General features: G+C 44.0%; 95 protein-coding genes, 9 tRNA genes and 1 pseudogene (1 of these 105 only partly in view). 42 read left to right on the top strand and 63 right to left on the bottom strand.

Features of this window, described 5'->3' with window-relative positions; all coding sequences use genetic code 11:
- Positions 1 to 44: 44 nt before the first annotated feature.
- The 3 genes from CW735_RS06490 to gltX all read right to left on the bottom strand — a co-directional run bounded on the left by CW735_RS06490 (position 45) and on the right by gltX (position 1,856).
- Positions 45 to 120: transfer RNA gene (locus CW735_RS06490), tRNA-Glu, on the bottom strand.
- A 165-nt stretch (positions 121 to 285) separates the two neighbouring features.
- Positions 286 to 361 (bottom strand) — tRNA-Ala (locus CW735_RS06485).
- Between the two features lie 85 nt (positions 362 to 446).
- Positions 447 to 1,856: a glutamate--tRNA ligase gene (gene gltX, locus CW735_RS06480; RefSeq protein WP_100971355.1), complete on the bottom strand. Its 1,410-nt coding sequence runs from the start codon at positions 1,854 to 1,856 to the stop codon at positions 447 to 449.
- Positions 1,857 to 2,146: 290 nt separating this feature from the next.
- Between gltX and CW735_RS06475 the strand changes: the two genes are divergently transcribed.
- From CW735_RS06475 to CW735_RS06465, 3 genes are all read left to right on the top strand, one after another.
- A tRNA-Val gene (locus CW735_RS06475) sits at positions 2,147 to 2,222 on the top strand.
- A gap of 33 nt (positions 2,223 to 2,255) precedes the next feature.
- Positions 2,256 to 2,331: transfer RNA gene (locus CW735_RS06470), tRNA-Val, on the top strand.
- 23 nt (positions 2,332 to 2,354) lie between these two features.
- Positions 2,355 to 2,430 (top strand) — tRNA-Val (locus CW735_RS06465).
- An 839-nt stretch (positions 2,431 to 3,269) separates the two neighbouring features.
- Here CW735_RS06465 and CW735_RS06460 read toward each other — a convergent pair.
- Positions 3,270 to 3,746 carry an energy transducer TonB gene (locus CW735_RS06460; protein ID WP_071979422.1) on the bottom strand — a complete coding sequence of 159 codons (477 nt, stop codon included), beginning with the start codon at positions 3,744 to 3,746 and terminating at the stop codon, positions 3,270 to 3,272.
- 406 nt (positions 3,747 to 4,152) lie between these two features.
- Between CW735_RS06460 and CW735_RS06455 the strand changes: the two genes are divergently transcribed.
- Positions 4,153 to 5,775, top strand: coding sequence for a response regulator (locus CW735_RS06455; protein ID WP_100971353.1), 1,623 nt, complete (start codon positions 4,153 to 4,155; stop codon positions 5,773 to 5,775).
- A gap of 56 nt (positions 5,776 to 5,831) precedes the next feature.
- Here CW735_RS06455 and CW735_RS06450 read toward each other — a convergent pair whose 3' ends face one another.
- The gene (locus tag CW735_RS06450) at positions 5,832 to 10,061 is read right to left on the bottom strand and encodes a hybrid sensor histidine kinase/response regulator (RefSeq protein WP_100971351.1); all 4,230 of its coding nucleotides are present in this window, start codon (positions 10,059 to 10,061) and stop codon (positions 5,832 to 5,834) included.
- A 242-nt stretch (positions 10,062 to 10,303) separates the two neighbouring features.
- Here CW735_RS06450 and CW735_RS06440 point away from each other — a divergent pair, with 242 nt between their 5' ends.
- Positions 10,304 to 10,645 carry a carboxymuconolactone decarboxylase family protein gene (locus tag CW735_RS06440; protein ID WP_071979425.1) on the top strand — a complete coding sequence of 114 codons (342 nt, stop codon included), beginning with the start codon at positions 10,304 to 10,306 and terminating at the stop codon, positions 10,643 to 10,645.
- A gap of 174 nt (positions 10,646 to 10,819) precedes the next feature.
- Here CW735_RS06440 and CW735_RS06435 read toward each other — a convergent pair whose 3' ends face one another.
- On the bottom strand, positions 10,820 to 11,347 hold the full coding sequence (locus tag CW735_RS06435; RefSeq protein ID WP_100971349.1) for a GNAT family N-acetyltransferase: 528 nt from the start codon (positions 11,345 to 11,347) through the stop codon (positions 10,820 to 10,822).
- Between the two features lie 85 nt (positions 11,348 to 11,432).
- Positions 11,433 to 12,401, bottom strand: a complete 969-nt coding sequence (gene moaA, locus CW735_RS06430; protein WP_100971347.1) for a GTP 3',8-cyclase MoaA — start codon at positions 12,399 to 12,401, stop codon at positions 11,433 to 11,435.
- 247 nt (positions 12,402 to 12,648) lie between these two features.
- Here moaA and CW735_RS06425 point away from each other — a divergent pair, with 247 nt between their 5' ends.
- The 3 genes from CW735_RS06425 to CW735_RS06415 all read left to right on the top strand — a co-directional run bounded on the left by CW735_RS06425 (position 12,649) and on the right by CW735_RS06415 (position 15,064).
- Positions 12,649 to 14,439 carry an ABCB family ABC transporter ATP-binding protein/permease gene (locus CW735_RS06425; RefSeq protein ID WP_100971345.1) on the top strand — a complete coding sequence of 597 codons (1,791 nt, stop codon included), beginning with the start codon at positions 12,649 to 12,651 and terminating at the stop codon, positions 14,437 to 14,439.
- 12 nt (positions 14,440 to 14,451) lie between these two features.
- Complete coding sequence (locus CW735_RS06420; protein ID WP_071979429.1) at positions 14,452 to 14,667, top strand: DUF3820 family protein; 216 nt, start codon at positions 14,452 to 14,454, stop codon at positions 14,665 to 14,667.
- 136 nt (positions 14,668 to 14,803) lie between these two features.
- Positions 14,804 to 15,064 (top strand): hypothetical protein, encoded by a 261-nt coding sequence (locus CW735_RS06415; protein ID WP_232368380.1) that lies wholly within the window; start codon positions 14,804 to 14,806, stop codon positions 15,062 to 15,064.
- Positions 15,065 to 15,253: 189 nt separating this feature from the next.
- On the opposite strand, the gene CW735_RS06410 is transcribed toward CW735_RS06415, so the two are convergent.
- From CW735_RS06410 to CW735_RS06395, 4 genes are all read right to left on the bottom strand, one after another.
- Complete coding sequence (locus tag CW735_RS06410; protein ID WP_071979431.1) at positions 15,254 to 16,597, bottom strand: class II 3-deoxy-7-phosphoheptulonate synthase; 1,344 nt, start codon at positions 16,595 to 16,597, stop codon at positions 15,254 to 15,256.
- Positions 16,598 to 16,676: 79 nt separating this feature from the next.
- Positions 16,677 to 17,441 (bottom strand): ATP-binding cassette domain-containing protein, encoded by a 765-nt coding sequence (locus CW735_RS06405; protein ID WP_100971343.1) that lies wholly within the window; start codon positions 17,439 to 17,441, stop codon positions 16,677 to 16,679.
- Positions 17,438 to 18,358, bottom strand: coding sequence for a FecCD family ABC transporter permease (locus tag CW735_RS06400; protein WP_100973191.1), 921 nt, complete (start codon positions 18,356 to 18,358; stop codon positions 17,438 to 17,440). The genes CW735_RS06405 and CW735_RS06400 overlap by 4 nt, the downstream gene beginning before the upstream one ends.
- 57 nt (positions 18,359 to 18,415) lie before the next feature.
- The gene (locus tag CW735_RS06395) at positions 18,416 to 18,898 is read right to left on the bottom strand and encodes a low molecular weight protein-tyrosine-phosphatase (protein ID WP_100971341.1); all 483 of its coding nucleotides are present in this window, start codon (positions 18,896 to 18,898) and stop codon (positions 18,416 to 18,418) included.
- Between the two features lie 138 nt (positions 18,899 to 19,036).
- Between CW735_RS06395 and pepE the strand changes: the two genes are divergently transcribed.
- Positions 19,037 to 19,759, top strand: a complete 723-nt coding sequence (gene pepE, locus CW735_RS06390) for a dipeptidase PepE (protein WP_071979434.1) — start codon at positions 19,037 to 19,039, stop codon at positions 19,757 to 19,759.
- Here pepE and bioD read toward each other — a convergent pair.
- From bioD to bioB, 4 genes are read right to left on the bottom strand one after another with little or no spacing between them, the layout of a single operon-like run.
- Entirely contained in the window at positions 19,730 to 20,434 is a 705-nt protein-coding gene (gene bioD / locus CW735_RS06385) for a dethiobiotin synthase (RefSeq protein WP_100971339.1), read from the bottom strand. The two genes, pepE and bioD, sit on opposite strands and share 30 nt — an antisense overlap.
- On the bottom strand, positions 20,434 to 21,351 hold the full coding sequence (locus CW735_RS06380) for a methyltransferase domain-containing protein (protein WP_232368379.1): 918 nt from the start codon (positions 21,349 to 21,351) through the stop codon (positions 20,434 to 20,436). The genes bioD and CW735_RS06380 overlap by 1 nt, the downstream gene beginning before the upstream one ends.
- Positions 21,348 to 22,616, bottom strand: a complete 1,269-nt coding sequence (locus CW735_RS06375) for an aminotransferase class I/II-fold pyridoxal phosphate-dependent enzyme (RefSeq protein WP_100971335.1) — start codon at positions 22,614 to 22,616, stop codon at positions 21,348 to 21,350. Before CW735_RS06375 ends, CW735_RS06380 begins: the two co-directional genes overlap by 4 nt.
- Complete coding sequence (gene bioB / locus CW735_RS06370) at positions 22,616 to 23,734, bottom strand: biotin synthase BioB (protein ID WP_100971333.1); 1,119 nt, start codon at positions 23,732 to 23,734, stop codon at positions 22,616 to 22,618. The genes CW735_RS06375 and bioB overlap by 1 nt, the downstream gene beginning before the upstream one ends.
- 109 nt (positions 23,735 to 23,843) lie before the next feature.
- Here bioB and bioA point away from each other — a divergent pair, with 109 nt between their 5' ends.
- From bioA to CW735_RS06350, 4 genes are all read left to right on the top strand, one after another.
- Positions 23,844 to 25,109, top strand: a complete 1,266-nt coding sequence (bioA, locus tag CW735_RS06365) for an adenosylmethionine--8-amino-7-oxononanoate transaminase (protein WP_100971331.1) — start codon at positions 23,844 to 23,846, stop codon at positions 25,107 to 25,109.
- A 120-nt stretch (positions 25,110 to 25,229) separates the two neighbouring features.
- A complete protein-coding gene (locus CW735_RS06360) occupies positions 25,230 to 25,751 on the top strand; it encodes a DUF2937 family protein (RefSeq protein WP_071979440.1) in 522 nt (173 codons plus the stop codon).
- A 201-nt stretch (positions 25,752 to 25,952) separates the two neighbouring features.
- Entirely contained in the window at positions 25,953 to 26,234 is a 282-nt protein-coding gene (locus CW735_RS06355; protein WP_071979441.1) for a hypothetical protein, read from the top strand.
- Between the two features lie 316 nt (positions 26,235 to 26,550).
- Complete coding sequence (locus CW735_RS06350; RefSeq protein ID WP_071979446.1) at positions 26,551 to 27,519, top strand: calcium/sodium antiporter; 969 nt, start codon at positions 26,551 to 26,553, stop codon at positions 27,517 to 27,519.
- Positions 27,520 to 27,576: 57 nt separating this feature from the next.
- Here the strand turns inward: CW735_RS06350 and CW735_RS06345 are convergent, their stop codons facing one another.
- On the bottom strand, positions 27,577 to 28,011 hold the full coding sequence (locus CW735_RS06345; protein ID WP_232230600.1) for a hypothetical protein: 435 nt from the start codon (positions 28,009 to 28,011) through the stop codon (positions 27,577 to 27,579).
- A 279-nt stretch (positions 28,012 to 28,290) separates the two neighbouring features.
- On the opposite strand from CW735_RS06345, the gene asnS reads away from it, so the two are divergent.
- From asnS to CW735_RS06295, 9 genes are all read left to right on the top strand, one after another.
- On the top strand, positions 28,291 to 29,688 hold the full coding sequence (gene asnS, locus CW735_RS06340; protein ID WP_100971329.1) for an asparagine--tRNA ligase: 1,398 nt from the start codon (positions 28,291 to 28,293) through the stop codon (positions 29,686 to 29,688).
- A 204-nt stretch (positions 29,689 to 29,892) separates the two neighbouring features.
- Positions 29,893 to 31,200: a short-chain fatty acid transporter gene (locus CW735_RS06335; protein ID WP_100973190.1), complete on the top strand. Its 1,308-nt coding sequence runs from the start codon at positions 29,893 to 29,895 to the stop codon at positions 31,198 to 31,200.
- A gap of 526 nt (positions 31,201 to 31,726) precedes the next feature.
- On the top strand, positions 31,727 to 32,869 hold the full coding sequence (locus tag CW735_RS06325) for a paraquat-inducible protein A (RefSeq protein ID WP_100971325.1): 1,143 nt from the start codon (positions 31,727 to 31,729) through the stop codon (positions 32,867 to 32,869).
- Positions 32,866 to 34,521, top strand: a complete 1,656-nt coding sequence (gene pqiB / locus CW735_RS06320) for an intermembrane transport protein PqiB (RefSeq protein WP_071979449.1) — start codon at positions 32,866 to 32,868, stop codon at positions 34,519 to 34,521. The genes CW735_RS06325 and pqiB overlap by 4 nt, the downstream gene beginning before the upstream one ends.
- 181 nt (positions 34,522 to 34,702) lie before the next feature.
- Positions 34,703 to 35,332, top strand: a complete 630-nt coding sequence (locus CW735_RS06315; protein WP_071981221.1) for a PqiC family protein — start codon at positions 34,703 to 34,705, stop codon at positions 35,330 to 35,332.
- 32 nt (positions 35,333 to 35,364) lie between these two features.
- Positions 35,365 to 36,420, top strand: coding sequence for a GGDEF domain-containing protein (locus CW735_RS06310; RefSeq protein ID WP_232368378.1), 1,056 nt, complete (start codon positions 35,365 to 35,367; stop codon positions 36,418 to 36,420).
- Between the two features lie 127 nt (positions 36,421 to 36,547).
- Entirely contained in the window at positions 36,548 to 37,711 is a 1,164-nt protein-coding gene (locus CW735_RS06305; protein ID WP_071979451.1) for an efflux RND transporter periplasmic adaptor subunit, read from the top strand.
- A gap of 13 nt (positions 37,712 to 37,724) precedes the next feature.
- Positions 37,725 to 40,895 (top strand): efflux RND transporter permease subunit, encoded by a 3,171-nt coding sequence (locus CW735_RS06300; protein ID WP_100971323.1) that lies wholly within the window; start codon positions 37,725 to 37,727, stop codon positions 40,893 to 40,895.
- Between the two features lie 19 nt (positions 40,896 to 40,914).
- On the top strand, positions 40,915 to 41,406 hold the full coding sequence (locus CW735_RS06295; protein WP_100971321.1) for a GNAT family N-acetyltransferase: 492 nt from the start codon (positions 40,915 to 40,917) through the stop codon (positions 41,404 to 41,406).
- 85 nt (positions 41,407 to 41,491) lie between these two features.
- On the opposite strand, the gene CW735_RS06290 is transcribed toward CW735_RS06295, so the two are convergent.
- Positions 41,492 to 42,103, bottom strand: a complete 612-nt coding sequence (locus tag CW735_RS06290) for a TetR/AcrR family transcriptional regulator (protein WP_100971319.1) — start codon at positions 42,101 to 42,103, stop codon at positions 41,492 to 41,494.
- A gap of 170 nt (positions 42,104 to 42,273) precedes the next feature.
- On the opposite strand from CW735_RS06290, the gene CW735_RS06285 reads away from it, so the two are divergent.
- Entirely contained in the window at positions 42,274 to 43,347 is a 1,074-nt protein-coding gene (locus tag CW735_RS06285; RefSeq protein ID WP_232368377.1) for an efflux RND transporter periplasmic adaptor subunit, read from the top strand.
- 3 nt (positions 43,348 to 43,350) lie between these two features.
- Positions 43,351 to 46,392 carry an efflux RND transporter permease subunit gene (locus CW735_RS06280; RefSeq protein WP_100971315.1) on the top strand — a complete coding sequence of 1,014 codons (3,042 nt, stop codon included), beginning with the start codon at positions 43,351 to 43,353 and terminating at the stop codon, positions 46,390 to 46,392.
- 70 nt (positions 46,393 to 46,462) lie between these two features.
- Here the strand turns inward: CW735_RS06280 and CW735_RS06275 are convergent, their stop codons facing one another.
- On the bottom strand, positions 46,463 to 46,882 hold the full coding sequence (locus CW735_RS06275) for a CBS domain-containing protein (protein ID WP_100971313.1): 420 nt from the start codon (positions 46,880 to 46,882) through the stop codon (positions 46,463 to 46,465).
- Between the two features lie 298 nt (positions 46,883 to 47,180).
- Here CW735_RS06275 and asd point away from each other — a divergent pair, with 298 nt between their 5' ends.
- From asd to CW735_RS06265, 3 genes are all read left to right on the top strand, one after another.
- Positions 47,181 to 48,329, top strand: a complete 1,149-nt coding sequence (asd, locus tag CW735_RS06270) for an aspartate-semialdehyde dehydrogenase (RefSeq protein ID WP_100971311.1) — start codon at positions 47,181 to 47,183, stop codon at positions 48,327 to 48,329.
- Positions 48,330 to 48,483: 154 nt separating this feature from the next.
- Positions 48,484 to 49,476: a tetratricopeptide repeat protein gene (locus CW735_RS19850; protein WP_232368376.1), complete on the top strand. Its 993-nt coding sequence runs from the start codon at positions 48,484 to 48,486 to the stop codon at positions 49,474 to 49,476.
- A 14-nt stretch (positions 49,477 to 49,490) separates the two neighbouring features.
- Positions 49,491 to 51,089 carry a response regulator gene (locus CW735_RS06265; protein ID WP_232368375.1) on the top strand — a complete coding sequence of 533 codons (1,599 nt, stop codon included), beginning with the start codon at positions 49,491 to 49,493 and terminating at the stop codon, positions 51,087 to 51,089.
- Positions 51,090 to 51,122: 33 nt separating this feature from the next.
- On the opposite strand, the gene CW735_RS06260 is transcribed toward CW735_RS06265, so the two are convergent.
- Complete coding sequence (locus CW735_RS06260) at positions 51,123 to 52,136, bottom strand: 2-dehydropantoate 2-reductase (protein WP_100971309.1); 1,014 nt, start codon at positions 52,134 to 52,136, stop codon at positions 51,123 to 51,125.
- Between the two features lie 338 nt (positions 52,137 to 52,474).
- Here CW735_RS06260 and CW735_RS06255 point away from each other — a divergent pair, with 338 nt between their 5' ends.
- Both CW735_RS06255 and CW735_RS06250 read left to right on the top strand, forming a co-directional pair.
- The gene (locus tag CW735_RS06255) at positions 52,475 to 54,196 is read left to right on the top strand and encodes a protein adenylyltransferase SelO (RefSeq protein ID WP_100973189.1); all 1,722 of its coding nucleotides are present in this window, start codon (positions 52,475 to 52,477) and stop codon (positions 54,194 to 54,196) included.
- A gap of 237 nt (positions 54,197 to 54,433) precedes the next feature.
- The gene (locus tag CW735_RS06250; protein ID WP_232368418.1) at positions 54,434 to 55,375 is read left to right on the top strand and encodes a GGDEF domain-containing protein; all 942 of its coding nucleotides are present in this window, start codon (positions 54,434 to 54,436) and stop codon (positions 55,373 to 55,375) included.
- A gap of 139 nt (positions 55,376 to 55,514) precedes the next feature.
- Here the strand turns inward: CW735_RS06250 and CW735_RS06245 are convergent, their stop codons facing one another.
- Positions 55,515 to 55,895 carry a glutathione S-transferase N-terminal domain-containing protein gene (locus CW735_RS06245; protein WP_071979460.1) on the bottom strand — a complete coding sequence of 127 codons (381 nt, stop codon included), beginning with the start codon at positions 55,893 to 55,895 and terminating at the stop codon, positions 55,515 to 55,517.
- Positions 55,896 to 56,052: 157 nt separating this feature from the next.
- On the opposite strand from CW735_RS06245, the gene CW735_RS06240 reads away from it, so the two are divergent.
- Positions 56,053 to 56,583, top strand: coding sequence for a DUF1499 domain-containing protein (locus CW735_RS06240; RefSeq protein ID WP_100971305.1), 531 nt, complete (start codon positions 56,053 to 56,055; stop codon positions 56,581 to 56,583).
- A 72-nt stretch (positions 56,584 to 56,655) separates the two neighbouring features.
- Here CW735_RS06240 and nei read toward each other — a convergent pair whose 3' ends face one another.
- The 18 genes from nei to aspS form a co-directional block, all read right to left on the bottom strand.
- A complete protein-coding gene (gene nei, locus CW735_RS06235) occupies positions 56,656 to 57,480 on the bottom strand; it encodes an endonuclease VIII (protein ID WP_100971303.1) in 825 nt (274 codons plus the stop codon).
- A gap of 322 nt (positions 57,481 to 57,802) precedes the next feature.
- Positions 57,803 to 57,892 (bottom strand) — tRNA-Ser (locus CW735_RS06230).
- 126 nt (positions 57,893 to 58,018) lie between these two features.
- Complete coding sequence (gene nadA, locus CW735_RS06225; RefSeq protein ID WP_100971301.1) at positions 58,019 to 59,074, bottom strand: quinolinate synthase NadA; 1,056 nt, start codon at positions 59,072 to 59,074, stop codon at positions 58,019 to 58,021.
- A 191-nt stretch (positions 59,075 to 59,265) separates the two neighbouring features.
- Positions 59,266 to 59,341: transfer RNA gene (locus CW735_RS06220), tRNA-Lys, on the bottom strand.
- A 34-nt stretch (positions 59,342 to 59,375) separates the two neighbouring features.
- A tRNA-Lys gene (locus CW735_RS06215) sits at positions 59,376 to 59,451 on the bottom strand.
- Positions 59,452 to 59,473: 22 nt separating this feature from the next.
- Positions 59,474 to 59,549, bottom strand: a tRNA-Lys gene (locus CW735_RS06210).
- A gap of 313 nt (positions 59,550 to 59,862) precedes the next feature.
- Positions 59,863 to 60,642 carry a tol-pal system protein YbgF gene (gene ybgF / locus CW735_RS06205; protein ID WP_100971299.1) on the bottom strand — a complete coding sequence of 260 codons (780 nt, stop codon included), beginning with the start codon at positions 60,640 to 60,642 and terminating at the stop codon, positions 59,863 to 59,865.
- Positions 60,642 to 61,208 carry a peptidoglycan-associated lipoprotein Pal gene (gene pal / locus CW735_RS06200; RefSeq protein ID WP_071979478.1) on the bottom strand — a complete coding sequence of 189 codons (567 nt, stop codon included), beginning with the start codon at positions 61,206 to 61,208 and terminating at the stop codon, positions 60,642 to 60,644. Before pal ends, ybgF begins: the two co-directional genes overlap by 1 nt.
- A gap of 39 nt (positions 61,209 to 61,247) precedes the next feature.
- Positions 61,248 to 62,603 (bottom strand): Tol-Pal system beta propeller repeat protein TolB, encoded by a 1,356-nt coding sequence (gene tolB / locus CW735_RS06195; RefSeq protein WP_100971297.1) that lies wholly within the window; start codon positions 62,601 to 62,603, stop codon positions 61,248 to 61,250.
- Between the two features lie 4 nt (positions 62,604 to 62,607).
- A complete protein-coding gene (gene tolA / locus CW735_RS06190) occupies positions 62,608 to 63,330 on the bottom strand; it encodes a cell envelope integrity protein TolA (RefSeq protein WP_071981226.1) in 723 nt (240 codons plus the stop codon).
- 169 nt (positions 63,331 to 63,499) lie between these two features.
- Positions 63,500 to 63,919 carry a protein TolR gene (gene tolR, locus CW735_RS06185; RefSeq protein ID WP_071979480.1) on the bottom strand — a complete coding sequence of 140 codons (420 nt, stop codon included), beginning with the start codon at positions 63,917 to 63,919 and terminating at the stop codon, positions 63,500 to 63,502.
- A 23-nt stretch (positions 63,920 to 63,942) separates the two neighbouring features.
- Entirely contained in the window at positions 63,943 to 64,626 is a 684-nt protein-coding gene (gene tolQ, locus CW735_RS06180) for a protein TolQ (protein ID WP_071979481.1), read from the bottom strand.
- Positions 64,616 to 65,014 (bottom strand): tol-pal system-associated acyl-CoA thioesterase, encoded by a 399-nt coding sequence (gene ybgC / locus CW735_RS06175; RefSeq protein ID WP_100971295.1) that lies wholly within the window; start codon positions 65,012 to 65,014, stop codon positions 64,616 to 64,618. The genes tolQ and ybgC overlap by 11 nt, the downstream gene beginning before the upstream one ends.
- A 444-nt stretch (positions 65,015 to 65,458) precedes the next feature.
- Positions 65,459 to 66,463: a Holliday junction branch migration DNA helicase RuvB gene (gene ruvB / locus CW735_RS06170; RefSeq protein WP_071979483.1), complete on the bottom strand. Its 1,005-nt coding sequence runs from the start codon at positions 66,461 to 66,463 to the stop codon at positions 65,459 to 65,461.
- A 26-nt stretch (positions 66,464 to 66,489) separates the two neighbouring features.
- On the bottom strand, positions 66,490 to 67,113 hold the full coding sequence (gene ruvA, locus CW735_RS06165; protein WP_071979484.1) for a Holliday junction branch migration protein RuvA: 624 nt from the start codon (positions 67,111 to 67,113) through the stop codon (positions 66,490 to 66,492).
- Between the two features lie 54 nt (positions 67,114 to 67,167).
- Complete coding sequence (gene ruvC, locus CW735_RS06160) at positions 67,168 to 67,686, bottom strand: crossover junction endodeoxyribonuclease RuvC (protein WP_071979485.1); 519 nt, start codon at positions 67,684 to 67,686, stop codon at positions 67,168 to 67,170.
- Positions 67,686 to 68,126, bottom strand: coding sequence for a dihydroneopterin triphosphate diphosphatase (nudB, locus tag CW735_RS06155; protein WP_071979486.1), 441 nt, complete (start codon positions 68,124 to 68,126; stop codon positions 67,686 to 67,688). Before nudB ends, ruvC begins: the two co-directional genes overlap by 1 nt.
- 3 nt (positions 68,127 to 68,129) lie before the next feature.
- Positions 68,130 to 69,890, bottom strand: coding sequence for an aspartate--tRNA ligase (gene aspS / locus CW735_RS06150; RefSeq protein ID WP_100973188.1), 1,761 nt, complete (start codon positions 69,888 to 69,890; stop codon positions 68,130 to 68,132).
- Between the two features lie 187 nt (positions 69,891 to 70,077).
- Between aspS and CW735_RS06145 the strand changes: the two genes are divergently transcribed.
- Positions 70,078 to 70,989 (top strand): DUF72 domain-containing protein, encoded by a 912-nt coding sequence (locus CW735_RS06145; RefSeq protein ID WP_232230609.1) that lies wholly within the window; start codon positions 70,078 to 70,080, stop codon positions 70,987 to 70,989.
- Positions 70,990 to 71,024: 35 nt separating this feature from the next.
- Here the strand turns inward: CW735_RS06145 and CW735_RS06140 are convergent, their stop codons facing one another.
- The 8 genes from CW735_RS06140 to CW735_RS06105 form a co-directional block, all read right to left on the bottom strand.
- Positions 71,025 to 72,365, bottom strand: coding sequence for a sigma 54-interacting transcriptional regulator (locus CW735_RS06140; protein ID WP_071979487.1), 1,341 nt, complete (start codon positions 72,363 to 72,365; stop codon positions 71,025 to 71,027).
- Positions 72,362 to 72,946, bottom strand: coding sequence for a hypothetical protein (locus CW735_RS06135; protein ID WP_071979488.1), 585 nt, complete (start codon positions 72,944 to 72,946; stop codon positions 72,362 to 72,364). Before CW735_RS06135 ends, CW735_RS06140 begins: the two co-directional genes overlap by 4 nt.
- 57 nt (positions 72,947 to 73,003) lie before the next feature.
- Positions 73,004 to 74,410: a sensor histidine kinase gene (locus tag CW735_RS06130; RefSeq protein ID WP_083595374.1), complete on the bottom strand. Its 1,407-nt coding sequence runs from the start codon at positions 74,408 to 74,410 to the stop codon at positions 73,004 to 73,006.
- Positions 74,411 to 74,503: 93 nt separating this feature from the next.
- Entirely contained in the window at positions 74,504 to 74,803 is a 300-nt protein-coding gene (locus CW735_RS06125) for a calcium-binding protein (protein WP_232230610.1), read from the bottom strand.
- A gap of 282 nt (positions 74,804 to 75,085) precedes the next feature.
- Positions 75,086 to 77,164 carry a putative bifunctional diguanylate cyclase/phosphodiesterase gene (locus CW735_RS06120; protein ID WP_232368373.1) on the bottom strand — a complete coding sequence of 693 codons (2,079 nt, stop codon included), beginning with the start codon at positions 77,162 to 77,164 and terminating at the stop codon, positions 75,086 to 75,088.
- 180 nt (positions 77,165 to 77,344) lie between these two features.
- Positions 77,345 to 77,794 (bottom strand): tellurite resistance TerB family protein, encoded by a 450-nt coding sequence (locus tag CW735_RS06115; RefSeq protein WP_071979490.1) that lies wholly within the window; start codon positions 77,792 to 77,794, stop codon positions 77,345 to 77,347.
- Positions 77,795 to 77,890: 96 nt separating this feature from the next.
- Entirely contained in the window at positions 77,891 to 79,612 is a 1,722-nt protein-coding gene (locus CW735_RS06110) for a fused response regulator/phosphatase (protein ID WP_100971291.1), read from the bottom strand.
- A 126-nt stretch (positions 79,613 to 79,738) separates the two neighbouring features.
- A complete protein-coding gene (locus CW735_RS06105; protein WP_071979492.1) occupies positions 79,739 to 80,044 on the bottom strand; it encodes an STAS domain-containing protein in 306 nt (101 codons plus the stop codon).
- A 225-nt stretch (positions 80,045 to 80,269) separates the two neighbouring features.
- Between CW735_RS06105 and yciH the strand changes: the two genes are divergently transcribed.
- The 3 genes from yciH (at position 80,270) to pheA (ending at position 82,990) form a co-directional block, all read left to right on the top strand.
- Complete coding sequence (gene yciH, locus CW735_RS06100) at positions 80,270 to 80,602, top strand: stress response translation initiation inhibitor YciH (protein WP_071979493.1); 333 nt, start codon at positions 80,270 to 80,272, stop codon at positions 80,600 to 80,602.
- A gap of 50 nt (positions 80,603 to 80,652) precedes the next feature.
- Positions 80,653 to 81,453 carry a response regulator gene (locus CW735_RS06095; RefSeq protein ID WP_071979494.1) on the top strand — a complete coding sequence of 267 codons (801 nt, stop codon included), beginning with the start codon at positions 80,653 to 80,655 and terminating at the stop codon, positions 81,451 to 81,453.
- A 355-nt stretch (positions 81,454 to 81,808) separates the two neighbouring features.
- The gene (gene pheA, locus CW735_RS06090; protein WP_071979495.1) at positions 81,809 to 82,990 is read left to right on the top strand and encodes a prephenate dehydratase; all 1,182 of its coding nucleotides are present in this window, start codon (positions 81,809 to 81,811) and stop codon (positions 82,988 to 82,990) included.
- A 132-nt stretch (positions 82,991 to 83,122) separates the two neighbouring features.
- On the opposite strand, the gene tyrA is transcribed toward pheA, so the two are convergent.
- The gene (tyrA, locus tag CW735_RS06085; protein ID WP_071979496.1) at positions 83,123 to 84,268 is read right to left on the bottom strand and encodes a bifunctional chorismate mutase/prephenate dehydrogenase; all 1,146 of its coding nucleotides are present in this window, start codon (positions 84,266 to 84,268) and stop codon (positions 83,123 to 83,125) included.
- 38 nt (positions 84,269 to 84,306) lie between these two features.
- Positions 84,307 to 85,395, bottom strand: coding sequence for a 3-deoxy-7-phosphoheptulonate synthase (locus tag CW735_RS06080; protein WP_100971289.1), 1,089 nt, complete (start codon positions 85,393 to 85,395; stop codon positions 84,307 to 84,309).
- Positions 85,396 to 86,116: 721 nt separating this feature from the next.
- Here CW735_RS06080 and CW735_RS06075 point away from each other — a divergent pair.
- A complete protein-coding gene (locus CW735_RS06075; protein ID WP_071979498.1) occupies positions 86,117 to 86,833 on the top strand; it encodes an enoyl-CoA hydratase/isomerase family protein in 717 nt (238 codons plus the stop codon).
- Positions 86,834 to 86,911: 78 nt separating this feature from the next.
- Here the strand turns inward: CW735_RS06075 and CW735_RS06070 are convergent.
- From CW735_RS06070 to CW735_RS06040, 7 genes and pseudogenes are all read right to left on the bottom strand, one after another.
- Positions 86,912 to 87,450: pseudogene (locus CW735_RS06070) on the bottom strand (trimeric intracellular cation channel family protein); the annotation flags it as partial.
- 147 nt (positions 87,451 to 87,597) lie between these two features.
- Positions 87,598 to 87,957 (bottom strand): 50S ribosomal protein L19, encoded by a 360-nt coding sequence (gene rplS, locus CW735_RS06065; protein ID WP_071981231.1) that lies wholly within the window; start codon positions 87,955 to 87,957, stop codon positions 87,598 to 87,600.
- Between the two features lie 18 nt (positions 87,958 to 87,975).
- Positions 87,976 to 88,692, bottom strand: coding sequence for a tRNA (guanosine(37)-N1)-methyltransferase TrmD (gene trmD, locus CW735_RS06060; protein ID WP_203565646.1), 717 nt, complete (start codon positions 88,690 to 88,692; stop codon positions 87,976 to 87,978).
- Positions 88,693 to 88,737: 45 nt separating this feature from the next.
- The gene (rimM, locus tag CW735_RS06055; protein ID WP_100971287.1) at positions 88,738 to 89,259 is read right to left on the bottom strand and encodes a ribosome maturation factor RimM; all 522 of its coding nucleotides are present in this window, start codon (positions 89,257 to 89,259) and stop codon (positions 88,738 to 88,740) included.
- 23 nt (positions 89,260 to 89,282) lie between these two features.
- Entirely contained in the window at positions 89,283 to 89,534 is a 252-nt protein-coding gene (gene rpsP / locus CW735_RS06050) for a 30S ribosomal protein S16 (protein ID WP_015066663.1), read from the bottom strand.
- A gap of 151 nt (positions 89,535 to 89,685) precedes the next feature.
- Entirely contained in the window at positions 89,686 to 91,014 is a 1,329-nt protein-coding gene (locus CW735_RS06045) for a M20/M25/M40 family metallo-hydrolase (protein ID WP_100971285.1), read from the bottom strand.
- A gap of 20 nt (positions 91,015 to 91,034) precedes the next feature.
- The gene (locus CW735_RS06040) at positions 91,035 to 91,916 is read right to left on the bottom strand and encodes a mechanosensitive ion channel family protein (protein WP_232368372.1); all 882 of its coding nucleotides are present in this window, start codon (positions 91,914 to 91,916) and stop codon (positions 91,035 to 91,037) included.
- Positions 91,917 to 92,320: 404 nt separating this feature from the next.
- Between CW735_RS06040 and CW735_RS06035 the strand changes: the two genes are divergently transcribed.
- The 3 genes from CW735_RS06035 (at position 92,321) to CW735_RS06025 (ending at position 98,359) form a co-directional block, all read left to right on the top strand.
- Positions 92,321 to 94,105, top strand: a complete 1,785-nt coding sequence (locus CW735_RS06035; protein WP_100971283.1) for an ABC transporter transmembrane domain-containing protein — start codon at positions 92,321 to 92,323, stop codon at positions 94,103 to 94,105.
- 86 nt (positions 94,106 to 94,191) lie between these two features.
- The gene (locus CW735_RS06030; RefSeq protein WP_100971281.1) at positions 94,192 to 95,247 is read left to right on the top strand and encodes an efflux RND transporter periplasmic adaptor subunit; all 1,056 of its coding nucleotides are present in this window, start codon (positions 94,192 to 94,194) and stop codon (positions 95,245 to 95,247) included.
- Entirely contained in the window at positions 95,240 to 98,359 is a 3,120-nt protein-coding gene (locus CW735_RS06025; protein ID WP_100971279.1) for an efflux RND transporter permease subunit, read from the top strand. The genes CW735_RS06030 and CW735_RS06025 overlap by 8 nt, the downstream gene beginning before the upstream one ends.
- Positions 98,360 to 98,438: 79 nt before the next feature.
- On the opposite strand, the gene CW735_RS06020 is transcribed toward CW735_RS06025, so the two are convergent.
- The 6 genes from CW735_RS06020 to ffh all read right to left on the bottom strand — a co-directional run bounded on the left by CW735_RS06020 (position 98,439) and on the right by ffh (position 107,511).
- Positions 98,439 to 99,716 (bottom strand): alpha/beta hydrolase, encoded by a 1,278-nt coding sequence (locus CW735_RS06020; protein WP_100973186.1) that lies wholly within the window; start codon positions 99,714 to 99,716, stop codon positions 98,439 to 98,441.
- Between the two features lie 20 nt (positions 99,717 to 99,736).
- The gene (locus CW735_RS06015; RefSeq protein WP_071979505.1) at positions 99,737 to 100,129 is read right to left on the bottom strand and encodes a tellurite resistance TerB family protein; all 393 of its coding nucleotides are present in this window, start codon (positions 100,127 to 100,129) and stop codon (positions 99,737 to 99,739) included.
- A gap of 235 nt (positions 100,130 to 100,364) precedes the next feature.
- Entirely contained in the window at positions 100,365 to 101,582 is a 1,218-nt protein-coding gene (locus tag CW735_RS06010; RefSeq protein WP_100971277.1) for a phosphoenolpyruvate carboxylase, read from the bottom strand.
- Positions 101,579 to 102,214: a condensin complex protein MksE gene (locus CW735_RS06005; protein WP_071979507.1), complete on the bottom strand. Its 636-nt coding sequence runs from the start codon at positions 102,212 to 102,214 to the stop codon at positions 101,579 to 101,581. Before CW735_RS06005 ends, CW735_RS06010 begins: the two co-directional genes overlap by 4 nt.
- Positions 102,211 to 105,909 carry an ATP-binding protein gene (locus CW735_RS06000; protein WP_100971275.1) on the bottom strand — a complete coding sequence of 1,233 codons (3,699 nt, stop codon included), beginning with the start codon at positions 105,907 to 105,909 and terminating at the stop codon, positions 102,211 to 102,213. The genes CW735_RS06005 and CW735_RS06000 overlap by 4 nt, the downstream gene beginning before the upstream one ends.
- A 186-nt stretch (positions 105,910 to 106,095) precedes the next feature.
- Positions 106,096 to 107,511, bottom strand: coding sequence for a signal recognition particle protein (gene ffh / locus CW735_RS05995; protein ID WP_071979509.1), 1,416 nt, complete (start codon positions 107,509 to 107,511; stop codon positions 106,096 to 106,098).
- Between the two features lie 155 nt (positions 107,512 to 107,666).
- Here ffh and CW735_RS05990 point away from each other — a divergent pair, with 155 nt between their 5' ends.
- A complete protein-coding gene (locus CW735_RS05990) occupies positions 107,667 to 108,458 on the top strand; it encodes a cytochrome C assembly family protein (RefSeq protein WP_071979510.1) in 792 nt (263 codons plus the stop codon).
- 143 nt (positions 108,459 to 108,601) lie between these two features.
- Entirely contained in the window at positions 108,602 to 109,894 is a 1,293-nt protein-coding gene (locus CW735_RS05985) for an HlyC/CorC family transporter (RefSeq protein ID WP_071979511.1), read from the top strand.
- 26 nt (positions 109,895 to 109,920) lie between these two features.
- Here the strand turns inward: CW735_RS05985 and CW735_RS05980 are convergent, their stop codons facing one another.
- Positions 109,921 to 110,109, bottom strand: a complete 189-nt coding sequence (locus tag CW735_RS05980) for a hypothetical protein (protein ID WP_071979512.1) — start codon at positions 110,107 to 110,109, stop codon at positions 109,921 to 109,923.
- Positions 110,110 to 110,265: 156 nt separating this feature from the next.
- Positions 110,266 to 110,781 carry a phosphohistidine phosphatase SixA gene (gene sixA, locus CW735_RS05975; RefSeq protein ID WP_232230613.1) on the bottom strand — a complete coding sequence of 172 codons (516 nt, stop codon included), beginning with the start codon at positions 110,779 to 110,781 and terminating at the stop codon, positions 110,266 to 110,268.
- A gap of 164 nt (positions 110,782 to 110,945) precedes the next feature.
- Between sixA and CW735_RS05970 the strand changes: the two genes are divergently transcribed.
- Both CW735_RS05970 and CW735_RS05965 read left to right on the top strand, forming a co-directional pair.
- On the top strand, positions 110,946 to 113,693 hold the full coding sequence (locus tag CW735_RS05970) for an insulinase family protein (RefSeq protein WP_100971273.1): 2,748 nt from the start codon (positions 110,946 to 110,948) through the stop codon (positions 113,691 to 113,693).
- Between the two features lie 208 nt (positions 113,694 to 113,901).
- Positions 113,902 to 115,343: the 5' portion of an EAL domain-containing protein gene (locus tag CW735_RS05965; RefSeq protein ID WP_100971270.1), read on the top strand. 3,112 nt of this gene lie beyond the right edge of the window; 1,442 of the gene's 4,554 nt are visible here — the first part of the coding sequence; its start codon is at positions 113,902 to 113,904; its stop codon lies beyond the right edge, outside the window.

Raw genomic sequence — 115,343 nt, 5'->3', positions numbered from 1 at the left:
CCCAGCCTATTTCACAGTATTGACCGACTGTGACGCGATTAAAATGGCGTCCCCTAGGGGATTCGAACCCCTGTTACCGCCGTGAAAGGGCGGTGTCCTAGGCCTCTAGACGAAGGGGACAATAAATCGTTTCAAACGTAACTGTTTGAATCAAACACACCGTATGTTCACTGAACAAACAACGATGTAATGAAATATTGTCGCAACCGATTACACTCAACCCGAGCTATCAGTTAGCCTATAAAGTTACTTTTTTATCTTGCACACTGAATGTGAAGTGTAACTTGGTGGAGCCAGGCGGGATCGAACCGCCGACCTCCTGCATGCCATGCAGGCGCTCTCCCAGCTGAGCTATGGCCCCGTTGTGTCGTAGTCAATTTAATATGACTGTTCCGTGACAGCGGGGCGCATTCTAGGCATCCCCCCCTGTCATGTCAACGGTTTTTTTATGAATTTTCTCTGTTTGCTATAAAAGTAAGCGCATTGTCGATTCTCTCACCAACTTTGTCTTTTGACAGCAAATGTAGAGTTACATCAAGCGACGGAGAATTGCCACCGCCTGTTGATGCTACACGCAGCGGCATGCCTACTTTCCCCATACCTACTTCTAACTCTTCAGCCGTAGCATTGATAGCAGATTGAATGCTTTGTGGTGTCCATTCTTCAAGCGCTAATAGCTTATCTTTCACTAGCTCTAATGGGCCTCTAGCAACAGGGCGAAGGTGCTTTTTCGCGGCGTTGGCGTCAAATTCATCATAGTCTTGATAAAAGTACGTTGAGATCTCTGCAAGCTCTTTCAGAGTCTTCACGCGGTCGGCTTGAATTGCAATAACCGATTCTAGAGAAGGGCCCGTTGTTCTATCAATATTCAACTGGTCAAAATGCCATTTTGCATGTTCAGCAACGTCACTTGCTGGCATAGACTTAATATAGTGCTGATTCAACCAAATAAGTTTCTCAGTGTTGAATGCAGAAGCAGACTGCCCTATTCCATCTAGACTGAAGTGCTCAATCATTTCATCAAGTGTAAATACTTCTTGATCGCCATGAGACCAGCCTAATCTAACAAGATAGTTCAATACTGCCTGAGGTAAAAAGCCGTCATCGCGATACTGCATTACGCTAACTGCACCGTGACGCTTCGACAATTTCTTACCATCGTCGCCTAGTATCATGGATACATGCGCGTATTCAGGGATAGGGGCACCCAGCGCTTTTAATATATTAATTTGACGAGGTGTGTTGTTGATGTGGTCTTCACCGCGCACAACATGAGTTATATTCATATCCCAGTCGTCAACAACAACGCAAAAGTTATAGGTAGGTGTACCGTCTGTGCGCTGAATAACTAAATCGTCCAGTTCGCTATTGCTTATTTCAATTGTTCCACGAACGTGGTCGTTTATTGTGACCGACCCTTCCAGCGGATTTTTGAACCGAACAACGAATGGCTGCCCTTCTGGGTGATCTGTTCTGTCGCGCCAGGTTCCCGGGTAGCGAGGTTTTTCACCTTTCTCTTTTTGCGCTTCACGGATGGCATCTAACTCTTCTGAGCTCATAAAGCACTTATACGCTTTACCTTCGTCTAATAACTTTTGAATAAGCTCTTTATAACGATCAAAACGTTCAGTTTGATAAACCGGACCTGTATCCCAGTTTAAGCCAAGCCATTGCATACCGTCTAAAATGGCTTGTTTTGCTTCCTCTGTTGAACGCTCTATATCGGTATCTTCTATACGAAGAACAAATTCACCGCCTTTACTTTTTGCATAAAGCCAAGAATACAGCGCAGTGCGTGCGCCACCGACATGAAGATACCCAGTAGGGCTAGGTGCAAATCGTGTTACAACCGACATGGCTACTCTCTATTGTTTAATAAGTTCTAATCTGCGCGCATTCTACCAGTGTACGAGTAAGGACAAAAGTCGCTTGCTCTACTCTGTAAAATTAATTAAAAAGAAACAATTCATTATTTCACTTGCTGTAGTTGATTAATAACGGTGTGTTTTTCATCGATTAATTTAAAATTTCGCCAAAACGTTTAATTTTCGCGCATACAGTAATTTTCTTTAATTTTATTGTTGACACTATCAGAAGCAACTCTATAATACCGCCCCACTTGCCAAGGCAAGTCAACAAACAAGACGGACGCTTAGCTCAGTTGGGAGAGCATCGCCCTTACAAGGCGAGGGTCACTGGTTCAAGCCCAGTAGCGTCCACCAATCTTGCTTGTTACTAGAATTGCGAAATAAAATGGACGCTTAGCTCAGTTGGGAGAGCATCGCCCTTACAAGGCGAGGGTCACTGGTTCAAGCCCAGTAGCGTCCACCACTCTTTTCGAATTCATCTCTATCGGACGCTTAGCTCAGTTGGGAGAGCATCGCCCTTACAAGGCGAGGGTCACTGGTTCAAGCCCAGTAGCGTCCACCACTTTCTCTTTTTATCCTAAAATTTTCATAAGACTCGATGGTTCAACAACTTCATTGCGAGCCACAGCAGCGTCCACCACTCTTTTACAAAATTCATTTCATTTGCCATAAGACTCGATGGTTCAACAACTTCGTTGCGAGCCACAGCAGCGTCCACCACTCTATTTCCTTATTTATTTCAGTTGCCATAAGACTCGACGGTTCAACAACTTCGTTGCGAGCCACAGCAGCGTCCACCATTCTTTTACAAAATTCATTTCATTCGCCACATTAGCTCTTTATGTTATGGAGGATACGCTTTAACGCCGTCGTTTATCGATGATAGAAAGCAATCTTCTTGCAAAATGCAACTTAGCTGAGTTGTCGTAAATAGCGCTTATGCTATATTCAAACAAATTGTAAATTATGTCTTAATATTCGATGATAACCACAACTATAAAACGTAAGCAGGTACGCCAGACTGGTTCCCGCTCAACGAAAGCTGATATTTGCTTTAAAGCAAGAGTATGCTTGTTCGCCGTTGCAGCAGTTTGTTTAGTTAGCGCTTGTTCCAATACCCAACATCAGGCCCGCCTCAACACATTGAGTATGAATTATTGTTCCGATGCAGTGATGGGTAATTGCAGGCTGGTAACACCTAGTATTATTCAGCTTGAAGCACCCAACGATCCTTTCGAGGAACAACTAAAGCCAATACACCAGCGTAGAGATGTTATTGAGCAAGAGTTTGAAGTATTGAGACGACGGTAACCTGAGCCAGGTCTTGCTGTCGTCTAAAATGAGGCAAACTGCTAACCAAGTTGGGCAGTTTAAGCAAACCCCAGAATATCCCTAAAGCGCTCACCTGCGTCTTATTACTGAGCCTGCTGCGACAACCACATCTTCACCAGAACATGAAGTGCGTTTATTCACTTCTTCTACCGTGCAGTTATTACTGCCGTCCTTGAGACAAAACTCAAACCTCGTTCTGCGCGTAACCGGCGAAGTGATTACATCGCCACTTAAGTTACTCCATTTCCACTTAGGAATTACTTTCATCGATTCAATGGCAAAATGACCGGCTGTTGCATCTATAACTTCCATTTCAGTGATCTCCAACGATGGCGTGATAACATACTCTATTGTTGCGCAGCCCATTTCTCCCGTTTTGGCCGCACTGATTGGATACCGCGGTGCAAAACGCCTCACAACACCGTTATTGTCGCGATGGCTTTTGGAAACTTTCTGCTCGAATTTAGTGTTTTCAGGCTGCCGGTATTGGGAGCTTTCACATGCTGACAAGCTAACAATAATTAGTCCCAGTGATAGATAACGCATATTAAGTCCATTTAGCTGCTCAATTAAGTTTCGAAAATGTAAAGTATCATTAGCCGCTTAGAAAAACAATTTCAATTGAAACGAGCGTCTGAGGCTATCTCATCTCTCCTTATAATCTTTATTAGCAATGCAACGAGAAATTGGAACTCTTAAGTTCTCTATCTAGCAAAAACCAAACTCGTCACTTAAATTGTTGCTTCCAACCTTTAAAGTGTTTAATTTTCGAGCATACAGGCCGATAAAGGATTATATTATATTTATCGCGTTTTAGCGCTTCATCAGAATGTAAGTTTTAAAACGTGCATTAGTAAAATTACATAGCTGATTTAGTTGTGTAACCGTGTAAGCTCTTAAAAATAGCTAGGGATTTGAGCATAATGACAGAATTTAGCGACGTGACATTAAAATGAAATACAATCTAGCGAAGGGCACCAAGTTACTTATTGCAGAAGATCAAGTATTAGCTAAGAGTCATTTGCATTATGCTCTCGAGCAACTGGGGTTTAAAAAAATAGACCACGTCGACCGCCCGTCTTCTGCCATTGCTGCGCTTCAGGAATTCGAATACGACGCAATTATCTGTTCTTATAACCTGCGCTCTGAGCAAGGGGGCTACTTTCTTCTTGAACAATTACAATCTGAACACGCGCTGTCGTTAACCAATGCGTTTATCTTTACAAGTGCAGATACTTCAGCAGAGGTTGTGCATGCCATTATAGAACTCCAACCCGATGAATTCATTGCTAAACCTTTTTCTGTAAACGAATTAGAAAGACGTCTTTCTCGGGTTTTGTCTCGGAAAGCTGCGCTGAAAAATGTTTATCAATTTATGGACTCTGGGGAGCATGAAAGAGCGCTTTATGAAATAGAGCAATTTCTTTTACAACCTGAGTATGCGGAACATTTTCCGCTTGCTATGAAAATAAAAGGTGATCTTCTATTTCTTAATCAACGATTTAGTCAAGCTCTGGCTTTCTATGATGGCATTGTAAATGTTCAAGACTTTAGCTGGGCTAAGATAGGTATAGCGAAATGCTTAATAGCGCTGGAAGATTTTGATGATGCAGAACGAGAGGTTTTACAATTAGCTATGCGGCCCGATGCCGAACTTGCTGCCTATGACCTGTTGGCCACATTGAAAATTAAGCATGAAGCCTTTGATGATGCCTTAGAATGCACGCGCTTAGCGTGTCAGATTTCGCCTAGAAAAATATCCCGTCATCGCCAAGCTGTAAACTTAGCGCGTATAACTCACAATTACGAAAGCCAGTTCGCCAGTGCTAAACATGTTGTCAGATATGCGAAAGATTCAATTCATGACGCCCCAGATAATTATCTTAATGCTGCTCGGGCGGGTGTAGACTTTGCCATGACCTCTGACCCTGCTGACGTTAATAAAATTGTCAAACAGGCCACCAGCTACCTTCAACAACTTAAACAAGCCAATCCGAAAACAGAACTGAACGAAGAGCTTAAGGTTATAGACGCGAGAATTCATTATTTGAAAGATGACGTAACCAAAGCTCAATCTCTGTTAGCTGACTTTCATAGCGTCCATGCAAAACAACAATCTACAGAGGCGCTGCTCGATAGAGCAAAAGCCTTACATGAAGTTGGACTGAAAACCGAGTCGTTGAAAATATTCGATGCGCTCGCTAAACAATTGAGAACAGATGAGAACAGTGACGAGTTAATGTGTCGTTATATTAGGCAAGAAAAAGAAGAGAAAACGGCAATTTCATTAAGTCCTAAAGCGCTCAACAATTCTGCGGTAGCCGAATATAAGCGTGGTAATTTAGAGCAATCTTACACTACGTTTTCACAAGCATTCAGAGTGATGCCCAAAAATCCGTCTATTGCGTTAAACTATTTACAGGCCATAGTACGAGCAAGAAAATCTCGTGAAGCGTTACCAGGTGATACTGTTCAAGCAATTAGATCATGCCGAGAAACACTCGAAACAGCGCAGTTATCTGAAGAGCAGCAAAGTCGTTACGACAGTGTGAAAAGCATCCTGACAAACCATTAACATGAATAGTAAAAGGCGTGCATAGCGCGAACAGCATAGCGCGAAATAATATCGACTTAATCTGACACTTCTGTTTGTAGCCATTTTCGTAGCGTAGCAATAACTTTCTCTTGCTCTATGGGCTTGGTAAGAAAGTCATCCATTCCGGCTTTCATGCACATTTCTTTATCGCTTTGCATCGCATTGGCCGTCATGGCTACAATGGGAACTTGATGGTACTGCGCTCCTGCTGTTCCTTTTCTGATTTGCCTCGTCGCTTCAAACCCGTCCATTTCCGGCATCTGACAGTCCATAACAATGAGTGAATATACGCAGTCTTCCCCAGCGGCTTGTAGTAGTTCAATCGCCTCTTTTCCATTGTTTGCAACATCAACGATAAAACCAGCACCTTCGATAATACTTGTGGCGACAATTTGATTTATTGCATTGTCTTCAACTAACAATATGTGGTGTCCCTCAGATACTGCACCTTTCGATACGGCACCTTTCGATAATAAATATGTCGAGCTGTTATTGATCTCTGCAGAGCTGCCTATATATTCGTCTTCCGTATCTGAGGGGCGCTCTTCATCGCTTTGATTATGGTGGTGCTGATGAGAACTTGAGCTTGGTTCGTCCTCAAGCACAAATCTAAGCGCGTTGGTTGACAAAGGCTTAGGAAAGCTGGCATATAAACCAAACTCTTTAGCCTGTTGCGCACTGTCCAAATCTTTTAACAAAGTCATGGTAACAACTCGGGGATTGTTTGGTGTTTTATAGGTTCTTATGGCATGACAAAAAGACGCAGCGGCCATATCTGGCGTGGTTTTATCGAACAAAATGATAGTTATAGGACTCTTGCCAACAATGCTTTCTTCATAAACAGAAAGCGCACTTTTAGCTGTGCTAGCAAGCGATGTTTTAGCTCCCCATAAGTTGAGTTGCTTTTCCAGCGCTCGTTGGCTTGATAAATTTGGGGCAACAATAAGCCAGTGATGATTAACGTTTTCTATGGTTGGCAATACGTCAGTAGCTTCGTTTACTTTTTTCACTTCACAAGTTACTTCAAAACAGCTTCCGCTGCCGATATCACTCGATACCCTCACGTCACCACCTAGAAGTTCACATAACTTTTTAGTGATAGTTAAGCCAAGGCCTGTTCCACCATAGCGACGGGTAGTAGACGCATCTACCTGCGTAAACGATTCAAAAAGATGTTCTAACTTGTGCTTCTCAATACCAATTCCCGTATCTTCCACAACGCATCGCATCAAATAACAATTTGCATCTTTATGAGGTAGAAGTTCTGCAGTAATGCTTATTTCACCCTGCTCTGTGAACTTCACTGCGTTGCTTAACAAGTTATTAAGAATTTGCTTAATACGGTTGGGGGCTGAATTAACTTTTGACGTTTGCACTTTTGAAACATCAACGATAACTTCCAATCCCTTCTCTTGGGCAGTATGTGCAATTGAGTACGCAAGCTCTTCAATTAGCGCTCGCAAATCAAAATCTACTGACTCGATATCAAGCTTGTCGGCCTCTATTTTTGAAAAGTCGAGAATATCGTTAATGAGCACGAGCAACGAATTCGCACTTGAGTTGGCTATGTTGGCTTGATGCGCCTGCTCGGCATTTAAACCACTGTTTTTTAATAGGCTAAGCATACCAACCACGCCATTTAATGGGGTGCGAATTTCATGGCTCATATTGGCAAGAAACTCTGATTTAAGTTTAGTTGCTTCCTCCGCCTTGTTTAAAGCCACTTTTAATTCGCGAGCCTGCTGCTCAAGAGACGCCGTTTTTTCAGAAACTTGTTGCTCTAAAACCTGTACGAAGCGCTTTTGCTTGGTAATCTCTGTTTGATGTAGCCGTGTGCGTAGGTAAATGATCAGCATTACCGTTGCAGTGAGTAAAACACCGTAGAGGGTATACGCCCACCAGGTTTTCCATGGTTTCGACTCTACGTGCACATTAATGGCTAATTGTGCTGAACTCCATTCACCGTTTTGTTTTAATGCTCTCACTAATAACGTATACGTACCGCCATTTAAATTGGTAAATGACACGTTATTGTAGTTTCCAATGTCTATCCATTGCTCATCATAGCCTTCAAGCTTATAAGCAAAGTGCGGCACAGTTGCGGCAGAGAAATCAAGCAGGGCAAATTCAAAAGAAAAGAAATAGTCTTCGTGAGAAAGATAGACATCTTTAACATATGACAGAGGGGTATCGGTACTAGCAGGCTCCCCCATAACGTTAAAGTCAGTTAAAACGATATTCGCATTGAGCTCCTGCTGGTCTGACTCCTCGTAATTAAAGTACTCTATGCCTCGTTGGCTACTAGTAAAAAAAGTACCTTGGGAAGATTTCAACAGGCTACTGGAGTAGTAATTCTGACCCGCGAACTTTGAGCTACTATTGTAATTTAGCGCTTGCTGTTTATATGGGTCGTATAGAAAAATGCCTTTGTTGGTAGTTAGCCATAGCCCCTCGTTTTCGCCGTCTGATACAGCGCGAATAAGCGGTGCAGGCAATCCTTGTTGCTCACTAAATCGTTTGAAACTTTGCGTATCGGGCTGATAAAGGTTGAGTCCTTTTTGGGTGGCAACCCAAATATTACCATTTCTGCTTTGGTATATATCTTCAACGATATTGCCTAACAAGCTATTATTTTTTTCCGTTGAGCTAAACGTGTCGAATCGTTTTTCGTCTTCTCGCCAAACACTCACGCCCTTCCCTGTGCCCACCCACATATTTCCGTCGCGATCTTTAAAAATGGCCAGTATTTCAGGGTGAGGCAATCCGTCCTTCTGAGTTAAGTGCTTAAAGGTATTGCTGTCATTGTTGTAAACGTAAACACCATTTTTATAGGTTCCAATCCACAGGTTGTCGTTGTCATCTAACGCTAACGCCCTGAATTCTCTAAAATGACGATATTCAGCATCGTCTTTCGGATACTCCACTCGGGTTACATCTTTCGTAACTGCGTCAAATTTTACTAAAAAGTCATCCTGTGCAACCCAAAACATATTGTTTTCGATTGGTAGAATAATGGGCCGTTCAATAACCCCATTTTCTGCGTAATCATCAAAAGAACTGAACACCGAGTTCGACACTCGATGCAGGCGCTGCTCATCAGTTTTCCATTTATACACTTCAGCCTTGGCATTAACTATCAGCACATCGCCATTTTCGTCTAGTTCAATTCCATTAGGCGCTACGAGTAACTCGCTATCAATTATCTTAACTTTTCGGCGTGGTGAAAGCTTAAAAATGCCATGTACTTCGCTTGTTATCCACTTTGTATGGGTATGATCTTCAAAGATTATCCTAAGACCATTATCAAATCCAAAGTCTGTTTTTTGCACCTCGTTATCGCTTTGCGAGCGCTTGAATAACCCGTTTGTAGTGACAAACCATACAGTACCTTCGTGATCTTCAATCATCGAATTAACTTGGCCTAATGTTTTGCCATTTTTTGTCAATTGAGGAATGAAGACACCATTTTCAGGTAAAAATAGAAAAGGGCCCTCTTGAGTTGCTACATAAAAACGGCCATCACTAGCCAAAAGCAAGCTACGAACTTCATTTGCGCCTGTAGCAGTTTTATTGGACTTATCGGGAAAGTAATATGTTGCTGTTAGGGTGTCTTTGTTGAGTAAATTTAAGCCATAGCTGGTTGCTACCCATAAGGTCTTTTCGTCGTTGTCGATTATGTCCCAAATACGATTATGAGATAAACCGACTTGGCTATCTTCCCCTCTCTGAACCCGCTGAAATTTCACATTGCCTAAATAACGATTTAACCCTTTGTTGTAGGTGCCCAGCCAAATATCACCGGTTTTATCATGAAACAACGATTGAACCCGATTTGATGAGATTGAGTTAACATTGTCTGGATCATGAAGGAAACGCTGAAATTTCCCGGTAGTAGGGCTGTACTTATTGACACCGCCTCCCCATGTTCCAACCCAAATATTGCCGTTTTTATCCAGCATCAGGTTTCCTGCATCGTTATGGGACAAGCCTTTTACTGCGTCGCTGCTAGCCTCGTATAGCTTTACGTTCTTACCATCGTAACGCATAACACCATTTTCAGCGGTACCAAACCAAATAAACCCCTGCTGATCTTGAATAATGGAATAGATTTCCGAGGAAACGAAGCCGTCGGTGGCAGTAAATTGATCGATAGAATAATCATTAGTAAGCGTGTCTGAAGCAGCTGAATAGCCTTTTGCACTCAACAGAAAAAACAAAAACGATACGTAAAGCACGTGTAGAAAAAAGGAGGGAAAGGTCGTCATTTTAAGCAAACACACGCTCTCTAAATAGTTTTATGTCGGGCCGACCACTGCCTTAAACCATAGTCCATAATGCGTTCTATTTCTATGCTACCAAAGACGCATTCTACAGCGCTTTTCGTATAATTTTTGATACTAATCAAAATAACGTAGGCTGCAGTCGCTATACTCTTAGTATCAACTATCAAAAGTGTTGAGCTGGAACCCTTTTCTACTTGCTCAAGTACAAACATTGGGAGAAAACAATGCCTAAATCGTATAAACAAATTACCGAGGATCTTAACCCTTATTTGGCCGAAGTAAAAAAAGGCATGCCTGAGGTGATGAAAGGGTTCTCTGAAATGGCGAAAGCGGCTACCGCCGATGGTGCTCTGGATAAAAAAACTAAAGAGCTCATTGCACTTTCCATTGGCATCGCCACTCGTTGCGACGGATGTATTGGTTTTCACGCGAAAGCGCTGGTTCATCTGGGGGCAACAAGAAACGAAATTGAAGAAGTTTGTGGTATGGCTATTTATATGGGTGGCGGGCCGTCATTTATGTATGCGGCTGATGCACTTCGCGCTTTTGACGAATTTAGCGACTAAAAAGCGCTAACGCTAATGGGTAACCGTATTTTTAGAAATCAGCACTATATAGATTTATTTTTCGGGTTTTGAGTTTGAGCTAGCAAATGTGAATATAAGGCCCAACCAAAATAGTTCCACTTGGAAGTCAGGCAATGTTAAATCGGCGGGCTTTTGAGTGTTGTACCTATGTATTCAGGTTGTATAAACCACAACTAATTCTTGAAAAACGCTATCTTTGTATTCTAGTTCGTGGCTAAACCGCATACCCAATTTTTTCATAATGTTGATAGACGCTTGGTTTTCAGGGTTTGCAATGGCTGAAAACTTATCCATGCCTATTTCGTAGAGACTCTCTTTGACTGCATTGGCGGCCTCAGTAGCATAGCCCTTTCCCCAGCTACTGCGTTTAAAACGCCAACCCAATTCAATATTATCGCTTTCTGGGCTTTTAGTAAAAAAGCCAAAAGGACGCACCAAAATCCATCCGATGCTCTCTTTGTTATCGAGGGTTTCTACACGCCAAAGGCCCCAACCTAATGCGGGATTGGAGTAAGCTTGGAAGCGGGGAACAAATATATTTTGGATGTCTTCTCTGGAAGATTTTTTGCCGCCGTTGATAAACTTCATGACCATTTCGTCTTGGTCAAGTTCCCAAAGAAAATCAGCATCGGCTTCCGTTACGTAATGGTAGGTAAGACGCTCACTATCCCTGATTTGCATATACTTCCTGTCGATCTTATTATTTTTTTCGAATATATCCTATTTTTATCCAGATCCAAATAATTTTTTAATCGGCTCTGGTCATTTAACCACCTAACATGGCTAAATGTTTGGTCGCTCCCGTTTTGCCCTCGTGTAAATAGTGGGTAGCATCTTTTTGACTTAAGGCGTGCTGTAAAAACTGAATAACCTCTTCTACATTTCCTGTAGACAGCAAGTCTCTCATATCAATACCATTTTCACTGAAAAGACACAGATGCAATTTACCTGGAGCAGAAACACGCAGCCGATTACAGGTTTTACAAAAGTCTTTGCTGTAAGGCATGATTAACCCAATTCTACCGGCATAGTCAGGATGAAAAAACTCTTGTGCAGGCCCAGCATCTTTTCTTCTTAACAGGGGCTGCCATCCCATATTTTCCAGTTGTTTTTTAAGCGGCGACCCACTTTGATGCTGCTTATTGAAAAATTGCGCAAGGTCGCCAGTTTCCATTAGTTCTATAAAACGAAGCGTTACAGGCGTATCTTTCAGCCAGCTTAAAAAACGTTGTAATCGGCTTTGCGAGAAGTCATTAAGTAGAACTGAGTTTACTTTAACCTCTAAATCAGCCTCGATGGCTGCGTCTAACCCTCTTAATACTGAGCGCAATTTATCTTGCCCCGTTATTGCAGCAAATTGCCTGGGATCTAGGCTGTCTATGCTCACATTAACTTGGTCCAGTCCGGCTTCTTTCCACGTTGATGCGAACTTTTCCATACGAGCGCCATGCGTGGTCATTGCAACTCTTTCAATTCCTGGGGTATTGGCAGTAAGCCTAAGAATTTCGATAAAATCTCGTCGTAGAGTGGGTTCGCCACCCGTGAGGCGGACTTTAGAGGTACCCAAGCGAGCAAATGCCTGAAGTAAGGTATCTATTTCTTTTAGCGTCATAAAGTGTTCGCTTGTGGGGCCGTCATAGCCATCAGGCAAGCAATACTGACAGCGGAAGTTACATGCTTCAGTTACCGATAAGCGTAAATAATGAAACTGTCTTCCAAAACTATCTTCTAACAAACTAACTCCTATTGCTATGGCCTTATTTTCAGCGTATTCACAGTGCTATATTTTGTGTACCCTACACAAAGTTCTACTTTAGCATTGTAATGCTTTTCATTAGGTTAAATAAGACCAATATAATCTTTGTATTATTTCATTTCGTATCCTAGATACGTAAAAATGACCAAACCAGCGCGAGCACTCTTGTTTAAGCGTGCTATGCACCTACTTACAAACCTAATTCAGGTAGTTATTGCAGTATAAAATGAGAAGAAATCGCCAACCCATTAACGACGACGAACCAGTAAAATGGCAAGTTTTATCACAACTCATCCCCTATCTTTTTGAATTTAAACAGCGTGTTGCTTTGGCTATTTTGTGCCTGGTAGCCGCTAAGCTCGCCAGTATAGGGCTGCCATACGTTTTGAAATACACAGTGGACAGTCTAAATGGGGATCTCTCAACCCTTGCGGTGGCAGTGCCTATCAGCTTGATAGTTGCCTACGGTGTTCTACGTTTACTAAATGTACTATTGGGAGAAATTCGCGATACCTTATTTGGTCGGGTTACCGAGCGAGCAATGCGCCGTGTCGGCCTTAAGGTTTTCAAGCACCTGCATAATTTGGATCTTGGTTTTCATTTAAATCGCCGAACTGGAGGGCTATCCAGAGACATTGAGCGGGGCACAAACGGCATTAGCTTTTTAATGCGTTTTATGGTGTTCAACATTGTACCTACCTTATTAGAAATAAGCTTGGTGGTTGGTCTTCTGTTATTTCAATTCGGTATTTCTTTTGCGCTAATTATTGTTATTAGCGTCGTTGTTTATGTGGGCTTCTCTATGAAAGCCACAGATTGGCGAACCCAGTTTGTGAAGCAAATGAATGAAGCAGACTCAACAACTAACTCTCGTGCTGTAGATAGTTTACTGAATTTTGAAACAGTTAAGTATTTTAACAATGAACGCTTTGAAGCTAACCGCTACGACGAAGATTTGGCCGCATGGGAAATTGCTAGGCGCAAGAACCGCCTATCACTTTTTACGCTTAACGCGGGTCAAGCCAGTATTATTGCCATCGCCATGACTGCCATGATGGCTAATGCCGCGCTGGGGGTTTTAAATGAAGAGATGACCATTGGTGACTTTGTTCTGATAAACGCGTTTACTATGCAAATATTTATGCCTCTTAATTTCCTTGGGTTTGTTTACAGAGAAATTCGCGGCAGCCTAGCCAATATCGATAAGCTATTTAATCTGCTCGAGCAGGTTCCCGCTATAAAAGACGCTGCTGACGCAAAAACATTGCAAACCTCAAATCCTACTGTGAGCTTTAACGATGTTCACTTTTCTTATGGTGAAAAACGCAAAATTTTAAAAGGCATAAGCTTTAGCGTTCCTGCAGGAAAAAAGGTAGCCGTGGTTGGTCCAAGCGGTGCGGGAAAATCTACCATCATGAAACTGCTTTTTCGGTTTTACGAACCTAATTCAGGTGAAATTTGTATCGACGGGCAGCCCATAAATACACTGACACAAGATAGCCTTCGCTCACATATTGGAATTGTTCCGCAAGACACAGTGCTATTTAACGCGGCGTTACGTGAGAATATTCGCTACGGAAACCCGGATGCCTGTGATGAGGAGATTGAACAAGTCATTAAACTTGCTCACCTTGAAGCATTTATTGAAAAATTACCCGAAGGTTTAAATACCACCGTGGGAGAGCGAGGCCTCAAACTATCTGGTGGCGAAAAGCAGCGAGTGGCTATTGCTCGAGCTCTATTGAAAGGCGCCTCTATTATGATATTTGATGAAGCGACCAGCTCTCTTGATAGCGCATCGGAAAAAGCCATTTTATCTGCGCTTAGAGACGCAGCAAAAGGTCATACAAGTCTTGTTATTGCCCACCGTTTATCTACTATAGTTGATGCCGATGAAATTTTGGTGATTGATGATGGACAAATAGTTGAACGTGGTACCCACGAGACATTACTTGTTAAGCAGGGTGAATACGCCTCACTTTGGCAAAATCAGCAACGCGATAAACTTGAAAACTAGCGAAGAAGTAAAATGGACCCAGCTGATATTAAAGACGCTATCAATCAAACCATGCCTTTTGGAAAGTATGCGGGAAGACGCTTGTTTCACCTTCCAGAGCCGTACTTGGTATGGTTCAACAAGCAGGGATTTCCAGCAGGTAAGTTAGGTGAACAACTTGCGCTAATGTACGAGATAAAGCTCAACGGTCTTGAGTCGGTAGTTGAACCTCTGCTCATTGATGATTGAGCCTTGGCAATTGACCCTTGCACTAACGGCCATTACATATCACCAACCACAAATAAAGCAGATAATGTCAGTAAGACCTCGAAAACAAAAACGAAGCGAAGTAAACGCACGAATCTTGAAAATTCATGAAGCTATCGTGCAAAAAGTCGTAAATCAACCTGAATTGCTAGGTCAGGTGCACCAAACCCTAGAGCAGCGTTATAAAAATAAGCTTATGCGGTACGGCAGCTATATGCTGTGGCAGAGTATTTTGGAGACTTTTGATAACCCAGAGCTGTTCAAATCTTTATTACTTAGCGATGATGAAAGGACGGCAAATCTTAGGCGAGAAACAATTTTTACAGGCGTACTCTCTGAGGATGAGCGTCAGCAAATCTTAAGCGGTTTAAAAGGATAGCAAGGCCTTTTACTTCGAACTTATACGAAGAGCTGAATACTAACAACTAAATGCTAACAACTGCATACTAACAGCGCGACTATCTCAAAATCGCCAATTATGGTTGTTACGTTATCTTTGTAGGAACAAAAAAGCGCTGTCAGATTGCTCTCCAACAGCGCATTTTCAAAATGAGCAGTATTTTTTAACCTAAGCGTTTCGCAAGTGGTCGGCGACTAAAAACGCCATTTCTAACACTTGGTCTGCATTTAATCTTGGATCGCATTGGGTTTTGTACGCCTGCGCCAAATCTTCATCACTAATCTGATAGGCTCCGCCGGTGCATTCAGTCACATGCTGACCCGTCATCTCTAAATGAATACCACCTGCGTGGGTTCCCTCAGATTCATGGGCTTGGAAAAACTGCTTAATTTCTCGCAATATTGCATCGAAATTCCGGGTTTTGTAGCCAGAAGATGCAGAGAAAGTATTGCCATGCATAGGATCCGAGCTCCATACCACGTGACGGCCTTCATCTTTCACTCGCTTCAATAAACGCGGTAGGTTTTCAGCAAGATTATCAGCCCCCATTCGGGTGATAAGCGTTAAACGACCTGGGTCGTTGAGCGGGTTTAATTTGTCAATTAGGCGAATGAGTTCGTCTTCTTCCATGCTCGGCCCCACTTTTACCCCAATAGGGTTGTGGATCCCGCGGAAAAACTCAATATGAGCGTGATCGAGTTGGCGAGTGCGCTCTCCAATCCACACCATGTGGGCAGAACAATCGTAAGGTTTACCCGTTAATGTATCGGTGCGGGTCAGTGCCTGCTCATAGTTTAACAATAGTGCTTCATGAGACGTAAACAACGACGTCTCGTGCAATGTAGAACTTGAGTTCGCATTAATACCAATAACGTCCATAAACTCTAACGAGTCTTGAATTCGTGTAGCCATGTCGGTGTAGCGTTCTTTAAGAGGGCTGTTTTCGACAAAAGCCATATTCCAACGATTGACCTCGTGAAGATCTGCCAAACCACCCTGTGCAAATGCGCGTAATAAGTTAAGAGTAGAAGCGCTGCGGTGATAAGCCTCAAGCAAACGATTTGGATCGGGACGGCGAGCCTCTTCAGTGAACTCAAAATTATTAATGATATCGCCGCGATAGCTTGGTAGTGTCACACCGTTTCGCGTTTCAAAATTTGATGAGCGAGGCTTGGCATACTGGCCAGCCATACGTGCCACCTTTGTTACCGGGCAGCGACCGGCAAACGTCAACACAATGGCCATTTGTAACAGCACTTTAAACGTATCGCGAATTTTAGGTGCGTTAAACTCGTCAAAAGACTCGGCGCAGTCACCGCCTTGCAATAAAAATCCTTTGCCTAAACTCACTTCACCTAGCTGACGACGCAACTCTCTGGCCTCAGCGGCAAATACTAACGGAGGATAAGTACTTAAGGTCTGCTCAACATTGCTCAATAGCGCGCTGTCTTCATACTCGGGCTGCTGCAAAATAGGCTTCTGCCTCCAGCTATCTACTTTCCAATCACTCAAGGTTATTCTCCTGAAAAATAAGTCGACGTAAAGTTAGCATTACAAACGTCTGAAAAAATATTTCTTTATTTTACCACACTTATTCTAAGGTGATAGGCGCGCAAACTTGAATTTCTAGAAAGTTATTTTTCTGATTTACCGAAAAGTGACACTCGAAAACTTTTTCTAAATTAAATTGGGTCGCCACCTTAGAGGGGCTTCCGCTAGCGACTATATTGCCCTGTTGCATTAACCATAGCTGGCTACAATAGTTAACGCTTAGCCCAATATCATGCGAACTCATGATAACCGTATTTCCCTTTGAACAGAGCGTTTGCACTAATGTTGCCACTGCGTATTGATGACGAATATCTAATCCCTGTAGGGGCTCGTCGAGAATGGCTATCCCCTCTCCTTTCAAAAGCTGAGGCCATATCTGCAGTAGCGCGCGACATATCTCTACCCGCTGCCGCTCTCCTCCTGATAACTGTGTGATTGGCTTATTTAGAAAAGTGGCTATTTCAAGAGCCGTTTCGAGCATGCTTGGAATGATTAAGTTTTCGCTGATACTATAAAAAGACAAATATTCTGAAACGGAAAGAGCAAAGCTCAATTCTAACTGTTGGGCGAGTACCGTTCTCATTGATGCTAGCTCGGCTAAAGACCAGTACTCTAAAGGTTTTCCCTTGAAAGTTATGCGTCCATTATCAGGTGAAACGAGCCCCGCAATCGCTGTCATAAGGGTGCTTTTACCTGCACCATTTGGACCAATAACGTGAATACAGTCGCCTTTTTGGGCATTCACAGATACCCAGTTTAAACGCTTTTCTATCTCTAAATCAGAAACTTGTATCACTGCGTTCATCTAAGCTGGCCTTTAAGCAACGCCCATATGAGCAGTGGTCCGCCAAGAGTGGCCGTGATCATAGATACCGGCAGCGTTATTGCGCGCGTGAGCTCGGAACACAACGCGACTAGCAGCAATAAGCTCGCCCCAACTAGGGCGCAAAGTGGTAATAAAAGCCTGTTATTGTGACCAATGAGTAGGCGTAAAATGTGCGGCACTAACAACCCAACAAACGCGATAGAGCCAGCCATTGACACAGCAGCCCCCACAGCTACGGCACAAGCCACTAAGCTACGCTCCGTTAGTTTATGAACATCTACGCCACTGCTTGTCGCGGCGACGTCACCTGCATACAAACGATTGTATTTGCTCGCGTTTGAAAACTGAAAGGCTAATGCGGCTATAACGAGCGGCGCGCCAACTACCAAAATTGGCCATGTAGTTTGATATAAACTTCCCATTAACCAAAACGTGAGGTTTCTAAGGGAATTCGCATCACTAAACAAATACAGCCAGGCGATGGCAGCACCACTTAACGTAGATATTGCAATGCCAGAAAGAATAACCGCTGTAGAAGAACCTAACAGCCTTCTTGCCAATTTATAAATGATGAAGGTAGTGGCTAACGCACCAATAAAACACCCTACAGGGAGAATGTAATGAAGATAATTTTCCGCCCACTGAGGGGTTGCAAGCAATAACACCGCAGCGACCAAGCTAGCACCGCTGGTAATGCCCACTATACCAGGGTCTGCCAAAGGGTTACGAAGCACAACTTGTAGTGTTGCTCCGCTTACCGATAATGCGGCACCAACTAACGTGGCAGTTAGCGCCAGCGGCAGTTGAAGTTGATATAAAATATGAAGCTTTAATTCATAAGGTGTGTCGGTAAATACCACAGCAGAGAGAACGCCAAAGAGCGCGCAGATAAACACTGTGGCTGCAGTAACAACTGCCGTTTTACCTTTTATCAACGTTCTTCAACCCTGTACTTACGATGGTTTATTTGACGTGTTTTTAATATGAGCAATTAAACCGTCAGAGGCTGATTCAATAAGATCGAGCACTAGTTCGAAACCACGTTTTCCACCGTAGTATGGATCTGGCACCTCCTTTTCTTCTTCATCAGAAAAGTCGAGAAACAAAGAAACCTTATCGTGATATTGAGAAGGGCACATACCGTGTAAGTTAGCCAGGTTGCTTTCATCCATCGCTAATATGTAATCGAACTTTTCAAAGTCACTTTCGTCAACACGTCGACATTTTAAGCCTTTGAAACTGTATCCGCGCTCTACACCTGCAGCCTGTGAGCGCTTATCAGGTGGATTGCCTATGTGATAGCCATGAGTGCCTGCAGAATCGATAAAGAGATCTAGCCCTGCATCTTCGGCTTTTTGCTTGAACACGGCTTCCGCAGTTGGTGACCGGCAGATGTTGCCTAAGCATACGAATAAGACCGATGTAGATTGTTTCATTCATGTTCCTTTTACACGCAATAGCGCTTATGCGCTAGAGCTCAAAATTTGAAGGCTATGTGAATAGAAGCAGTGCCATACTAAACTTTACCTTTTATTTAGCGTAATATTATATATCTATGATTTTATGGAGTTAGTATGACCGCACATGCACTGATGCTGAGTAGCTCTCGTCAAGGTGACGAGGCATACCTTGAACATGCAAGACCTCATATTTTGGCACACTTGGGAGATATACGCGACCTTCTATTCGTTCCGTATGCAGCCGTTACCGGAACCTACGACGAATACGTGAATAAAGTTGCCGAGGCCCTCCCTGACTGCAATGTTACCGGTCTGCACACAATGGAAGACCCTGTAGCCGCAATCAATAATGCAAAAGCAAACGGCCAAAGTATTGTCGTTGGCGGTGGTAACACCTTCCACTTGCTTTCAACTCTTTATGCCGGTGCGCTTATGGTGCCAATGAAGCACGCTATCGCTGATGCTACGCCCTATATTGGCTGGAGCGCTGGGTCTAATATTTGCGGGCAATCCATACGAACAACAAACGACATGCCGATTATTGAACCACCCAGTTTTGAAGCGCTAAACATTGTTCCTTTTCAGCTAAATCCTCACTACACAGATTTCATACCTGAAGGGCACAATGGCGAGACTCGCGACCAGCGTTTGATAGAATTTACATCACTGAACCCTGACGTTCCTGTCGTTGCCATTCGCGAGGGTACAGCACTCAAGCTCACTGATAACAAGCTTACGCTTGTCGGTGACAAAGACGGGTTTATTTTTTCAGCACACGATAAAAAACGCATTGCGCCCAATACGGATTTAACAGAGTTGCTCCAAAGCGAAGTTTAAAGCTTCGTCTTTGGGTGCTTGCTGAAAGGGAATTTCAGCGAGTAATTGCTCTGGTAGCAGTGCTTTTAGTGAAGCTAAGTTGTCGTTGTAGCGGCTCATGTTCCCAGTTATATCATTAGCTATCCACCCAGCAATGGTCAACCCGTCTAGCCTGATAGCCTCTGCGGTCAGAAGCGCATGATTCAAACACCCCAATCGCATGCCAACTACAAGAATTACCTCCATGCCTATTGCGCTGACGACATCAGACATAAACCGACTTTGCGTTGCTGCTAACGCTGTTCCTCTCGAAGGAATGTTTAACGGCAGTCGCCAGCCTCCGGCGCCTTCCATTAAAAGTAGATCTGGCTGATAAGACTGCAAGTGTGCCAAACCTTGCATAATTTTATCATCACTCAGTACAACATTCTCTTCACTTGCAGCAATGTGAGGGGCTATCGGCGGCTTTAGCGCAATAGGATTTATTTCGCTTATTGGCAGTTGTATGCTGTTGGCTTTTTGAATGTTAGCGGCGTCTTCGTTCACCCATTCGTGATTAATTAGGTCGCATCCCGCGCTCACCGGCTTGTAACCAAGTGCTTTTTTATTAAGGCGAGTGGCGGCTGTAAGAAGTTGACAGGTTACGTAGGTTTTACCTACTTCAGTATCTGTACCAGTTACAAAATATTGCTTCATTATTGTTTTTCCAATCTAAAATGACACACCCGGTAAGTAAGAGGCAGCACCTCGTTTACGCCATGTGTATTTTGATATGCGATAGATAACTTTTTAATGTCTTGGCGATTTAACGGGGGCTGTTGCCTGCCCGTCTCGCCTGCTCCAACCCCTTTTACAGAGCGCAGTAACGACATAATGTCTTTATGACTGTCTGTATAATCTCGCGTTATTAAGCGCTTTACCGACAGCTTTGAGAGCTGAAATGCTTGCTTCCATTGGAGAGCAGAAGGCATTGGCGTATTGGCTTGTGGAAGCTGGGCAATTTTCCGCGCAAGTTTAAGCTCGTGGAATGAGCCACTTACCATTATAGCGAGCTCGGCAATGCCGCCAGGTTTAAGCACTCTGTAAAGCTCACGCCCCACTTTTTCAGGGTCGTTCACCCACTGTAATGCCATGGATGAATAGGCAATATCAATACTGCAATCGCTAATAGGTAAAGCCTGAGCGCTGCCGTTTTTAAACACAAGCTGGGGAAAAGTATTTCTTGCTTGCTCTAGCATTCCATCAGCGATATCTACGCCTACAGCATTTAGCCCCCGTGTCGATAATGTTTGTGTGTGCATTCCCGTACCACAGCCTATATCGAGGGCGTTACCGCTTAATTCCCTAGGTAAATTATTCAAGCCTTGCTGCGCAATAGTATGTTGAATTGAAGCTAGTTTGTTGTATTTAGAAGCGGCTTTAGAAAATCGCTGGGCTACAGCAGACTCTTCTATCTCTATACCTATCCTGCCTTGTGCAGATGTAGTGCTTTGCGCAGATACAGTGCTTTTCGCAGATGCAATTCTTGGCGCGGGCCTACTTGCCGCGCTCGACGAATTTGTTGAAAACGCTGTGCTGACTGCACCAACTGGGCTATATGAAGATATTTTCACGATATCGCCTCTGCGCTTAGCGCTAAAGCGTCTATCAAAACCTCTATGTCTTGTGCTGTATGCGTTGCCGTTAATGTTACCCGCAGTCTATCTTGGTTTTTCGGAACTGTAGGCTGGCGAATGGCGCTCACCCAAATGCCTCGCTTTTTCAACTCTTCACTAAGCTTAACCGCTTTCTTTGGACAACCTACTATAATAGGTTGAATTGCACTTTGAGAAGACACAAGAGAGAGACTGTCCGTTAAATTAACATCATTAGCACTGCCACTTTCAGGCGACGGCTTATTATATTCGCCAAATTGTTGAGCAAACCTATCTCTAAAGTGTTCGATATTGGCGCTAAGACTCTCTCGGCGAGCATGGTCGCTACCAATGTGAGTAAGTGAGTATAGTGTGGCCACCGCTTGTGCAGGAGGCATTGCGGTGGAGTAAACGTAGTGTTTTGAAAAGTTTACCAGAAAATCTATCAAGGTTTGACTACCGGCGATAAACGCACCGCCTGTGCCTATGGCCTTTCCGAACGTGCCCATCACAATAGGTGCCTGCTGCTGAGACAGCTTAAGGGCTTCAACCGTGCCAAAGCCGTTTTCGCCCATCACCCCCATACCATGGGCGTCGTCTAGCATAAACCACGCATTATGCCTTTGGGCTATGTCAGCAATTTCAGCGGCGGGCGCAGTATCGCCATCCATGCTGAACACTCCCTCGCTGGCCACGAGAATATCTTGCTCAGACGCGTTTTGTCTCTTTAACAAACTGTCGAGGTGCTCAACACTGTTGTGCCTAAACCTTCTCAGCGACACACTATCGCCTAGAGACATCGCTCCTTCTAAAAAAGAGGCATGCATAAGTTTATCAGCAAAAATACAGGCAGGTTGGCCAGAGGTTTTATTTGGCGCTGCAGACCCAAATAGCGCCATACATACCGCCTGATTAGCAGCAAACCCTGAACTAAACAACAACGCAGCTTCGCGATTGAGACCATCGGCAAGAGTGGCCTCTAGGGCGAGATGCGCCTGACAGTGGCCGGTAACTAAAGGTGATGCGCCGCTACCACCGCCAAATTGCGCCAACCCTTCTACCCAGCTTTGAAGCAGTCCTTCGTGCTGGCGCATACCCAGGTAATCATTGCTCGAAAAATTGAGATAGTGTTCGCCATTAATGCAAATAATGTTGTCTTTTTCGTATTGTTGGCAAACACGTTCGCGCAGCAGGCCTGCTTGGGCCCGCTGACTTAACGCTTCATCTAACCAAGTAAAGGCCACTACGCTTCCGCAGTTCGCTGCGATTTTTGGTTTGCTTTTGGCTTACTCGCGTCGTAAAAGAGTTCGCTGCTCTCTGGCTCGTTTTGCTGAGCTATTTCTTCTTCAAGCACTTGCTGATGAGCCTCATCGGAAAAGTCGCGAGTTCTTTCAGTGTTAATACCAAGTTTTTTAAATAACATCACATCTTCGTGAGTATCCGGGTTTGAAGTGGTTAGCAGCTTACAGCCATAGAAAATAGAGTTAGCGCCCGCCATAAAGCACAAAGCCTGCATTTGCTCATTCATCGCCTCACGTCCTGCAGAAAGGCGAACGTGAGATTTTGGCATCATGATACGAGCAACGGCAATTGTGCGAATAAACTCGAAGTAGTCAAGGTCGTCAACGCTATCTAGCGGCGTCCCCTTTACCTTTACCAGCATATTAATGGGCACGCTTTGCGGCTGCTCTGGCAAGTTAGCTAGCTGAACAAGCATACTTGCGCGGTCTGCCGCCGTTTCGCCCATACCCACAATGCCGCCTGAACATACATTCATGCCGGCTTCCCTAACGTTTTCCAGGGTATTTAAACGGTCTTCATAGGTGCGAGTGGTGATGATATCGCCGTAATATTCCGGTGACGTATCAAGGTTGTGATTATAATAGTCTAAGCCAGCCTGCTTTAATGCGACTGCCTGGTCGCGGGTGAGCATACCTAAGGTCATACACGTCTCAAGACCCAGTTTTTTGACCTCTTCAATCATGCTTACAATGTAGGGCATATCACGGTCGCGTGGGTTACGCCATGCTGCTCCCATGCAGAAACGAGTAGAGCCAACCTGTTTTGCTTCTTTGGCGCGCTCTATCACCTTTTCAATTTCTAACAAACGCTCTTTTTCAAGACCGGTGTCGTAACGCGCGCTTTGCGGGCAGTATTTACAATCTTCCGGGCAGGCCCCTGTTTTTATCGACAATAACGTACTTACCTGCACTTCGTTAGGATTAAAATGCTGTCTATGCACTACCTGTGCTTGGAAGAGTAAATCGTTAAATGGCATGTCGAACAAAGCTTTAACTTCGTCTTTAGTCCAATCGTTACGAATCGTTGTCGTTGACGCATTTTGCGCTGAAGCCGCGGTCATTGAATGTCCTTTACTTGTTCTTTACTAAATTAGAATGCTGGCTTAGTCTATGCGTCATTACAAAGTTGTCAACTCTGACCATTCCAAAATATTTACTAACGGTTAAATTTTGAACAATATAGATTTTGATAAACAGCATATTTGGCATCCGTACACTTCTGCGGTGAATCCATTGCCTTGCTACGAAGTGACAGGCGCAAGTGGCGCAGAACTTACATTAGCCACCGGAGAAGTGCTTGTTGACGGCATGTCCAGTTGGTGGGCAGCGATCCACGGCTACAATCATCCCGAACTCAATAAAGCGGCTCACGATCAGGTAGATGCGTTTTCTCATGTCATGTTTGGAGGCATAACCCACCAGCCCGCAATAGATGTGTGCAAGTCTTTGCTACAAATGGTTCCAGCTGGACTAGAGCGTGTTTTTCTGGCCGATTCCGGGTCTGTATCGGTAGAAGTCGCTATAAAAATGTCTATTCAGTACTGGGCATGCCAAGGGCGACCTGAAAAATCTCGAATTGTAGCGCCACGAAACGGCTACCATGGAGATACTTTTGCGGCAATGAGTGTGTGTGACCCTGTTAATGGCATGCACAGTTTGTTTGAAAGTGTATTGAGTAAGCAGATTTTTGCGCCAGCCCCCCAAACTCGTTACGGACAAACTTTTAGCGAAGAAGACATTCTCGTACTTGAAGAATTGTTCGAAAAAAATCACCACCAGATGGCTGCACTTATTTTAGAGCCTATCGTACAAGGCGCTGGTGGCATGCGAATGTACCACCCCGAATATTTAAAGCGCTGTCGTCAGTTGTGCGATACCTACGACGTACTGCTTATATGTGACGAGATTGCCACGGGGTTTGGTAGAACAGGAAAATTATTCGCCTGCGAACATGCGGGCATTACGCCCGACATCTTGTGCCTAGGCAAAGCATTAACCGGCGGGTATTTAACCATGGCTGCAACGCTCTGTACTGAAGATGTTGCGCTTGGCGTTTGCCAGGGTTCCCCTGGCGTATTTATGCACGGTCCAACGTATATGGGTAACCCGCTGGCCTGTGCAGTTGCTAACGCTAGCTTATCGTTGATCAATGAAAATCATTGGCAGCGTCAGGTTCCCGCCATAGAGCAACAATTACACAGTGAGTTAGCAAAATGTGCAGACTTACCGAGCGTCGCAGACGTTCGAGTTCTCGGCGCTATTGGGGTAGTTGAGACAGTACAGCCGGTGAATGTAGCAGAAATTCAGCGTCACTTTGTAAAGCAAGGGGTGTGGATAAGGCCTTTTGGTAAACTGGTATACATTATGCCTCCTTACATCATAAGCGCTGAGCAGTTAAGCCGCTTAACTCATGCGATCCACAGCTTTTTGAAGTGATCATTGAGGGTGTTCGAAGCTGTGTATTCTTTGCACCTAATAAGTGCAAAAAGTACATTAGTTTGGGTGGCTAAGCGTTGCATTGGCAATTGTTGAATAGAAAAATGGTGAGGTAGGTAGATGATAACGCGGGTTCTAGATAAAGTTGTTTTTGCGGTTTTATTTATTATCACGCTGCAGGTACCTATTCTTGCCGACCATTATAGGCAGTATCTCAACGGTTATTACGATGCCATAAGAGATGAAGTTACCTCTTCGTCAGAATTAGCTAAACAACACGGCTTTTCATCGGTTGAAGCTATGCTCGATAGCCTGAAACAAAACGACGAAGCCTTAGTTCGCGATAGCGCTTCACAAAAAGCAAAGCGCTTTTCTATGATTGAATCTATAGAGCACGGCATGCGTACGCTAGAATATGGTCACTATTTTGAAAAATTGATGTACATGTCTAGCCCATCACAGTTTTCAACCCTGAAAAAAGTCGTCGATAACTTTCGGCCCTCAATTCCTCTCACACCCGCCTCGGTTATATTTAGCCTGGTTACCGCCATTTTACTTAATTTACTCATTTGGACGCCCCACTTCTGTTATTGCCAGGTGAAAAAGGTTAAACGCAAACGCACCTCTTACTCTTATAAATGATTTTCTTACTGCAAATATAATTTGTACCTTCGTACCCAAGCGTCGTTAGGTTTTGTCCTCTGAACATTGAGCTCGTGTCATATTGGCATTGTAGATGCTTTATCTAATAGTAAGCGAGTAATCTTTGTTTAGGTTTCTAACGAACCAAACTTATTAAACACATTGATTTACTTAATTTTTATAGATTTAGGAGAGCTATTTATGCCAAGTGATGCACAATTACTAATCGGGAAGGTGTTGCAAATAAAAGACAAGTTGAATGCGAAGCGCCACGCCATTCCTAGCGATCTTCAGAAAGAATGGGATGCACTAAACGGCCAAACCGCCTGCTTTGAAAGTGACGCTTTATTCAACTCGGCGGTTAAAGGCCAAAAAATGAATAAGCAAATTGACTATACCGGTTCAGTTGAAGAGTTATCTCAATTGGTATCAAAGCTAAAGAAGCTAAATAAAAAAGTAACGATTACTCAAGTACGTCACTAACAGCGAATTCCTAACGCAAATAGACCGAAGCAGATGAGCCTTAGAGTCTACCTTGGTGACAAAAATATGCTAACAGGGAACAGTGACAATCAAAAGAGGGTTTCTTGCGTAAACAAAACTTAGACGAAAATTGCCTTTATCGGGCACTTCAGTGAAGTAAAAAGCCACTTTACCTCCGTATTTTTGCCTTTTTATCGCATATTCCATTAATCGTATTACAAAAAATTGCAGTATTTGCGATACTTACTACATAAATGATGTTTTTGACATAACGTGGACAGAACGCATCTCAACGATGTCGTTTTAAGGAGTAAGTATGTTACTGGCCAGCTTGGCTATTGCTATTGGTTTACCCGTATTATTGTGGAGTGCTGGAAAATTTGTTGGTGGCGCCGCATCAGTAGCGAATCATTTTGGCGTATCGCCCTTGCTTATAGGGATGCTTATTATTGGCTTTGGTACTTCAGCCCCAGAGATAATTGTTTCAATCTTTGCTGCAATTCAAGGTAACTCTGGTATTGCCCTAGGCAACGCCTATGGCTCTAATATCGCAAACGTCATGCTAATATTAGGTCTAACTGCAGTGATAAGCCCTATTGCGGTGAAGTCTGAAATCATCAAAAAAGAACTGCCTGTACTACTTGGCATTACCTTTTTCGCCGCGTGGCAGGTTCTCGATCAGCAAGTGTCAAAAGATGACGCATTTTCACTACTGGGTTTATTCGTACTTCTCATTTCATGGAGTATTTACCACGGAATGAAAGGCGACAAAGATGCCCTAGCCGATGAATACAGTGATGAAATCAACTCAACAGAAGGCACGGTAAAAACTCACGTTATCTGGCTCATAGCTGGGCTATTGCTGCTAGTTGCTAGCTCTCGCATGCTTGTTTGGGGTGCGGTAGAAGTCGCCACATTCTTCGGTGTAAGCGACACCATTATTGGTCTTACGGTTATTGCTATTGGAACGTCATTACCTGAATTAGCGTCTTCCCTTATTGCAGTTAAAAAAGGCGAGCACGATTTAGCCATAGGAAACGTGATTGGTTCCAACATGTTCAACACGCTTGCAGTAGTTGGTATTGCAGGGACTATTCAGCCTATGACAGTTAGTGCCGATTTTATCTATCGCGACGTGGTTGTTATGTTAGCCTCTACGGTAGCGTTGTTTATTTTCTGCATAGGAATAAAAGGCCAAGGACGTTTGAATAGGCTTGAGGGCGGTGCTTTTCTGTTGGCATATATCGCCTATACCTATTGGCTGATAAAAGTAGCCTTTATCTAGCGAATGGCCTTTATCTAGCGAGCGGCCTCTATTTTTAATAGATTCAAAAGGCAATGATTAGCCCACCGTAGTGGCTAACGTGAATAAACTCACAGCCACTATAATGGTAAGCACAATAAGATTAACTCCGAAGCTGTCGTTTTGTCGGCGGCTTCTTTTGGCTTTCATTATCAAGCTCACTAAACTCAGGCCAAGGCATACTCTTAAAAGGATTATCATGGCATCAATATAGTCCTGAGACCAGGTTGTTACCCCCTCTACTCCCCAATACTTTTGCACGCCACTAATGAAGTCTGGTCGCGCGTAATGAAACAAGATAAGTACTGCGACTAAACCAAGCCACGCCAAGATATTCAAGGTAACCATCACTTTATAAAAAGTGGTATCCGCTGGTGAAATTTTCCTGCGATCATCTTGATACATTGCCTGCTTTTCGCCTGTTTTCCGTTTTTCATACTTATTCAAGGGTAGAGAAACACTTTTATTTCCCATTTGTCACTCTGTTCTCTGGCATCCAGCTTATGGTTGAGTATACTAGCGTGCTATTGGATAGTGGCTATCATCTCACCGTTTACCACCCTAGCCGACGTTATGCGCTATTTGAAAGGCTACTGTGTGTTTGAAACGCCACATTTTTACTTATGTTGTTGTATCGGCAAAAAATCCAAAACATTGACCAAAAGACATTTTTTCGTGCATTTTGCACACTGCGTTGAGTGTAATTAACCATAGTACACAACAGCAGAAAAACAGTAAGACGGAGAAACTAACATGACGCACGCGCCCGTAGTTGACGTACTTAAAGGTAAGTACGCCGTTGGCGAATCGGTAACCGTTAAAGGTTGGGTAAGAACACGCCGAGATTCTAAAGCTGGATTATCATTTATAGCGTTGCACGATGGCAGCTGCTTCGATCCAGTTCAGGTTATTGCGCTAAATTCTCTGTCAAATTACGCTGATATTCAGCGTTTAACGGCAGGTTGCTCACTCGCAGTAACTGGCACGGTGAAGGAATCTCAAGGCCAAGGCCAAGCGCTAGAGATTGAAGCGACAGACGTTGAAGTTGTTGGATTAGTAGAGAACCCAGACACCTATCCAATGGCAGCAAAACGCCACAGTATTGAATATCTTCGTGAGTATGCGCACCTTCGCCCGCGTACTAACGTGATTGGTGCGGTAACACGGGTTCGTAACTGTCTGTCTCAAGCTATCCATCGCTTCTTCCACGAGAAAGGTTACTACTGGATATCAACACCAATATTAACAGCCAGCGATACAGAGGGCGCAGGTGAAATGTTCCGCGTATCTACTCTTGATATGATGAACTTACCTCGTGATGACAAAGGCAATGTCGATTATTCCGAAGACTTTTTCGGTAAAGAGACCTATCTCACGGTATCGGGTCAGTTAAACGTTGAAACTTACTGTACCGCAATGTCAAAAGTATATACCTTTGGCCCTACATTCCGCGCAGAGAACTCAAACACATCTCGCCACCTGGCTGAATTTTGGATGATTGAGCCAGAAGTAGCATTTGCCGAGCTTAGCGATGTAGCGCAGCTTGCCGAAGATATGTTGAAGTACGTTTGTAAGGCAGTTCTTGAAGAATTACCCGATGATATGGCGTTCTTTGCTCAGCGCATCAAGAAAGATGCTATTGAGCGTTTAGAAAAGCTGGTAAGTTCAGACTTTGTTCGTATGGATTACACCGATGCAATCGAAATACTCAAAAATTGCGGTAAAGATTTTGAGTTCCCAGTTGAATGGGGTATCGACCTTTCATCTGAGCACGAGCGTTACCTGGCCGAAGAGCATGTTGGCGCACCGATCATCATGCAAAACTACCCGAAAGACATCAAGGCTTTTTACATGCGTATAAATGATGATGGTAAAACCGTGGCAGCAATGGACGTCCTTGCGCCGGGTATTGGCGAAATCATCGGTGGTTCGCAGCGTGAAGAGCGTTTAGACGTATTTGATGCACGCCTTGAGGAAATGGAACTTTCAAAAGAAGACTACGCGTGGTATCGCGATCTTCGCCGTTACGGTACAGTTCCCCACTCTGGTTTCGGTTTAGGCTTCGAGCGTTTGGTAGCTTATGTGACAGGTATGCAAAACGTTCGCGACGTGATCCCATTCCCGCGCACGCCAGGAAACGCAAGCTTCTAAATCGATATACGGTTAAAAGCGTATTTCACCATGTATTAATAAATACATTTACAGATACATAGAACAAATGCGTAGAACAAATAGGCCCGCTGTAAAAGCGGGCTTTTTTATGTTCACTATTTATTCATTCCTTCGAGTGTGTAGGGAAATGGGTAAAGATACGATATGCTCGTATTACCTATTAACGAAAATATACTCATAACAATGTTAAATAGAGCTGCAAAACCACTGGTTAAACTAGTAGAACGTTATTTACCCGATCCGTTCGTATTCGTACTTATTCTCACTGCTATTGTCTTTGCTGCCGCGGTGTTTATTGAGCAGCAGTCTCCTATCACCGTGATAGAACAATGGGGCAACGGGCTTTGGGGTCTACTTACATTTTCCATGCAGATGCTATTAGTCCTGATTACCGGATATATGCTGGCATCGACGCCCGTTATTCGAAGGTTGTTAGAAAAGCTTGCTCACTTGGGCAATACACCGGGTAAGGCAATTATTTTGGTCACCTTGGTTTCATTAACGGCGAGTTGGATTAACTGGGGTTTTGGTTTAGTGATTGGCGCGCTATTCGCTAAAGCCATCGCTCGCAAAACTCAAGTAGATTACCGCCTGCTGGTTGCAAGCGCCTACTCCGGCTTTATTGTATGGCACGGTGGCCTGGCCGGTTCAATTCCTCTAACCATTGCTACAAATGGACACTTCAGTGAGGCGCAAATAGGCGTTATAGATACAAGTAACACTATTTTTAGTGTGTTTAATCTTGCTCTCGTTGGTATCTTATTTATCGTTGTTCCCTTAATAAACCGACTAATGCTGCCCACCCGCACAGACAGCGTTTTTGTGAGCCCCGAAAAACTCATCGATGCCCAGCCGGATGAGCAAGACACAGAAAGACCCGCAGATAAACTCGAGAACAGCAAAATATTAGGCACTTTGATTGGCGTCATGGGGTTAGTGTATCTCATTAATTATTTTGCCCATGGCGGTGGGCTAAACCTTAATATCGTAAACGCCATTTTTTTGTTTTTAGCAATTGTACTGCACGGCTCCCCCCGCCGGTTGCTGCTCAGCTTACAGCAAGCCGTAAAGGGCGGAAGTGGTATCATTATTCAATTCCCATTTTACGCAGGGATCATGGCAGTTATGGTTCAATCCGGTCTTGCCGAAAGCATGTCTCAGTGGTTAATCAGTTTCGCTTCTGTGGAATCGTTGCCCGTGCTGAGCTTTATTAGCGCAGGTATTGTTAATATGTTTGTGCCCTCAGGAGGTGGACAATGGGCTGTACAGGCCCCAGTTGTGCTGCCTGCCGCAGCCGAATTGGGTGCAGATATATCGAGAGTAGCCATGGCGGTGGCTTGGGGAGATGCGTGGACAAACCTAATACAGCCTTTCTGGGCCCTTCCTGTTCTGGCCATCGCTGGCTTAAAAGCAAAAGATATTATGGGTTTTTGCCTAGTTCAGCTTATTATCACGGGCATGCTCATCGCCCTGATGCTGCGCTTTTTTTAATTGATGAGTGCCTGAATCAACCAACTGACACGCTATCACCTCGTAGGTAGGGCAAATGTCCAAACATAGCGAATGAAGTCTGTGGTAAATACAAACAGATAGCTCGGTAACAGATAATCTGGTGCATGTCATAATCTCATAAAACGAGGCCATATCTCTTTTACTAAAGCTGAAAGTACAAGGCCAAACATAAGAAGTTCAAATATCGTGCTTTCTATGTCGTGATACAACCAGGCAACCATCATTAGAGAAGCGATAAAATAGCAACGTTGAGCAAAAGTTAATGTGCGCCATAAGCGAACAAACTGAACGCTTTGTTGAGTAAAAATTCGATAGCTACGCTTGCGACCGGTAGTGAGGAATTGTTGAAACGCTCGTAGTTTTTGCATCAGGTATATCGCTATTTATTAAGTATAAAACGCAGATTTGGCTAAAGACATGGAAAGAAAACGCTATTTGGTAGACACTAAAAATCAATGCTTTATATTATTGATATTACACACAACGGGTGTCGTTAGCGACTAGTATGGAAAAAGCCGAGCAATTAACAATAGTGTGCGACCAATGCCACACTAGCGTGAGTATACCCACACTTGCTCACCGTCAAAGGGCGGCCTGTCCTAAATGCGGACATACCCTGATTACCTTCAAGAATAATGCCACTGAAAAGCTAATCGCTTATGCGTTCAGTGCGTTAGTGTTTTTATTATTATCCCTTCCTTTTAACTTTTTAACGTTTAGGGCTAGTGGGCAAAAGCACAGCATTGACCTACCATCCGGGATAACCGTACTGATTGAAAACGACTATCTATCACTTGCTATTATTACGGGCCTTGCCACTGTTATGCTGCCGGGCTTAGTACTTGTTGGCCTGGTATGGCTGTCAATTGCACAATTACAGCAACGACGTTCCTTCTACCTTCACCGTCTTTTTTCAGTCGTTAAGGGGTTACTCCCCTGGAGTATGGCTGAAATTTTTCTAATTGGTACATTAGTGAGTCTTATTAAAATTAACGAACTCGCTGATGTAACAATAGGTTTATCTTTCTATGCGTTTATTGGGTTTAGTGCCTTCACCACGTTAGCTATTATGCAGTTTGATCCCACTCGTTATGCTATGTGGTTAAAGCAAGGTACGCCACCCTCGCCCAAACCACTGAGTGCATCTCAAGCTAGCGCCAGTATCCAAAGAACCTGGGCTTTACTTTTAACATCATGTGTTTTGTATATTCCTGCTAATTTTTTACCAATTATGTATACTGAACTCTTTGGCCAAGAAACGCCAAACACCATTATTGGTGGTGTGCTGTCACTGTGGGAGTCTGGGTCTTATCCGGTGGCGCTTATTATTCTTTTTGCCAGCGTTGTTGTCCCCGTGGCGAAGATATTAATATTGGGATGGCTAAATTATTCCGTTCAACGACAGCGAACAGGCTCACAAAAACTGCGCACTCGCTACTACCGACTGACAGAAGCTATTGGCCGCTGGTCTATGATTGACGTTTTTGTGGTTGCAGTGCTGGTATCGCTGATACAGATGGGAAATACATTATCAATTTATCCCGGCCAAGCGGCTCTCGCCTTTTGTGCCGTTGTTTTTATTACAATGATAGCTGCAATGACATTTGACTCACGGCTTATATGGCAGCAGTGGAAGCAATTACCATGACCACAAACGATGCGAACATTAACGAGGCAGAGGTAAAACCAACATCATCCGTCTCCCGAATTTGGTTAATTCCCATTATTGTGGTGTTAATTGGCGGCTGGATGGTTTATTACCAGTGGAAAAACCAAGGCCCACTCATCACCATAGAGCTGCACTCGGCAACAGGTATAGAGATAAATAAAACCCCTATTAAAGTACGAGATTTAGAAATAGGTCAGGTAAAGAAAATCTCCCTAAAACCCGATCTTGACGGAGTGCTAGTGACGGCTCGCATCGACGCCAGTGCATCGCACCTACTCAATGAAAATGCTGAATTTTGGGTGGTTGCTCCGCGAATCAGTTTTTCAGAAGTCTCTGGCCTCAGCACTCTCATTTCGGGCAGCTATATTGCCATGTCTGCAGAGGACAATGGAAAAGAACAGTTTCATTTTAACGCGCTTTCCCGCCCTCCTGTTACCCCGCCGGGAACACCAGGGCTTCACGTGATGTTAAGAAGCGATGATGAGTTTGCCTACAAACCTGGCGACCCGATTATTTACAAAGGCTTCAAAGTCGGTGAGTTTGAAGATGCTACGTTCAATATTGAAGAGCGCGTGGTCTATTATGATGCTTTTATTGAAGCTCCCTATCACAAACTTATCACTGTAAATACACGCTTTTGGGATGTCAGTGGTATTAAACTACAGCTTGAATCTAGTGGCGTAAGTGTTGAAACAGGCAGTCTCGAAACACTTTTAGCTAACGGTATAACTTTTGGTATTCCCGAGGGTGTACCTAAAGGCGAACGGGTGGTAGAAAATGCGTTTTTTACCATTTTTGAAGACGGCAGCGCAGCCTCAGACGCCCGCTACAAAGTGGCAGCCGAATACTTATTACTCATTGATGAAAGTGTGAGAGGACTCACCGTTGGTGCGCCGGTTGAATACCGCGGTATAGAAATAGGTAACGTGACAGGTATTAATTCCCTCCCTGCAGTGGAAGGGAACATTTTAGAACAAGACTACCCTATCACTGTCCTTATCAATATTTATCCTGGCAAAGCTCGACAGCCAGATACTGAAGAAGGTTTACGGGCGATAAAACAAACGCTGCGCAATTGGTTGGAGCGCGATTTACGCGCAACCTTAAGAATGGGCAACGTGCTTACCGGCGGGCTGTATGTCGATCTTCAACACGTTCCCGATGCCTCCGAGAGCAGTATAATTAGGGTGATCAATGGGTACGAGGTTATTCCTACCGTGAGCAATGAGTTCACACAGCTGACTCAAAAGGCCGATGCCATACTGGATAAAATTAATCAATTACCGCTTAAGGAAATGGTAGAAAACGTTCAATTAGCGGTAGAAGACATGAAGCTAGCCGCTGAATCAGTAGAGACCGCAAGCAGTGACTTTGACCTTCTTATTGAGGACATTGATGCGAAAGCGCTAAATAGTAATTTGAATCAAGTCCTGATAAGTTTAGATAGCTTATTGAAAAATTACAGTGAAGGTGGCTTCGACAAGTCAGAAATAAAAGAAACGGTGGATGCGCTTCAAGACACTATGCGCACAATTCAACCATTATTGCTTAAGCTAAATCAGTCGCCCAATAGCCTTATTTTTTCTCGTGAGGTCAATGAAGATATTCAGCCTAAAGCAGTAGAGAAATAAGCGTAGAATTCATTTATTCTGAACGTATAAGGCCAGAGAAAGGCAATGGAAACATGCGTGATATCTCAGAAGTAAAATGAGAGAGCATGCCTATCAGAAATTGAGAAAAGTTGACGTTCATTTAATAAACGTAGTTAATACTCTTGTCATTAAAAGACAAAAGAGTTTAGGGAAAATAAAAATGGCAATGAACACTGGTTTTTTTTCGAAAAAAGGAAACATCAGGTTTGCACTGGCAACAATTTTAGTTTTATTTATCAGCGGGTGTGCAGGTTCTAATCCGTCTTTGTCTTACTATTTATTGCACTCGGCAGTTCCCTCTAAAGCCCAAAACACAACTGCGTACTCAGATACTAATAACACCAATCTTGTTTTCAACAAGGTTACGCTTCCCGACTATTTAAAACATCGCGGGCTAGTCTATCAAGTTAGCGATACTAACTTGCACATCTCTGCCACCCATTTATGGGCCGAGCCTGTTGAAGAAGGTTTGAGAAAATCGCTTAGCGACCATCTCGCCCTAAAAAACATAAGCCTGACATCGGCAAAAAATCCGCTAGAAGGGAATTTGTCTACGCTAAACCTTTACGTTTCAGATTTTATAAGCACATACAAAGGCAATGTTGTGCTGAAAGGTGACTTTGTCATTACTGACATGCATTCAAATGTCCATAGGGAGTCGTTTCTTATAGAGACCGAATTAGAGAACGACGGTTTTTCCGCCAGCATAACAGCCATGCGGCACGCTTTAGTGGAGTTAGCCAGTAAAGTTGCTGATAGTACACACAACACCAGAGCACCTTCAGCCTAATCTTTATGATGAGTTTTCTAAAACAGTATGTGATGAGTGGTGTGAGTCGACACTACAAAGACGAAACCAATCGTCGTATTATGGTGGTGAACTTATTTTCTGCTGTTGGCGTCTCGATCACTTTCTTTTTAGGCATACGCGCACTCATCGGGCAAGAATTTCCACTAGCTATTATTCTACTTACCGCAAGCATTACTTTTGCGCTATCTCAACGAATACAAATTCATTTTGGTACGCCTCGCTCACGAACAGTTTCCATGACGTTGCTAATAACGTGCTTAATGGTGTTAGTGTTTCTTTTGCTTATTACTGGAGGAAAAGATAATACGGGCCCGCTGTGGATTTATTTAGTGCCTCCGGTCACCATGTTTTTTGCTGGTTTCGTTCGGGGACTACTCGCTTTATTGGTATTTACCATTGCCTGCACCCTGCTTTTTTTTGTTTTCGACGAATCGCTGCTTTTAACGTCTTACACATACGCATTTAAATCTCGGCTGCTATATTCATTTCTTACCGTTACCTTCCTCTCTGCGTTTTATGAGTACAGCAGACAAAAAAGTTATGAGACAGCGCTAGACCTCTCTGAACAATTTGAGCAGCAAGCCAATCACGATCATTTGACCAAGTTAATGAATCGCCGCGGTTGTCAGGTCACGCTAGAAAAAGAGTATGCACGGATTCAGCGCAGCAAAAAGGTATTCTCAATTGCCATTGCTGATATAGATAGATTTAAAAGCATCAATGATACTTACGGCCACGAAGCGGGTGATGACGTACTGGTAAAAATATCAGAAATTTTCAGCTCACGGTTGCGAAAGCAAGACATTCTTGCACGCTGGGGCGGTGAAGAGTTTATGTTTATATTCCCAGAAACCACCTCCTCAGAGGCTGTAAACGTGCTGGAGGAGCTGCGTGAGGCACTAAGCTACTCAGCAGTCGCAATCGGCGACAGCGACATTCACATAACCAGCAGTTTTGGCGTGTGTGAAGTTTCCTGTGCACTCCCCCTTGCAGACGCTATACGTCATGCAGATATGGAATTGTACCGCGCCAAGGAAAGCGGTCGCAATAAAGTCTGTATCGGCTAAGATTGTGAATAGCCAGTTTCGCTCTCTCGACGTTATTCGACTCACTTTTCGTTACAATTTCTTTGACAAAAAACGTCAGATAAACGTTAAACTATAACCAGAATTAGCAGTAAGTTTAGGTAGTAAAATGAAGTGGTCGAAAGTTGTATTACCCGCGGTAGTTCTTGTCCTAGGATACGCCGGTATGAAAGGTATTGAAGCGTCAGCTTCTGACAAAACGCCTACGGAAAAAATAGATACCCGCCCCACCGTAACAATTGATTCTTTGACCCCCGAAGACGTTCGCGTGCAGCTTAGCTCTTATGGCGAAGTTATGCCCCTAGAAACCACAAACCTTGCTGCGCAAGTGTCGGGTGAAGTTCAAATGTGGAATCCAAAGTTAGTCAGTGGCGGTCTGGTGCGCAAAGGGGAAGTGCTATTTACCGTTGAAGCCGACACCTATGAAGCGGCGTTTCTCTCTGCTCAGGCAAATGTCGCGAGTGCTAAAGCACAACTTATTCAAGAAAAAGCCCAGGCGGACGTAGCCGCGAGAGAGGCGAAAACTATGCCTAACTCTCAGGTTTCAGAGCTTTATTTGCGTAAGCCACAAGTGATGAGTGCAGAGGCAAACTTAAAATCTGCAGAAGCACAATTGAAGATAGCCAAACGCGATCTTGAAAACTGTAAGGTGAAAGCGCCCTACGACGCGCTGGTTGTATCTCGCAGCATAAGCACCGGTGACTATGTGACACAAGGCTCACCGGTTGCAGTACTTAACAATATCGAATCTGCTGAAATCACCTTTCCTGTTGCTGGCTTTGATAGTCGATTTCTGGAGGCGAAAACGGTAGGCAGTGAAGTGACGGTTTCTGACAACACGATTTCAAATCAAAACGGGCAAGGCATATCTGTAAAAGGTGTGATTCATCGCGATACAGGCATTGTAGATAATAATACGCGCATGTCTTACTTTGTTGCGCGAGTTAACGACCCCTATAGTATCAATTCAAACAAACCTGTCCTTAAGTTTGGTTCTTACGTATCAGTAAGTTTTGAAGGTAAGGTATTGGAAGACGTGTTCCGCATACCACAGGAGTTGGTTACTGAACAGAAAGTGTGGACGTTAGATGCAGACAACACCCTACACTCTCACAAAGTTAAAGTGGTGCGTGAAGACAGTGGCGACTTTCTTATTCAAGGCGACTTTAACCCTCAGAAAGTTGTGATGAGTTTACCTGAATACCCGCAAAACGGTATGGCAGTAAGAGTGATTGAAAATACTGCTAATGCAGTGACAGCGAAAGCAAACTAATTTAGGGGTTTTCATGGATACGCATAACGATACAAAACACGGCATTATTGCCTGGTTTGCGCGTAACTCAGTGGCGGCTAACTTACTGATGGTGTTTATCATCGTTATGGGTATTGCCAGTTTTGCCACTATACAACGTCAAATGTTTCCCAATATTGAAATTAACTATATCACGGTTACTGCCAATTACCCCGGTGCTTCTCCTCAAGAAATAGAAGAAAGTATTTTCATAAAAATTGAGGAGGCGATAAAAGACATAACTGAAATAAAGCGCACTGTGTCCCGAGCATTTAGAGGAAATGGTACTGTAAGTTTAGAAATAGACACAAATGCAGAACTCACTGATGTGCTTGATAAGGTAAAACTTCGAATAGACGGCATAGCAACATTTCCCGCCGGTATGGAACCAGTCAATGTCTCGCAAGTAGAATTTCAACAAGACGTGATAGAGATGCCGCTGGTGGGTAACTTACCACTTTCTGAGCTAAAGCAAATAGCGAAGGAAGTAGAAGACGAACTCTTGCAGCTAGGCACAGTATCACTGGTTCAGATGTCTGCTCCCAATGATGAGATTGCGATAGAAATAAAGCCCGATACGCTACGAAAGTACGGTCTATCTATTGCTGATGTCACCCGTTCAATCAATAATTATTCTGCAAACATTTCAGCAGGTCAAATACGCACCAACGCCGGGCTTGTTTCTGTGCGAGTGGAAAACCAATTTTACAGCGGCGAAGAATTTGCCAATATCCCTGTTAAAATTGGTCAGGGCGGCGCCAAAGTAACTTTAGGAGATGTCGCCTTCATAAACGATGGTTTTGTAGAGGGTGAAAGATACTTTAAGTATAACGGTATGAATGCTATTGCAATGGCCGTTAAAGCCACCAAAACACAAGACACCATTCCCGTTGCCGAGACAGTTAAAGCCTATATAGAGCAAAAAAATAAATCTTTTACACAAGATGTGCAATTAGAAGTGTTGGTAGACTTAACTTACTATCTTAACGCTCGCCTTGATATGATGTTGTCTAATCTTCTGCAAGGTTCAGTGTTAGTAGCCTTTATGCTAACTCTCTTTTTGCGATTTAGGTTAGCCATATGGGTGATGCTCGGCTTGCCAGTGTGTTTTCTTGGTGCGGTAATGCTCATGCCGGTATTTGGCATAAGTATCAATATTCTCTCGTTGTTCGCATTTATTATGGTGCTTGGGATAGTGGTGGACGACGCCATAGTTATCGGTGAAAGTGCTTACACAGAAATAGAAAGCAAAGGCGGCGGAGTAGATAACGTGATCCGTGGTGCCAAGCGCGTTGCCACTCCGGCAACGTTTGGTGTACTAACAACCATTGCGGTTTTTGCACCCTTCACATTAAGTAGCGGCCCGGAAGGCGCTTTTTTCTACAACATCGCTGTTGTTGTTATTTTATGCTTAGTGTTTAGCTTAGTTGAATCTAAGCTCATCTTACCTGCTCATTTAGCACACACCTCGTTTTCTCCAGTAAAACCCGATAGCTGGCGTTCTAAGTTCAATAAACGCTTCCAAAGCTTTATAAATGGACCTTACAAAAGAACGGTCGAGGCAGCCATTAAAATTCGTTGGGTAGTGTTTATGCTTTTCATTGCCATGCTTATGTTGAGCTGGGGCCTGATAAGTGCGAATTATGTTCGCATGGTGCCAAACCCCAAAGTACCTCACGATTTTCCAAGCGTAAGAATAGAAATGAATGAGAATGTTTCAGACCAAGCGACCATTGATGCGCTCAAAATCGTAGAAAACACCATACTTGATGTTGAGCAGCAAATAATTGATGAATTTGGCTCAGGCATGGTTAGAGACAGGCTGGCATTTAACAATACACGCACTGAAGCACAAATTCTTGCTCCCCTAGTGGAAGAAGAAAAGCGCCCCATCGATACATTTGAATTGGCGCGGCGCTGGCGTGAAGCCATACCAGAAATTACTGGAATGAAATCTTTTACCGTTGTTGATGATGTAAACGGTGGCGGTGACGATGGCGAATTTGGGTATCTTCTTTATGGTTCAGATATAGATACCTTAAACGCGGCAGGATTAAAATTTATTGAAATGCTACAACAACAGGATGGACTGTTTGACGTTAGCTCCACTATCGACCCTCCAAGTAAAGAAGTGCAGATGACATTACTGCCGGTAGCTTACGATTTGGGATTAACACTCTCAGACATAGCCTCTCAGGTTGGCGCTGGATTTTATGGTGGTGAAGCCCAGCGTGTTATTCGAAATGGCGAAGAAGTGCGCGTTATGGTGCGCTACCCGGAGCTTACCCGCGAGCGTTTTGCCGACTTGAAATACACGCTCATTAAAACCCCGACCGGTGAAGAAGTGATGCTCGGCGATGTCGTGTACCTGGAAGAAAAGCCAGGCATTAGCTACATACGGCGTGAAGGAGGATACAGAAGCGTTTACGTTTGGGGCAATATAGACGAAGAAACGGTTGAGCCTAACGAAGTGGTAGAAGACATCAAAGACACTCTTCTCCCTCAACTTCAGAAAGAATTTCCGACTGTAATGACAGAACTTGGTGGCGATATTGAAGAACAGCAGGCACAACAAAGTGAGCAGCTGCTGTTTTTCTTGGCGGCCATGGTGATGGTGTACATTTTACTTGCAGTACCGCTGAAAAGTTATGGTCAGCCTCTCATTATCATGTCGGTCATTCCGTTTAGCTTAACCGGCGCTATTTGGGGACATTTTTTGCTTGGTTTAGATCTCTCTATGATGTCTACATTTGGCCTTATTGCGGCAGCTGGTGTAGTGATAAATGATTCTTTGGTAATGACCGATTTTGTTAATCAACGCCGAAGTCAGGGCTTCAGTGTAAAAGAAGCGGTTGTTGAGGCAGGCACGGCTAGATTTAGAGCAATAACGCTCACCTCAATTACTACTTTTGTTGGCGTGCTACCTATAATGTTTGAAACCAGTCTGCAGGCAGCATTTGTAGTGCCAATGGCTGCTGCACTGGGTTTTGCTGTGCTTTATGCTACTCTGGTAACACTTATTTTAGTGCCCTGCTTGTATTTGATTTTGCTTGATTTGAGAAAGCCATTTACATGGATTAAGAGTAAGTTGGTAAAAAGCACAACAGGCGGTGAGAGCGCGTCAATCAATGACCATAAGCCGGCACTTGATAGCCGTGGTCGATAAAAGCAAATAAGGAATACCGATGAGTAATACCCTATCAATCCGCCAATCCACCCCAGATGATATTCAGCAAATTCGTCAGTTTATTCTGGAACTTGCAATTTATGAAAAAGCAGAACATGAAGTAGAAGCATCGGAAGCTGACCTACACAACACTTTATTCGGTGAGGGAGCCACGGCTCATTGCATCATATGCGAAAATGAGGGTGTGCCCATAGGCTTTGCAGTTTACTTTTTTAACTATTCAACATGGCAAGGGCGTAATGGACTCTATTTAGAAGACCTTTATGTTTCTCCACAATCTCGCGGTTTAGGCGCAGGAAAGGCGCTATTGCAGCATCTTGCCGGTATCGCCGTTGATAACAATTGCGGAAGATTTGAATGGAGTGTGCTTGACTGGAACAAGCCGGCTATCGACTTCTATGAGTCGCTAGGCGCGAAAGCGAAAAGCGAATGGCTTGGATACCGAATGGATGGAGAAACTCTGATAAACTTTGCAAAAAACGGACAATAACACTGTAGTACCATCCTGCTAGAGATCAGATTCGGGAAGGCTTTTGAAAGCGAAGCTGCTTGCTAATCATGCAGTGCTTCGCTTTCTAGTATTCATATCGACTTAACACCATGGCGACAATATTTCTCGTAATTCGCCACTTATCATCGTCGCTTAGGTTGTCTTCTATCTTAAATAGTTGAGGCCAAAAAGACTGCCCCTTAATGAGGCTGTCTATTTCATTAACCACCTGCCCTATATCTTCAAATGTTAGCCTATTGTCTGCTTCAGCTTTTTTGAGCCAGCGGTGCAGCGAAGATTCCTGCGCTTTTAACTGTGTAACTTCGTCTTTTAGCTTTTCGGGCTTGTAAAAGAAGTGACCAATGGCAACACGGGCTAGTTCAAGGTGGCTGTCGCTGCACATAAACGATACCTCTTGAAATACTAAATCCTCTAACTGCTCATTTAAAGGCGAGTCGCTTTTATATTCTGTATTAATATCAACTAATGCACTCTGCCATTGCTCTTTGATTAAGTGCATCACCAAATCTTCTTTGGTTGAGAAATGATTATAAACGGTCCGCTTCGATACATTTGCCAATTCGGCCAATTTATCCATACTTGTACCATTCACCCCAAACTCCTGAAACGCTTGGGTGGCGGCCTGAATGATAGCTTCTCGCTTTTTATCGCTTCGTCTGCGCGTAATGTCTGTCATTTAATAAAGTCTTAATGAATGCTAAGGCACATATTACACTGAACAGTTTACTTTTCAAATGAAGCACACTAAAATGCACTCAACAGTTTACTTTAAGAAGAAGCTCCATTCGGCTAATTCCGTTTCTTCTATTCTCTTTTTATTTACTTTGATATGGATTACAAAACATTATGTCCATGATGCGAATCTCTCGTACTTTTATCGTTACTGCGATCACCTTTTTAACCGTTGCTGCATGCACATCGGAAAAGACTGAGTCGTCAGAACCCGCCACCCCGCGCTATGTAAAGCTGGCAACGATTAGCAATATACCAAATTTTGATGAATTTACCTTTCCTGCGGTAGTATCAGCGGTTAAAACGGTAGATCTAAGCTTTGAAGTGTCTGGTCGCCTGATTCAAACCGACCTTGTAACGGGAAGTGATATTGAGAAGGGCAAACTCTTAGCCACTATCGATAGAGAGCCTTTTGAGCGCCGCGTAGAGCAGTCGAGAACACGGCTAGAACAGTCTAAGCGTGAACTTAGCCGCATCGAGAAAATGTTCACACAAAATCTTGTTGCTCAAAGCTCCCTTGATTCGGCAAAAACGTCATACGAACTTGCTGTGCTTGATTTAAAAAATGCGGAACAAGATTTGAGCTACACCCAGCTTTATGCCCCTTTTGATGCCAAACTATCTCAACGACTCGTTGAAAATAATAGTTTTGTTGCTGCGGGTACGCCCATTGCTCGACTTCAGGATATGTCAAAAATCTATTTTAATATCAATGTACCTGAACGGCTGCTCACCGCTAATTTAGGCCGTGGTATAAAGCAGGCAAGTGCTACCCTTGCCACCAATAGAAGCCAGTGGTATCCAGTAACTTACGTCGAACATTCAACCCAGCCCGATCCGGTATCGCAAACTTACGAAGTCGTGTTTGCCATGGAGCCCCGTGAAGAGTTACCCCTTACCCCTGGCGCTCGCGCTATTGTAAAAGTAAGCCTACAAGGCTCTATGTACCCTGAAGGACTTGTCGTGCCGGTGAAATCGTTAGTGGGAGATAAGGATAATGGGTTTGCTATATGGATCTTTGACGAGAACAACAGCCGCGTTAACAAACAGTCAATCAGCGTTAAACACATCGAAAATGAACTTGCTATTGTTGAAGGCGATATTCGTCTTGGGCAGCGCGTAGTATCGGCGGGAGCCACAAAAATGACGCCCGACATGAAAGTCCTCCCATATAAAGGAGAAAAGTAATTCATGGATATAGCGCGCTTCTCAATAGATAAGCCGGTTAATGTATGGCTTATGGTAGTAATACTGCTGTTAGGCGGTATTCTGGCGATGTCGAAAATAGGACGTTTAGAAGACCCTGCTTTCACCATTAAACAAGTAAAGGTATATACCGCTTACCCTGGCGCGGGTGCAGAAAAAGTAGAGCGCGAAGTTACCGAGCGACTTGAAATTGCTATTCAACAAATGCCTCAACTTAAAAAGGTAAGCTCGGTATCATCTCCCGGCTTGTCAGAAGTCACGGTTGAAGTAAAAAGTACTTACGATAGTAAAGTACTTCCTCAAATTTGGGACGAGCTGAGAAAACGTATTCGCGACACCGCAAGTTCGCTTCCTACCGGTACGCAAGACCCTATTGTTTACGACGATTTTGGTGATGTATATGGTCTTTACTACGCCTTAAGTGCACCCGATTTTGACACTCGTGAGTTACGTGAGTTTGCTCGTATTATACGTCGCGACTTGCTGACTACCGAAGGGGTAGCAAAAGTGGATGTAACCGGTGTACAAAAAGAGCAAATAGTGGCTTACATCGACCCCTATCAACTGGCCGGTTTGGGCATATCATTCCCCGATTTAGCCTCTTTATTTCAAGACAATCTTCGCCCATTTAATGGTGGTCGCGTAAAAGTAGACGAAAAGAATGTCAGAATTATTGTTGAGCGCGCTCCCGATAAACTAGAAGATATTTCTAATTTATCAGTGGTTATTCCTGGTACCAATCGCTCTTTACGGGTAGCGGACATTGCAACGCTAAAACTTGAGCCAGCAGACATTCAGTCTGTGTTAGTGCGCTATAACGGAGAAGAAGCATTAACGCTCAGCGTATCAGCTCTTGAAGATGTCAATATTGTGGATGTAGGTGCGAAAGTAAACGCCAAAGTAGACGAATTGCTGAAACAATTGCCTGTGGGTATTACACTGACACCGATTTACGATCAAGCCTCGGTTGTTGATGAGTCGGTAGATGGGTTTATTAACAACTTAGTGATGTCAGTAGCTGTGGTGACCCTCACTTTGTGCCTATTTATGGGCTGGCGCTCTGGTGTCGTTGTGGGCACTGTTTTGCTTGTGACCGTACTAGGTACCATTTTGATAATGTGGTTAATGGGTATTCAGCTTCAGCGTATATCCCTAGGAGCCATGGTTATTGCTATGGGCATGTTGGTAGATAATGCCATTGTGGTTGCAGAAGGTATGATGCTGCGAATGGCCACGGGTACAACTGCAAAAAGCGCAGCAAGCTTCATTGTTAAGCGCACACAATGGCCGTTGCTGGGAGCCACCATTATTGGTATTGCAGCGTTTTCAGGTATTGGGTTATCTAACGACGCCACAGGCGAATTTTTATATTCACTATTTGCTGTTGTGCTTGTGTCACTGCTTATAAGCTGGGTATTAGCGGTAACCCTTGTGCCTGTATTGGGAGCCTACTTTTATAGAAAAGGTATGTCGTCAGGTGGTGATGAAAAACCCTCAACCATGCTCACCTATTTTAAAGGTGCACTCGTAAAAGCACTCAAATTTCGTTGGGTTACCATTGCCGCCTTAGTAGTTATTACCGTTGTGGCATATGGCAGTTTTGGTATGGTGAAACAAGGATTCTTTCCTCCTTCCAATGCTCCACTCTTCTTTGTTCACTATTGGGGCCCGCAAGACCGTGACATTCGAGCCACCGAAGTCATCGCCAAACAAGCCGAGAAACGCATTCTTGAAATGGAAAATGTAACGGCTGTTACCACCTTTGTTGGTCAGGGTGCTGACAGGTTTACTCTTACCTACGCCCCGAAAAGTGCAAACGAAAATTATGCCTTCTTTATGGTTAGGGCAAAAACATTGGATAGTATTCCTTCTATTCAAAAAGCGCTATCAGATAAGCTAACCGACTTAGACTTCGATGCCAGCTTTTACATGGAGCGCATGCAGTTTGGCCCGGGGTCTGGCGCCAAACTTGAAGCGAGATTTTCTGGCCCTGATACTGAGGTTCTTCGAGAAATAGCTGAGCAGGCTAAGCGCCTATTTGCAGAAGATGAGCAAATTATCGATGTGCGTCATAACTGGCGCGAGAAAGGGTTTGCCATTAATACTCAGTATGACAATTATAATGCAGGCATTGCTGGTGTATCCCACTCTGACTTTAGCCAAACTGTGCAATATGCCAGCAGTGGCGTGCAGTTAGGTACGGTCCAAGACGGCGACTATGCGTATAGCATTATGGCTAAAATGGGCAAAGCCGAAGACACCGAACTACAGTCTATTCGAGAATCACAGGTTTGGTCTTCACAGCAGCGCCAGTATGTTCCCTTCACGCAGGTGTCTAAAGGGCTGGAGCTTGTTACCGAAGAAATGCGAATTCATAGAAGGAACCGCTTGCGCACCATTACGGTAGAGGGTGAACCTGGTCCTAACGAGACTGCTGCAAAGGCGTTCGAGAGAATACGACCGGTTGTCGAGTCTATCGAGTTACCGCCGGGCTATCACCTTGAATGGGGCGGAGAATTTGAAAGCTCTCGAGATGCCCAAAAAGCGCTGGGAGCAGGGTTACCAGCAGGCTTTTTAGTGATGTTTATCATATCAGTGTTGCTATTTGGCCGCGCCAGACAACCTCTGATCATTTGGCTTGTGGTTCCTATGGCAGTAGTGGGTGTGGTATCCGGTCTACTTGCCACCGGCATGCCATTTGGTTTTATGTCTTTACTAGGATTCCTTAGTTTGTTCGGCATGTTAATAAAGAATGCTATTGTATTAATTGAGGAAATTGATCTTCAAATTGAGGAAGGGCTGGCGATTAGAAAAGCGATTGTAGAAGCCACGCTAAGTCGTGTTCGACCTGTTGCGCTTGCGGCAGTGACTACCATACTGGGTATGGCGCCTCTGCTTTTCGACCCCTTCTTTGCAGATATGGCAGTGACGATTATGGGCGGTCTTTCCTTCGCCACTGTTTTAACCCTGATTGCCGTGCCTGTTCTATACAGCTTGCTATTTAAAGTTAGCTACCGCAAACAGTAGCGGCTGCTAGCCGATAGAGAAAGTTAGCACCACTGTGCTAACTTTTTTTTGCAGCAATAACCTACACTCCCTAGCGCTTCGACTCAACTCGTTGTTGCATGAAGCGCATTACATCTCGCCAAGACACCATGCCCACCGGGTGCGACTTGTCATCGACAATGGGAATGCATGATATTTTGTTGTTATTGAATAGCTCAATGGCAGTAAAAATAGAGTCGTAGGGACTCATGGTTATAACATCACGAGTCATGATTTGATGGGCACGTTTATCTAGCGTTGCCCTGTCTAGCATACGCTCGCTGATGGTATCTACAAAGGGACTCACCGCTTTTAACAAGTCTCTGTCAGATATAATGCCCTGCAGCTTGTGCTCATGAACCACAACTAAGTGGTGAAACCCCGTGGCAGTAAATAGTTCTCGCAACGACTGTAGACTGTCGTCCATGTAAACGCTCACCACGCGTTTAGACATAATATTAGCAACACTCATTGGGTAGATTCTCGCTGTATTCTTTTTTTATAAGGAATCAAAATTCATTTTGAGCATAAAAAGTGTTCCTGACAAAAGCAAGTTTAACTGCCACTTAGCAATCGATTTCTCAAGCCCTGCTGCAATCTATAAAAACCTGCTAGCAAGATGGGAAAATAACCCTTAGACTGCGGGCATAAAAATAAAAACGACAGGTATACGTGGTTTAGGTTATCTAATCACCTCACAGGCTTTATAGCGGCACGAAGCCGGTGTAAGCCAGTACTTATCAATTTTAGAAACAAGGGTTCTCGATTCAATGGCACAACAAAAAGTAGGTTTAGTGGGCTGGCGCGGTATGGTTGGCTCAGTACTAATGCAGCGCATGCAAGAAGAAGACGATTTTGCGCATATTGAGCCCACATTTTTTACCACTTCTCAAAAAGGTAGCGCCGCACCGAACTTTGCCAATAAAACCGACAATGGCGACACCGGTGTTTTAGAAGACGCATACGATATAGACGCACTATCGCAGCAAGATATTATCATTACCTGTCAAGGCGGTGATTACACCAAAGCAGTTTATGAAGACTTGCGAGCCACTGGATGGAACGGCTATTGGATAGATGCTGCGTCAACACTTCGAATGAACGATGACGCCATTATTGTGCTAGATCCTGTTAACAACAGCGAAATATCTACTGGCATCGAGAAAGGAGTGCGTACGTTTGTGGGCGGTAACTGCACCGTATCACTTATGCTGCTAGCTTTAGGCGGACTGTTTGAAAAAGACTTGGTTGAATGGGCCTCTCCCATGACCTATCAAGCGGCGTCTGGTTCTGGAGCTAAACACATGCGAGAGCTTATCTCGCAAATGGGCGCCATATTCGACAACGTAAAAACCAGCGTTGAAGACCCAGCAAAAGCTATCCTCGATATCGACCATCAGGTGGCTGAGTTTATTCGTAGTGAAGACTACCCAAGTGAACAATTTGGCGTCCCTCTTGCCGGCAGCCTTATTCCGTATATAGATTCTCAGCTACCTTCGGGTCAAAGCCGCGAAGAATGGAAGGCACAGGCTGAAGCAAACAAAATATTAGGCGTTAGTTCTGCACAGAAAAAGGAAATTCCAATTGACGGAATATGTGTTCGTGTAGGCGCGATGCGCAGTCACAGTCAAGCTATTACAATTAAGCTTAAAAAGGATTTGCCTGTAGAGGAAATAGAAGCCATTCTCGCCGCACATAATGAATGGGTGAAAGTTATCCCTAACGATAGGGATATCACCATGCAAGAACTTACTCCGGCTAAAGTCACCGGCACTCTGACCATTCCTGTGGGCCGAATTCGTAAGCTAAACATGGGGCCAGAATATATTTCTGCGTTTACAGTTGGCGATCAGCTGCTGTGGGGCGCTGCCGAGCCTCTTCGCAGAATGTTGCGCATTTTATTATCAAAGAGTGAGTAAGCGATACGCTAGCTGCTGATAACATTGTTAAAGCTCCTCTTTAGGAGCTTTATTTTTAAGGGCCACAAATTTACGGGTTTAGAGTTACAACCATATTCTTCTGTTTTCTGGCGCATATATCTCATTTTATTTGAGAAACAAGGGTTAGACTTACATGCGAATTACGGTACGATACAAATTCGTAACCGGCATTTCCGCATTACAAAAATCATTGTTAAATATGGGCTTCAAGAAGTTGACGAGAATAACCACATTTTGTTTTCTAGTGCTTATTTGCGCGCTGTCTTTTCATAGGCACGCTCAGGCTTTCGAAGTTTCTCAGTTAAACGAATTGGTAAATCGCGTAGATAATGAGCTTCCCATGCCCATTGGCGAGGCCATTGAATCAATGGAGGATTGGCTAAGCGAGAAAAGCATAGATACCGATACGAAACGCTTAATTGCTAGTTATTACGTTCAATATCTACTCAAATTACACCAATCTCCTAACGACAGTATTTTTGCTATTCTGCAAACTCTTGAAAATGACAGCCAACAAGGCTTAACCGTGTCCACCGGCATTGCGCGTATATATGGATTGAATGCAGATTACCAACAAAGCTATAGCTACTTTGACAAGGTCATATCACACCCCGCCGCATCAGCTAACGTCAAAGCTTATGCCATTGCTTATCTTATTCTCACTTATAGTGAAGGTCAGGTTTTTGCTCCAAATGCAAAGCTTATCAGCGAGCTCAACCTCCTGCTTACAGAAAACGACCTGCAACAGCTTCGGCCGTTATACGACACCATAGTCGCCGACTACTATCAGTCTATCAGCGCATTTGATATTGCACTTGATTACTATCAAAAGTCGCTCAATGGCGCAGAAAAGTCGCAGCAGTGGGTACTTATGAGCGACAGCCTTTATGCTATTGGTATTTTGTATAGAAATATTGGCCAATATGAGAAAGCGCTTGAGTATTTCAATTATGCGATTACCCATGATGTAAAAATAGACATTCAGTATTCTGAATATCTTGCTACATATGGTATGGCAACTACCTACTTTAGAGCTCAACGACTTGATGAAGCCTCACGCTTTCTGAGGAAATTCTTGCCCACCCGCTTACATCATCGTTTTACGACAGTGAAATATACAGGCTAAAAGCAGAAGCACATTTGTCGCGAGGTGATCTGGAAAAAGCTGAAACCGCGCTGAACATGGCTCGTGATTTGTACGACAACAGTCGGCCGGGAGAGAGCACGACGTGGCGAGCACAATTAGAACAAACGGCCTCACAAATAACCGCTGCAAGAGGCGACTATCAACTTGCTTTTTCCCAGTATGAGAAGTTTCACCAGGAATATATAAAAGCGAAAAAATATGAAGATTTAGAGCTGATAGAAAGTGCAAACTTAGTGCAGCAAATAGAACAAGAAAAGCAGAAAGCACTGCAGTTGGAAAAAGAAAACGAGGCGTTCAACGAACTGTTTAAAGCCCAAAATGCTGCTCAAGAGAGTCAGAGCCTTTACTCTAAACTTCTGGTACTGCTGGTTCTGCTCACTCTTTCCACCATCGTGATTATTTTACTGCTGCTGCGCAAGTCTCATAAAACCAATAAACTTTATTTAGACGCCAAAGAAAAGGCTGAATTACACAGCCGTCTCAAAACAGAGTTTATCTCAAACATTAGTCACGAAATTCGTACACCGCTAAACGCAATTATCGGCTTCGGTCAGGTGCTTATTGATAAAATGCAAGATAGAGAGAATAAAAAGCTCACTCGTCGCATTGTCAGCTCTTCACAAATGTTATTGCAGCTTATTAATGACCTACTCGATTTTGCAAAAATAGAAGCCGGAAAATTTGAGCTTGAGTTAGAAAGCCATAACCTCAAAAAAAGCGTTAGCAATCTCGCTGATATTTTTTATGAGCAAGCATCGCTAAAAGGTTTATCACTGCGCTTTAATATCGACAAGACCTTGCCCAAATACCTTGTTTTTGACGAATTACGGCTAAAGCAGGTTTTGGCAAACTTAATAAGCAACGCCATTAAGTTTTCTGATGCGGGCAACATCGAAATTGGAATAGGTGTTGAACATATTGAAGGAAATATATGCACGTTAAAAGTTTGGGTGAAAGATGAGGGAATTGGTCTTTCTCAATCTCAGCAAGACCACTTGTTCTCGCCTTTCACTCAGGCAGAGAGTTCAACCGCAAGAAAATATGGTGGCACGGGACTTGGCCTCAATATTAGCAATAACTTACTGGCGTTAATGAACTCATCGCTTAACGTTGAGAGTGAAAAAGGCAGCGGAGCAACATTTTCTTTCACACTAAGGTTAGCGGTAGGCGATGAGAAAGAAGAAAAGCGATCACCGTCATCTGCTTCAGCGCCTGCGCATATCCAGTTTAAAAAGTGTCGAATTTTGCTCGCCGAGGATAACGATATTAATGTAGAAGTTATCAGGTCGTTACTCAGTAATACCAATGCCGTGATAGAACGAGTCGAGAACGGAATACAGGCGCTTGAAGCCCTATCTGATGCGTCCTACGATCTTATTTTGATGGATATTCAAATGCCGCAAATGGATGGATATGAGGCTTCACGAATCATTCGCAGAGAGCGTAATATAAAAACGCCAATTATTGCGTTAACCGCTAACGCAATGCAACACGATATAGAAGAAAGCAAGAAAGCGGGTATGAATGCACATATCAGTAAACCCATTGAAAGAGTAAAGCTTATCGAAGTGCTAAGCTCGTACTTGGGCTAAGCTTTGGTTTTGGCTTCGGCTTTAACTGTGCAGTTAGGGCATCATCTGCGAAGCAGATAAATGAGGTGAGCCTTTCGCATTCTGCTCTGCACGTTTCATCAATTTCACAATATGGCTGTTTACCGGGGTCGCTATTCCGTGCTTCTCGCCCTTTTGCGCGATTTCACCGTTGAGAAAGTCGATTTCTGTCGGTCTGTTTAACTCGAGATCTTCATACATAGAGGAGCGAGCTTGTGGGTCTATTTTTAATGTAGAGGCGGCAACCAGCTTAAACAGACTATCTGGAAGCGATAAAATATAAGGCATAAGAGAGGGTATTACCTTGCCGGTGCGCGCAGGTGTTACTCCTTCTGCCTTAAGAACCGCAAGCGCTTCTTTTTGCACTTCAGCGACTACTTTCCTGTAATCTCTATTGGCCAACTGTTGTTTTAACGGAATGCCCGATAATGCATTGACCGCATTATTTAAGTTGAGTATGAGCTTACCGTACTGAACGCTTTTCAAATCGTCGTGTACGGTGACAGGAAGCCCTGCTTTGCTGAACAGAGTTAACAATGGCTGGCATATGCCGTGTTTATCCTCCATGGCTAAATGGCCTTCAGTACCGCAATGAAAGTGCCCCTTCCCTCTATAAAAAATATTAAAGGGAACCATTCCGCGCATTACGCTGTGAGGTAAAAGTGATTGCAGTACATCGCCGTTAGTCACGCCATTTTGAAAGCTCACAATGATAGAATGTGACGCAGCGTACTGATTTATGACGTTTGCTGCGGCTTTTGTGTCTAAACTTTTCACACAAAGCAGAATAAAGTCTGCTTCAGTCAGTGCATTGTTATCTGTTGTGAAATGAATATCGCTGCTACTTACATTACTGTCTCGCTCTTCCCAATCGGTTATATGAAGGCCATATTGCGCTATATCCTGCTGTAAACGGGGCCTACCTATAAAACTCACGTTTGCGCCGGCGGCTAGCAAACATCCACCGATATAACATCCTACGCTGCCAGCGCCGAGTATGACTATTTTTGTAGTTTTGTTCTGTGTCATTGCTTTTTTTTCAATCCCAGCTTTTTAAATTCCAGCCTTTTAGCGCGCAACGAATTATTGATTACTTGCGAATGGCATCGATCACGGTTGGTGATTTAGCAATAAGAAGCGCGCAACGCTTAACGCTAGATTGCTCTTTATCCGCATTAAAGTAAACATTGTCTTGAACTTGTGGTTGAATCAGTGACTATTGAATTGGCTATGTTTGAATTAGCTATACTTTCTGCGAGCGAGCGCAACAGATAACCCCAAAAAAGCACAGGTGTTATTTTTAGGTGAGAGACCATACAATGTAAGCATAATTCAGTGTTTTTAATGAGGCGCCAATGTCAGAGCAAATGTTAAAACAGCAAGACAACACAGCAAAACAGCGAGTACAAACCATAGGCGACCTTTCAGAACACCTTGATTACTCCTTTATGAACGCCTTAGTTGCCGATCCGCAAGCGGATAAGAACGGCGACGAACACACCCCAAGACAAGTATTCTCAGGGCATTATGTTCCAGTAACCCCTACCCCTATTAAAGATCCAAAATACATTGCCCACAGCCCTGCTTTTTTTGACGAACTTGGATTTGATGAGCAACTCGCTTACACAGATGAATTTAAACAGCTATTTTCCGGCGACATGGCAGCCCTACCTTCAGCGATAAAACCCCATGGCTGGTCTACAGGCTATGCTCTGTCTATTTACGGAACCGAATACACTCAGCAATGCCCGTTTCAGACCGGCAACGGCTATGGCGATGGACGGGCTATTTCAGTGATTGAAGCTGTTTTAAATGGAAAGCGCTGGGAAATGCAGCTAAAAGGTGCCGGACGTACTCCTTACTGCCGGGGGGCAGATGGCAGAGCCGTTCTGCGCTCAAGTGTGCGAGAGTTCCTAGTTCAAGAACATATGCATGCACTTGGCATACCGACGTCTAGGTCGCTTAGTCTATTTATGTCTCAGTCGGAAACCGTAGATCGCCCTTGGTATTTAGAGGGCTCACACTCTCAAGATCCAGAGGTCATGGTTCAAAATTTTGTTGCTATATCTACGCGAGTAGCGCCTTCGTTTATTCGCGTGGGGCAACTTGAGCTATTTGGTAGGCGTGCTAGACGCAACGAGTATCCTTCTGCGCTAGAGGAGCTTCAAAAGCTTGTTATGCACTTGATAGAAAGAGAATATCCAAACGAAGTAGACAGCTCGCAACCATTTGAAAGCCAGCTCATCGCACTTGCCAAGGCTTTTCGCGAACGATTGACATCACTTATCGCCAACTGGATACGAGTGGGATACTGCCAAGGAAACTTCAACAGTGATAACTGCGCTGCGGGCGGATACACTCTCGACTATGGTCCTTTCGGATTCTGTGAGCTGTTTGACCCTGCTTATCAGCCGTGGACAGGAGGGGGACGCCACTTTTCTTTTCTTAACCAACCCGTAGCCGCCGAAAAGAATTTTGATATGTTTTGCCGTGCAATTGAGCCTCTGCTCACAAATGCACCTTCAGCGCTTGAGGCATTGCGGGAAGTAAATAGCGCGTTTTCTGCTGTAATGCAGGAAAAAATGGACACTATGTGGGCCGCTAAACTCGGGCTTAACACGTTTAATAATGAGTTGCTTCTGCAGTTGTTGCATTTAATGATGCGTGCCGGTGTCGACTATAATCTCTTTTTTCGAGAGCTTTCAAAGCTTCCAAAAGAAGTGAGTGGCTTAACGAAGAGCTTTTACGTTCCTCTAAAAGAAGGTATGACTGAACAATGGAATGAGTGGCTTGATACGTGGCATGCGCTCATAAAACACCAGGGAGATGGCAAGCAACAAGGAAATAGCGAGCTTGCCGCGCAAAAAATGATGCGTAGCAACCCAAAATATACCTGGCGAGAATGGCTGGTAGTGCCTGCTTATAAAGAAGCTGAGCAAGGAACATTTGAGCGTATACACGCATTACAACACATACTTTCAAAGCCCTATGATGAACAGTCGGCGCAGACAGAAGCAGAACACTACCGCTTGCGGCCTCGCGAATATTTTGGTGCGGGCGGTGTCTCTCATTACAGCTGTTCTTCATAATTGCCACTTGCATAGAAAGTCACACCTCATGTTGCCTCAGAATAGCTAAATAACTTTACGAAACTGAGGTTTAGACTACGCTAAACTAAGGAACATAAATATTTACCTATCAATTTGCGCTGAAAAACAGCTCTTTTCGAACTGCTAGCACTATACTTTCTAATGAAAGCTGGCGTTTTCAGGCGAGGCGGCAGGTAAGTATCTGCATCAGCAAGAGGAGAATAGGACGTGCTAGAAATGGTCTTCAACGGCAGCTTTATGCCACACGGACACTGCTTGCTATGGCGTTGGGACTTATTATTCTTACACGTAGGTGGAGATGCACTCACCGGCCTCGCCTATGCAATGATACCCATCGCTCTCATCCATATTGTTCTAAAGCGAAATGACCTAAAATTCGACAGACTCTTCTTACTTTTTGCAGGGTTTATTAGTTTCTGTGGTATTACTCACTTACTTGGACTTTTTAATATTTGGCATGGGTATTACTTTATAGAGGGCGTGGCGAAGCTGATCACTGGCCTTATCTCTATCGTAACTGCTGTAGTGTTATGGAAGTTAACGCCCCGAATTGTTGCCCTACCGAGTGCTGCCCTTCTAGCTCAACGAAACCAAGAGCTGTTAAACGCTCAGCAAGAACTCAAAGACATTAATATGACGCTTGAGGCGAAAATAGCAGAGCGAACCCGTGAGCTGAATATTCAGGCCAGCACCGATGAGCTGACATCTATACTTAATCGCCGCGCCATTCTAAAGGATTTAGACAACGAGATTAATCGTTGCCAGAGGCATCATCAAGTATGCTCCGTACTCATGCTTGATGTGGACTATTTTAAACACGTTAATGATACCTATGGACACCAAGTTGGCGACGAGGTGTTAATAATGATTGCTGATGCGATTACCCAAACATGCAGGCAAACCGACTCTGTCGGGCGTTACGGTGGCGAGGAGTTTCTCATTGTATTGCCGCAAACCGATAATCAACAGGCCTATGAGCTTGCTGAGAGAATACGCAAAAGTGTAGCGTCAATCTCCACACAACATCCGTTCTCCGTGAGCTGTAGCATAGGCGTTGCTACATTTGATGAAACCCTAGATATGCATACCTTGATAAAACGCGCTGATGAAGCCGTTTATAATGCGAAAGAAAAGGGCAGAAATTGCGTATCACATTGATGTAAGAAGGCTTTATTGCCCTCTACCATCTATATACTCTCTCTTCTGCATTATTACGCAGCAGTTTTCAAAGAGGACGTTTTATTTCTGAAAGTGCGCCACCATTTAAGAGCCACCAGTGGCGCATATGCTAATTGTATTACTTTGCCGCTACAAAACGCTTTTCAATATACCCAATAATGGCTTTCGAATCATAAAGCCATTCAACGCCATCGTTGTTTTCAATGCGAAGACATGGGGTTTGCACTTTCCCGCCTCCTTGTAAAAGCTCTTCGCGATATGGAGAGCCTTCTGATACGCTTCGCTTTTTAACGGGTACGTTATACTTGTACATTGCCCTGCGCGTTTTGATGCAGAAGGGGCAGCCAAAAAATTGATATAAAGTTAGGTTTTCACTTTCAGCAACAACCTGAGACTGCTCTTCTGGCGAACGCTTTAGTTTAGAGCCTCGAGTAATTACATCGAAAAAGGCAATAATACTACCGAGTAAGTTACGAATAAGATTTACAAATAATTTCATTTTACGACTCAATATACGAAAAAAGTTACAGTGAAACACATGCGCCGCATTCTACTACTTTGTATGTAGATAGTGTAATTAAGATAAGACCATTTACGCTATGCTAGAAATAAATAGGAACAAAAATAAAATACGAAATCTTTATAGAGGGAAAGTTATGAAACAGCGATCCAGGTTATTTTTTTCTCGCGGGCCCAATTGGACAAATTGGATAAAAAGCGAGTCAAAATTTAAGAAAATACCCGCAGCATTAGCATTAACATTCGCAGCGTCTCTTCTAACAGGCTGTTTTACAACGCCACCAGAATTAGGTGTTCAAAACGGCACACTCAAACCTTGTCCAAGCACGCCTAATTGCGTGACCAGTATGGGTACCGACAGTGAATCTATGCCAGCCTTAACGTTTAACGGCTCAATAGTGGCTGCAAGAGTTAAATTAATTGATATTATCAGCGACATGCCTCGCACATCGATAATTGAGCAAAACCATAACTATGTACACGCGGCGTTCTCATCAAAACTTTTTGGCTTTGTGGATGATGTTGAGTTTTTGTTGTCTTCAACACCTGATAATAAAACAATCATTGATTTTAGGTCGGCGTCTCGTTTGGGCTACTCAGACCTAGGCGTAAATAAAGAGCGCATGAACGCCATTACTGCGCAGTTTGAGAACGCAAAACCCGAATAAGTAGAATCAGGCTAAGTAAATGGTGATTGATACTGGTTTTACTCAACCTGTATCGTTCACTCTGAATCCGCTCTATACCAGCGGCTGACAGATTTCACACCAATAAATTCTACGCCCGTTGCGCTGCGCCTTTACTATTGGTGAAACACATTGTCGGCAGGGTTGCTCCTCACGGTTGAATGCCATAAACCGAACGCTCTCATAGCTGCCCTTGGTCTTAGCCAGTTTTTTCGCTAACGCATTGGGTACCGTGTGCCCCTTTGTTTCGTATGCCCGCTTACTTATAAATAACGTTTGCTTAGCAAGCTCTGCCACCTGCTTTTCACTGAGTTGCTTTGGCTTATAATCTGGGTGTATGCCTGCGGCAAACAAAATTTCGCTGCGAAGATAGTTTCCGATACCGGCAATATAATGCTGATCTAAGTAAAGTGCACTGACGCTTCGATTGCAGAATCGCTTTGAAAGTAGCCTATCTCTGATGGTTTGCCAGGTTAAGTTAGGCTGTAGAATGTCAGGGCCTATCTTTCTCAAAAATGGATGTTCATCGAGCTCTTTTAACTGATAAATGCCAATATCTGAAGCACTGTATAACAGTGCACTCTGTTCAGCGGTATGCAACGCCAGTCTTAGCGAGCGTTTAGTGTTGGGCATTTCACCCCGCTTAGCAGTCATCCAAACGCCGTAAAGCTGGTTGTGAGAGTAGATAGAAAGCTGATTATTAAAGTGAATCAGCATTGCCTTCCCCCTCGTTTCTACATGGCTTACGGTATGTCCTTTAAGTCTTTCTGCTCCTTGATGTAAATGTGGTAACCCCACTTCAATATCGTCTATTTGTTTGCCTTCAATTACCTTGGCAATCTTATCTGCGGCAAGACGGATCTCTGGGCCCTCTGGCATGTCAATGACCTTTTTAAATGTGATAAATGCTTATAGCTACCGGACTACTAATTTCAAAAAATTCAGCCCATAGCGCCACAAGCGGGAAGAAAGGCTAAGCTATTTAAAGTCTCGGCTTATTTAAGAAAGTATACGTTGCAAACGAAGGAAGAGTTTTTCAATAAAAATTGAGGTGCGTGACGCAGTCTCACTTTTTATTGATATAAGATGCTTGGCTCTTTACTTGCGGGTTTAGATAAGAGGTTTTTTGATGTTTATTTGGAAATTAATGTGCACTTTAAAAACAACAAGGCCCTGCGTCATGCAAGGCCTCGATGCTATTTGGCGGAGAGAGAGGGATTCGAACCCTCGTTAGGTTTAACCCTAAACACACTTTCCAGGCGTGCGCCTTCAGCCACTCAGCCACCTCTCCAAATTTTTTATCAAGAACGTTTCTGCTTCGAAATTCCTTGAGCGCGCGTATAGTAGGTAAACCCACTGCTTTTATCAAGCGCTTGCTTTAAAATTGTATGTAATTGCTTACAAAACAATCTAATCGTTAAAGACCGCCCTTTGCTTTTAATTCTGCAGAAAAGTTTAACATGCGATCGAGAGGAACCAGTGCTTCAGTTCGAAGTGAATCATTGACAAATATTTCATGTCCATCACTACCTTCGGTTAACGAAGCCTTAATCGCCTCTAACCCGTTCATTGCCATCCATGGACAGTGAGCACAACTTTTACACGTAGCGCCGTTACCGCCCGTTGGAGCCTCTATAAACGTCTTGTTTGGCTCTAGTTGTTGCATCTTGTAAAAAATGCCTTTGTCGGTAGCAACAATAAAGGTGTCATTGTCCATTTCTTGCGATGCTTTAATAAGCTGGCTTGTGGAGCCAACCGCATCGGCCATCTCTACAACACTTGCTGGCGACTCTGGATGAACTAAAATTGCTGCATCGGGATATAGAGCTTTCATGTCTGCTAGTTTTTGCGCAGAAAACTCGTCGTGAACAATACATTCACCCTGCCACATGAGCATGTCTGCGCCCGTTTGCTTGGCAATGTATGAGCCTAAGTGTCTGTCTGGGCCCCAAATTATCTTTTTGCCTTGGCTATCGAGGTGCTCAACAATTTCTAACGCAATACTTGATGTAACCACCCAGTCAGCGCGGGCTTTCACAGCAGCAGACGTATTTGCGTACACAACAACGGTGTGGTCTGGATGCTGGTCACAAAACTCACTAAATTCTTTTGCAGGGCAGCCAATGTCTAAAGAACACGTTGCCTCTAAAGTCGGCATTAGCACTGTTTTCTCGGGGCTGAGGATTTTTGCCGTCTCCCCCATAAAGCGCACGCCAGCAACAATAAGTGTTTGCTCTTCTGCGTCGCGGCCAAAACGCGCCATTTCAAGTGAATCGGCAACGCAACCGCCGGTCTCTTCAGCTAAAGCCTGAATTTCATGGTCGGTGTAATAATGCGCTACAAGCACGGCATTGCGAGACTTTAGTAAGTCTTTAATTTCAGCCTTTAATTCGGCCTTACGTACTTCTGATAAGGGTTGTGGTTTTGCTGGAAAAGGGTAATCAACCTGTTCCACACGAAATGCTACTGACATTTACCTACATCTCAATTGCGACAAGGGCTGCGATTATACCCAAGTGTCATAAAAATTACACACTGCATGATTCATAAAGTTGTAATAATATCAGCATAATGTGTTGGGAGAGTGTTCCCCAATTAAAATCGCAAGTTATAGGTAGTACTTACTTGAATGGGAATGCCGAAGATCAAACAAATGAGAGGAGATGGTGGGTCGTGCTGGATTCGAACCAGCGACCAATTGATTAAAAGTCAACTGCTCTACCAACTGAGCTAACGACCCATCCGATGACACGATATTATAAACTACAAAATGATGGTGGGTCGTGCTGGATTCGAACCAGCGACCAATTGATTAAAAGTCAACTGCTCTACCAACTGAGCTAACGACCCATCATTTGTGGTTTGAAAAGAGTGGTGGGTCGTGCTGGATTCGAACCAGCGACCAATTGATTAAAAGTCAACTGCTCTACCAACTGAGCTAACGACCCATCTTTTCGGTTGTTGCCTGTGTCTAGGCAACGGCGGCATATAATACTCAGATTTTTATCCGACGCAACCCATAATGGTCTTTTATTTCGATATTTTCACGAAAACACGACTAAGCGGTCAAAATCAAAACAAATAGCTGAGAATTTGTACCCAGCTTTGCCTAGTTTACTTAAAAATCGCTATTTGAACCGGTAAATAAGTACAACAAAGAGTTGTTGTTTACTTGTTGTGTCGTCGTTACTTAACTGCAACAAACAGGTACAGATTATTAATCGGATAGAATAAAAAAGCCCCATATCGGGGCTTTGATTATTACAAGTTATTTAACCTTGACTCAGCTAAACGTTTCGCTGACGAGTCAGGATATTCATTCACGACCTGCATAAAGAGCTGCCTAGCAGACGCATTATCGCCATTTCGCTCTGATATGACGCCCAGCTTTAATAGCGCGTCTGGTCGTTTCGTCGAATCAGAAAAACGATTGACAACGATATTGAACTGCTCGCTTGCATCGCTCCACTGCTGCTTGTTAAACAGCAGCTGTCCCAGCCAATAGTGTGCGTTGGGCGCGTATTCACTATTAGGGAAGCGTTGTATGAACGCTTGGAACGCGGGGATCGCTTTGTCGTACTCGCGAGATTTTAAAATAAGATTAACGGCGCTCTCGTATGCCTCACTTTCCCCCACTTCTGGAGTAGCTGCTACCACAGGTGAAACCGAGCTTGCGTTAGCGGTGTTTGACCCATCGACATTTGTGAGTGCACCGCTTTGCTTAAGTGCTTCAACGCGTTTATCTATTTCTAAATACAGTTCACGCTGGCGCTCTAGCACTTTTTGAAGTTGATTAGTATTCACTTCTAAAGCGCCGCGAAGTTGGTCAACCTCGTTTTGCATATTATCTAACTGAGTCTGCATTTTGTGCTGCATCTCAGTGCGACTTTTTACAATTCGCTCTAATACCACAATGCGCTGCTCAAGCTCTCCGCCACCGTTTGCATTAACAACAGGGGCTTGCGCGCTAACCGTAAACGCAGTGAGAGCGGCACATAGCGTGACGCTCCACTTTGCCGTATTTATCTCAATGAAAGTCATTAGCGGTATACAACCACTCCGCGACGATTTTGCGCGAATGCATATTCAGTTGAACCCATTACAGCTGGCTTCTCTTCACCATAAGACACTACTGACACTTGGCTACTGCTCACACCGGCATTTAAAAGGTATGTTTCTACAGCTTGCGCACGGCGTTCACCAAGTGCGATATTGTATTCAGGTGTACCACGGCTATCGGTATGACCTTCAATGGTTACATTAGTACCTGGGTTTTTGATAAGAAATGTTGCATGTTTGTCTAACAAACGCTGAAACTCTGGTTTAATGCTCGCACGGTCAAAATCGAAATAAACTGTTTGTTCGTTTTTCAGCGCTTCCATTTCCTGCTGAACCATTTCTTCTTGACGCTTCATACGCTGAGCAGCCTCTGCTTCAACGCGCTGTGCTTCAGCTTCACGAGCTTCGGCTTCGGCCTGTGCTTGTTCTTGGGCTAAGCGATTGCGTTCAGCCGCCATCTCTTCTTCACTAGGTCCCGACGAACATGCCATCATTGTCACTACTGGCAAGGCAATAATGAAGCTTTTCATCACTTTATTCATTTGCATCCTACTAATCCTTAATTTTATTGTTTAGTCGTTAAATTGTTAGAACAAAAATGGTGACCAACTCGGCGATTTTACTTGCCCATTGGCTGCTGGTAACCTAGCTTTAAAGCGCCCATCAAGAGAAACCAGTGACAACACTTGTTTCCCTTCATGTAGGGTACTGTAAATTATCATGCTTCCATTCGGCGCCACACTTGGCGACTCATCTAAGTAAGTTCTCGTAAGAACCTGAAGTGAATCTTCATCCAACGCTTGCTTTGCAATGTGGTAGTTACCATTGGTCTGATTCACCACCACCATCTGCTTACCATCCGGTGTTAACGTTGCGCCAAGGTTCTGTTCACCTACAAAGGTTACTCGACTTACTTTCCTTGAATTTAAATTTACGCTATATATCTGAGGTTTACCACCCCGTTCAGAGCTAAAAATTAACCCACTGCTGTCTGGAAGCCAGGCCGGCTCGGTATCGATAGCTCTGTTTCGCGTAATGCGACGTAAATTTTTGGTGGCCAGATCCATAATGTAGATCTCTGGATTACCGTCTTTCGATAGCACCATAGCAAGCTGCTTTCCGTCAGGCGAAAACACCGGGCTGCTATTAATCCCAGGAAAATCAGTAATTCGCGTGCGTTCACTGGTGTAAATGTTCTGTATAAAAATCTGCGGTCTGCGATTTTCAAAACTCACGTACGCCAAGCTTTCACCATCTGGCGACCACACCGGCGACATAAGAGGCTCAGGTGACGATAACAGTCGAGTCTCGTTTTCTCCGTCATAATCTGCAATAACCAATTGATAAGGTTTTTTAACGGTTTCTCTATCGCGAACGATCACATAGGCAATTTTGGTAAGAAATGCGCCGCGCACTCCCGTTAGCTTTTCATACACAATGTCGCTTATACGATGGGCATATTGACGAAAATCGCGACCACTCATTGACGCCTGACGAGCTACAATAACGTGCTCATTGCTGGTCATAAGTTTGCCGTCTTTAAGAACCTTGGCTTTACCACCGTCTAATTGCCCTTTGAGTATATCGACTAGTTGATAAGAAATAAGATATTTATCTGCGCCTTGCTGCTCGACACTTCCTACAAGCACAGTATCAACGCCCATGTTAGCCCATGCAGTGTAACTCACCTCTTGCGCTGTTTTTGGGTATTGCGGCATGCTGTCTACCGCTATCGGGTTAAATTTACCACTGCGGGTTAAGTCAGCCCTCACTACTTGCGAGATATCGCCTGGTGGGTTTCCTTCTCCTTTCCATTGAAAAGGAACAATGCCAATAGGCCTTGCACTATTAACACCCTCGGTGATTACAATCTCTAGCGTGGCAAAGGCTTTCGCACTAAGCAACATCGAGATTACCGTCATCCATATTCCAAGTTTTTTCATACCGCTACAATTCCACTTTTAAATTGATGTCTTTTAATTGCTCGTAAACGTCTGGTGCATCAGATACCGGAAGCTTATCAGCTCTTCGGACAGCACTTTCAGCTGCCCTACACAACGCATCATTACCTCCGAGAATGCGGATGCTGGTAACGAAGCCCGTTGTTGCCAATTTTATGTTGAGTCTACACTGTTTGCCGTCAAAACTATCGTCTGAATACAAATTCCGTTTGATTGTTTGCGTAATTAGCGCAGTGTATCTTTCTACTTCAGACAGCACCTGTTTTTGACGGCGCTGTTGCTGCGCAGCACGTTCTTGTGCAAGCTGCTCTTGCATAATCCTTTCCATCTCTGCGCGCTCAGCAGCTTCTTTTTCCTTTCTCTTCGCATCTGCCTTGGCTTTTGCTTCTCTTGCTTTACGCTCTTTCTCTTTTTGCGCGGCTAAACGTTCAAGCTCTTTTTGTCTTTTAGCCTCTGCAGCCTGCGCTTCCCTCTTTTCTCTGGCACGCTTGGTTGCTAAAGCCTGCTGACGCTTTCTCTCTGCCGCTGCCGCAGCTTTTCGCTGCCGCTCAGCCTCTTGCGCACGGGCCTGAGCTTCGGCCTGCGCTTCAGCCCGCTTTTTATCGGCAATAGCCTGAGCATCAATAAACGTTGCTTCTATCACAGGCGCGTTACTCGGCGCGCTAGGAAGAGGGTCTGGAGAGAAACTGACGCTAATAAGTAACACCATAGCCACAACAAAATGCAGCGCCAGCGACTTGTAAAGGCCTAGCTTTTCGTTATTTAACGGCGAACTAGCAGAAGTACGGCTACTTTTGGCATTTGCAGTGTTGGCATTATTGCCAGCCGCACCTCTATTTATCGTGTTTTTTTGATCACTGGGTTTAGACATGCATCGCCTACTCAACAGGATCAGTCATAAGGCCGACCGACGGAACGCCCGCTTGTTGAAGTAATACCATAAGCTGAATGACCTCATTGTACGCCACCTGCCCATCTCCCTTTACCACTACTGGAGTATTTGGGGATTTCTCCAGCTGAGTGCTTACAATAGCACCAAGCTCTTCTTCGCTTATAGGCGATTCCTGGTCATCGCCCACGTTAAGAAAGTACCTTCCCTTCACATCTACCGAGGCAATAATGGGAGGATTATCTTCTTGTTCAATGGGGTTCGCACTTGCTTTGGGTAAATCTACTTTTACCCCTTGAGATATAAGGGGCGCTGTTACCATAAAGATAATAAGCAGAACCAGCATAACATCGATGTATGGCACTACATTGATTTCTGAAACCGGTCTACGGCGTTTTCTAACGTACATATTATTGACCCCGCTGTAAACGCTTATACTTGCTGCGCTTGAGCTGCAGCTTGGCGGTGAAGAATTGCAGAGAATTCCTCCATGAAATTACCGTAACTGTTTTCTAATTTTTCAACTTGATGACTAAAGCGATTGTAAGCAATTACCGCCGGAATAGCCGCAAACAGACCTATCGCAGTAGCAATAAGCGCCTCAGCGATACCAGGCGCAACCATTGCTAGCGTTGCTTGCTGAACTTCACCTAGAGCAATAAAAGCGTTCATGATCCCCCAAACCGTGCCAAACAAACCTATGTAAGGGCTTATTGAGCCTGCTGTAGCTAAAAACGGTAGACGACTTTCAAGTTCTTCTACTTGACGAGACATAGAAACGCGCATTGCTCGATAAGTACCATCAACCACACCATTAGTAGGCGTATTAGATTTACGCAGCCTTACAAACTCTTTAAAACCTGCACAAAAGATGCTACCCATGCCGGTTAGCTGAGCTCTCGAAGATAACTCTTGATACAGTTTGTTCAAATCGGCACCAGACCAAAACTTATCCTCAAACTGACGCATTTCAGAACGTGCAGCATTTAGCGCTTTACTGCGCTGAAATATGAATGTCCAGGATGCGACAGAAACGCTGAGTAGTAGCAGCATTACCAGTTGCACAATAAAACTTGCTTGTAGAAACAAGCCAATAAAAGTGAGATCAGATGACACGCGAAATTTCCCCTAACAAAGTACGTGGTAGTCGTTTTGGCTTCATAGCCGTTATATCGACACAGGCAACCTGAATATCCGCAGATACCAATTTTAAGCCATTATTATTTTTTATCGTTTGTTGAAACGTCATACTAGCGCCTTTTAATTCTACAACGCGAGTTTCAATACTCAACAGTTCATTGAAACGCGCCGGCGCATAGTTATGCATCTCAACGCGTTTGACGACAAAAGCGATAGATTGTTCCATAAGTATATCTTGTTCATACCCAAAACCGCGAAGCCACTCGGTTCGTGCCCTTTCCATGAATTTGAGATAATTTGCGTAATACACAATTCCACCGGCATCCGTGTCTTCGTAATACACTCTTATTTGATGTAAGTGCATAACTATTCCTCTAACAACAATTTAATTAATCCATATGCCAGATAAACAGGCCATGAATTGCGACAAATAACATATTAAAACAAGTGCCAAACCACTATCAAACTTGAGCTTTAAACTTTTTACAACCACAAAATAACACATCATTTACACATTAGTTTTTCTAAGTCTAAAAAATAATTTTACTCAATTGAGTAATTCCAATAGATGTCTATAATGCACCGCATCAGTCGAACAGAGCGTGATGGTGCTAAGCACGGTCATGCAAGAGTTTTTCTCCTGTAGACATGAGTTCCCTGGATTTATTTCCTTCAACACTTGTTGTTTTAGCCCGCTCTATGAGCGGGCTTTTTTTTGCCTGTAACTCTTTAGATCAATTTATAAAGATAGAAATATTTGAAGCGAACCGACCACCACAGCCCTGAAGTGGTCATCCGTAGCCGAATGTTAGGTCGTTGGCGTGAAACCAAAGTGAAGATAGGCACGTTGCGAAGCTATACGTCCCCTGGGAGTACGTTGTAAAAAGCCCTGCTGTATAAGGAAAGGTTCGATGACATCTTCGATGGTCTCCTTTTCCTCTCCAATCGCTGCGGCTAAATTGTCTAAACCCACGGGGCCGCCATCAAATTTTTCTATAATAGCTGTTAGCAATTTACGATCCATATAATCGAAACCTTCTTTATCTACATCTAGCATATCAAGGGCTTTTGCTGCGATATCAGGTCCTACCGTGCCATCAGACTTAATTTCGGCGTAATCACGTACTCGTCTTAACAGGCGATTCGCAATACGCGGTGTACCTCTAGCGCGACAGGCAACCTCTGTTGCGCCTTCTTCTGTCATTTCTAGGTTTAGGTAGCTTGCACTTCTTGAGACTATCGTGGTGAGGTCTTTAACAGAGTAGAATTCAAGACGCTGTACAATGCCAAAGCGATCTCTAAGTGGCGACGTCAATGAGCCTGCGCGGGTTGTTGCGCCCACTAATGTAAAGGGCGGGAGGTCGAGCTTTATCGAGCGTGCCGCAGGCCCCTCTCCTATCATGATATCTAGCTGGTAGTCTTCCATGGCAGGATAAAGAATTTCTTCAACTACCGGACTCAGACGATGAATTTCATCGATAAAAAGAACATCGTTTTTCTCAAGGTTTGTAAGCAATGCGGCTAAATCACCAGCTTTTTCTAGCACAGGCCCCGAGGTCGTTTTAATGTTCACGCCCATTTCATTGGCAACAATATTGGCCAAGGTTGTTTTACCTAACCCAGGAGGCCCAAAAATAAGGAGATGATCTAGTGCGTCTTCTCTGTTGCGCGCAGCCTGAATAAAAATTTCCATTTGCTCACACACATGAGGCTGGCCTGTATAGTCTGCCAGCATCTTCGGCCGAATAGCGCGATCGATAACTTCATCTTCTGTATTAGCATCCGGCGTAATCAGTCTGTCGGCTTCTATCATTATTTATCTACTTATTAATTGCGTCATTATAGGGCTGCTTTTAATGCTTCGCGTATGAGCGACTCGCTCTCCATGCCATCAGTGTAAACACTGTCGACTAACTTACTCGCTTGCGCAGGCTTGTATCCAAGTGCAATAAGTGCACTTTGGGCTTCTTCGCGGGCGCTATTAACGTTAACGATAGTATTCCCACCAGAGAGTAAGTCACTGCTCGGTGGCGGAACAGCAATGCTTTGCATCTTTCCAAATTTGGCTAATCTATCTTTTAACTCAACAACAAGTCGCTCGGCGGTTTTGCGCCCAATGCCAGGTAGACTAACAAGAGCAGAAACGTCCTCGTTTTGCACACTAGCTAAAAACTGCGACGCCGACATGCCAGATAAAATAGCAAGGCCGAGTTTCGGACCTACACCGTTCGCCTTTATCAACTCACGAAACAATCCTCGCTCAAGTTTATCAGCAAAGCCAAAAAGTAACTGCGCGTCTTCCCGCACAACAAAGTGGGTGTAAACAACAACTTCTTCGCCCACAGCGGGCAATTGGTAAAAGCTGGTCATGGGCATATGTATTTCATACCCTACGCCAGCAACATCAACAAGAATTTCTGGAGGCTGTTTTTCAGCCAACGTACCGCGAATTCGTCCAATCATTTATATTCTCTTTTTATGCCCTGCACGTATGAAAAATAGATCGGTTCTAGAAGGTTATCGCAATCGGCCGCGCACTGTTTTGCGCGCTTGCCCTGCCATATTAATAAGACTTTGCTCAGTATTGGCATGGCACAACGCCACGGCAAGGGCGTCTGCTGCGTCAGCCTGGGGAGTACCGCTTAAGTTCAGCAAATGTTTTACCATGTGCTGAACCTGCGTTTTATCTGCGTTGCCCTTCCCCACCACGGCCTGCTTTATCTGCCTTGCGCTATATTCAGCGACAGGCAGTTGAGACTGTGTTGCAGCAACAATAGCAGCACCCCGCGCTTGCCCAAGCTTTAACGCAGAGTCTGGATTTTTGGCCATAAAAACCTGCTCTATGGCAAACTGCGAAGGATCATACTGGCGAATAATATCGCCCACGCCGGTAAAAATATTGGCAAGTCGAGAAGGTAAATCTGTTGTGCCAACTCGAATACATCCACTTGCTACATAGACCAATTTACCCTGCTTTCGCGCAATTAAACCGTAGCCTGTGATCCTAGAACCTGGATCTATACCCAGTATAACCATTAAGAAGCATTCGGTACAAACAATGATACCGCCTCTCTGTTTGACGGCGACCAAAGCCGTTGAAGAGCCTCTTCCTTTGACACCCATTCATACTGAAGGTGTTCGGTTAAACTAATTGGCGTATTACTACTGACTTTCAAAGAAAAGACGTGCTCGATATTATGCTCGGTACCAGGGGGATAACGATGTTGCCATCGTTTGCGGATAATGTATTTATTTTGTTTGTGGTGGTTATTAATGCGTAAACCTAGCGATTTTGCATCAATACCTGTCTCCTCGAACACCTCTCTATAGGCGGTTTCGATAGGTAATTCACCCTCTTCCAACGCACCCGTGACAGACTGCCAAAACGAAGCGTCGTCCATGCGTTGCAACAACAGCACTCGGTGGTGTTCGTCGTATAACACCACCAGCGCTGATTCAGGCTTTTTATATGCCATGATTTATGATTGCTTCTTCACCGTTGCAATGGCTAAATCTTCAAGCTGCTGAGGATTAGCCGGGCTTGGTGCCGAAGTAAGTGGGCACGCAGCAGTCGTTGTCTTCGGAAACGCCATTACGTCACGAATTGACGTAGCGCCCGTCATTAACATAACGAGACGATCTAAGCCAAACGCTAAACCAGCGTGAGGAGGCGCACCAAAGCGAAGGGCATCAAGCAAAAAGCCAAACTTGTTTTTAGCTTCTTCGTCATCAATACCCAAAATATTAAATACCGTAGATTGCATATCTTCGTTATGGATACGAACTGAACCACCGCCTAACTCTACACCGTTTAGCACCATGTCGTATGCATCTGATAATGCGTCTACTGGGTTGGCCTTTAACTCTTCAGGCGTAAGACCTCTTGGTGCCGTAAACGGATGATGAATTGCGTGAAGCTGTCCATCGAACTCTTCGAACATAGGGAAGTCGACTACCCAAAGCGGTTTCCAATCGCCTTCTAATAATTCAAAATCTTCGCCTAATTTCAAACGAAGTGCGCCCATTGCTTCAGTGACTGCATTGTAGGTGTCGGCACCAAATAGAAGAATATCCCCTGCCTGTGCGCCAGTGCGTTCAATAATGGCGTCAGTGATATCTTCACTTAAAAATTTAAGAACCGGTGACTGCAACCCTTCTTGACTCGGTGAAAGTTCATTCACTTTAATCCACGCCAACCCTTTAGCACCGTAAATGCCCACGAACTTGGTGTATTCATCTATTTGTTTACGCGAAAGTTTAGCCCCACCTGGAACACGAATAGCACTAACACGGCCTTTTGGATCCGTTGCTGGACCGCTAAACACTTTAAACTCTACGTGTTGCAGTAAATCAGCCACGTCGGTTAACTCTAGCGGATTACGCAAATCGGGTTTGTCGCTGCCAAAACGTTTCATTGCTTCTGCGTAGGTCATTTTAGGAAATTCACCTAAATCTACACCCAGCATTTTATTAAATAAGCTGCGGATCATACGCTCGGTAATGTCCATAACACCGGATGCATCTAAAAAGGTGGTTTCGATATCGATTTGAGTGAACTCTGGCTGACGATCAGCACGCAAATCTTCATCTCTGAAACACTTAACGATTTGATAGTAACGATCCATTCCCGACATCATCAGCAACTGTTTAAATAACTGAGGCGACTGAGGAAGTGCAAAAAACTCGCCTTTGTGGGTACGGCTAGGAACTAAATAATCTCTTGCGCCTTCTGGCGTCGCTTTGGTCAAAATTGGCGTTTCAATATCTAAAAAGCCTTCGTCTTCTAAAAAGCGTCTAACGGCACCTGTCACTTTTGCTCTAAATTGTAAGCGCTGGCTCATAACTGGGCGACGCAAATCAAGGTAACGGTAGCGCAGGCGCTGCTCTTCCGAGTTTTCTTGGTTCCAATCTAGGGGGAGCACGTCTGACTTATTAATCACTTCTAAGCCAGTACCTAATATTTCTATCTCGCCAGTGCGCATTTCTTTATTTATTTGACCTTCTGGCCGAGCGCGAACTTTACCGATAAGCTTCACACAAAATTCGCCGCGTAGCGTGTTGGCAACAGAGAGGACTTCTGGTAGGTCCGGGTCGAAAACAACCTGTACAATCCCTTCTCTATCACGAAGGTCAATAAAAATTACGCCACCTAAATCGCGACGTTTGTTAACCCAGCCACATAGTGTGACTTCTTGCCCAATGTAAGTTGAATCGATGTTCCCACAGTAATCTGTGCGCATGGTCGTTGACCCCTGATATTTTTCTTGCTTAACGTGACGATTTACGCACTTTGTGGCACTTTTTGTTTGCTCTACTTCAGCACTGCTATAAACAGGCAATCAAGTAGGCAATAAAGCCCAGCGTAATCATTACACTGATGTATTAGAATAAGGTCGCATAGTATAAACAAATGCGCCGTAAAGCCCAATGACAAATATGAACAATCCCGTATTGAATACGGGCGGAAATTCAAAAAGCCTGCCGCCCGTTTTTATTGGCTTACCCATGTGGCAACACAGTCACTGGCCAAGCTCATGGTTTGCATCTTTTCCCAAGGCACAAAGTCAGCTTATTCATTATGCAAAAGAATGTAACACCGTTGAAGGTAACACTACTTTTTACTCTCTACCTGATATTAACGCTGTAGAACGGTGGGCAGACTCGGTTGGCGAAGACTTTTCGTTTACGTTTAAATTTAATCAGCAAATTACTCATGTTAATCAACTGCAACACTGTGAGGACGAGGTAAAGCAGCAGCTTTCATTATTGGCGCCACTAAAGCAAAAACTTGGCGTAATGATGGTTCAACTTCCCGCGAGTTTTGGTCCCGCAAAACTTGCTGTACTCGATAATTTTCTGAGCCTGCTTCCCAACGATCTGCATGTAGCCGTTGAAGTAAGACATCTGCAGTTTTTTGCTAAAACAGATGAAGAGAAAGCGTTAAATCAACTGCTGATTGCTCACAATGCTAATCGTATTATTATGGATACAAGAGCGCTTTTTACTGGCCCGGAAACTAGCGAAATAGTAAGAGAAGTAAGAATTAAAAAACCCAAAGTGCCTGTGAACGTTATTGCCACTGGCGAAAAGCCAATAGTGCGCTTTGTTGGCAACGATAATGACGACGACAATACCGCCTGCCTTCGTCCGTGGGTAAAAAAAGTGCACCAGTGGCGCTTTGAAGGGAAAACGCCATATTTCTTCTGTCACCGCCCAGACAATAAAGATGCGCCTTGGTTAGCATCTTTATTTATCAGCATGTATAACGACGCATTTCCTGGTACGCCTATCCGGGCACTTTCACTTGCGAAGAACCCTCAGCAAGACAGCTTATTTTAATTGATGAGCTGGATACAATTGATGAGCGGGATACGTTAGCGAAAATCAGCAGCATCCAATTCATGCTTTTTCATTAATTTATGCATATCAGTGCGATTTCTCCCCGCAAGGTCAGCCGCACGTGTCACGTTACCATCAGTCATTTTTAATAGTTTGAAAAGATACTGCTGTTCAAAAGCATCTCTAGCTTCGGTCAGTGTTGGCCAACTTTGCCTTGTTGCAGATAATGCTTGCTCAACGAGGTGTAGCGGTATTACTGGGGTTTGGGTTAGCGCGACACATTGCTCAACCACGTTAACTAATTGACGTACATTGCCCGGCCAAGACGATGTAGCTAACTGCTGCATGGCATCATCTGAAAACTGACTGACTTCCACACCGTGTCGCTGAGCACTCTTTTGCAACAGCGTGCGCGCAAGAAGAGGTATGTCTTCACTTCTCGCTTTTAGTGAAGGAAGTTTTAAGTTCACCACGTTTAAGCGATAGTAAAGATCTTCTCTAAATGTTCCCGCTTCCATTTCTTTGTGCAAATCTTTATGCGTTGCTGAGATGATTCGCACATCAATATCGACTTGTTTACTACTGCCAACAGGGCGAATTTGCCGTTCTTGAAGCGCACGCAGTAGCTTAACTTGCAGTGTCATTGGCATATCGCCAATCTCATCTAAAAACAAGGTACCGCCATCAGCTTCCTTAAACAGGCCAGGATGTGCAGTTACCGCACCGGTGAACGCCCCTTTTGCATGCCCAAATAGCTCGGATTCCAAAAGATTCTCTGGCAATGCGCCACAGTTAATAGCAACAAAAGGCTTTTCACTGCGATCGCTTGCCTTGTGAATAGCGTTTGCAAGAAGCTCTTTACCCGTTCCACTTGCGCCACTGATAAGCACAGATACTTCGCGCTTCGCTATTCGAAAAGCTTGGTCTAGCACATTGAGCATCTCTGGAGAGCGAGTAATAATTTCTTTCGCCCAGTCTCCCGGTTTAACCGCCTGTGACTGATTGAGCGCTTTTTGCAAAAGTGCACGCAGTTCTTCATGTTCCACTGGCTTTGGCAAAAATCCGAATACGCCACGCTGAGTGGCCTCTATGGCATCTGCAATAGTGCCGTGTGCAGTCATCAAAATAACGGGAATATCTTGTCGTATGGCCATTATTTCTTCGAATAAACTTAACCCATCGAGCCCTGGCATACGCAAATCGCTGAGAACCACATCAAAACTGCTATTTTGTAGTTTTTTTAATGCAGACTGTCCGTCTTCAACGGCTGTAACATTATAGCCCTCGCCTTCTAAACGAATAGTTAGCAACCTAAGTAGGCTTTTATCATCATCGACCAACAATAAGTCAGGGTGGTTGTTCGCCTTGTCACTCATTGCTGCGTACTCCTATTTTTATCCATTAATGTCGCTTCTATCTGTAATAGTTCTTCTAATTTCTTACGCAATCCGTCGAGCTCATTTTGTAGCTCAATTAACTTTTCACCGCGGGAGGTGTTTTCTTTTTCCAAAACCACTAGCGCTGACTCAAACTGCATTAGTAAATTGTTTTGCTCTGACGCAATAACGTCGATGGCCTTTCTGCTAACCGGCTTAAAACCCTCTAAAACATCGTTAACTGCAAGCTGTGCTCTTAGCTTGTCTTGGTAAGGAGTATCGTTTGGAAGCGTAAGAATGTAGGCGTGCAACTTATCAAACTCGCTATCCGTTAACGCTGTTAAGATCTCTTTTCTCTGAGGCCATGATTGATCTGATGCCCTTATCCAAAGGTTTACCCAATACCTCGCATCACAGTTGTGTTTAAATCCTTTTGGCGCAGTCTCATACAAGCAAAACCTTTTACTTAACGTCTGTGAATGCCCTTCTCCGGAAGCGTCAGGCAACTGCTTTTTCGAGCTGGATAAACTCTCACAACCGACTAGAAAGAACACGGCGATAAAGAAACAACTTAATCTCATTTTTATTTTTCCTGTTGCGCAGTTATTGCACTGCGACACTGTCACACTGTCACGTTGTCAAGCTGGGCGAGTTTCATTCTGGGCAATGGCTACCCGAAAGCAAACATCCGCATAGTCTACCTCTACTACTTGCACATCGCCATGCATAAGTCGCGCGCAATCGGCAACAATGGACAATCCTAAGCCAGTACCAATGACATTATCGTTACGTGGTTCGGTACCTCGAATAAAAGGTTCAAACATAGTGTCGATTGACTCTGGTTTAATTGGATTACCGTGATTTGCTACATCAAGGAAAAGTATCTCGTTTCGTATATACACACTGACATATATCGGCTTGCCCACGGCACCGTGAGCCACTGCATTAGATACAAGGTTATCGAGAATTCGACGAAACAACTCTTCGTCTAAAATAACTTCTTCTACCTGAACATCTACAATAACATCCCGATTTTGAATGGCTAACGCATAGTCTTCAATACATGCATCGATAAGCAGCTTTGGTTTGTATTGAATTAATTTTGGCTGGGCTTGCTGGAGCAACAAATTGTAGTCTAGTAATTTTTCAACCAGCGTATTGAGCCTTTGCGTGCTGCTGCTTAATAACGACAGCACTTCTCGCTGATTATCATTTAAATCACCCACAACATTTTCAGATAGTAGACTACACCCTTCCTTAATACTCGCTAATGGAGTTTTCAATTCGTGTGCGGCATGTCGCAACAGCGCAGTGCGAATATGCTCAAGCTGTTGGAGACGGTCGTACAGCCAATGAAGATCTTTTTCAACATCCAGTAATTCTCTTGGCGCATGTCGAGTTAATGGCGGTAGCTGCCCCTTACTATGAGCCAAAATACGAATGATTTTTTTAAGATTGTTTACCGGATTAACAATGAGTTGACTGCCCAAAAGTATTAACAGTAGTGAGACACTGACCAGCATTGCGGTAGACCACGCCTGCTTTGCTTGCATCGCGTTTAGGTCGTTTTGCTGGAGCTGAACTCGCTCGGAGATCACAGTTTCTACTTCCCGACGAAGTTGAGTAACACTGTCTTTGATAGTGGCTAAATAGGCATTTAAAAGAAGCTGATCTTCAATGTCGCGATAACCCGCTAACTGATCAATTTGAGTGGTTAAGAAGCTGCATATTTCACCATCACCCAATCCCTGGCACAAGTTGTCGGCAGCCACTGCAAATTGCTCTAACGCATTGTCTGATAGCGTCGCCACTCGCTCACTCTTTAGCACGGAGTATTGTCTTATGCTGCGTTCAACATCGACAACTGCATTATCGAGACGCTGTACGTCGCCCACAATTTCAACAACAAATCGAGTTTCAAGTGTCGTCATCTGACCCACTTTTGCCAGATCGCTCTGACTTTGCCAAAGTAACGCAATAAGCGGGATAAGGGCGAGTACGAAACTTCCCAGCGTTAACTGCCGTAGAGAGCCTAGCTGAACTATACGTTCGCTTAAGGAAAATTTTTTAACCAGAACTTTATCCTCTCTACATGTCATCAATATTTTCAGTTTTGCTTAACGCTGGTACACGCTGAGCTAATTTTCTTGCGCTACCGCGACTTTGCTAGCACCGCTGGTAACTCGAGGAGTAAGTGAGCTCATAGCAAGTTCTTGTTCCGTTAACTTTCCGTCCTCGTCATCATCGATAAGCCCGAAATTACGCAATAGTTCTATGTGTTGAACCGCTTCTTTTAGCGAGATAAAGCCATCCTCATCTTTATCGAGTTCTTGCATTAACATATTGGCAGGCGACGCAGTAGCTGAACCTATCGACAGTACTTGAATCAATATACACGTAAAAAGACCGGTAACTAACTTCTTTGAATTCTTCATCATAAATCCCTCGTAATTGACTAAAATTACATCCGTTTGACCCAACTTTTCACAATTCACTTAGCTCAGTCTTGTCTGCTAAAAAGAAATTGCAACAACATCAACGACTAAAAAGTTTTGGTCGAGTTCACAACAAAGGACAATGCTAAATTCGCGCCAACCTACTTAAAAGATGGGAATAACACTATTTATCAGTACTTTAATAAAAATTAGGGTGTACAAGGATAATTAAGGTGTCGCAGAAAGGAAACACTTCATGGGTGTCGGTATTTTTTGGTGTCTGAATTAGGACCTAAATTGACTTTCTTCATAGAAGGACGCAGAGCTAAGCAGAGTCTTTAAAGGCACTGGTTTACTAAACATATAACCCTGAACATTGTCACAGCCATGCTGTCGCAGATAGTCCCACTGTTCAAAATTTTCAATACCCTCGGCACATACCGTCAGTGAGAGACGTTTCGCCAAATCGATAATAGCTCCTGTTACAAGCCTGCTGCGTTCAGACGTTTGAAGTTCCATGACAAATTGTCTGTCGACTTTGAGCGTATCAATAGTGATCTGGGTAAGGTAACTCAGCGAAGAATACCCGGTGCCAAAATCATCAAGTGCAATAGAACACCCCATGTTACTCATTCTTCTGAAGAACTTATTAGAAAGCTCGAAGTTTTCAAGGTAAGCACTTTCTGTTACTTCAAATTCCATATTTTCGGGGTTTACGTCGTATAGATTGAGCGTGTTGTATATGTAATCAAAAAGCTGCGCGTTTCTTAAATCGTGCCCAGATAAATTAACCGATACTTTGAAATTTTTGGGTGCCCACTGCTTTATGTCAGGGAAATCCATGCATACATGCTTAATAATCCATTGGGTTATCGCTGTTATTTTTCCGCCTTGTTCGGCAATTGGAATGAATTCATTTGGCATAACCATGCCGAACTCAGGGTGCTGCCAACGAATAAGCGCCTCTGCACCAATAACATGGCCCTGGTTGTCTACTTTAACCTGGTAGTAAACAATGAACTCGTCTTCACGTAAACCTTGCTCGATACCGTTTGCAATTTGCAGCTTGCGTTTGTGCGACTCCACCATATTGGGAGTGAAAAGCGTGTAACTTCCTCGCCCTTTTGCCTTCGAACGATACATGGCTAAGTCGGCATTACTCATTAAATCACTCAGCTCGTAATTAGCATCACTCGCTTTTGCAACACCAACACTTAGGCCAACGGTAAGAGAAAGTCCGCGCATCTCGAAAGGTTCATCGAAAGCAGATAGTAGCCTCACTGCTAATTGCTGTGCTGCGTGGTCAGTCACTTCTCTGTCGGGGAAAACAATAAACTCATCTCCCCCTAAACGGGCGAATAAATCATCATTGCGAAGCAAACGCTGAACTCTGTCCGCCACTTCTATCAAAATTAAATCGCCAGTCTCATGACCAAGAGAGTCGTTTATACCTTTAAAACCGTCTAAGTCGAAAAACAAGAGCATCATGTCTTCGTCGTTTCGCTTTGCCCGCGCTAGCTCTAGTCTTAGGTTATCAAGTACGTATTGTCTGTTTGGTAGACCAGTCAAACTGTCGTAATTGGCTAATCTAGCCATAGTTTCTTGCTGATCGAACAGCGTTTGTTTTTGCTCAAAGTTTATTAATAGCTCTACCTCAATTGTATCGAGCAGGCTGTTAATGTTGTCGCCTAACTTTCCAAACTCATTTTGTGTGGCAATAGACGTGCGCAATGCATAATCTTTTGTCTCAAACAAATTTTGAGTAAATAGTCGCAGTTCAGACAAAGGCTTTATAAGGTGGCAAATAACTAGCAAGCATGCGCCAACACAAAGCAAACCTATAGCCAAAATCAAGGACGCTTGACGAACTAACTTTCTCGCACTGTGAACGGGAACAGCAGCCTGTGCGTCGGCGTTAATGATTATATGACCAAGCGGATATGTGCTTGTGCCGACAAGATTATGCGAGGTAATTATGCCGTCATTTGAAGAGGTAATACCGAAAGGAACATCTTGTGGTATAACCGCTCGGGTGCTGACATATTCAGACGCCGGTTTTAGCGAAACTGATGTAATCTCTTCGAAGTTAGTATCGTAAAGTGTAACGGAGATAAGATAGTCGTAGTCTCTCACGGCTTTAAAAAGCAATTCGTATTTATCGACGTTTTTTGAGCCTGTATCCGCAAAAACGCTCAACTGCGACGCAAGGCTTGTGCCCAAAGCACTGGTGTTACTCTCAACAACTTCTTTTAAAAGTGCATCATGTTCAAGTTTGTTAACCACAAATACGGCAAGAGCGAGCACTAGCATTGATACTGCTATTACCGCTCCGATGGTTACCTTAACTGACTTAAACAAAACCACACCTTAATTCGATTATCGATTATAAAAAACAGCGGCTTATGTTACCCGCTTAAGGTGGAGAATAATATGTGAGGACGAGGTTAAATAACAACTCTTTTTCACCCCGCCTTAAAAGCCATAACTCGCCTAATCTTGCTTATTAACCTTTGCATATCAAGCTTTGCATATTAGCCTTTGCAACTAGTCGCTGCTGTTTTGCTGCTTCACATCGAGTTTTGTTTTAATAAATTGGCTGTGGGGAACGTACAGTAAGTCAGCAATTTGCCGAATGGTACTTTCTTCAAGAGGTGCTAATGTGCTGTCTGCATAGGCAATAGCCCAAAGACTACGAATAATGTTGGCTTTTTCATCGGCACTACAGTGAGCGTTGACGACCTTGGTAAACTGCACAACATCGATAGCGTTCTCAGAGGTTTCCTCTCCCTCTTCAAGTAGCAATGAAAGCGCCTCTTCATCAAGGTTAACGTGCTTTTTGAGCTGCTGATGATAGGCCTTGCGCTCCTCATCGGTTACCTCATTGTCGGCGTTAACTATTTCGCTTAGCAATGCGGCAGTGGCAAGTTCGAGTGAATACTTGGGCTGCTCTTCTTTTTTAGCGTCTTCAAAAAGAGTAAGAAATCGTTTCAGCATAATATTTTCCGTGTGTTGGTTATCTCCATTTAATAGTATCTGTTACTCAAAAACAGCGGAAATCGTTTAATTGCGCTATTTTGACGCTAACAAGAGCTAGGGAGTGCCCTTAGTATCTATAGTACAAATGACTTTACTGCCCTTGTCTTCAAACCACATCTGCTCGCACATGGCTTGAACAAGGGCCAGTCCTCTTCCGTAAGATTCGTCATCGTTTACACTTTTGAGGTTATCCCAGCTAAATCCACGCCCACTGTCTTTAACCGTAATACGAATTTTATGCTGATTGGGCAATGCTTCAATTGTGATAGTGATGCTGGCGTCACTGAGTTGATTCAGCAACTTTTCTCGCAGTTGATAATAGGTATGAAAGCCTTCGCTAGTGCTTTTAAGCTTAGAGTCTAATAGCAAAACACCGTGCTCTAACGCGTTATTAAATAACTCAGATATTACCGTGTAGAGTATAGAGCGAACATTTTGGATACCCTCACACTGGCCTGCTATTTGAAGCACGCGCTGCAGTACGTCTGGTTGTTTTAAATGTTCAGCAGAAAGGGCAATCTCATGTAAAGACGGCAAAGCAATACCTGAATTATCCTTGGGCACTAATTCGATGGGCTGTGATGCAAAGATAACCGCTGATATATCGTCGTCAAAGGTCTTGCTGACACTGTAATTGAGTACTTTCTGATACAACCCCTCTGCCGTAACCGTCTGATTCTCACGCTTCATTGAATGAATAATATCTACCAAACCTTCTTCCATGAGCATGTGGTTAGTCCCGTTAGCAACTTCGATAAGCCCATCGCTTACAACAATGAGTTGTGTTCCTCGGCTCAGGCTTATCGTATCGCATTGAGTATCAAACTCTTCATTCTCGAGTATTCCTAGCGCCATATGCCGAGCGGGTATCTGCCTTAACCCTTCTGGCATACCAACTTCCTCGAATCTTGAACCCCCTATGAAAGCTGATTCTTTATTCGCCTGCGATGTGTTGCATATTACTGCGGGCATGCCTCCCTGCCACAGAGTGACTCGCGTGCCTGATGCATCGATTTCGCCCACTACAGCAGCCATAAACATATCGTGGGGAAGGAATTTTAACAGTATGTGATTGAGCTCTTTGGCAAGCTCAGATACAGATACTCCCTGCTGTGATAATTCTTGAAATGCTCTAGTCACAGGCAGTGCACCAACAGCTGAAGCCAAGCCGTGGCCCGTGAAGTCTCCAACGACAAAATAAATACCGCCACTCGGGCTGGCCTCACACAAAAACACATCGCCATTGAAGCTTTGTGCCGGCTTTATGCAATAATCAAAATACGATAGTACTTTAGGATCGTTAACAATCGCATTGCTAAAAATGTGCTCAACAATGGCATGCTCTCTTGCCACGCGCTGATTGAATAACAGTAGGGCTTTGTTTTGCTGCTCAATACGCAAACTCAGCGCTCTTATTTGAAGATGAGCGCGAATTTTGGCGATAAGAATGTGTTTATCGAAAGGCTTTGTTGCAAAGTCATTTCCACCAACGTCTAAGCATTTTACTAAGCTTTCTTTATCGTCGAGCGCTGTAATAAACAAAATGGGCAAATAATGTTCAGTGGCATGAGAACGAAGATGCTTTACGACATCAAATCCGCTCATATCAGGCATCACCACATCAAGTAATACGAGATCAGGTTGCTCACGTTTGTATTTATCGATTGCCTCGGCACCATTTGCAGCCTCAATACAATCAGTGTACCCAGCGTTTTCCAACAAGTTTACGAGCAAAATTCGGTTAATAGACTCGTCGTCTACAATGAGTATTTTCATAACCTATTCCAAAGCAACAAAGCTTTTTTATTAACTGCTTTTTTTTGGGGACACGGGTTTACTCGCGCTTATTTAGTTGCTCCCACTTACACAGCACTATTAGTGATAGCGCGCTGCATAGCCCTTTTAACGAAGCTCAAACTTTTTATCGAAACGGGAAATTTGCAAGATTTTCGCTACCTGTGGACGTGTGTTCTCAATACTATAAGTATAATTATTCTGCTTGAGAGATTTCTGCATGTTTAAAAGCATGCCTAGGGCAGAACTATCCATGTACTCGGTATTTGATAGGTCGACAGCAATATGTCGTGTATCGGGGTTTACACTACCGTACGCACTTCTAAAATCTTCGACTTTGCTAAAATCGAATTTCTCCCCTGTCTTTATGACCAAGACTTCATTTTGCTGACGATATTCTGTCGTAATTGCCATTGTGTCTCCCTAAAATACAGTTGGAAATGCTTCATCATTTCCCGTCAAGTTTGCTATTCTTAAACTCATTGGAAAGAGATAGCGTTCTTCTATAATAGTTTAATGATAGTAGCTAGAAACCTGATTAAATCATTAGTGTTGGCTCGTCTTAACTGATAAGACGCAAATGTCAGCTTGGCAGATTTTTGAAAAATATAAAGGCAAAATTAGAAAATAGAGGCAGATATGCAAGATTGGCAAGATGCTCTTTTGGTCTATAGTACAGAGAGTGGTAAAGTAAAACCTGAGCAAAAAGCCCCTTCTAGATCGGTGTCAGATGACGGTATTGTTCGCATTCACCGCGAAACCAAAGGGCGAAAGGGAAAAGGTGTGTCACTTGTGAAAGGGCTAGACATGCCTCCCGCTGACCTAAAAAAGCTTGGGTCAGAATTAAAGAAAAAATGCGGTTGCGGTGGTTCGGTTAAAGAAGGTGTTATCGAAGTGCAAACTGATGACAGAGAGAAGCTTCGCAGCTTGCTAGAAGAGAAAGGCCATAAGGTAAAACTTGCAGGCGGATAAGTTAGGTATCCCCCTTCTTTTTCATCAACATATAACAAAAAGAGTCTGAAATGGAAAAGCTGTCAATTTCTGATTTACATATTATTTTAGTCGAGCCCTCTGATACGCAGAGGAAGATAATCACAACGCTGTTGCTCAAAGAAAGTGTTAAGGAAATTGACCCTGTCAGTACCTTCGGCGAAGCGAAATCTGCTATCCGTGCTCACGGGGCAGATCTGGTAGTAAGCTCAATGTATTTTGAAGACGGAACCGCACTTGATCTTCTCAAGTTTATTAAGGAAAGCGATGAGTTTACATCGATTCCCTTCATGTTGGTATCCAGTGAAAACCGCATGAGCAAACTTGAGGAATTCAAGCAAGCAGGTGTAGCAGCAATACTTCCAAAGCCTTTCGAGCCTCTTCATCTATCACGTGCGCTGAATGCTAGCTTAGACCTCATTAATCACGACGAACTGGATTTAGAACTCTTCGATGTACATGATGTTCGCGTATTGTTGGTGGATGACAGCAAATTAGCACGCAACCACATTCGTCGAGTGCTTGAGGGCATGGGACTAAAACGTATCAAAGAAGCTGAAAATGGTGCGATGGCGCTAACGCTGATAAAAGATGAAGCATTTGATTTAGTAGTTACCGACTACAACATGCCTGAAATGGATGGCCGAGAGCTTTCTGAGTTCATTCGTTTTAACCCAGAAACAACGCATATTCCTATTATCATGGTTACCTCGGAGTCTGCTGACAGCATGCACATGGCAAACATTCAACAAACCGGTGTAAATGCTCTTTGTGATAAACCATTTGAACCCAACGAAGTAAGACAAATGCTTTCTGCGCTACTAAGCAACTAGGGAACTAAGCAACTAGGGGAGTAGGCAACTAATCAGCTAAAAATACTGGTAGGGGCTAGTGCAGGCTAGTCTAGCTGAATGCTTATTCAGGCAAATGTAAAAAAGCATAGATAAATAAATATCAAGAAATATGAAAATAAAAATAAATACCGGTGTAAAAATCAGTTGACACAATAGTCTATTAGACTTACATTCTGAACCATGAAATCAGATATTCAGCAAGTAGCAGCTTTCTTTTTTGCGTTTATACCCTTTACCTGAGGGAGGCGCTGCTACATGCAAAGAAACCTCCCTCTGGGGAGGTTTTTTTTTATCTTTTGAGAAAGCTTTTTATTAATTTTTACACGGAAATATTATGTCAGACACTGCATTAGATACTGTCAGAAAGCGTATTACTGCGCTAGACAGCGAGTTACTAAACTTGCTGGCTGAGCGAAGAAAACTTACCAACGAGGTAGCTGAAACAAAAATAAAGCACCATATTCCCGTGCGCGATCAGAAACGAGAAGAGCAGCTGCTTGTAAGACTTATAAAAGAAGGGCAGCGAGTAGATTTAGATCCTCACTACGTAACACAAATTTTTCATGTGATTATTGAGGATTCAGTATTAAATCAGCAGGCTATGTTGGCAGAACGTGCTAATCCAGGTAGTTCGCTGCCGCTTAATCGGGTTGCTTTTCTGGGTGATAAAGGGTCTTACTCTTATCTGGCAACTCAAAAATACTTCTCTCGCCGTCCCGGTGAGTTGCTAGAAATTGGCTGCCAAAGCTTCGCTGAAATTATCAATAAAGTAGAGAATACCGAGGCCGACTACGCAGTTCTACCAATTGAAAATACAACATCAGGCAGTATTAACGAGGTTTATGACCAACTTCAGCATACGCAGCTAAGTATTATTGGAGAGCTTACTCACCCTATTCGTCATACGCTACTGGTGGGCGCTGACACCTCTATTGAGAAAGTAAAAACACTTTACGCTCACCCTCAGGTCTTCACACAATGTAGCCACTTTTTAGCGGAATTAGGCAATGTTGAAGTTAAAACCATGGACAGCACTTCTTCTGCTATGCTGACAGTTAGCGAACTAGCTCGTGAAGATGTGGCAGCTATTGGCAGCGAAGCTGGCGGAAACTTATATGGCCTTACTGCAATAAAGAGTAACTTGGCAAACCAAAAAGAAAACCATAGTAGATTTATTGTTGTCGCTAGAAACGCCGTTACCGTTCCTCTGCAAGTTCCCGCTAAAACCACACTTGTTATGTCCACGGTGCAAAAGCCAGGTGCATTGGTAGAAGCGCTTCTGGTGCTTCGAGAAAATAAAATCAATATGACAAAACTGGAGTCTCGTCCAATACCTGGTAACCCGTGGGAAGAAATGTTCTATATCGATGTGGAAGGCAACGTAGAAGATGGCCCTGTTCAAACCGCCTTCGAATCTCTTCGCAGTATAACTCGATATATTAAAGTGCTAGGTTGCTATCCGAGCGAGGAAATAAGCCCAACCAAGGTAGCTGCAGCAAGCGCATTATCCGAGTAGATATAACCTAAGCTATTCTTTAGAAACACCATCTATCAAAAAAGCGAGGTACCAAATGAAGTGCTCACTTCAGGTCCTCGCTTTTTATGTTTGTCACTGCTCAGATAGTTCTGGTACCTGACTAACCGAGCCTCACTTGTCTCTCAATAGCTGTCCATCATCTGCTTTTAAGAGTAACTGTTTACTATCTACTAAGCACTTTTTAGCGTAGTCACCAAACCAACTGCCCACCTTCATAAACTGCTCAACGAAGCCCTTTTTATCACCACTTTCAAGCAACGATAAAGCAAGTCCAAAGCGCTCATAAAAGCGTCTTAGTAGAGCAAAGTTATCGGGGTTGTTGAAGATAATATCTGCATATAACTGAGGTGACTGCGCAAATAACCGTCCAACCATGGCAAGTTCTAAACGATAGATAGGAGAGCTAAACATAGTCAGCGAGTTTAAATCAGGATCTTCACCTCTTAAATGCTCACCATAGACGAAGGTATTGAAATGCCGCATTACCTGAATGTAAGCCATCGCTTCGTCGTGCTCTTTCGCGGTGGAGTTATGAATGGTTGCGCCCCAAATTCGCATCTGCTCTATTAACCATTGATACTGTTCGCTGTACCTGCCTTCACATGCCACTACCACTTGCTTAATCATACCGGGTGCATCTGGCCCAAACATGGGATGCAGCCCCACTACTGGCCCTTTGTGAACGCCCAACATTGCATTTAATGGCATTGCTTTAATACTGGTAATATCTGCCAGTACGCAATCATCGCGCAGCATAGTAAGTTGGTTGATGACAGATTCAGTTAAGTTAATAGGCACGGCCACAATCACTAATGAGGCGGCAGACAGGAGCGTGGATGCTGTTCCATTGTCCCAATCGTCTCTTTCAACCACGTTTACCGTGTATTTACTACGTTGGAATAGACTAACGAACACTCGTCCAAGTGCCCCTTCACCACCAATAACGACAACATTGTCTATATCTGGCTTAACGCAGCGGTACTCATTGTTTTGTGTATGGTAAGACTCGCGCATAACGCGGCGAAGAAGATCTTCAGTAAGATCAGCAGATACCCCGAGAGATTCGGCTTGCTGACGTCTAGACGCGATTAATTCTTTCTCTCGCTTTGGTACATAAACGGGCATACCGGCTTGCGCCTTAATTTGTCCTACCCGCGTTGTTATTTTGTTGCGTTTCGCTAGCAGCTCGACGAGCTGGGTATCCAGCTCGTCGATGTCTTCACGCAGTGACGCCAATTGCTGTGAAAAATCGGCCATTGTGGTTTATCCTTGAATCAAATGGCACATGCAATCAGCTATGCCACGGTACGCTTATTTTGGCGTAAGGGTAGCACAGTTATCAATTTATCTCTGGTTTGAGAAATAAGGTTTTCAGTACTTTCCCAATCGATACAACCATCGGTAATCGATACGCCGTACTCCAATTCTTCGCACTTTTTACCATCTGCTTTTTGATTACCTGGCTTAAGGTGGCTCTCGAGCATGATGCCAATAATAGACTGATTGCCTTCGAGAATTTGATTTACCACGTTTTGCGCTACAAGCGGCTGACGGCGGTAGTCTTTTGACGAATTAGCGTGACTACAATCAACCACTAAACCAGCAGTTAGGTTGGCTTCCTGCATTTCTAATTCGCATTCAGATACGCATACAGAATCGTAATTGGGCTGTTTGCCACCGCGAAGAATAATGTGTCCATCAGGATTACCGCTGGTACCAATAATACTCACCTGCCCTTGCTTGTTTATACCCATAAAGCGATGACCAGAAGCAGCTGATTTAAGTGCATTAATGGCGATACCTAAGCCCCCGTCTGTACCGTTTTTAAAACCTACCGGCATAGAAAGGCCGCTAGCCATTTCGCGGTGGGTTTGAGATTCTGATGTACGCGCTCCAATTGCAGACCAGCTAAAGAGTTCAGCTAGATACTGTGGACTAATTGGATCTAGAGCTTCTGTCGCCACAGGTAACTCTAACTCGGCTAACCAAATAAGTAGCTCGCGGGCTTTTCGCAAGCCTGTTTCAATATCAAATGTACCGTCGATATGCGGGTCGTTAATGAGTCCCTTCCAGCCTGTTGTGGTACGTGGCTTTTCAAAATATACGCGCATTACAATAAACAGCGTATCTTTACATGACTCGTGAAGTTCTTTTAGCTTAAGTGCATATTCCTTCGCTGCTTCAACATCGTGAATAGAGCACGGACCACAGACTACCAACATACGGTGATCGCGGCGGTGAATGATATCTGAGATAATTTTGCGCGAATCAGAAATTGCAGCGAGTGCTTTATCTGAAACGGGAAGTTCTGCGCTTAAGGCATCGGGGGTGATAAGTACGTCTTCGGCACTTATATGAACATTATTTACAGTGTCCTTGATCATGGAGAGCTCTCTTAACTAGAAAATGGAAAAAATTAAACGCTAAAAGAGTATGCAACCTGCATGTAAACCTTATTGTACAACCAGCTTATTCTATATTTCTTTAACGTCGTTGACTTTTTAACAATTAACCACTAAGGAAGCAAGCAATAACGCATAATACTTTAATCTAGGATATATTCGAGGTGAAGTTTGTCATTTAACGCAGATTAAAACACCAGTTTGTTCACTCTTTCACCAACAGTCAGTATTTTAAAATCTGCCTAATTAGGGTGCCTTTTGCTTTGTAAGATCCTTGAGCACCTATTCCAAGCCTTAAAAACTATCACCGCACAAAACAAGGGCGTGTCGATCTTTGCTGTACATTTTTGCAGCGGTCTGTGAGCTATTTAAACAAGGCGAATGGTTGAAGGTCTAGTGGGCTAAATCGAAACCATTCAACGCAGGGTAAATAGCTCACAGGCGCTGCCCGAAGGGGGCGTTATGGAAGCATTTTACTCTTTGTCGCAGCCCTTTGACTTAGCCCACTAGGCCTACAGGACTGTTTCGCGATTAAAATGCTTCCATTTAGCCCAAAACTCGTACAACAAAGGTCAACACGCCCCAATAATTCACCACTATAAATAAGCTAAATTTTTATCTTTTTGGCTTCGTTATATAGTGGCTACTTTCCATATGCCCAAATAGTCAAATAGCTGTCCAACCAAATATAAAAGAGAACGCCATGCAAACTGTTTCAGTTAGTTTTATAGACAACGTCGCTCTTCTCACAATGAAAAACGGCGAAAACAGACACAACCCCCAATTTGCCAAAGATATGCAGCTAGCGCTTGATAGCATATTAGCAAATAAGGCTTGTAAAGCCCTTGTCATAACTTCTGATGACGAAAAGTGTTTTAGTTTAGGTATCGACACAGACTGGTTAATGCCTGCAATGAAAGCTCATCACTTTGAAGAAGTTAAGCAATTTATGCATAGCATGGACGACGTGTTTAAAACACTTCTCTTGTTTCCTCTTCCGGTGATTGCCGCTATAAACGGACATGCTTTTGGGAATGGAGCTATTTTAGCTTGTGCCTGCGACTTCAGGTTTATGAGAGCCGATAAAGGTTTCTTCTGTTTCCCGGAAGTCGATCTGTCAATTCCATTTTTACCTGGCATGATTGCTTTTGTTAAAAAGGCTGTACCTTATTACCGGTTTAACGAGATGAAACTTTCAGGAAGACGAGTATCGGGCAGTGAACTTGAGCGAGACCATGTCGTTGAGAAAGCCTACAACTCCCTAGATGAGCTTATGGACGGCGCAATTGAATACGCCAAAACCTTCGACAAAAAGCGCTCTATTTTCGGTGAACACAAAAAGCGCCTGCACAAAGACATTATTGAGACAATAGACACTGAGAATCCACCGCTTATCGACTCACTCTCCCTCATGGTCTGAGCCAATCACTTTTTTCGCTCGCGTAAACTCATTGCCAGCGCGAGCGAACGGTTTGTCTTTTAAAAACATACGCTTTTTATGTGTGCGCTTGTGGAAAAGGTCTATGTGCCAATTCCAATATACTGAGCCAACTCGCAAGAACACGGTTACAAATAACGAGCCAACGATACACCACGCATAACCAAGGGCACCTCTCGGCATACCACGTCGCGCATTAAGCCCCCGAAAATCCCTGTGGTCAAACCCATAGTTATCGCTACCAACATTCCGGTACCTTCAATCAATGCCTTTTCAATGCCGACAATATTGAAGACAGCCAAGCCAATTGCGTCCATGACGATAAAATAGAAGCTTGCCGGTGAAGGCATGTAACGAATGAAGAGGATAGTTGCTAAAATAGCCAAGTACACAACAAACAAGTAATCTGAGACTATTACCCAGAAAATAGGCTTTCCAAGAAGAAGATCGCGAATAGTTCCGCCACCCACCGCAGTCATCGCACCTACGACCACAATGCCGAAACCGTTGATGTTTTTATTATGCCCCATTAGAGCACCGGAAATGGCGAAGAAAGCGACACCTACAATATTTAAAAATAAAAAGTAATCTGAGGTCATTGGAAGCTTGAAGGTTAAAATTATTTAATACTGTACTATTGACTATTGATAGAGATGAAAGATGTAAAAGGATCGAATTACAGCCACAAAAAAACCCGCACAAGGCGGGTTTTTTCGAAGTTAACAATAACGCAAGGATTAGTAATCTTAGTTAAGCTTCTCTTTGATACGTGCAGATTTACCTGAACGCTCACGTAGATAGTAAAGCTTAGCACGACGAACCGCACCGCGACGTTTAACTTCAATAGAAGAGACTTGCGGGCTGTGTGTTTGGAACACACGCTCAACGCCTTCGCCGCTAGAAATCTTACGTACGGTAAAAGACGAGTGCAGACCACGGTTACGCTTAGCGATAACAACACCTTCATAAGCCTGAAGACGCTCTTTGTCACCTTCGGTAACGCGAACTTTAACAATTACTGTGTCACCTGGACCAAACTCAGGTACATCAGTTTTAAGCTGTTCTTGCTCAATTTTTTTGATGATATCTTGACTGACTTTGCTCATCATATCCTCTCGTCCTAGTTAACTGTCATCTCGCTGCAGTTGCGCTTGGAATAATTCTAACAAACGCCGCTGCTCCTCAGTCAGAGCTAGGTGGTTTAACAAATCAGGGCGACGTTGCATTGTTCTACCTAAAGACTGCATCAGTCGCCACTGCCTAATTTTTTCGTGATCACCACTTAAAAGCACCTCGGGTACCTTTTGACCTTCAAGCACTTCTGGCCGCGTATAATGCGGGCAATCCAAAAGGCCATCTGTGAAAGAATCTTCAACTGCTGAGGCTTTGTGGCCTAGCACGCCGGGAACCAATCTAGCAATTGCGTCCATTAAGACCATTGCCGGTAGTTCACCGCCACTTAACACGTAATCGCCGATGGAGACTTCTTCATCTACATGGCTTTCTATTACCCGTTCGTCGATTCCTTCATATCGACCGCAAATTAAAATTGTGCGCTCGATATTGGCTAAGCGCTGCACGCCAGCCTGGTCAAGGGGTTTCCCTTGTGGTGATAAATAGATCACCTTACTGTTGTCACCGCCAACTTTCTTGGCAGCGTGTATTGCGTCAGTGAGCGGTTTTACCATCATCAGCATACCGGGTCCGCCTCCGTAGGGGCGATCGTCTACTGTACGATGGCGGTCATGAGTAAAGTCACGGGGGTTAAAAGTATCAACCGACAACTTACCAGACTTAACAGCTCTTCCTATTACACCCTGCTGGGTGAACGGGGAAAACATGTCTGGAAACAGGCTAATAACTCCAAACCACTTTTCCGGAGTCACTTAAAACCCCGGGTCCCAGTCAACTTTAATGACCTTCGCTTCCTTATCTACCTCTTGTACGACTTCATCGAATACAAAAGGCACAAGTCTTTCTTTTTGACCAAAAGCATCGCCTACATTAGCTTTGACGTGAATGACGTCATTTGCACCTGTGTTAAATACCTCTTTCACCACACCTAAGTCGTAACCTTGCGTTGTTACCACTTTCATGCCGGTGAGCTCACGCCAATAAATACCGTCATCACCCAAATCGGGAAGTTGCGAAGCGTTAATGCAAATATCCAAGTTTTTGATGCTTTCAGCATCGTCTCGATTATCAACACCCTCAATCTTCGCTACTAGGCTTTTACCATGCGTTCGCCACTGGTCAATCGAGCATTTTTTTTCTTCGCCAAGAAACCATGGCGTATAATCAAAAATGCCCTCTGGCTTTTCTGTATAGCTGTTGATTTTGACCCAACCTTTTACACCGTAAGGTGCTCCAATTTTGCCAACAATCACTTTGTCAGACGCTAGACTCATCTATACTCACCAGTTAAAACAGCTTACGCTGCAGATTTTTTCGCTTCTTTTACCAAGCTAGATACGCGATCTGATAAGCTCGCGCCTACGCCAACCCAGTAATCAACACGCTCTAGATCAACGCGAAGACGCTCCGCTTGACCTTGTGCTGTAGGGTTGAAGAAACCGATGTTTTCAATGAAACGACCGTTTCTTGCACGGCTGCTATCAGCAACCACTAGTTGATAAAATGGACGCTTTTTCGCGCCACCACGCTGTAAACGAATAGTAACCATAAATGCCTCAAACTCGTTGTAGCGTTACCGTTAACTTAAGCCTTCTTTCGTGTGCAAAATTTATGCACCTGATAGAAGGCTGGCGAATTATACGGATGTGGAGGGTGAATGCAAGTGGAAATACGGGTTATGTGGTGGGAAAAGTAGTGTCCTACTCCCCCATACTGGCCCCGTTTTCTCCCAACCGATAAATTAATACCGCAGCTTTATGAATGTTCTGAGCAAAAGAAGTCATGTCGGCGATTTCATCCTTAGTATGACCGCCCTCTCCCATTAATCCTAAACCGTCAATGGCCATGTCGACATAATCAGCAGCAAAAGAGATATCTGCAGCCCCAGCATTTCTTGGGTTAACAGGTTCTACAGGGCCATAACCTAAGGACTCACTGACATCACTGTACATTTTCAACAATGCATAGTTTTGCTCAGTTGGCGCCATAGGAGGATACCCTTCTTCAAGTGTCAACGTGGCAGAGGTGTGCGGTAAGCTTCGTGTCGCTATGTCCTGCATAAGGTTTTTGGCCTTTGTGAGCTCTTCAGGCGTGAGTGTGCGAATTCCTCCTTTTACGGTGACCTCTTTTGCAACCACATTAGTTTTCCCAAAGCCCTGTACTATCGAATTTTCGGGCTGCACAGTAACTTCTGTCCCACCTGCGATAAGCCCTGGGTTGAACGTAATATTTCCCACACCGGCAAGCTCTTCACGAAAAGTATTCAAAATTCGAGCGACTTCGAATATTGCGCCGTACCCAATGGTGTCAGTAAATATTTGTGATGAATGAGCAGGTTTACCGGTTACGTCTAGTTGCCAACCTATTGAGCCGCGACGGGCAACAACAGCTGTTTTAATGTCTCCGTCTGCATCTTCAAAGCCTAACGCAATATCTGCCCATATCGCTGCATCGATAAGCGCTTTTTTCGATAGTGATAAAGGTGAACCGCTGCTTTCCTCATCACCGGTCATCACTACTTTCACACTGACTTTATCTAATAAGTCGAGCTCTTTTAGCGCTTTCAGTGCAGCGATTATAATAACATCACCGCCTTTCATATCTGTAATACCTGGCCCAGCAACGTGGTTATCGTCTATTCGTTTATAGTTTTGAAAGGCATCATCTTTTGCAAATACGGTGTCTAAGTGCCCAATCATAAGTATCTTAGGGCCAGTGCTCCCAAAGCTTGCCACCAAATGACCTGCGCGATTAAACTCCTCTCCGTCAACCCACTGTGTTTCGAACCCCATAGCATCAAATTCGGCCTGATAGAGTGCGCCTACCTTTTTCACACCATCAAAATTCATGGTGCCACTATTTATATTGACTGTTTTTTCTAAAAGCGATGCAGAATCCGCTAATGACTTATCGATATGCTGAGTAATTTTTTTCTCAATATCAACAGCTGCCAAACATGATTGGCTTAAAACAAACAGCAGTCCTGTTGTAAGGGCTTGTCTGGCCCAGTTTCTATTCACTGATATCATTTTTTGACGTCCTTAAATCGTTAACTCTCAGGTTCATTTTGATTGTGGTTGTGATTAGCCAGTGTAAGCGGCTCTTTAAACGTAAGCGTTCTGTAAGGGAAAGGTATTTCGATTCCAGCACTGTCTAACGCTCTCTTGATGGCACTTACCACCAAATCTCTACTTTTGTGCATATCGATAGGTCTAGAACTTGCCCACCAGCGAACGGTAAAATCAAGGGAGGAAGAATTGAACTCACGAGCATAAACCTCTACACCTCGCTGATGATTTATCTCCTGTATATCTTCTAAAGCACTCACTATTACCGAGCGCGCTTTATCTACGTCCTCACCATAAGCAACGCCTACAACAATGTCGAAGCGGCGAAAAGACAGATCGGTAAGTACATGTACTGGTTGCTTAAATAGAAAACTATTTGGAACAATAACTAGTTGATCATCTGTTTTACGGAGGTAGGTTTCTCTCACCGTAATTTTTTCTACGCGACCGCTTATATTCTCGCATTCAACAAAATCGCCAATACGCATAGGCTTGCGCAACATAATGAGAATGCCGGCAAAGAAATTTTCAAAAATGTCTTTAAAGGCTAGGCCTACCGCAACCGACCCCAAACCTAATACGGTAAGAAGCTTTGCCGGAGTCAGACTGGGAAAAATGATGGTAACAGCGACTAAAACGCCCACTGTCCATACTGTCACCTTAATTAAACTGACAAAAAGCTCATGTAGAGAACGTCTTATTTTAGAGTTTTTCAATGAGCGGTTTAAAAGGCTCGTTAACGTAGCCGACATCCCCCACGTTATCAAGAGAACAATGAAGGCAATGGCTAGTAAAGGCAGCAACTCGATAAACCCTACCCACATGCTTTGGACCTTCTGAACTAGTGGCTCTATAAAATTCACTGGTAGGCTCCATGAGTTAAGCAATCTTGAAATAATAAAGTATTAGACAAAAAATAATGCACTACAAAAATAGTAAAAGACGCAATGCTCGTTGACATATCACGTCTTATTTCATTATTAGCACAAACTAACCGTTTTCCACACCCTTCAATTTCAACACGGTGTTGCAGCAAAAAGCACTCTTTCTTATTCATTGGCCATCATTATATGGTCGTTACTAATATGGTCGTAATTGACGCCCCCAATGTGTTCACCATGTTATTCATAAAAATTCCATCTAACTGATTTACAGCAAGTGTAGTCGCAAGGTCGCTCCATCTATGTTCAATACAACGTATACTCTTATGCGTGGCTGATGCTTTCCCCAGCCCCTCTTTACACAAATAATTTTCTACGAGGTTATCTTGACCACACCATTAAACGATGTATCGACTCAACAAGTTCTTCATTGGATTGGTTCGCATTTAGGTCAGTATAAAAAGCGTGTTGCTGGCGCTATTGTCGCCCTTTTAACCGCAGCTGTAGCTTGGTTGATGTTAGGCCAAGGGATAAAATACGCCATTGATAACGGATTTGTAGACAGTGCATCCGAAACGCTGAACAAAGCCACGCTGGTTGTTTTAGGAATTACTCTTATCGCCTGTATTGCAACTTACGCAAGGTTTTACTTAATGACATGGTTAGGCGAAAGAGTTAGTGCCGATATTAGAAACCAGGTTTATTCACACTTGTTATCTCTTCCACCTTCTTTCTTTGCTGAACTGAGAACCGGCGAAGTTATTTCTCGTTTCACCAGCGACACAACTGTTATTCAAACCGTAGTGGGTATGAGTTTATCAATGACCTTGCGCTCGGTAGTTACCTTCACGGGAGCGCTTATTCTCATGGGCATCTCTAGCCCACTGCTTACTTTGTGTGTCATTGTGGCCGTACCGGCGGTTCTCGTACCAATAAAAGTATTAGCGCCTCAAGTAAGAAAGTTCGCCAAGATTAGCCAAGACAAGGTGGCCGACCTGGGGTCTCATATTGATGAGAGCTTACATGAAATCATGACGGTTCAGGCCTATACGGCAGAGCATAAAGAACGCACTCAATTTGCATCTCGCGTAGAAGCCGCTATGGATGCAGCAAAACGCCGCATCCACTACCGCTCTTTGCTCATTGGTTGCATTATGTGCTTCAGTATGACCGCAATTATTTTTATCGCTTGGGTGGGCGCTCGCCAAGTTTTGCAAGGAGAGATGACTGTAGGCGAGCTATCTGCATTCTTATTTTATGCTGTAATGGCGGGAGGTAGCGTTGCTACAATTAGTGAAGTTATTGGTGAGGTGCAGCGTGGCGTTGGCGCAAGCGAACGCTTGTATCAGCTTGTGCAAACCGAGTCGGATCTTAAATTAGCGCCCTCTAGCGATAACGAGGGTGATAACGATAGCAGTTCTGTTACATCATTTTCAGACGCATCACCTTCTGTCGATATTAAACACCTTTGTTTTCGCTACCCAAACAGTAAGCCGCTTTTTACTGAACTTAATCTCAACATTCGCGCTGGAGAAAAGCTGGCTTTGGTTGGGCCAAGTGGTGCAGGCAAAACAACGCTGTTTCAACTCCTTATGCGCTTTTACGACCCTTCATCTGGCAGCATAGAGTTTGATGGTACAAACATCAGTAACGTGTCTCTTACTGCGTTACGTCAACAAATTGCCGTAGTAACGCAAGAGCCTGTGGTATTTGCCAGCTCGGTAATGGACAACATTCGCTATGGAAAACCGAGTGCGTCAGATGATGAAGTAATGAATGCAGCTAAACTTGCGTTCGCACACGAGTTCATTGATGCATTAGATAATCGTTACCAAACCCAACTTGGTGAGCGAGGTATTAAGCTATCTGGCGGCCAAAAACAACGTATCGCCATTGCCCGGGCCATTTTGGCTGACCGGCCCATTTTATTGCTCGACGAAGCTACCAGTGCTCTCGATGCAATGAGCGAGCGAATGGTTCAACAGGCTATCAATCGACTGATGGAAGGTAAGACGAGTATTGTTATTGCGCACAGATTAGCAACTGTTCAGCACGCAGACCGTATTATTGTTATGGATAAAGGGCAAATAGTGGCAACAGGGGATCATGCCTCTTTGATGAAAAGCGATACCTTGTATAGGGAATACGCTGAACTGCAATTGCTTAGCTGAACCTCCTATGATGCTATACGGTATAAATTGGCACTAGCCGAAAGTCTAATAAATAGACGCTAAATTAAAATTATAACGGGTCAACAATGAACAAATCAGTGGTTCGAACGATGAAGACGTGGACACGTCTTTTAGCATTATTTTTATTTGTGCCATTAGCACACGGGCAATTTATGGGTGACCGCCAAGCGAAATTGGTGGTCACTAAACCTATCGAGTTTATGAATGAGACAAGAAATGTTGAGGCTGTAGGCAGTGCCGAAGCAGTTCAGTCAATTATTCTTTACTCGGCTGTGGCAGATAAAGTCACTGAGGTTAATTTTGTTCCTGGGCAAGCGGTAGAAAAAGGAAAAGTGCTTGTTCGACTGGATGACCGAAGACAGAAAACCGCACTTAAGCGAGCAGAGTTAACACTCTCTGACGCACAGCGAACCGTTGAACGTTTAGAAGCAAGTTATAAGCAGGGAGCTGTACCTGTTAACGAATTAGATTTAGCAAAAACCCAACGTGACTTAGCTGAAGTTGCGCTTGAAGATGCAAAAACAGATTTAGAAGATAGATACATTGTCGCTCCATTTGACGGTGTCGTAGGCTTTACAGATGTAGAAGTGGGCGATCGAATTAATGAACAGACCATGATTACGACACTGGATAATAGAAGCAAACTCTTTGTTAATTTTAAGGCTCCAGAGGCTGCCCTCCCCGTATTGCTCAACTCACCTGATGTCACACTGGAACCATGGAGTGACAGGGAAACCCTGGTCAACGCGGAAATAGCGCAAGTAGACTCACGCATTAACGAAGCCGACCGCACGTTACGTGCAAGAGCTCTTTTAGATAACCGCTCTGACCAATTCAGACCGGGCATGAGCTTCCGAGTGAACTTAACCATTGAAGGCGATAGGTATGCAGCTATCCCTGAGTCGGCGTTATTATGGGGCGCTACCGGTGCGTACATTTGGTTAGCGGTTGATGGCAAAGCGCAAAAGCTAGACGTAAGTGTTCACCAACGCCTTAGAGGCACCATTTTAGTATCTGGCGATATCACTGTGGGTGATACCTTAATATCTGAAGGCGTACAGCGCCTGCGCACTGGACAGTCTATTACGACTGAAATTGCTGGGGGACCTAGAGGTGAGTGATAAACAACTTTCGTCGCACGCCAACGACCTTCCTTCGCTATCAATCAGACGCCCTGTTCTCATTGTTGTCCTTAACTTACTGATTGCTATTGCAGGTCTCGCTGCCTTAAGCGGTTTGGAAGTTCGTGAGTTGCCCGATGTGGACACGCCTCGCGTTACTGTAACTGCCAACTTCCCCGGTGCATCGCCAGAAACGGTTGATGCTGAAGTAACAAGTCGACTTGAGGGCGCTGTGGCCCGTGTGAGCGGCGTAAAAAACATTTCTGCTCAAAGTGAGGAAAATTCTGCGCGCATCCGCGTCGAATTTCGCCCTGGCGTTAATTTAGAAGATGCTGCCAACGAAACTCGTGAATCGGTAAGTCGGGTGCAGCGCCAACTTCCTGAAGATGTTGAACAGGTTGCTATTATTCGCGCAGATAACGATGCGCAAGCGGTAGTAAGTTTAGCCATTTCAAGCAAAACGCTGGACATGGAAACGCTAACCGAACGCGTGGATACCGACGTTGCGCCTTTGTTTCTTAGTATTCCGGGAGTTGCTGATGTTAGTTTAAGAGGCGATCGCGAACGGGTGCTTCGAGTATCGGTCGATCCACTGCGTTTGACTAGCTTTGGGTTGTCGATGAGCGACGTTGCCGATGCTCTTGCGTTAGCACCCTTTGACGTTCCCGCGGGTAGTATTCAATCTGCTGAACAAGCGCTAATAGTGCGCGCTGATGCCACCTCAGTGTCGGCGCAAGATGTGGGTGATATTGTTATTTCTGGCGATATACGGGTGAATGATGTGGCAAGCGTTTACTTCGGGCCTGCTGACTCCACCAGCATGGTGCGCCTTGATGGCATGCCTGTTATCGGCTTAGGAATTATTCGCCAAGCTAGCTCAAATACTATCGAAATATCCGATGAAGTGCTTGCCATGGTTGAGGACTTAGACAAACGATTTACCGATATGGATATCGTTGTAACCGCAGATGACGCGGAATTTATTCGCGACTCGGTTAAAGAAGTGGTTATTTCACTCAGCCTCACCGTAGCCCTTGTTATTGTAACCCTTCTGGTATTTATCGGTTCATGGCGGGCTACGCTTGTCCCTGCCCTATCCATTCCAGTGTCTTTAGCAGGTGCGCTAGCAATCATCTGGGCAATGGGTTTTTCAATTAATATTCTCACGCTCCTTGCGCTTGTATTGGCAACGGGCATGATTGTTGATGACGCTATTGTAGTGTCAGAAAATATTCAGCGCCGCCGCAGTATGGGGCTTGGTGCTCGCGCCGCTGCTGTTGTTGGCACCAGAGAAGTATTTTTCGCTGTTGTCGCCACCACAGCTGTGCTTGCCTCTGTGTTTATCCCTATAGCATTTTTACCCTCAACAGCGGGTAAATTATTCAGGGAATTTGGTGGTGTTTTAGCCGGTGCCGTTATTATTTCCTCTTTTGTCGCCCTTTCATTAGTACCTGCACTTACTGCACGCCTAGCAATTAAAAAACCAAATGCAGATGGGAAAAGCTTTTTTAGCGCTACCTTTGGTCGATTCGGCAACGCCTGTTTGTCTTTGTATCAAAAGTCACTATTGAAAGCGTTAAAGTACGGCTGGGTAGTGGGTGTATTAAGCTTAGCCGCTGGCGGAGGGGCATATATTTTGTCTGGAAATATAGACAATGAACTACTGCCAAGTGAAGACCGCGGCACCATCCGCATCTTTGCAAGAGGACCAGATGGCGCGGGCCTTAACTTTATGGATAGACAAGCCCAGAAAATGGAAGAGATGCTTCTTCCCTATGTGGAAAAAGGCACTATCGATTCTATGTACACAGTGGTGGGGCAATGGGACCCAAATATCGTCTTTATTACCGCCCCACTAAAGCATTGGGACGAGCGCGATATGTCGTTACAAGACGTAGTTAATGAAATTCGTCCAGGGCTTCAAGCTATTCCCGGCGCACCCGGTAACGCTTTTGGTGGAAACAGCCTTAATCTTCGCGGACAAGGCGGCGGCCTGGAGATGGCTCTTACCGGTGACACCTATGAAAATATCTACAAAGCTGCTCAAGCGTTTGCCAGCGAGATTGAAACGAAACTACCAGATTTAGGTCGCCCTAGAGTAAGTTACGATCCCACTCAGCCGCAGCTTCGTGTCAATATTGACAGACGCAGGGCTGAGGAGCTTGGTGTTCCGCTAAATGATATCTCTAGTGCATTACGCGCAGCGGTGAATGGCGATGATATTGCTGATTTAAACGTGGGCGACCAATCTATACCGATTATGCTTCAAACCAGCACGCGCAATACTATGGCGCCTTCTGACTTAACAAGCCTTTATGTTAAAAGCATTGATGGCAACCTGGTACCGTTATCAAGCGTAGCCTACATCAGTGAAGAAGGAGTGGCTGCCGAACTAGAGAGGCAAGCTCAACGCCGCGCTATTGAGCTTGAGGTAGAGCTTCCTGAAGATAAAGCCCTTAGCGAGGTTGTTGACCAAATTCGCGCCATTTCACAAGACTCGCTGCCAGACGGTATTGGACTCATCTTCCTAGGTGAAGCACAGACCTTTGAGGAAACTTCCCAACAAGTTGCTCTCACCTATGTACTAGCGTTTGTAATTGTATTACTGGTACTTGCTGCGCAATTTGAAAGTGTCAATAGTGCCATAGTGGTTATGCTTACCGTTCCCTTTGGTATTGCCGCCGCAGTCTATGCTTTGTTTTTAACCAACACGTCCATCAACGTTTACTCACAGATTGGACTGGTAATGCTTATTGGACTGTTGGCGAAAAACGCTATTTTACTTATCGAGTTCGCTGACCAACTACGAGACAAAGGCTATTCTGTTTACGACGCTATTGTTGAAGCAGGCAGCGTGCGTTTAAGACCAATTATGATGACCCTTGTATCTACCATTTTGGGTGGGCTACCGCTTATTCTTTCCACTGGCGCGGGTGCAGAGGCACGAAATGCGATTGGTTGGGTAGTGTTTGGCGGCTTAGGCATTGCAGTTGTGTTCACGCTATATCTTACCCCTGTGCTGTATCTTGCCCTGGCTCGATTTACTAAACCGAGAGCTGATGAAAGCGACAGGTTAGAAAGAGAAATGGAAGAAGCGCAAACACAATCTTAAATACCTTTACAGCATGCGCCTGCATCAGCCTATATTAGCTCGGGCGCATGTTTTTAGCAGTGTTTAAGTTGATTGACCGCTAGGGCGCAGCGCAAAACTCATCGGATGGAGCGGAGTTCGTTAGCGCTAAAATATTATCTATCATGACATCAAAGTAGGGGTTGTAGGTCAAACGAGCGTAAACACGATCACTCTTAGCATTTTCATCGCTATATCCCCAAGGCCCGAACCAGACATCTTCCCCTGCACGGCATCTTGCTTCTAGCTCGCTGTCCTGGCCGTTATCGCAAATTCGAATACTGCGACTTTGGTGTGCCTTGTTTCCCTCTAATCGACCGTATAAATCATTAGATTCTGAGAAAAGCGCACTCATATGTGACGCTGCACTAATTCTCTTTTCAGGCAGATTCATAGACTGAATCACAACATGAGGCGGGTTATTTGTGTTAACTATGCTGGCCGCAACAGGCAACTTTTCGCCTTGCCAAAGCATGCATTTCTTGGGATGAGTAAAGTTTTCGTAAAAGCGACTTGCAACGTGCTCGGTATCAACAACACTGTCTTTTTCAGCAACCATCATTAACACCGGTATATTCAGGGTCGATGCTTCACTGTCGTTAGTATCAAAACGGCGCTGAAGCTCGTTAACACTCTCTTGATATGCGGCAAAACCGGGCATAGCTGTAGAGTTATAACGACTGGGGTTGTCTTCGTCTTCAACGTTCGGCCAAGGATAAAGTGAGTCTATGTAAGGCGCTAATTGAGACACAAAAAAGCGAGATTTAAACGCTGGGCAGAAATGCACCATTCCTTTTATATCGTCTCTTCCGAAAGCACTAATTGTCGTGAGATTCGCCCCTGTAGAAAAACCGCCCACAAAAAGCTGTTCAACGGTTTCAGCAAACTGATTAAGTTGAAAGTCGGTCTCTGTTTGCCACTGTTCATAACTTACGTTAAGCATGTCTCCTGGTTTAGATCCATGGCCGGGTAACAGTATGACACGCACTCTCAGTCCACTGTCACACAAGGTGTTAGCAACCTCTTTAAAGAAATAGGGAGAGTCGCCTAAACCGTGAACAAGGAATAAACCTTTTTTGCTTATGGATGAACCACACTCAAACGGCATGTTCATGGCTAATTCCGCACCTTCATCTTCACTAATAAAGTCTCGATTGTTGCGAAGGTAGCTTCCCACTTGCGCTAAATAATCATCAAAAGGCGCTACCTGTGTGGGGAAAGGCTGCTCACTTGCTTCAAATCTGGCGTCATCAAAAGAGTGGCAGCTAATAATTAGTGGAGTAAGTAGAAGGGCGACAGACCACCGCCCTGATTTGTTGTTGTCTAAAAGCTGGGACATAAAAACCAATGGTTGGAAAGTTATTGGACCGCAGCAGCACCACTTACTAGAGCTTTGGCAAGAACTTTGTGGGTAAGCAGCGAAAGCAGCTCTGTTTCAGCCTCACTTCGTTCACCGTCGACGCCAGTTATAGCCATAGCGACTTCTAAGGTCTTTTCTGCATCGTATGTTAAATCTTGCTGAAGGCTACGCAAGTAAGGAAGCGCGTCTCCGGTGTCGATAGCTTTTCGGGTTTGATAAATCGTATCGTTGATGAATGCTTCTGGGCAAATTGGACTTTCCCAATCAAGCTTTTCGACTATCTCATTGAGATAGTCTTGCTCTGAGAGCGTCACCACACCATCGACTTGATACAATAATACCGATAGTTTGATAAGGGCTTGGTTAAAACTTTGTTGTTCTGATAATTGCATAACTTCTTCCTCTTCGTACTGTACGCACCAGCACCACAACTTTCCTACATCCTGTAGGAATTTTTGAAACACTACTCAAAAAGTCTGAATGAGTCGCAGGCTGTCATCATGGTGTGTACTATACACTTACCCCATGACAGCATCATTACGCCCACTTAAACTTTATAGCTCATAATGTTACTTTTTTGTAAACTTTTCTATTAATTCCGACTAGTTTAAGCACTAGGTTCACGTCTTAGCGCAGACCTAAGGTAATGTCACTTATATAAAAATTGCCAGTATAAACTTGATCATTTTTCCCGTGGGGCTCTAAGGCGAAAAACTGCTTCTCTTCCTCTCCCAATGCCTGATAGCCACCAATTACCTGATACAGCCAAACCTCTGGATCAAACTCAAGCTGCTGCTCTTCAAAGTAATCAAGCGCTGTTTTTGGCTGCCCGGAATCAATAACATCACAAAAATAGGCTTCAACCGCGTGTTGTAGTGGATCTTTCACTAACGAAAGCGTTTCCTGCTCTGTGACACTAATATCATAGGGTTTACCTTCATCTACAGTAGCCCGTTTTTTGTGAATGTGAGTAAGGGTTGCCACCATTTCCTGATAGTCTTGCTCTTGCGCCACGTTATTCACATCAGCAGCGGCGTGCCCAATGATAGAAGCACTTTGATTGAACAAAACAGGAACATTAGTGAGGTTGGCGTAATTTCCTGGAGCAAAATCTGGCTGCTGCTCTACGTGTAACAAAAACCCTTTAAGTAGACGTGTCCGTCCCTGAAATTCTCTGAAGCGCCCAAGTAAGTCAAGCAACCTGGCCTGTACCACAGATAGCTCTTGGGCTGCTTTTGAGAAGCGCTGCTGCAGAGATACCACCAAAAGGTGCCTTAGTTCTCGATTGGAGCCAGCTATTTCACTTAATTCATCGAATCGAAAGCATTCAAGTTGTGCCAGTAAATCTGTCACCTGTTTTTGTGCTAACTCATTTTCGCGTATTTTGGCATCAACTGAAGAAACATATCCAAACTCATTATTAATTCGGCTAAACATAACCCTAACGCTGTTGCTCAACGTTTCCGACAGCTGATAGACATGCTCTGTAAGATCGCTCATATGCGCAGCAGCTTCATTAAATTTGTTGTAGTGCAGCGCTTCTTTATAATGCTCGGTAAGGGTTTTTAAACTGGCAAGCGATGCACCAACGTTGGCATTTATCGTTCTGTTTCGCTCGTCTTGCAGGCTTCCCTCAAGAAGGGTACGAACCGCGCTTTTCAACCGCAACTCGCTCTGTGCTTCTGGCCGCCACAGCACACCTAATTGCACTAACTGCTCTAGCACTTTTGAACTGTGATCGCGCTCTTTCACCGAACCGTTGATATAAGCCTGCATGATTAAGTCACTGTGGCGACCAAGGGCGTTAAGTAGCTTGGTGCCTGCTTGCAGTAAAACTTGGCTCATATTAGGTTACCCTGTGATACTGCGGCCTCCGCCTGCTCAGACAAGCTCAGCGCTTCGGTCTCATCTATAAAGCGTAATGTTTCATACAAATGTTCTATTTTTCCCGTACCCAAATAAATTTGTTTGTCGGGATTTGGCTTAATCAAATATCCTAACTCAGTGAGACGCTTAAATACCTGTTTTAGCTGGCCGTCTACATTAACACTGGTAGAGCCAAACATTCGATATCGAGAAATTTTCTCTAATTGCTCACTATACGCTGGCGTATCTTCAATGCTCGTTTGTAATTCATTTAGACGAATAGCGCTGCCCATGGTAATTGGCATATCAGACTCGTTAGCCTGTTGTACTAGCAATAACCATTCGATAAGCGGTACAAGGTTTGATGCCGTTTCTTGAAACTGCTGAGTGAGAACTTTGCGCTCTTGCTCTCCAATTGTTGAGTAACTCGCAAAGAAAACATCGCCCTCTGCCGTGGTAGAAAGCGTGCGATTGAGTAACGATAAGTGGGGCTGTAATTTTTCAGCGTTATCGTTACTTTTCAAAAAGCGCCACGCTTCCTCGTCAGTTACTTGACAAATAAACGCTCCTTGCAAAAGCGCACTCAATACGCGACCTTGCTCTGTCATCATGCCGATGCTCCTCGTGTTTCTGCATCATCTTGTTTTTTTGCTTTTATTCTCGCAGCAATTGAACTCGCTTTCGGTTGCACCACCTGCAGCTGACGAGTGACCTTGTCAATAAGGTATCGATTTTCAAACAAGGTAAGTACTTCTGATTCAGGGTTTGGAAATGCGCCAACAACGCTAATGTTATTGTTTTGACACGCATCAAAAATCTTTTTAACGTTGCTTTGGTGCAGCGTGCCTAACTCATCGATAGGCCAATGAACTGTCGCTGCCGCATCCTGGCGGAGCAGACGAGTGAACGCTAGCAAGAACTTACATAAAATCAGGTAGGCCATACCGTGGCTCGACGACTCATTGAGCTGTCGGTCTGTTCGAATAACAAGGTCGCTGTTTCCTTCTCGCAAATGCAGCTCAATATCAAGCAGTTTACTGATACCGCCGGTTAATGCCGCTCGCCCTAGAATATCGAGCACTCTTCGCATACTTTGGCCGTACTCTTCTTCTGGAAGCTCGTTAGCGCCCTCTTCTATCCAATACTGATAATGCTTTCTGAACTGTTCTAGTTCTGGCCAAAACTCAAGCTCGCTAATTCTAGAGCGGATTTTCACTGCGGAGTCTGACACACCGTCCAGGAAGAGTTCCCCATCTACCTCTTGAGTAATTCTTCGGCTTTGCGACACGATACGTTTGTCGATATCCGCCAATACAAAATAGTATTGAGAAAGATCTGCGCCAAAAATTCGTCCTTGCTCGCGCAGGCCTTGAAGTTTCTGCGGCACGATGACGTTTAGCAGCTGCGAAAGGTGGGAAACCATGCGGCGGTGGTCAAAACTTTTCACGCCATGCGTGTTTATTGTTGCACATTCTTCACGCGCTCGCTCCCATGTATCTGATAAACCTGTGCCCGCCTGAGCCGCAATTAACTGGTCAAAGCGTTCAACATAGGCACGAATATCACTAAGCAAGTTTTCACGCTCTTGAAGCTGACTTTGCACTTCGGAAATACGCTGACCAATACTCACATCATCGTGCTTAATATCAGCAGCATCTGCAGTGACATTAAGTGAAAGCTTAGAAAGAGACTTACTGAGATTTTTCACCTGTTCCAAATTTTCAGAGGCGGTTTTAAGCGCGCTCTCTAGCTGGCTGTGTTCATCACGCAGCTGCTCTCGTTTTGTTTTATAAGCACTTTGTTTACTGGCTAAACTACGCTCAGATTCTCCAAGTGACTTGCGAGCTTTTGAAAGCCCTTCCTGCCATATAAGCTTTTGTTTGGTGAAAACGTTGGTATACCAGCGTTCATAGTCGGCGACTTTATGACGATGGGTTTCAGTTCGTGCGATAGACTCTTTAAGGTGATTAATTTGTTTTTTCAGCTGGCCAATTTCATCAATATCCACACCGCGATTATTTAACTCGCTTTCCAGCCAATCTTGCATGTCTTTGCGGTCTTGAGCTGCACTTTCTTTTGCCTTACGCATGTCATTATCAAGCTGAGATATACGTGCATCAGAATCTGAAATAAGTTGCTGCCAATGAAATTTATGCTCGGTTTCGGACTCTCTTTGTTGGGCAGCTATTTCATCGCGACTTTCCTCAAACTGAACCTTTACTTGCTTTTGGCTCTGCTGATTAGCCTCCAGCTTTGTTTTTGCTTTTTGTTTGCGCTCTGACAGAGCTTGTTGGTACTCGCTAAGCACAGTGTCTCTATCTTGTTGAGCACGTTTACGACTTGCCTCTGCACTTTTCACTACATTATCTTTTTGAGTAAGCACTAACTCGGAGTTACGCACCTCTTCATTTGCTTTTGCTAGCCGCTGCTCGCATTCATTTTGCGCAGCTAGTGCTGCGGCTTGGCGTATTTCGGCGTCTTGAAGCTGCTTTTTCAGCGCTTGTTCGGTTAGCGCATAATCTGGTGTATCTAGCTCTTGAAGCGCTAGCTTTACCCCCATAAAGGTATCACTCTCGCCGTCCATCTGAGGTGCTAAGTCGGTTCGGTCTAACAATTCTGGGCGTATCACTTTGCCCAGTGAAACTTCCCACTCTTCTACGTTTGCACGTAAAAACTCAAGAAGAGATCCCTCTCCCGGATAAAGCAGTCCGTTAATTTTATCAACGGCCTTTTCTTCGTGTTGAAAAGAGGTTCTGGCTCTATCCAGCGCTTGAGAGCAAGTTTTGCGATATTCACAGGCTTTAGAATGAGCTTGTTGTGCCTGCCTAAGCTCGGTTCTTGCAACATCCTCATTCACTGACGCCTCTTTTATAGCCGCGTCTAAAATATCCAGTTGTGATTGTTCAAACTCGTTGTAGCCTGCGTTACTCAATGCGGCCTTTAATTCTGCCTCAACAACTTTTAACTCGTTCACACTCGTTTGATGTTCACTGTTGAGCGTATTGAGTTGAGCAGTATAATCATCGCGAATGTTACCCAGCGCCTCTCGTTCACTTTGCTGCTGCAAAGACTTTTGTTCGGCTGCTTCTTGGCGCGCTTCTGAAAGCTCTTCCAAGGTAATAGAGAGCGTTTCACCAAGCTCAGCCAGTCGCTTATTATACGCTGACTCAATATCTTGATGCTTTTCTGTTAATAGCGCATATCTGCTGTCGCTAAGTTCTTTTTGACTGTACCACTGAGGCAAATTACCAACATCTTCTTTCAGTTGCTCGATATCTTCCTCTTGCCACTTATCAAATTCACTTTCTACATTTTCTAGCTCAATAGTGAATTTTTCTACATCGGCTCGTGCAGCTGAAATAACCTGATTTAGATGGTCGCGGTTATCATGCCACTCGCTATCAACTTGTTTGCGTTGAAAGCTATTTTCATCGAGTTCATTTTTTGTTGTTTCTACGCGGGCAGATAAGTGCGTTTTATCAAGCTCAAAGGTATGTTTTAAGGTAGCCAACTGCTGTTCGGCAGTGCTCAGCGCCATATCGGCTTGCTCGAGTCTTGAAAACTCAGGCCTTATCTTGTCAAACTGCTTTATAAGCTGACATTCTTTTATCCAGTCATCGACACGGTGACGACTCAACCCAGAGGTAGGTGGCGTTACGCCGTCTTCTTCCAATATGGCGGCAATCATGGCTTTGATAGTTTCCATCTTGCCTTCTTTAGAGTGCACAGCTTTGGCGAGTTTTTCAATGTGGCGCATGTGCTTTGACGATTCACATAAACTAAATAGCTTCGCGTACCCTAAGACTTCTCTTGCTGTATTGCTCTGATTTAAAACCCCGTGATCGTTTTGAATAATGGCTCGAAAGTCTTTGGTGTTGAGTAAGCTTGTTACTGTAACATTGCTTCGCTTCATTGCTCGAGCGAGTTCCGCGCTGCCCACACTGACATGCTTACCATTTTTCTGTTCAATGAGGTAATCGCTAATATCAAACGCTTTTCCAATTAAACGGTAATTAACACCTGTACCGTTGGAACTTAATACAGCTTGGCATAAGTCGCCGTCTGCGCGAGCATATTCGTAAATAATAAAACTAGAGAGGCGCGGAAGGTACCATCGTTCAAAGCTATCGCGGGTCGCAGGAACTACTCGGCTTGGATACTCGCCATAAAAAACTGGGATAAGCCGCTGAAGTGTTGTTTTACCGGAAGCGTTTGTGCCACATATATTGGTATGTCCATCAAGCTTTAGTTCAACGACACCAGGCAAGTGAGTATCGATAAGAATAATTCGTTTTAAGCCTGCCATAAAATTCCTGTTTCAGTTTTATCTTTCATTTGTGCCAGGGCTAATTTAAGTTCGTGTTTTGAATCAGCCACATGCCACAACGTAAAAAACCTCAATAATTGGCATTCATTGAGGCTTTTCTATTTATTTTTGTTTGGTGTTCAACCGAAGTCCAATTTTTAAAATCACCACTTTAAAGCAAAGTGATTACCTCGGTGGGAATCCGCCAGGACCACCGCCAAAGCCGCCCGGCCCTCCTGGACCACCAAAACCACCACCTGGAGGTGTCATGCCCTTCATCTGACGCATCATTTTTTTCATGCCGCCACCAGACATCTTTTTCATCATTTTCTGCATTTGAGTGAACTGCTTTAATAAACGATTCACGTCCTGAATCTGAGTTCCTGAACCGGCCGCAATTCTGCGCTTACGCGAGCCCTTGATGATATCTGGGCGAGCTCGTTCTCCAGGCGTCATTGAATTGATAATCGCTTCCATTTGGTTGAATTGCTTATCGTTAGCCTGCTCTTTAATCTTCTCTGACATGCCGCCCATGCCAGGAAGCTTATCAAGCATTCCCATCATACCGCCCATGCTTTTCATTTGCTCAAGCTGATCTTTAAAGTCGGCGAGGTCAAAGCCTTTACCTTTTTGAACCTTTTTCGCAAGCTTTTCGGCTTTAGTTTTATCGACCTTACGCTCAACTTCCTCAATTAAACTGAGAACGTCGCCCATACCTAAAATACGAGACGCTATTCGCTCTGGATGGAAAGGTTCAAGAGCATCAACTTTCTCGCCCATACCAATAAACTTGATGGGCTTGCCGGTGATATGGCGAACAGACAGCGCAGCACCACCACGAGCGTCACCGTCTGCTTTCGTGAGTATGACACCGGTAAGCGGAAGCGCATCATTAAACGCTTTGGCTGTATTTGCGGCATCTTGCCCCGTCATCGCATCAACCACGAAGAGCGTTTCAATGGGTTTCACCGCACCATGAAGCTCTTGAATTTCGCTCATCATGTCGCTATCGACATGAAGCCTACCTGCGGTATCGACAAGCAACACATCATAGAAACCCTTTTTGGCTTCGCTGATTGCGCTTTCTACAATATCAATTGGTTTCTGCAAAATTGTAGATTCATGAAAACCTACATTAACTTCATTGGCAAGAGTTTCTAACTGCTTGATAGCGGCTGGTCGATATACGTCAGCACTCACTACCATGACTTTTTTCTTTTCGCGTTCCGTAAGATATTTTGCCAGCTTACCTACAGATGTTGTTTTACCCGCACCTTGCAAACCCGCCATTAAAATTACGGCAGGAGGCTGAGTAGCTAAATTTAGCTTTTCATTGGCCTCCCCCATCACCGCTTCTAACTCAGATTGTACAATCTTGATAAAGACTTGGCCGGGTTTAAGGCTTTTGCTCACTTCTGCGCCCACAGCGCGCTCTTTAACTTGGGCAACGAAGGCTTTTACAACTGGCAACGCAACGTCGGCTTCTAATAATGCCATGCGCACTTCGCGAAGCGTATCTTTTATATTGTCTTCTGTGAGACGGCCCTTGCCACTTACATTTCGTAATGTCTGGCCAAGGCGTTCAGATAAATTCTCAAACATAGTATGAAACTTCTTTTGATTTCAGACGTAATGGGAGCATTGTAACTTAAAAGGCGCGTAAACAAAATCAAGGAGATGGTTGAATTTGATCGTGAGTTGCAGTATCAATAGCGACTCAATCGGCGACGATTTACCTAATTATCACAGGAAGAATAATGAACACCCTTTTCGCCATTTCTGCTGCCCTACTTTATGTTATGGCCGCAGCAGTGTTAATCGGCAAATTTGTACACCACGAAGGGCCTAACAAACGTCTTGCACTTTCTTTGGCAAGTTTGGGTGCCATCGCGCATATCGCATTTCTAATAGGTGTGATTATTATTGCTCCAGGACAAAACATGAGCGTTACCAACGTACTCTCCTTGGTGTCGTGGATAATTACTGTCTCTATGCTGATTTTTGCACGCGCTATACCAAACCTAATTTTGTTACCCGTGGTCTTTGGCTTCGCAAGCCTAGCCGTGCTTGCCGCAGCGTTTATTCCCGTTTCCTATATTATGCACATTGCGCTGCAGCCCGGACTTGTTGTGCATATAAGCCTATCGCTGTTCGCCTATTGCACACTGGTAATTGCGTTTCTTTATGCTTTACAGATGTCGTATATCACCTATCGCCTAAAGCAAAAAGGCGCTGCACTACTACACTCTTCACTGCCGCCACTCATGTTGGTTGAAAATATTTTATTTAAATTGCTGCTGGCAGGAACATCGTTGCTCACAGTATCACTTATCAGCGGCTTCATCTTTTTAGATGACATGCTAAGTAAAACTTATGCTCACAAAACCGCTCTTTCTGCCGCTGCTTTGGTTGTATTTTTGGTACTGTTAGTAGGTCAGAAAGTGCGAGGATGGCGAGGAAAACAAGTCATTCTTATGACAATAACCGGTGTAGTTCTACTTACACTGGCTTACTTTGGCAGTAAATTAGTTCGCGAGCTGTTGCTGTAGTAGAATATCGCGAATACCATAGTGACATTAATTTGCGAGCAAGCGAGAGCATAAATCTCTTTTTAGCTTGAATTTTTTTAGCTCAAAATCATGCCTCTCAATGGCTAGATTTGAAGGCTGTTAATAGATAGGAAACCATCTTTTTGGACGACATATCAACGAGTACGCTGTTTATTGCGCTCGGCGTACTCATATTATTATCTGCATATTTTTCTAGTTCAGAAACCGGAATGATGTCGATAAACCGCTATCGACTAAAGCATCTTCAAAGCGAAGGGAATCGGGCCGCTAAACGCGTACAGAAACTTCTCGACAGACCTGACAGGCTTATTGGTCTTATTCTTATCGGTAACAACCTCGTAAACATTGCCGCTTCATCCTTGGCTACCGTGCTCTGTATTCGCCTTTTTGGTGACTATTGGGGAATTCTGGCAGCAACGTTTGGCTTAACTCTTATTCTTCTCATTTTTGCGGAGGTTACGCCTAAAACCTTGGCAGCCCTGTATCCTGAAAAAATAGCATTCCCAAGCTCCATTATTCTGCTTCCCCTACTCACGATTTTATATCCGTTTGTGGCGGCTATAAATGGTATTACCAACGGAATCTTAGCACTGCTTCGAATAAGCCCCTCTAACGGTAACGATGACTCGTTAAGCCGAGAGGAATTGAGAACAGTGGTTTTCGAGGCCGGCACTATGATCCCTAAAAAACACCAAGATATGCTGGTAAGCATTCTCGATCTAGAGAGCGTAACCGCTGAAGATATCATGGTGCCCAGAGCCGAGATTTTTGCAATCGACATTAACGACGATTGGAAAAAAATACAAAAAGCGCTTACTCATGCCCAGCACACTCGGGTGCTGTTATATCGTGATAGCGTAGACGACGCCGTTGGTTTTGTTCACGTGCGTGATGCTCTGAGATTGTTATCCAAAGATCAGTTTACAAAGTCGAGTTTGTTGCGGGCTGTAAGAGAGATTTACTTCACTCCAGAGTCGACGCCGCTGCACACGTTAATGTACAAATTTCAGGCTGAAAAAGAACGTATTGCTCTGGTTGTAGATGAGTATGGCGATATTATGGGCTTAGTGACACTAGAAGATATTCTCGAAGAGATCATTGGTGACTTCACCACTAGTATGGTTCCAGATCACAGTAAAGAAGCGCACGTGCAACAAGATGGCTCAGTGCTTGTTGATGGCAGTGCTAACGTCAGAGAACTGAATAAAGAAATGAATTGGAATTTGCCAATTGAAGGCCCTAAAACGCTTAATGGTCTTTTATTAGAGTATTTAGAGGAAATTCCGGAAAATAAGGTGAGTGTTCGTCTTGCTGGTTATCCGTTGGAAATTGTCGATATAACGGAAAACATGATTAAAACCGTGCGAGTGATGCCTGAATATTACCGCGAAGAAAAAGGCAATACCTCAACCTAGGCCTTTAGGACTTGAAGCCTTATAAATTACTGTTCGTCGGCAATTCGCTGGGCTCTTTTTTCAAGCGCCTTTGCTTTTGCCGCTGCAACCTTCTCTGACAATACAGACAGTTTTGCAATAATAACCTGTGTCTCCTCGTCTTCGCGCAAGTCTGCCTCAGCCATATGCGACTGAAGTGAACGCTTGAGGAGCTCAGGAATAGATTTGCTATCCATTTCCCAACCCTTCGATAAATACACTGACACTCTCAAAAGAAGTATCGGCGCGCTAACGAATAACTTAATACTTAGAAATGAAAATAACTCGACAAATTGCTAACTCAATGTGTTAGCAGATAATTTAAATAACTAAGGCGTGTGTTTGAGCTGTTTCTAGATTCCCTGGTAATGGGTCATCAAAGTGCCACTGTGGCTGCTTAAGGAATATTTAACAACCGCTATAGAAGCGGTTGCAAACAGACTGGTTGTATAAGATTGGCAAAGCTCATCGACGAGATAGCTCACTAGCGGCATGTGACTGACTATGAGAAGCTTTTTTATAGGTCTGTTGCCGTTAACCGACGCATGGATACGAGCTTGAATGTAATCGCTCACTAACTTTGGTGAGCCATCTGGCGTGATATCTTCGCTCATTTCGAGCTTTTCCGCCGTGATTGTTCGCGCTACTTCGTCAAGTGTTTGGCGTGCTCGGCGATAAGGACTGTGAAGTGTTACATCAACGCGGTTATCTTGGCAGAAATGTTGATTAAGCCATAATGCAGCAGATTGAGACTGTTGCCTGCCTAATGGAGTAAGCTGGCGGCTTTTGTCATCTAAACATGGTGATTCTGCTTCGCCATGACGCATAATAAAGATAAAAATGTCGTCGTTGCTACTTTGACCTGACATAACATAGCGCATAGTATTAGTGGATATTGGTAAAGATATCAGAGAGCTGATAATACGACTAGCGCTAACCGTTGAATAGCGAGTATTTTAATTTTCTATTCGTATTAATCTACATATTTAACCCCCACTCCAGAAGTAAGGAGTCTAGCGCACAACAGGATGACATGAATAACACCATAAAGTTTGATAATGCTCATCACACCACTCTGCCTAACGGATTGCGTGTTATGACTTGCCATACTCCTGATGCAAATGAGGCCCACGTCTCCATTGCCGTGCGAGCTGGACATTTTTACGATCCGAACGACTGCCAAGGACTTGCTCATCTACTCGAACATATGCTGTTTATGGGCAGTCGACATTTCCCCAAGCCCAACGCAATAAACGATTTTATCGCGCAACATGGCGGAACATTAAATGCGTGGACTGGGACAGAATACGCCAATTATCACTATAGTTGCCATGCAGGGGCACTAGCGCAAACGTTGCCTGGGTTTGCGGATATGCTTCGCCAGCCATTGTTCGAAGAGTTGTCCATCGAAAATGAGGTCAAAAACATTCACGCGGAATTTGAGTTCAAGAAAAAAGATGATTTGCGACGTCTTTACCAAATTCATAAAGAGACATGCAACCCAGAGCACCCGTTTTCGAAATTTTCAGTAGGAAATAGCGATACTTTTTCTAAACATACCTCGTTGGAATTAAAACAGCGACTTAAGTCAATGCATCAGCAACGATACTGTGGAAAAAACCTGTGTTTATGTATCGCCAGCCCCATGCCGCAAAAGCAATTAGATGCGTTGATCCTCCAATGTTTTGGAGGATTCAGCACAGGACAACTTGCCAGCGACACTTGGCCACCACTTTATCGTTCTGATGAGCTAGGCATTCAAATCAATATTCAGCCTCTTCAATCAGCAAAACGTATGATAGTGACTTTTGCACTTCCTCCCTTGCAAAACGACTATAAATGCAAACCTCTAAACTATATAAGCCATCTGCTCGGTGACGAAGGAGACGGTAGCCTGTTAGCTTTTTTAAAAGAAAAGGATTGGGCATTAAATTTGATTGCGGGAGCTGGTATCGAAGGCGACGGATTTAAAGACTTCAACGTCAGCTTTCAACTTACCGATGAAGGTCTGGAAAATAAATATCAGATTTTAGAGGCGTTGTTTAGCTATATTAAGCTAATTGAGAAAGCCTCTGGCGAAGCTTGGCGATATGAAGAAAAAGTGCAGCTTGATACCTTGGCACTAGAATACGAAGAAAATATAAAACCCTTAAATCTGATCACTGATTATGCCCAACACCAATTTATATTTTCGCCTTCAGAGCTAAACGTATTAAGAACGACAATTGGTAATTTTGATCAGGCTGTCATACTCAATGCCTTATCCTACTTTACCTCTAGTAACATTCGCTTGAAGGTTATATCTAAAGGTGTAAACGTCAATAGAACATGCGCATTTTATGAGGCTATGTACAGTGTTGAGAAGATTTCAAAAGACACAATAGCAAAACTGGATACCCCTCGAAATATCGCTTCATTGGCTTTGCCGCCGCCTAACCCTTATCTGGGCAGCGAATATCAACTCGCACTTCCCGAACCCGGCTTTCACTTACCGAACAAACTCATCGAGCAAAAGGGGTATCGTTTTTGGTTTGCGCAAGACCAACAGTTTCATAGCCCCAAAGGAGATATTTATATTTCATTTGATGCCAAGGGCTTTTCAGATTCTCTCAATGCTGTTGCAGCGAAGCGCATTTGGCTGGGCGCGCTGAACGACCATTTACAGGCAAAGTATTACCGCGCTGAAATTGCGGGGTTGCATTATCGTATTTATGGTCATCAAGCTGGATTCACCTTACATACCCGTGGTTTTACCAATCAACAAACTCTCCTTGCGGCCCAATTAATGGATGCGGTGGTCAGCTTTATTCCAAATCAACGAGATTTTTCGCATCATAAGCAACTTCAAGAACAAGCATTACACAATGCCCTATTGAACAAACCAACTAATAGACTATTTTCTCGATTAAGTGTGCTAATTCAGCGTAATACTCAAGCGCCAATAGAGCTTTTAGACGTCATGTCTGAAATCTCTTATGAACAAATGTTGGATGCTAGAGAACGTGCGTTCGGTCATTATTTTGCTGAAGCATTTATGCATGGTAATTGGAATACCACCCATGCAAATGAATATGCCCAATCGCTGTCTAATAGCTGTGGTAACGCGACTGGCACTCCTCTCTCCCGCGCAGTTTCGAAGCTGCCGACTGGCGAAACTCTCTATCATCATGTGAATTGTAAGCATGACGACGGCGCCGTGGTATTGTATTTACAAGCACCAACGGCAGATTTGTCTGACACAGCACTTTGCATGGTGCTAGAGCAAATGTTAGCCGCTCCGTTTTTCAATGCGCTTAGAACGGAGCAGCAGCTGGGCTATATTGTTGGCACTGGCTACGTGCCCCATAATCAGCACCCTGGTATTGCCTTCTACATACAAAGCCCAGAAAGGGAACCTAAATATCTGCTAGACGCGATGACTACCTTTTTGTTTCAGCAGTTAAATGAGATCGAGTTCTACCGCTTCTATTGGCCCACTATTCAGCAAAACCTGCTAAAGCAATTAGAAGAAAGAGATTTAACACTTTCGATGAAATCTCAACGACTGTGGGTTAGCCTGGGCACTCAGGACTTAGCATTTGATAGGCACTTGAAACTAGCAGAATGCGTTAAAAATCTCTCCTTTGAAGAAATTCAGGTTTTCGCCGACCAATTAGCAAAACGAGAGCGATGCGGTGAAATAGTACTCTACTCCGATGGCAAATTCCCCCCCATGCATTGCCCAGAAAAACGCTCTATCAACAGCATTACCGAATTCAAGCAAAAAATTCCATATCATTGATTAATAATTCTTTATTGCAGTCGATAGATATATAACGCAGCAGTGATTTTTGGCTAAGAACTAACCCGTTGTGACCGCAATCCCAAAAAGTCCTTGTGGAGACTGCCTGAATTGGGCATATTAATTTCTCTAGTTGTTAGGGATGCGGCTGGAACCTAATTTAAAAATAAAAAATAAAAAATAATCGGCGTAAGCCAAAGGTGTTTAGGTGCGCTCAACCCTAATAAAAACTGTGTTTCTCTTGCTATTGCTTATGTCAGAAAGTTTTTCTGCCGAAGCGATCGAATTATCAGATTTACAATTTACAGAATTAAACAAGCGACAGGGGCTCTCAGATACTACGGTACTCGATATCATAGAAGACGACATGGGCTTTATTTGGATTGCGACATCAAATGGCCTTAATCGCTACTCGGGCTATGATGTAAAGCAGTATCATCCATCAGATATCGACTCCAACTCAATACCTTCCGGCTTCGTGCAAACACTGTTTTTAGACTCTGCAGGTACTTTGTGGGCAGGAACCAACAGTGGGTTGGCAAAATACCGACCGGAAACCGATGATTTTAGAGTATTTAATCAAGAAAACTCCATCATAAAGTCAAACTCTATTACAGCAATTAGCGAGGCTATAGGTGGAGAAATTCTGTTCGCAGATGAAAAATTTTTGTACCGATATAACAGCACTGAGGAAAATGTTATTTCGGCAAAACAGGTTTTTACTGAAAGTACTTACGTAAAAGTGATTTTAGATGAGGCAAATAGAACGTGGATTGGCTCAAACGAGTTTGGTGCCAAAATTATTGATAAAGAAACCAACGAAGTTTCAGATTTAAACAAAGTTAACCCATGGGGTATAAATCTTAACTCGGCCGCACTTCACGATATTAAAGTTATAAATGGTAATTATTGGCTTGCCACTAAAGACGGGATAAAGATAGTAAATGCCCGAGGTAAAACTATCTTATCTAAAAACGGGGATGACTTGGGTTTTGAAGGAAACCTAAATACCTTAAATATCACTGCAAATGATGCCGATATTTGGATTGGCACTACGTCTGGTCTTTTTGTATTGAGTGGCGCTGTAGAGATTGACATCACCCCATCTACACAGTTTGAAACGCTTCACCTTAATTCTGATAACTATGATTCAACGGGGTTACCTGCCGCAAATATAATGCAAGTTATTGTCGATAAAACTGGCGTTGTTTGGGCTGGGACATTTCGCCAGGGCGCGTTTCGATATCATCCAGAATACGCAACCGTACATTACCAATCGGTATACAATTCAAGCAGACAGGCAGAGGATAACTTTGCAACGGTTTGGGCTCTGACAGAGAATCAGCTCAACGAGCTCATTATAATAACTCAGGAGAGAGGTCTCGCTAAGTATGATAAAGACTCTGGAAAAGTCACCTATCTTAAACATGCCGACCAAAATCCAATCCAAACTAATTATTGGGACTTGGCTGTTGATTCAAACGGTTTTTATTGGGTAGCCTCTTCTGATGGATTAATTGTATTCAAGGAGATCAATGGCGTAGTTACGAAAGAAGAGCACTTATTCAAAGGTAATATTATAGATCACATACATTTTCATAATGACTCAATTTGGGTTTGGACGGACGAAAATGGTGCCATGTCTATTGA

This window comes from Alteromonas sp. MB-3u-76 (assembly GCF_002831605.1).
In the GTDB taxonomy this organism is placed as follows: Bacteria; Pseudomonadota; Gammaproteobacteria; order Enterobacterales; family Alteromonadaceae; genus Alteromonas; species Alteromonas hispanica.
This window is presented reverse-complemented; position numbering and strand designations above follow the sequence as displayed.

Excerpts from the sequence above, each read along its gene's own strand:
- CW735_RS06285 (WP_232368377.1), top strand. The coding sequence starts at position 42,274 with ATGTCCATGATGCGAATCTCTCGTACTTTTATCGTTACTGCGATCACC.
- CW735_RS06260 (WP_100971309.1), bottom strand. The coding sequence starts at position 52,136 with ATGACACAGAACAAAACTACAAAAATAGTCATACTCGGCGCTGGCAGC.
- ybgF (WP_100971299.1), bottom strand. The coding sequence starts at position 60,642 with ATGACTTTCATTGAGATAAATACGGCAAAGTGGAGCGTCACGCTATGT.
- CW735_RS06275 (WP_100971313.1), bottom strand. The coding sequence starts at position 46,882 with ATGAGTGTTGCTAATATTATGTCTAAACGCGTGGTGAGCGTTTACATG.
- sixA (WP_232230613.1), bottom strand. The coding sequence starts at position 110,781 with ATGTCAGGTCAAAGTAGCAACGACGACATTTTTATCTTTATTATGCGT.
- CW735_RS06020 (WP_100973186.1), bottom strand. The coding sequence starts at position 99,716 with ATGTCCCAGCTTTTAGACAACAACAAATCAGGGCGGTGGTCTGTCGCC.
- nudB (WP_071979486.1), bottom strand. The coding sequence starts at position 68,126 with ATGGCATATAAAAAGCCTGAATCAGCGCTGGTGGTGTTATACGACGAA.
- CW735_RS06110 (WP_100971291.1), bottom strand. The coding sequence starts at position 79,612 with ATGAAAATACTCATTGTAGACGACGAGTCTATTAACCGAATTTTGCTC.
- tolB (WP_100971297.1), bottom strand. The coding sequence starts at position 62,603 with ATGAAAAAACTTGGAATATGGATGACGGTAATCTCGATGTTGCTTAGT.
- rplS (WP_071981231.1), bottom strand. The coding sequence starts at position 87,957 with ATGAGCAAAGTCAGTCAAGATATCATCAAAAAAATTGAGCAAGAACAG.
- nei (WP_100971303.1), bottom strand. The coding sequence starts at position 57,480 with ATGCCAGAGGGCCCAGAGATCCGTCTTGCCGCAGATAAGATTGCCAAG.
- CW735_RS06395 (WP_100971341.1), bottom strand. The coding sequence starts at position 18,898 with ATGAAACAATCTACATCGGTCTTATTCGTATGCTTAGGCAACATCTGC.
- CW735_RS06245 (WP_071979460.1), bottom strand. The coding sequence starts at position 55,895 with ATGAAATTATTTGTAAATCTTATTCGTAACTTACTCGGTAGTATTATT.
- CW735_RS06000 (WP_100971275.1), bottom strand. The coding sequence starts at position 105,909 with ATGGCAGGCTTAAAACGAATTATTCTTATCGATACTCACTTGCCTGGT.
- CW735_RS06125 (WP_232230610.1), bottom strand. The coding sequence starts at position 74,803 with ATGATGAAGAATTCAAAGAAGTTAGTTACCGGTCTTTTTACGTGTATA.
- CW735_RS05970 (WP_100971273.1), top strand. The coding sequence starts at position 110,946 with ATGAATAACACCATAAAGTTTGATAATGCTCATCACACCACTCTGCCT.
- nadA (WP_100971301.1), bottom strand. The coding sequence starts at position 59,074 with ATGTCAGTAGCATTTCGTGTGGAACAGGTTGATTACCCTTTTCCAGCA.
- CW735_RS19850 (WP_232368376.1), top strand. The coding sequence starts at position 48,484 with ATGCGAATTACGGTACGATACAAATTCGTAACCGGCATTTCCGCATTA.
- CW735_RS06145 (WP_232230609.1), top strand. The coding sequence starts at position 70,078 with ATGACAAATATGAACAATCCCGTATTGAATACGGGCGGAAATTCAAAA.
- CW735_RS06135 (WP_071979488.1), bottom strand. The coding sequence starts at position 72,946 with ATGAGATTAAGTTGTTTCTTTATCGCCGTGTTCTTTCTAGTCGGTTGT.
- CW735_RS06425 (WP_100971345.1), top strand. The coding sequence starts at position 12,649 with ATGAGAAGAAATCGCCAACCCATTAACGACGACGAACCAGTAAAATGG.
- CW735_RS06405 (WP_100971343.1), bottom strand. The coding sequence starts at position 17,441 with ATGAACGCAGTGATACAAGTTTCTGATTTAGAGATAGAAAAGCGTTTA.
- CW735_RS06300 (WP_100971323.1), top strand. The coding sequence starts at position 37,725 with ATGGATACGCATAACGATACAAAACACGGCATTATTGCCTGGTTTGCG.
- CW735_RS06460 (WP_071979422.1), bottom strand. The coding sequence starts at position 3,746 with ATGCGTTATCTATCACTGGGACTAATTATTGTTAGCTTGTCAGCATGT.
- CW735_RS06455 (WP_100971353.1), top strand. The coding sequence starts at position 4,153 with ATGAAATACAATCTAGCGAAGGGCACCAAGTTACTTATTGCAGAAGAT.
- CW735_RS05990 (WP_071979510.1), top strand. The coding sequence starts at position 107,667 with ATGAACACCCTTTTCGCCATTTCTGCTGCCCTACTTTATGTTATGGCC.
- ffh (WP_071979509.1), bottom strand. The coding sequence starts at position 107,511 with ATGTTTGAGAATTTATCTGAACGCCTTGGCCAGACATTACGAAATGTA.
- CW735_RS06345 (WP_232230600.1), bottom strand. The coding sequence starts at position 28,011 with ATGGGAAATAAAAGTGTTTCTCTACCCTTGAATAAGTATGAAAAACGG.
- CW735_RS06255 (WP_100973189.1), top strand. The coding sequence starts at position 52,475 with ATGTTAAAACAGCAAGACAACACAGCAAAACAGCGAGTACAAACCATA.
- CW735_RS06420 (WP_071979429.1), top strand. The coding sequence starts at position 14,452 with ATGGACCCAGCTGATATTAAAGACGCTATCAATCAAACCATGCCTTTT.
- tyrA (WP_071979496.1), bottom strand. The coding sequence starts at position 84,268 with ATGGCCGATTTTTCACAGCAATTGGCGTCACTGCGTGAAGACATCGAC.
- ruvB (WP_071979483.1), bottom strand. The coding sequence starts at position 66,463 with ATGATAGAAGCCGACAGACTGATTACGCCGGATGCTAATACAGAAGAT.
- CW735_RS06105 (WP_071979492.1), bottom strand. The coding sequence starts at position 80,044 with ATGGCAATTACGACAGAATATCGTCAGCAAAATGAAGTCTTGGTCATA.
- CW735_RS06355 (WP_071979441.1), top strand. The coding sequence starts at position 25,953 with ATGCCAAGTGATGCACAATTACTAATCGGGAAGGTGTTGCAAATAAAA.
- ruvA (WP_071979484.1), bottom strand. The coding sequence starts at position 67,113 with ATGATTGGACGAATTCGCGGTACGTTGGCTGAAAAACAGCCTCCAGAA.
- rimM (WP_100971287.1), bottom strand. The coding sequence starts at position 89,259 with ATGAGTCTAGCGTCTGACAAAGTGATTGTTGGCAAAATTGGAGCACCT.
- CW735_RS06080 (WP_100971289.1), bottom strand. The coding sequence starts at position 85,395 with ATGATCAAGGACACTGTAAATAATGTTCATATAAGTGCCGAAGACGTA.
- CW735_RS06310 (WP_232368378.1), top strand. The coding sequence starts at position 35,365 with ATGAGTGGTGTGAGTCGACACTACAAAGACGAAACCAATCGTCGTATT.
- CW735_RS06360 (WP_071979440.1), top strand. The coding sequence starts at position 25,230 with ATGATAACGCGGGTTCTAGATAAAGTTGTTTTTGCGGTTTTATTTATT.
- pheA (WP_071979495.1), top strand. The coding sequence starts at position 81,809 with ATGTCAGACACTGCATTAGATACTGTCAGAAAGCGTATTACTGCGCTA.
- CW735_RS06030 (WP_100971281.1), top strand. The coding sequence starts at position 94,192 with ATGAACAAATCAGTGGTTCGAACGATGAAGACGTGGACACGTCTTTTA.
- CW735_RS06440 (WP_071979425.1), top strand. The coding sequence starts at position 10,304 with ATGCCTAAATCGTATAAACAAATTACCGAGGATCTTAACCCTTATTTG.
- CW735_RS06250 (WP_232368418.1), top strand. The coding sequence starts at position 54,434 with ATGGTCTTCAACGGCAGCTTTATGCCACACGGACACTGCTTGCTATGG.
- CW735_RS06325 (WP_100971325.1), top strand. The coding sequence starts at position 31,727 with ATGGAAAAAGCCGAGCAATTAACAATAGTGTGCGACCAATGCCACACT.
- pal (WP_071979478.1), bottom strand. The coding sequence starts at position 61,208 with ATGCAAATGAATAAAGTGATGAAAAGCTTCATTATTGCCTTGCCAGTA.
- CW735_RS06305 (WP_071979451.1), top strand. The coding sequence starts at position 36,548 with ATGAAGTGGTCGAAAGTTGTATTACCCGCGGTAGTTCTTGTCCTAGGA.
- CW735_RS05980 (WP_071979512.1), bottom strand. The coding sequence starts at position 110,109 with ATGGATAGCAAATCTATTCCTGAGCTCCTCAAGCGTTCACTTCAGTCG.
- trmD (WP_203565646.1), bottom strand. The coding sequence starts at position 88,692 with ATGTTTTCCCCGTTCACCCAGCAGGGTGTAATAGGAAGAGCTGTTAAG.
- aspS (WP_100973188.1), bottom strand. The coding sequence starts at position 69,890 with ATGCGCACAGATTACTGTGGGAACATCGATTCAACTTACATTGGGCAA.
- bioB (WP_100971333.1), bottom strand. The coding sequence starts at position 23,734 with ATGACCGCGGCTTCAGCGCAAAATGCGTCAACGACAACGATTCGTAAC.
- CW735_RS06315 (WP_071981221.1), top strand. The coding sequence starts at position 34,703 with ATGGCAATGAACACTGGTTTTTTTTCGAAAAAAGGAAACATCAGGTTT.
- rpsP (WP_015066663.1), bottom strand. The coding sequence starts at position 89,534 with ATGGTTACTATTCGTTTACAGCGTGGTGGCGCGAAAAAGCGTCCATTT.
- CW735_RS06335 (WP_100973190.1), top strand. The coding sequence starts at position 29,893 with ATGTTAAATAGAGCTGCAAAACCACTGGTTAAACTAGTAGAACGTTAT.
- CW735_RS06140 (WP_071979487.1), bottom strand. The coding sequence starts at position 72,365 with ATGAGTGACAAGGCGAACAACCACCCTGACTTATTGTTGGTCGATGAT.
- CW735_RS06280 (WP_100971315.1), top strand. The coding sequence starts at position 43,351 with ATGGATATAGCGCGCTTCTCAATAGATAAGCCGGTTAATGTATGGCTT.
- CW735_RS06350 (WP_071979446.1), top strand. The coding sequence starts at position 26,551 with ATGTTACTGGCCAGCTTGGCTATTGCTATTGGTTTACCCGTATTATTG.
- CW735_RS06005 (WP_071979507.1), bottom strand. The coding sequence starts at position 102,214 with ATGATGACAGAGCAAGGTCGCGTATTGAGTGCGCTTTTGCAAGGAGCG.
- CW735_RS06045 (WP_100971285.1), bottom strand. The coding sequence starts at position 91,014 with ATGATATCAGTGAATAGAAACTGGGCCAGACAAGCCCTTACAACAGGA.
- yciH (WP_071979493.1), top strand. The coding sequence starts at position 80,270 with ATGCAAGATTGGCAAGATGCTCTTTTGGTCTATAGTACAGAGAGTGGT.
- CW735_RS06295 (WP_100971321.1), top strand. The coding sequence starts at position 40,915 with ATGAGTAATACCCTATCAATCCGCCAATCCACCCCAGATGATATTCAG.
- CW735_RS06015 (WP_071979505.1), bottom strand. The coding sequence starts at position 100,129 with ATGCAATTATCAGAACAACAAAGTTTTAACCAAGCCCTTATCAAACTA.
- CW735_RS06115 (WP_071979490.1), bottom strand. The coding sequence starts at position 77,794 with ATGCTGAAACGATTTCTTACTCTTTTTGAAGACGCTAAAAAAGAAGAG.
- gltX (WP_100971355.1), bottom strand. The coding sequence starts at position 1,856 with ATGTCGGTTGTAACACGATTTGCACCTAGCCCTACTGGGTATCTTCAT.
- tolA (WP_071981226.1), bottom strand. The coding sequence starts at position 63,330 with ATGGTGTTACTTATTAGCGTCAGTTTCTCTCCAGACCCTCTTCCTAGC.
- CW735_RS06450 (WP_100971351.1), bottom strand. The coding sequence starts at position 10,061 with ATGACGACCTTTCCCTCCTTTTTTCTACACGTGCTTTACGTATCGTTT.
- CW735_RS06010 (WP_100971277.1), bottom strand. The coding sequence starts at position 101,582 with ATGAGCCAAGTTTTACTGCAAGCAGGCACCAAGCTACTTAACGCCCTT.
- CW735_RS06095 (WP_071979494.1), top strand. The coding sequence starts at position 80,653 with ATGGAAAAGCTGTCAATTTCTGATTTACATATTATTTTAGTCGAGCCC.
- CW735_RS06075 (WP_071979498.1), top strand. The coding sequence starts at position 86,117 with ATGCAAACTGTTTCAGTTAGTTTTATAGACAACGTCGCTCTTCTCACA.
- asnS (WP_100971329.1), top strand. The coding sequence starts at position 28,291 with ATGACGCACGCGCCCGTAGTTGACGTACTTAAAGGTAAGTACGCCGTT.
- pepE (WP_071979434.1), top strand. The coding sequence starts at position 19,037 with ATGACCGCACATGCACTGATGCTGAGTAGCTCTCGTCAAGGTGACGAG.
- CW735_RS06240 (WP_100971305.1), top strand. The coding sequence starts at position 56,053 with ATGAAACAGCGATCCAGGTTATTTTTTTCTCGCGGGCCCAATTGGACA.
- asd (WP_100971311.1), top strand. The coding sequence starts at position 47,181 with ATGGCACAACAAAAAGTAGGTTTAGTGGGCTGGCGCGGTATGGTTGGC.
- ybgC (WP_100971295.1), bottom strand. The coding sequence starts at position 65,014 with ATGCACTTACATCAAATAAGAGTGTATTACGAAGACACGGATGCCGGT.
- pqiB (WP_071979449.1), top strand. The coding sequence starts at position 32,866 with ATGACCACAAACGATGCGAACATTAACGAGGCAGAGGTAAAACCAACA.
- tolR (WP_071979480.1), bottom strand. The coding sequence starts at position 63,919 with ATGTACGTTAGAAAACGCCGTAGACCGGTTTCAGAAATCAATGTAGTG.
- CW735_RS06435 (WP_100971349.1), bottom strand. The coding sequence starts at position 11,347 with ATGCAAATCAGGGATAGTGAGCGTCTTACCTACCATTACGTAACGGAA.
- CW735_RS06290 (WP_100971319.1), bottom strand. The coding sequence starts at position 42,103 with ATGACAGACATTACGCGCAGACGAAGCGATAAAAAGCGAGAAGCTATC.
- ruvC (WP_071979485.1), bottom strand. The coding sequence starts at position 67,686 with ATGGTTATACTGGGTATAGATCCAGGTTCTAGGATCACAGGCTACGGT.
- bioD (WP_100971339.1), bottom strand. The coding sequence starts at position 20,434 with ATGAAGCAATATTTTGTAACTGGTACAGATACTGAAGTAGGTAAAACC.